We start from the raw sequence: 115343 nt of genomic DNA, 5'->3' as shown, positions 1-115343 counted from the left end.
GTACCGCGACATTCTCTGCCTGCAGCAGCAGGGGGTTGAAATTGAAGGCAGCGCCGGGCTTGGCTATCTGCTGCTCTCGGATGGACATCTGCCGCCGCTGATGTTTTCACGCCATGAAATTGATGCGCTGGTGCTGGGACTGCACTGGGTGCGACGCCATACCGATGCGGAACTCACCGCGGCGGCCCGCAATGCGCTGGCAAAAATCCAGGCCGTGGTGCCCGGTTCGCTGGCAACCGCGATCGATGACCCCTCGTTTCTGATTGCCTCACGCGGTGACGCGCTGCATGACCGGCATGTGCCGGCGATTCGTCAGGCTATTCATCAGCGTCTGAAGATCCAGCTGCACTACACCGATCTCAACGCGGTCTCGTCCACGCGCACGCTGTGGCCAGTCGTGATTGGCTATTTTGATCAGGTGCGTCTGCTGTCCGGCTGGTGCGAGCTGCGCCAGGATTTCCGCCACTTTCGTATCGACCGGATTGACGCGGTGCAGGTCAGCGATACGCACTACCCCGGCACGCGCCATCAGCTGCTGAAACGCTGGCGGGACGCCCGCAATCTGCCCCGCCCTGGCGACTCCTGACAAAATCTGTCACGGCCTGCCCCTATTCTGCAGCGGTAACCCACAAGGAGAAACCCTATGCTTACCGCTAATCTCACCCTGCTCTACGTACACAATGTTCCCCGGAGCGCAGATTTTTATGCCGGCTTATTTGATCTGCAACCGGTCGAACAGAGCCCGACCTTCGCGCTGTTTATTTTACCTGGCGGTTTTAAGCTTGGTCTCTGGTCGCGTTATACGGTGGAGCCGGCAGCCGGCCAGCAGCCCGGCAGCGCCACCGGCGAGCTGGTGTTCAAAACCGACAGCCAGGACGAGGTGGACCAGCTGTATCGCCAGTGGGGAGCGCGGCACGATCTCACGATTATTCAGACGCCGGTGCGCCTGGATTTTGGTTACACCTTCAGCGCCATCGATCCGGACGGGCATCGTCTGCGCGTCTGTTTTTTACTGCCAGATGAAAGTTAAGCCAATAACCGGGCGCGCAACCGCGCGCCCGATAATAATAACCTGAGCAATTAAATGGCCGTAAAAAAACAGAGCGCAATAAGCGAGGCGATATAATATTAACCGGCAACCGTCCGGGAAAAATATTTCTCTCTGCACAGGACAAACTTTTATCAATTAACTCAAACCACTAACGCTTTTTCGCGCTCGGGTTATCCGAAAAAAGTGAAGCTGCATTTTTTTGCCGTATCTTCATCAGCTTGCGCTCAGCAATCATCACACTATAATTTCCTGAAGTTTCCTGAAAAAACGCAATATTTTCCTTATCTTTACGACACGCCTGTATTTCCCGCTGTGGCACGGTGCTGCCCGGCTTGAACGGATGAATATTTCTGCATCCGTAAACGTGTTATTTCCTGTTTTAATCTGGCCCTGCTGTTTATTTTGCGGGGCGCGTATTGATTTCCTGAAATAACCAGGAGAGCACAATGACGCCGTTTTCCAGTTTCTGGCAGGCCGGCTATGAAGGCGCCGATCATATTAATCCGGCGGGCATCGCGCTGGACATGAATCAGCTGACGGGACACGACCGTCAGTTTGCCGCGGATTATGCTGCACTGGGTGCATTTTCCATACGCGTGGTGCGTGAAAGCGTCGGCTGGCGCCGGGCAGAAGCCAATCCGCAGGCGCTGTTCAGACTGCTGGAGGCGCAGATGACGGCCGCCTGCCGCCTCGGCATTCAGGTTAACTGGACGCTGAGCCATTACGGCTGGCCAGCCGGGCTGACGCTGTTTTCGCCGGAATTTGTACCGCGCTTCGCCGGCTTTTGCTTCCGCATCGCACAGTTTTTACGCGATTTCTATGATGAAGCCCCGATCTATTCCCCCATCAATGAGATCTCTTTTCTCAGCTGGGGCATCGCTGTCGGACTGTTCGGCCACGAAAGTGCAGCGTCTCCGGATGCGATCAAATGTCAGCTGGTGCGTGCGGCACTGGCAGGCTGTGACGCCATACGGGCAGCCGATCCGCGCGCCCGCTTCCTGCACTGCGATCCGCTGATTCACGTGGTGGCTGACGATGCTCAGCCAGCCACGCGGCAGCACGCCGCTGCGCTGAATGCCGCACAGTTTCAGGCCTGGGATATGCTCGCCGGCACGCTGGCACCGGAACTGGGGGGCGCACCGCGCTATCTCGATCTGATGGGCGCCAATTATTACCACGGCAATCAGTGGCTGGCCCTGAGCGGTCAGCGGCTGGAGTGGCATCTGGACGATGCGCGGCGCATTCCGCTGCACCAGATGCTGTGTCAGCTGGCACAGCGTTATCAGCGGCCGCTGCTGCTGGCCGAAACCAGCCACGTGGGCAGCGGTCGCGCCGCCTGGCTGGCCCATATCACCGCGCAGGTGGCGCAGGCCCGGCTTAGCGGCTGCGATATTCGCGGGATCTGCCTGTATCCAATCATTGACCGGCCGCTGTGGGAAGACCCCGCACACTGGCCACACAGCGGCTTGTGGGACGTGGATGATCACCGCGTGCGGCTGCTGAATCACACCTGTGCCGCCGCGCTGCGGCAATCCCAACGTCAGCTTGCCCGCTTCGAGGGCGCTATTAACCGGGCCGCAGGGCCAAAGGAGTCCGACATGAACACATCCACACTGGTGGTTTTCAGTCATCTTCGCTGGGGTTTCGTGTATCAGCGGCCGCAACATCTGATGTCCCGTCTGGCCCAGTATCACCGCGTGCTGTTTATTGAAGAGCCGGTTTATCAGGCGGGAGAAGCCGGACTGCGTCAGTCGCACCCTGCCGCCAATGTGACGGTAATCGAACCGCACACGCCAATTCATGCCCCTGGTTTTCATGACGATCAGATTGCCCTGCTGCAGCCGCTGCTGAGTGCGCTGCTGGAGCCGGAAGCACGGCCGCTGGTCTGGTTCTACACGCCGATGGCACTGCCGCTGCTGAGTGCGTTTCAGCCGGCGGCCATCATTTATGACTGTATGGATGAACTCGCCGCGTTTGATCAGGCGCCGCGTCAGCTGCAGCAGCGGGAATCGGCGTTGCTGAGCCGTGCCGATGTGGTGTTTACCGGCGGCAGCAGCCTGTATGAAGCGAAAAAGCATCGTCATGCGAACGTGCACTGTTTCCCCAGCAGCGTGGATGCCGGACACTTTGCTCAGGCGCTGGATCGCACCAACGTCCATCCGCTGCAGGCGGGGCTGGCGACGCCCAGGCTTGGCTATTATGGCGTGATTGATGAACGCATGGATTTGTCGCTGGTGGCGCAGCTGGCGGCCAGTCATCCGGACTGGCAGATTGTGATGGTCGGGCCGGTGGTGAAAATTGATGCCAGCACCCTGCCGCAGGCGGCCAATCTGCACTGGTTCGGCCAGCAGCCTTATGCCGCCCTGCCGCAGTTTCTTGCCGGCTGGGACGTCTGTCTGATGCCCTTTGCCCTCAATGCTTCAACCCGCTTTATCAGCCCGACCAAAGTGCTGGAGTATATGGCGGCGCAGCTGCCGGTGGTCAGCACCGCTATCGCTGACGTCGCCCGCCACTATCAGGATGTGGTGGCGATTGCAGACACGCATGAAGCCTTTATTCAGGCCTGCGAACGCGCGCTGCGGCAGCCCACAGAACGGCGTCACCAGCAGGCGCAGCAGATGGCCGGGATAGTTGCCGGTACCTCGTGGGACCGCACCGTGACGCAGATGCAGCAGCAGATCAGCCGGCTACCGGCAACCCGCCAGCCCGCACCGGCAGCCAGCGAAACTCCTGCCAGCGGCGCTCGGGCACAGGCGGTCGCGCTGCGCCCGATTCCATGCCTGATTCTGGGGGCCGGCCCCACCGGCCTCAGCGCCGGATATCACTACGGCGAAGGCGCGGTGGTGCTGGAAAAAAACGCGGCGCCGGGCGGCTGGTGCCGTTCAATAGAAGATCAGGGCTTCACCTTTGACTATGCTGGCCACATCATGTTTTCCAGCGATCCTTACGTGCTGGGTTTATACGATATGCTGCTGGGTGATAACCAGCACTGGCAGACGCGCGAAGCCTGGGTCTACAGTCACGGCGTGTATACCCGCTATCCGTTCCAGTCGGCACTGCATGGTTTACCGGCCGAGGTAGTGAGTGAGTGCGTACTGGGGGCAATTGAAGCCCGCTATGGCCAGCAGAGCGTAAGCGAGGCCGTGCCGCCGGAGGAGGCCTGCCGCGACTGCTGCGCGGATGGCGTCGTCGCGGATGCCGATCGGATCGCCCCGCAGCCGCAGGATGAGGATTTCGAGCACTTTATCTATCGCGTCTGGGGCAAAGGTATCGCACGCCATTTTGCTATCCCCTATAACCGCAAACTGTGGAAAACCCCGCTGCAGGCGATGGAAACTTCCTGGCTGGGGGGACGCGTGCCGCTGCCCGATCTGGCGCAAATTGTCAGCGGTGCGCTGGCTCCGCTGGCAAAACCGGTCGGCCCCAACGCGCGATTTGGCTATCCGCTGCGCGGCGGTTTTCAGGCGCTGATGAACGGCTTTTTGCCGCATCTGCGCTGTAAGCTGGAAACCAACGCTGCCGTGACCGCCATTCAGCCACAGACGCACAGCGTCACCCTGACCGATGGCCGGCATCTGCAGTATGACCAGCTGATCAGTACCCTGCCGCTGCCGGAGCTGGTGCGGCTGATGGGCGCACGTGCGCCGGAGGCCATTCAGCAGGCGGCGGCACAACTGCGGCATACCTCGGTCTGCTGCGTGAATCTGGGCGTCGGCCGGGCGAATCTGAGCGACAAACACTGGATTTACTATCCCGGCGATACGCTGTTTCACCGCATCTTTTTGCAGGGCAATGCCAGTCCGCACTGTAATCCGCCCGGTGGCTTTGGCCTGACCTGTGAAATCACCTGGCGTGACGACCAACCGCTGCCGTGCACCGGCGAAGCGCTGATTCAGCGCTGTATTGATGACTGCATCCGCTGCGGCATCTTCAACGCGGACGATCGCATACTGACCGCCAGCATTGTCGATATGCCCTATGCCTACGTGGTGTATGACCATGCGCGCAGCGAAAACGTGGCGCGGATTCGCAGCTGGCTGGTTGCCCAGGGAATCCACCTCGCCGGTCGTTACAGCGAGTGGGAGTACTATAACTCCGATCACGCCTTCCTGGCCGGCAGGCGCGTGGCCGGGACGGTGAAAGACCTGCTGAGCAACCGCAAAACCATTGCGTGAACAGCGGGCGGCTAAGACGGGTCGCCATGCGTCGCCGCAGGGGCCGGGCTGCCGGTTATGGCAACCGCCTGCGGCGGCGTAAACGCCTGCACCGGCGTCAGTTCGCCCTGATATTTACGCACCTGCACGACGGTAAGCTGCCCGCTGCATCCCTGCGTCAGCGCCGAGGTCCCTTTGTCCAGCGTCAGCACATTGGGGTTACCGTGCCGGCACAGCGGACGCCGCGCCGCCGGATCCACCGGATCGTACCAGGCGCCGGTGGGTAACTGCACCACGCCCGGCATGATGTGCGGCGTCACGCGCGCGCTGGCCAGCACGTGCCCGCGCATGTTGTATAGCTCGATAATGTCGCCGTCGCGGATATTCAGCCGCCGGGCATCATCCGGATGCAGGCTGCACTGTTCACGCCCCTGCCGCTTACCGCTCAGGCTGTATTCCCCAAAATCCAGCTGGCTGTGCAGACGCGTGGCAGGCTGGTTTGCAATCAGCCAGAACGGATGGTCGGCATCGGGCTGCTGCGGTGGCGTCAGCCACACCGGATGCCCCGGACAGCTGGGATAAGCAAAACCGGCGATGGTCGCGGAGTAGATTTCAATTTTGCCGCTCGGCGTCGGTAGCGGCGCGGCGATCGGATCGGCGCGGAAGGCATTGATCAGGCGCCCGCCGTCCTTCAGCTGCGGCAGCGTCAGCACCCCTGCCTGCCAGAAGGTAGCAAAGTCCGGCAGCGTCACTGCATGCGCCGCCAGCTTCTCCTGCAGCTGCCCATACAGATGCTGCAGCCAGCCGCGTGCATCGCGACCTTCGGTAAACGCCTGCTCACGGCCCAGGCGGCGCGCCAGCATGGTAAAGATTGTGTAATCATCCTGGGCTTCGCCACAGGGTTCAGCCACCGGCTGCATGGCAACCAGATGCCGATCGGTCGGTGCGGCGCCGATGTCCTCCCGCTCCAGCGACAGCGTGGCAGGCAGCACGATATCGGCATGCCGCGCGGTCGCAGTCCAGACGCTCTCATGCACGATCAGCGTATCCAGCTGACAAAACGCCTGACGCAGTCGCGCCAGATCCTGATGATGATGGAAAGGATTACCGCCTGCCCACAATGCCAGGCGAACGTGCGGATAGGTTAAACGGCGGCCGTTGTAGTCAAATTGCGTACCGGGATGCAGCAGCATATCGGCGATGCGCGCCACCGGGATCAGGCGGTCTATGCCGTTACGGCCCTGCGGCAACGCCGGAAAACTCACCAGATTGTGGTGCTTGCCATAGTGCCCTAAAGCGCCAAGCGCATAGGTATAGCCGCCGCCGGGGAGTCCGGGCTGCCCCAGGGCGGCCGCCAGCACCAGTCCCAGCCAGACCGGCTGTTCGCCATGCCCGGCGCGCTGCAGGGCGTGTGCCACCGTAATCAGCACGCGCCGGCCATGCAGCTGGCGCGCCAGTCGGGTGATGGCAGCGGCACTGACGCCGCAGATCGCGGCTGCCCAGACTGCATCGCGCACCGTACCATCCTCTTCACCGCGCAGATAGGCCACCATCTGCGGCCAGCCGACGGTATACCGCGCCAGAAACGCCTCGTCGGTGCGTTTTTCGCTCAGCAGCACTGACAATATGCCCAGCATCAGTGCGGCGTCAGTGCCGGGCCGCAGCGCCAGCCATTCTCCCTGTGCCTCATCCGGCAGATCGGTTTTCAGCGGGCTGACGGAAATAAAGCGCGTGCCGCGCTGCGCCGCCTGCTGCATGAAGCTGCGCTCCGTGTGCTCGCTGAGACCGCCGCTGGCAACCTGGGCATTTTTCAGCGCCAGCCCGCCAAACGCCAGCACGATGTCACTGTGCTGCGCAATCTCCTCCCAGCTGACGCCGCGGCGCGCAATTTCATTCATGTCACCAACGATATGCGGCAGCAGCACCGAGGCGGCGCCGGAGCTGTAGCTGTTGACCGAGCGTACATAGCCGCCCATGACGGTATTCAGAAAACGGTGCACCTGACTCTGGGCGTGATGAAACCGCCCGGCGCTGGACCAGCCATAAGAGCCGCCAAATATGCCGGCCGGCCCGTAGCGATCGCCCACGCGTTGCAGTTCATCCGCCACCCGCGCATAAGCCTCGTCCCAGCTTAGCGCCACCCACTCATCCTTTCCGCGCCGCTCATCCGGGCCCGGTCCCTGCTCCAGCCAGCCGCGACGTGCCATCGGCTGCGTGACGCGAGCCGGATGGCGCAGCGCCGTGGTGAAATTCTGCAGCAGCGGGCTGGGATCGGGATCGCCCTGAAAAGGTTGCGTCGCCAGCCGATCGCCCTGTAGCCGGGCAGTAAAAGCCCCCCAGTGCGCGCTGTGCATCACCGCTTTTTGCGTCATAGTGGTCCTGAGAAAACGAAAAATACGGTGCCTACAGCACCGTTGCAATGAAGTTTCTGACGCGATGGTTCTCCGCGTCATCCAGTACCTGCTGCGCCGGGCCTGCCGCCACGATCTTCCCGCCTTCCATGAAGACAATATTGTCCGCCACTTTGCGCGCAAAGCCGATCTCGTGCGTGACGATCACCATGGTGATACCGGAGTGCGCCAGCTGTTTGATCACCTGCAGCACTTCACCTACCAGCTCCGGGTCCAGCGCCGATGTGGGTTCATCAAACAGCATCACGCCGGGGTCCATCGCCAGCGCGCGCGCAATCGCCACACGCTGCTGCTGCCCGCCAGAAAGATTCTGTGGCCACTCGGCTTCGCGGCCCGCCAGCCCCACCTGCTGCAGCAGCGACTGCGCTTTGCGGGTTGCCTGCTGGCGGCTCTGTTTTTTCACCCGCATCGGTGCATCAATGATGTTCTGCAGCACGGTGCGGTGCGGAAACAGATTGAACTGCTGGAAGACCATGCCGATCTCTGCCCGCTGCCGGGCGATCTCGCCGCTGCTTAACTCATGCAGCGCCTTGCCTTTCTGCCGGTAGCCAATGATTTCGCCGCCGATGCGGATAGTGCCACCATCGGGTTTTTCCAGATGGTTAATACAGCGCAGCAGCGTGGATTTGCCCGAGCCGGACGGTCCGAGGATCACCGTGACAGAACCGGCGGGGAGATCCAGATCTACCGCATCCAGAATAGTGACGCCGGAAAAGCGTTTGGTGAGGTTACGTAAGGCGATCGCTTCAGCCATTGCTCACGCTCCTGGCTGTCCGGGTGCCGCTCAGGCGCGGCAGAGAGGGCAGCAGGCTGCGCTTTTCGCGCCGCGTGACGCCGCGTCCAAAGTAGCGCTCCACATAAAACTGCCCCACCGAAAGCACCGAAGTCATCAGCAGATACCATAAGGTCGCCACCAGCAGCAGCGGGATCACTTCATAGGTGCGCTGATAGATGATTTGCGCGGAGAACAGCACGTCCTGCAGCGAGATCACTGACACCACGGCGGTGGTTTTCAACTGACCGATGATCTCATTGCCAGCCGGCGGCATGATGGCGCGCATCGCCTGCGGCAGAATGGTATGGCGCAAAATCTGCGCCGGGCGATAACCCAGCGCGCGGGCGGCTTCCAGCTGGCCGCGACCCACGCTCTGAATGCCGGCCCGCACAATTTCAGCGGCATAGGCTGACTGATGCATGACCAGCGCGATAACCGCCGCGCTGAACGGGCTGATAAGCGCGTTCGATGGCGTGCTCCACACCTCCCCCAGCCCCGGCAGTGCCAGGGAGACGGTGGGATAAAGCGCCGCGATGTTGTACCAGAGGAACAGCTGCACCAGCATGGGCACCCCGCGGAAAAACCAGGTGTAAACCCAGCTGACGCCCACCAGCACCGGATTCGATGAGAGGCGCATCAGCGCCAGTACCGTGCCGAAGGCAAAACCCAGCACCACCGTGATTGCCGTCAGCTGCAGCGTCATCAGCACGCCCTGCAGGATCGACGGGCCGGTAAAGTTTTCGGCGATCACGCCCCACTCAAAGCGGGGATTGTTCATCATTGAGTGGGCGATCGCCACCACGCCCAGCAACACCAGCAGCGCGCTCAGCCAGCGGCCATAGTAGCGTTTCGCGACGATTTTCAGATCGTCACGGCGGGAAGGCAGCTCACTCATTGAAAGATTTCCTGATTCCGTTTTGCGGCACTGACCGCACCAAAACCGATCCCCCAGTTGGCGAGGATCTTCTGATAGCTGCCATCTTTGATCAGCGAATTCAGCGCTGCCTGTACCGCAGGCTCCAGCGCGGAATCTTTCGGGAAGGCCACCGACACCGGCGCGTCTTTGACGCTGATTTCGCCGCTCAGGGTCAGCGGCTTAATCACTTTTGCCTGCCACAGTAACCCTTCATACGGACCAAGAAACATCGGTACCCGGCCGCTGACTACCGCCTGCACGCCCGCCGGGCGGTCCGGGAATACGGCTACATTGATCGGTTTTTTCCCGGCGCTTTCACAGGCTTTGCTCGCCTCTTCCAGCCGCGTCACCTGCGTGGTGCCGGCCCCGGCGCCTGCCGTTTTCCCGCATATCGCGTCCAGGGTGGTAAACGGCGCTAAGCCGGCATCTTTGCGTGAAATGATGCCCAGCCGGCTGGCGTCGTAATAGCTGACAAAATCGATAATTTTCGCCCGGGCGGACGTCGCATTGATGTTGGAGAGTGCCACATCATAGCGGCCGGTTTTCAGGCCGGGGATGATGTTGTCGAAGCCGCCGGTATCCCGCCACTGCACCTGGATACCCAGCCGTTCGCCCACCGCGTTCATGATATCGATTTCACGTCCGGCCAGCGTTTTGTTGTCCTCTTTGTAAAACGTGGTGGGCGGCGTGTTCGGGTTGGTACCTGCCACCAGGTAGCCGCGCTGCACTATCTGCGCCGGCACCAGGCTTTTCAGCGCCGGGTCTGCGCTGACATGCAGCGTGCTGTCTGTCGGCACGGCGGGTTCAGCGGCAAATGCGGTGTGAGCACTGAGTGCCAGTGCGAAAAGGGTTATGCCTTGTGCAAGTTTCACTGCAACCGTTCTCCTGATAGTGAAAGATTTCCCGCAGCGGGAAAAGGCGCGGAGGTGGCGATGTCGTTATCCCGTCCGCCGCGCACAACGTCGCGTGGCAGAAGGCTTGTCATCCTCATCACGTCCTGTGGCCATTCTCAGGAAGACCGCTGGCGATCACAAATGCGAAAAACCCCTATCCATTGCCGCAGCGCAGCTAAGCAGTTGTTACGGCGGCGTCCGGCTTGCAGCGGCAGACAAATTTCAGCGCTGCCACCGTGGCCCGCGGTGCGCCAGCCGTCAGGCATCATCCGCCTGCTGTTACCGCCCTGCGCCCGCGCGGCAACGCGGAATGGCTGTTGCCCTGCTCCGCCTGACAGCTGAAGGGTTGCCTGTGCTCCTGGCGAGGCTGCCCCGGCTGGATAGAGGAGTACACGGCAGCATGACGGAAAAGCACGACAGGATTTATATACAATACGAACAATTATCATTATCATGCGCATTTACTTACAATCCGCAACACTTCAGGGAGAAGATTCAAGTGAATGTAACTGCGTGTGGCAAACCGCGTCCGATGGCGCTGATGCTGGCAAGCCTGCTCACCTCACCGGCGTTAGCAACCAAGCCAACGGAGAAACTGGCAGATGATGAAGCGATGATCGTGACAGCGGAGCAGGAGCTGAAACAACAGCCGGGCGTCTCCACCATCACCGCCGATGACATTAAAAAAAGCCCGCCGGTGAACGATCTGGCCGATATCATCCGCAAAATGCCGGGGGTCAACCTGACCGGCAACGGGGCCAGCGGCAGCCGGGGCAATCAGCGGCAGATTGACATTCGCGGCATGGGGCCGGAGAACACGCTGGTACTGATTGATGGCGTGCCGGCGACGTCGCGTAACGCGGTGCGTTACAGCTGGCGCGGTGAGCGCGATTCACGCGGCGATACCAACTGGGTGCCGGTGGAAATGGTGGAACGCATTGAGGTGATCCGCGGCCCGGCAGCGGCGCGCTACGGCTCCGGTGCGGCGGGCGGCGTGGTGAACATCATCACGAAGCGTCCGACCAACGACTGGCATGGCGCGCTGTCGCTTTTTACCAGCCAGCCGGAAGACAACAAAGAGGGGGCCACGCGCCGTACCAATTTCAATCTGAGCGGGCCGCTGGCCGGCGAGGCGCTGACCATGCGTCTCTATGGCAACCTGAATAAAACCGACGCCGATGCCTGGGATATCAACACGGCGCAGAACGGCACCTATGCCGCCGGACGTGAAGGCGTGCGCAATAAAGACATCAACGGCGTGCTGTCGTGGAAAATCACGCCGACTCAGATTGTCGATTTCAGCTACGGCTACAGCCGTCAGGGCAACATCTATGCCGGTGACACGCAAAACAGCAACGGCAACAATAGCGCAGGCGGGCTGGTAGAGGCGCTTTACGGCAGCGAAACCAACCGGCTGTATCGCCAGAATTATGGTCTGACGCATAACGGCATCTGGGACTGGGGCACCTCGAAGCTCAGCTTTAATTATGAAAAAACGCATAATACGCGACTGGGTGAAGGCGCTGCCGGCAGCGTGGAAGGGATGATCAACAGCCGGACGTTTTCTACCAGCCGGCTTGAGAGCTATCGCGCCGGTGGCGAGATCAACGTTCCGCTGCAGCTGCTGGCTGAACAGACCGTTACGCTGGGGGCAGAATGGAACCGCGATACGCTGAACGATCCGGCGTCGGTGCAGGCCATCAGCGCCCCGAATGTGGATTTTGGTGATGTGTCAAATCAGGGCGGGCAGCGGAACGCGCGTCACAGCGCGACGCTAAGTTCGCTTTATCTGGAAGATAACATTGCCGCTACGGATTCCACGGAGCTCATTCCCGGCCTGCGCGTGGATTATCATGATGCGTTTGGTGCCAACTGGAGCCCTTCACTCAACCTGTCGCAGGCGCTGGGCGACAATATCACCCTGAAAGCAGGGATTGCGCGGGCGTTTAAAGCGCCAAACCTCTATCAGTCAACCAAAGGCTATATTCTCTCCACGCGCGGCAACGGCTGCCCGACGGGGCTGACAAACTGTTATCTGCTGGGCAATCAGGATCTCGATCCGGAAATCAGCATCAATAAAGAGGCAGGCCTGGAGTATAGCCACGCCGGTTATGTCGCCGGTATCACCTGGTTCCGCAACGATTACAAAAACAAGATTGTTTCCGGTACCACTCCGGTGAACCGCAGCGGTGACTATAACCTGCTGCGCTGGGAAAACGGCGGCAAAGCGATTGTCGAAGGGCTGGAAGGCAATCTGACCGTGCCGCTGATCGACGAGCAATTAACCTGGCGCACCAATGGCACCTGGATGTTCCGTTCAGAAAACCGCAAAACCGGCAATCCGCTGACGGTTATCCCGGCGTTTACGCTTAACTCACAGCTGGAGTGGCAGGCAACCCGCGATCTCAGCGCGACGGTTAACTGGACGCAGTATGGTCGTCAGAAACCACGGCAATATGCAGAAACCAGTCTCGAAAGCCGTCGCGGGCTGTCCCGGCGCGAGATTGGCTCTTATGCCGTGGCCGGTGTGAACCTCAATTACGCCATGACCCGTCACCTCAGCCTCAACGCCGGCATCAGTAACCTGTTCGATAAACGCATTTATCGCGAAAATGCCGGCGCGTCTACCTATAACGAGCCGGGCCGCGCCTATTATGCGGGAGCCACGCTGTCATTCTGATGCGCTCACCGGCGGCGCAGCATCGCAGCCCGCCGGTTCAGGCAAAAATGTCTGCCAGCGCCTCCGCCAGCGCCTGCGGTTGCTCATCGGGGATAAAGTGACCGCAGTGCGCCAGCGTTATCCCACTGACGCAATCGGCAACCGCACGCAATGGCTGTGCCATATCGCTGATGGATCCCTGATCGGCGCTGATAGCCAGCAGCGGCAGCGACAACCTGCCGTGCGTCTGCAACCATGCCCGGTTCTGCGCAGCGGACTGGCTGATGGCGCGATAGGGAGCCAGTCCGGCACGCAGCGCCCCATCCTGCCGCAGCAGACGCAGGTATTCCGCCATCTCCGCGTCACCAAACACCATCGGGCTGACCGCTTTACGCTTCAGGAACCACGTCAGATAGAGCGCCTCCCGCCCGGCAATCAGTCCTTCCGGCAAATCCGGCTGCAGATGAAACGCAAAATGCCAGGTTTTCCAGGCGTTGTCCGGCGTAACGGGCAGCGCTTCCGGTAGCGTCACGCCGGGAATGCCGGCATCCAGTAAAGCCAGTTTCCTCACCTGCTGGCGATAGCGCATGGCATAGGGCCAGGCGACCCACGCCCCGACATCATGCGCCGCGAGGTAATAGCGGCTGACGCCAAGCTGCTGCAGTAATCCCTGCACTTTTTCGGCCAGCGCATCGGTGTCGTAACCCGTCAGCGGCTTGTCGGAATCCCCCTGGCCGGGCAAATCCGGCGCGATGATAAAAAAGCGATCGGCCAGCTGCGCCATCACTTTTCGCCATGCAAACCAGCTTTGCGGGAAACCGGCCAGCAGCACCAGCGTCTCCGCCTGCGGGTTGCCGCCGCTGACATAGTGCAGACGCACGCCCTCTACCGTGGCATAGGCATGAGAAAAGGTGGGCAGAGCGTCAACCGGCGCTGACCAGCGGGCAGCAGGCGTTACAGCAGACAAAGACATCGTGTGCTCCTTTTTAAACAGGAAATGTTTGTTTCCTTAATCGGCAAAAGCTGACCGCGGTGGCGCGGATGGCGAACGCTGCAAGCCAGCGTGTCGATTTAGGAAATGATCGTTTCCTGAATATAAAAGCAATTGGCTGGCGGGTGCAACCAATCTTTATGTTGTCTGGCCCGGCACTATCGCCCGCGCGGTCGGCCCGGTACTGACACCGTGCGAGCGGCGCTATTTTTTCGCGGCCGACTTCAGAGAGCGATTTAAATCCTGAATACGTTTAAGGGTTTTGACGCTGCGCCCGGCGGTGGCTGAAGCCACGGAAAGGATCAGCATTTCCAGGCAAACCAGCACGGTCCCATGCAGCGGCATCCGCCCGTTCTCCCCGCCGCGCGGCACGTTAATCACCACGTCAGCCTGGCGGGCAAAGGCAGAATCCAGCGCATGTGTCAGCAATATCACCGGCATACCCAGCCGTTTCGCCTCTTTCAACGTGGTCAGCCCTTCGCGGTGTGCGGATTGTTGCGCCATCATAATCAGCACATCGCCGCGTTGCAGCGCAATCAGCTGTTCCGCCAGCGCGATGCCGGCGCGGTTCAGCGTCACAGCGGGAATGCCGATGCGGGTGAACAGGCGGGCGCTGTATTCAGCCAGAATCCCGGAGGCGTTAATGCCAAAAATAGCGACCTGCCGCGCGGCGATCAGCAGCGAAACCGCTTCGGCCACGGCCTGACGATTCTGCGGTTCAGCCAGCGTTTCACAGGCACGCTGATGGCCGCCCAGCACAAAATCGATGCCGGAATGAATATCACACGCAAGATCGCCGACGGTGGCGCTCATTTTTTCTTCGGCGTTCAGCGCCGGTCCAAACCAGCTGGCAAGCGTGGTTTTCAGATCGCGCAGTCCGGCAAACCCCAGCGCCTGCACGGTGCGTACCACCGTGGCATCAGACGTGCCGGTCGCCTGCGCGATATCCATCGCGGTGGCATCAACAATCTGTTCGCGGTGCTCATGCAGGTAACGCGCCACCGCCTGCAGGCTGGGTGAGAGGGAGGCCGCCCGGGCACGGTAGCGGTCGCCCAGCACATCAACCCGCTGTTTAATTCTTGTATTGCTCATCAGCATCGCCCCTGATCGGTTCCACGGCGCAAAATGACGTGCGCCGCTGTAGTAAAAAATCCCCTTATTATGTCAGGGATTCCGTTAATGCTCCGCGTTGCGTCGCAAATTACTGTGAAAATAATCCATATATATTATTGATAAAAAATATTTTATGTAAAATCCACCGCGCTATGTTATCCGCCAGAACGCTGTAGTATTCCCGCGATCATTTCCGTTTACTACTACATTTTTTCATGTTTGAATGATTCTCAATTACATCTTAGTCGCGTTTTTGCGCTGACCGATGTTGCGCTCTGCTGCCGGCAACCGCCGCAGAGCCCTGTTAACTGCCAGCCTCTGCGTGGAGCCCGGTCTCCCGCCTGACACCAGGTTTGATGAGAATGCATAACGACAAGCCCTTTACGGCAAAGTTTCGACACCGTCCGGCGATGATCGCCGCACTTTACAGCGTCAGCGTCTTCAGCGCCGTCGCGGCCGACACAGACGAAACGCTGACGGTGAGCGCAGCAGACAGCCGTGATGCTGACGGCTATAGCGCCGCCACCAGTTCGGTCAGCAGCAAAATCCCGACGGCGCGCGTCGATGATGTGCAATCGGTCAGCGTGGTCACCCGCCAGCAGTTAGATGATTATCAGGCCGCCAGTCTGGCCGATGCGATGCGCTTTGTGAGCGGCGTCAGTGAAGGGAACACCCTGGCCGGGACCGAAGATGGCTTTGTGCGCCGTGGCTTTGGCAGCAATTCCGATGGTTCGGTGTACCGCGATGGGGTGCGCAGCAGTCAGGGGCTCAATTTCGACGCCACCACTGAACGGGTTGAAGTGCTGAAAGGCTCAGCGTCATTACTCTACGGTATTCAGAATCCGGGCGGCGTTATCAATGTGGTGAGCAAAAAGCCGCAGTACAGCTGGCATACCCGGGTCAGCGGCCGCGCCGCCAGCGAAGGCGGCAGTGCCGGCACGGTGGACATCACCGGCCCGCTGGGCAATGGTCTGGCTTTTCGCCTGATTGCGGAAAAACAGCGTCAGGATTACTGGCGCAGTTTCGGCAGTGATAAGCACACGCTGATCGCGCCGTCACTGCAGTGGTTTGGTGAGAAAGCCAGTTTCCTGATCAGTTATGCAGATTATCAGTACGATATTCCCTACGATCGCGGTACGGCGTTTATCAACGGTAAGCCGCTGGATATTGGCTATAAAGATCGTCTGGATGACAAAACCAATCACGCCTGGGGGCACAATAAAACGCTGAACGCGCACTACGACTGGCAGTTTAACGATGTCTGGAGCACGCGCATGACGCTGGGCTGGAATCAGCGGCAGTATGACAACAATGAAGTGCGCGTCACGGCCATTAATCCGACCACGGGCGTAGTCACGCGCCGGGCTGACGCCAATCGCGGCTTTAACCATAAAACCCGCTATCTGGCGTGGGATGTGACCGGTTCACCGCAGTGGCTGGGGATGACGCACAATCTGGTGCTGGGCACCGATTATGAAATGAATCAGACGTATCGTGCGCATCAGTACCAGGGCAAAGCCAATACCGCTTTCACTTTCTTTGACCCACAGTACGATCGGCTGTCGCCGCAGCTCAACAGCAGCACAGAAAACCGTGCAAACGCCAACCTGCTCAACCGCATTCACAGTCGCTCACTCTATGCCAAAGACAGTATCAGCCTGACAGATGACTGGATCGCAGTGGTCGGCGGACGCTATCAGCACTATGAGCAGCGCGCTTCAAAAGGCGTGAATCCGGTGGTACAAACGCTGGACAGCGAAGGCAACAAATTCCTGCCGCAGGCCGGGTTGATCTACAAGATCACGCCGGACATTTCGCTTTATACCAGCGTCAGTCGCTCCTTCACGCCGTCTGCGGATGTGGATGACAATGGTCACGTCGGCAAACCGGAACAGGGCACCACATGGGAAGCGGGCAGCAAATGGCAAATCGCACCGAAGCTGTTCGCCAGCGTGGCGCTGTACCGTATTGACGAACGCGATATGTCGCTGAACATCAACGGTAACACGCGGGCCATTAATAAAGCGCGCTCCAGCGGTGCCGAGTTTGAACTCAATGGGGAAATCCTGCCGGACTGGGATCTCAGCGCCAGCTACAGCTACGATAAAGCCGAAATTGTTGATGACGGCGTGAATGCCGCTAACAACGGTAACCGCCTGCAGAATGCGCCCCGCCACGCCGGTGCGCTCTATCTGAGCCATAACCTCTCCGTGCCCGGCATTCCGGGCGATTTCCGCCTTGGCGGCGGCGCGCGCTACGTTGGCAGCCGCGCGGGCGATCCGGAAAACAGCTTTACCCTGCCGGATTACGTGGTGGCGGATAGCTTTATTGCCTGGAATAACACGCTGTATGGCAACAAAACCCGGCTCCGGCTGAACCTGAATAATCTGTTCAACAAGCACTACTACACTTCCAGCGGCGGCAACCTGCGCGTGCGGGAAGGCGAAACCCGTAACCTGATGGTGGAGGCAAGCGTTGAATTCTAGTGCCATATTGCGCCGTGCGCGTGGGTGGCTGAAGCCGCTGCCGCGCTGCTGTGCTGTGCTGTGGCTGCTCTTAAGCGGCGCGGCGCTGGCGAAAACCGTCACCGATATCGATGGCAATCAGGTGATCATTCCGGACCAGCCGCAGCGTATCGTACTGGGTGAAAGCCGGATGCTGTATACCCTGGCGCTACTGGAGCCGGACGATCCGTTCCGGCGTATCATTGCCTGGCCGCGCGATCTGCAAAAGTACGACAGCCAGACATGGAATCTGTTTGCCCGCCGTTTCCCGCAGATGCTGAAAATCCCGGCGCTGGGAACGGGCGGGCCGGAGGCGATCAATCCGGAACAGCTGCTGGCGCTGCGCCCGGACGTGGTCATTCTGCCGTCACTGGCACGCTATGATGATGCCGATCTGCGCCTGGTGCGTATGCTGAAAGCGGCGCACATCCCGGTGGTAAAAGTCGATTTACGCGTGCATCTGCTGAAAAACACCCGGCGCAGCGTGGAAATTTTTGGCGAAGTGTTTAACCAGCAGGCGCGGGCGCAGGCCTTTAATCATTTCTATGATGCCCACCTGCAGGTGATCCGCGAGCGGCTGGCCCACTATCAGGGTCCGCGGCCGTCGGTGCTCCTGCAGCTGCATCTGGGCCGGCGCAATGAGTGCTGTGTCACCGCAATCAACGGCAGTCTCGGCGAATTGCTGAACGTTGCCGGCGGAAAAAACATTGCCAGCGCAACGCAGCACGGCGTATTTGGCCGGCTGAATGAAGAAGCGGTGATTGCGGCGCAGCCGGACTATTACTTTGCCACCGGTTTTGCGGGGAACGACGCGCAGGGATTACTCAAACTGGGGCCGGAGGTGGCACCGGACGCAACCATCGCCAGCTTCCGCCAGCTGACTGCCCGGCAAAATGGGTTACGCACGCTGAAGGCGCTGCATAATGGGCACGCGGCTGCGATCTGGATGAACTTCTATCTCAGTCCGTGGCACATCGCCGTCACCGAGTTCATGGCGAAGACGCTCTATCCAGCGCTGTTTGCCGACGTGGATCCGCAGCAAACGCTGGAGACGATGTTCCGCGATTTTCTGCCCATCCCCTTCAGCGGCACGCTGTTTCTGCCGATTCCGCCGTCGCCGTAGCGGCTCAGTGCGGATGCCGCTTGAACACCCAGAATGACCAGCTGTGATACAGCAGCGTCAGCGGCAGCAGAATGACCATCCCGGTCAGGACAAAGCCCTGCGTGACCGGCGAGGCAGCCTGCTGCTGAATGGCCAGCTGGCCGGGCAGCAGCCAGGGATATAAACCGCAGGCCAGCGCGCCGACCACCACGCCAATGGTGAGCAGCGTCAGCATTAACAGCGTGACCATCGCTTCACGCCACAGGGCGACCAGCTGGGCCAGCCACAGCAGCGGCAGCACGCTGAGCAGAATTTTTCCTGGCCAGCGCTGCCAGCTTTGCTGCCACAGCGCGGGTTCCAGCAGCAGGACGGCAACAAAGCAGGCCAGCGCAAGGGTCCACCACAGCGTACACAGCGTACGCGCTCGCTCCACCAGCGGCTCGCCCAGCCGCCAGCACAGCCAGCAGCAGCCCATGACAATATCAATCGCCACCAGTCCCACACCGCACAGCAGCGGCGTTAGCGACAGGTCCGGCACAATCCCCACCGGCGGACGCGACACCAGAATCACGCCGCTGATCCAGCCGGGTAAAAACGCGGCCAGCAGCGAACTTACGATCATCAGCCGGTCCAGCCAGCGCTGAAAGGTGGTGTGCACCTGCGCCCGGTAAGCCAGCGCCAGCGCCCGCAGAAAAAGCGCCAGCAAAAACAGCATCAGCGGCAGCATCAGCGTGTGCAGCAGCAGACTGTAAAGCGGCGGGAACAGCGCCAGCATGCCGCCCGCCAGCAGAACCAGCCAGGTTTCATTGGCATCCCAGACCGGCAGCAGCGTATGAGCCATCCACTGCCGCTGCTGCGGCTGATCGAAGCAATAAAACAGCATGCCGGTTCCCAGATCGGTGCCATCCAGCGCCAGATACATCAGCAGAGAGAACAGCAGCAGCGCAGCAGAGAGATCGGCCATCATGACAGCGTCCTCAGGCAGGGGTCTGGACGGATTCAGCGACCACGGCCTCGCCATCCGGCAACGGCCCCGCCACATGCCGCAGCAGATAATAGAGACCAAGGGCAAAACCCAGCCCGTACACCAGCAATATCGCGATAAAAATCATCACCGTGCTGCTCAGCGACAGCGGAGAAACACTGTCAGCAGTGCGCAGCACGCCGTACACGGTCCACGGCTGTCGTCCCACTTCGGTGACAATCCAGCCTGAGAGCAGCGCAATGAATCCCAGCGGTGAGCAGCACGCCAGCAGCCGCAGCAGACGCCGCGAGTGATAGAGCCGCCCGCGCCAGCGCTGGATATTCGCCAGTACGCTGACCAGCAGCATCAGCAACCCCATTCCCACCATCAGACGAAAGGCAAAAAACACCGGCAGCACCGGCGGAAGCGTATCTGGCGCAAATTCGCGCAGGCTTTGAATGTGCCCGGTCAGATTGTGCCGCAAATAGAGCGAGCCAATGGCCGGAATGGCCACTTCAAGATGGTTGCGCTGCTGTTGCTGATCGGGGATCGCGAACAGGCGCAGCGGTTCGCCCTCGCCGGGAGCGGGCGCCTGCCAGCTGCCCTCAATGGCGGCCAGTTTGGCCGGCTGATGGGCCAGCGTATTTTCACCCTGCAGATCGCCCGTCACTACCTGCAGCGGCACGGCGCAGAGCGACACCGTCAGCGCCCCGCTCAGCATCAGGCGGCTGGCGCGTTCACCCGGATGCTGCAGTAACCGCCAGGCGGCAATGCCGCCCAGCCAGAAGGCCACGCTAATCCAGGAAGCCAGCAGCATATGCGTCAGTCGCCAGCCAAACGAGGGGGCGGCCAGCAGGCTCCAGCCGCTGTCCGGAATCAACTGACCGCTGTCATTAAGGGTAAATTGTACCGGCGTCTGCATCCATGAATTTGCCGCCAGAATCCAGAAGGCGCTCAGCACCGCGCCGACCGCGACCAGACAGGTGACGGCAAAGTGCACGCCCGGCCTGACGCGATCGAAACCAAACAGCATCACGCCGGTCAGCGCGGATTCGAGAAAAAACGCCACCAGCACTTCATACAGCATCAGCGGACCGACAATGCCACCGGCTTTACTGGCGAAGCCGGACCAGTGCGTACCAAACTGGAACTCCATCACCACGCCCGATACGGTGCCAATTGCGACCGTCAGCGCGAAAATTTTGATCCAGAAATGCAGCGCCTGCCGCGCTTCCGGTTTTTTTCCCCATAGCCAGCGGGCTTCAAACCAGACCAGAAAGGGTGCCAGCCCCAGCGTCAGCGCCGCCAGGGTGATGTGCATGCCCATGGTCAGGGCAAATTGCACCCGGGCGATCATCAGTACCCACTCAGCGCTATTCACGGCTCGGCTTACCGCTGTAGCGGCTGATCGGCTTCTCCTCATCACGCTGCATTTCACGTGAGAAGGTTTCCAGCGCCGCCAGCAGCGGACGAATGCCCTGCCACAGGCTTTCGTCGTTGAGCAGTTTCATAACACCGCTGAGTCCCGGTGCGGCTTTCTCCTGCTGGGTGGTGTCAGCGGCCGGCTTCATCGCCAGCATGGCATCACGCAGCGCCAGCAGCACGTGGTTAAAGCGCTCGGGCGGAATGGTACTGAGCGTCATAAACAGCAGTGACAGATTTTGCGCCGCATTCTGCGATCCGGGGCGGTTCAGCCCGGCCGCGATGATTTTGCCGATATCGTTATTGGCTTTTACCACGTCATTGGCCAGGCGCAGAAAACCATGCTGATGCAGGTTTTCCAGCAGATCGTTAAGCGCCTCCCGGGCGGTGGGTTCGGTGCGCGTCGGGGTGGGCTGATAGTGGATGGGTTCGGCCATTAGCTTTTCTCCGGATGCGTAACATGTTCAGGGGGCAGACGGTACTCCGGCTGCTGCCATTTCACTTCCACCGGCAGATGGTCCAGCGGCGTACGCTGACCATGCCGGAAATTGTGCAGTGGAATCGGGTGTGGTTGCGGTGCGCGCGCCAGCTTCTGCAGGCTGACCGCAATCTCTTTATAGGCGGGCGTGTTCACGTCCGGGTCGTGATGATCGCCGGTCAGGCCATTTACGCCGGGCTTACCGTGGTGGATCGGAATGAACAGCACGTTGCCGGAAACCCGATCGGTCACCACCACCGGCACCTGCAACTCACCACGCCGCGATCGCAGCGTCACCCAGTCGCCTTCGCTGAGCTGACGCTGCTGCGCCAGCTGCGGCGAGATTTCGACAAACCAGTTAGGCGACAGTGATTTCATCCGGCCGCCCTGCCCGGTCTGGTTAGTGGACTGGAAGTGTTCCAGCATGCGGCCATTATTCAGCAGCAAATCAAATTCGGCGTCGGGTTCTTCCATTGGCGGCCGCCACGTCAGCGGATACAAACGCGCTTTGCCATCCGGGAAGGCGAAAGCCTCGGTATAAAGCAACGGCGTGCTGCTGCCATCGGCTTTCACCGGCCACAGCTGCGATTGCCAGCCCACCAGCTGCTCATAGCTGACCCCAGCAAACAGTTCAGCAATGCTGGCGGCTTCCGCCATGATGGCGCCCGGATTCGGATAGCGCCACGGATGGCCCAGATGCGCCGCGAGGTCAGTGAGAATCTGCCAGTCAGGACGGCTGTCACCCAGCGGCGGCAGCGCGGCGGAAAAATGCTGGATGCGCCGCTCGGTATTCACGAACGTGCCCTCTTTTTCCAGGCTTGGGCAGCCAGGCAGAATCACATCAGCAAACTGCGCGGTATGGCTGATAAAAATATCCTGCACCACCATAAAATCGAGCTCGCTGAATGCCTGATGCACCTTGGTGGCGTCCGCGTCGGAAAAAGCAGTGTCTTCGCCGATGATGTACATGGCGCGCAGCTTATGGTCATGCGCTTCCTGAATCATCATAAAGTTATCCAGCCCGGGCTCATCGGACAGCGCCCCGGGATCGACGCCCCACGCACGCGCCCATTTTTCACGTACCTGCGCATCGCTGACTTTCTCATAACCAGGATAAACGTTGCTGAGACAGCCAAAGTCGCTGGCACCCTGCACATTATTGTGACCGCGCATGGGATAACCGCCGGTGCCAGGCCGGCCATAATTTCCGGTCACCAGCAGCAGATTAGACAGCGCGGTGCTGGTGTCGGCACCGTGGCTGTGCTGAGTAATACCCATGGCCCAAAGCAGGCAGACGCTGCCCGCCTGGCCAATCATCTCTGCTGCCTCGGTAAGCTGCGCCACGCTCAGGCCGGTCTGCTCACTGGCAAACGCCAGCGTAAACGGCGCCAGCGAGGCACGATAGGCCTCTACCTGATTCACGCGCTCGGCGAGGAATGCCTCATCAGCATAGCCGTGATCGAACATATATTTTGCCATCGCCGAGGCCCATACCATGTCACTGCCGGGACGGATGCGCAGGAAGCAGTCGGCGCGATCGGCCATTTCATGCCGGCGCGGGTCCACCACCAGCAGCTTCTGCCCGCGATGTTTGTGGCTCTGTTTGATATGTGAGGCAAACACCGGATGGTTTTCCGCCAGATTGCTGCCTACGGTGATGATCAGATCGGTCTGCTGCAGATCGCGCAGCGTTCCGGCATCCCCGCCGTAGCCTACCGTACGGAACAATCCTTCGGTCGCGGGGTTCTGACAGTAGCGGGAAGAGTTATCGACGTTATTGGTGCCAAAAATCAGGCGGGCAATTTTCTGCGTCAGGTAGGCTTCTTCATTGCTGGCTTTACTGGAGCCGATAAAGCCGATGGCATTACCGCCGTGCTGGCGCGCCACCGCGCTCAGCCCCTCGGCAACGCGCGCCAGTGCTTCATCCCAGCTGGCCGGGCGAAAGCGACCATTCTCACGAATTAACGGTGTGGTGACGCGATTCGGGCTGTTAACAAAATCCCAGCCAAATTTGCCTTTTACGCAGGTTGAGATGCCGTTTACCGGCGCCTCTGCCACCGGCTGAATTTTCAGGATGTGGCGATCGCGTGTCCAGACTTCAAAACTGCAGCCCACGCCGCAATAGGTGCACACCGTTTTGGTTTTTTTGATTTCTGTTTTACGCAGCGCATCATCGATCAGGGAAATGCCGGTAATGGGCTCCATGCCAATGCTGTTTTCCATGCTTTTGACAAAGTCGATCAGCGGGCGCTTCAGATCTTCGTCCATGTGGGTAAAGGGCCCGGCGTCAGGCTGCATGGTTTTCTCCAGCAGCGCATTGCAGGGGCACACCGTCACGCAGTGGCCGCAGCTGACGCAGCTGGAACCGGCAATCTGCGTGCCGCCGTCCCATAACACGCGTGGATGATCGGCGCTGTAGTCAATGGAAAGCGTTTCATTCACCTCCACGTTTTGACAAGCCTCCACGCAGCGGCCACACAAAATGCACTGGTCGGGATCGTAGGTGTAAAACGGATTGCTGTGATCTTTGTGGTAAGGTTTACGTTCGTAAGGATAATACTGAATCGGGATGTGCATATCGGCGACGGTATTGTGCAGCGTACAGTCACCGGTATTGTGCTCACACACCGTGCAATACAGTTCATGCCGGTTAAGGATACGATCCATGCCTTCCTGCTGTGCCGCCTGCAACACAGCGCTCTGACTGACCACTTCCAGCCCCTCACGGGTGCGCAACGTGCAGCCGCGTACCTGTTCGCCATCAACCTCCACCCAGCAGACATCACAGCTTTGCAACGGCGGCAGCGCCGGGTGATAGCAGACGTGAGGCAGTTTTTTTCCCTGCGCTTGCAGAAAATCAATCAAAGGCTGATCGGCGTTTCCGCTCAGACGCTCACCATTAAAAAGAATGGTGCATTGTGCTTCGCTCATTTTTGCCTCGTTAACGACAGTGCTCTTCATTTATTACCCGTGACTGGCCGGGTATTTTTTCAGGTTATGACATTGAGCTTAGAGCGGATTTTTCACCCTGCCATTCTGCCGATGCGCTTATATCGGCTGCCACTTGCAAAGCAGGTAAAATAATCATTACGTTAGTGATTTTGTAACCAAAAATATTCAGCAACGGCAAACACATCCGGCGAAATAAAACGCAGGCGCACACTTTTTTACGTGACAAATATCACATCTCTGCCAGGCTTAATTTACTCGTTCCACTGTACAAGGAGATAAGTATGACTTCATTTACTAACAAAACGCTGATTACCCAGGAATATCCGAAGCCGCCGTTTAATAAACAGCATCAGCCGATTCCTGGATTGGCCAGTAAGATGGAACCACGTCCTGACCACGGTGAAACCAGCTATCGCGGCACCGGCCGCCTGACCGGCCGTAAAGCGCTGATTACCGGCGGCGATTCCGGTATCGGCCGCGCCGTTGCCATTGCCTATGCCCGTGAAGGCGCAGATGTGGCGATCAACTATCTGCCGGATGAGGAGTCAGATGCGGCAGAAGTGGTGAAATTAATTGAAGCGGAAGGGCGTAAAGCGGTCGCTATTCCGGGTGATATTCGCTCTGAGTCCTTTTGTCAGCAGCTGGTCAAAGAAGCGGCTGAAAAATTAGATGGTCTGGATATTCTGGTTAATAACGCCGGCCGTCAGCAATTTAATGAATCTATTCGTACCTTATCGACGGAAGATTTTGACGCCACGTTTAAGACCAATGTTTATGCGATGTTCTGGATAACCAAAGCGGCGCTGGAATATCTGCCTGCTGGTTCGTCCATTATTAATACCAGCTCCGTGCAGGCCTATGAGCCAAGCGCCATTCTGCTGGATTATGCGCAAACCAAAGCGGCGATTGCGGCCTTTACCAAAGCGCTGGCCAAACAGCTGGGCGAACAGCAGATTCGCGTCAATGCTGTGGCACCTGGCCCGTACTGGACCCCGCTGCAGGTTTGCGGTGGTCAGCCACAGGAAAAAGTTGAGCAGTTTGGTGCCACTGCACCGCTGGGCCGTCCGGGCCAGCCGGCAGAGATTGCGCCGCTCTATGTGACCTTTGCAGAGACCACCAACAGCTTTACCTCTGGCCAGGTCTGGTGCTCGGATGGCGGTACCGGCACCCTGTAAGGTGGCTGACGGCTTAACCTGATGTGATACGTGGCTGCCTGCGGGCGGCCACGTAGCGAGGCTGGCTCACAGGGACGCATCATGAACAATCAGATTCTGCACTCGCCCATGCGCGAAAAGGGGTTTGCCCGGCTGGGGGATTACGCGGCTATCGGCGAAGGGCGCTCGGTCGCGCTGATTGCCCCCGACGGCGCTATTGACTGGTGGTGTGCGCCTAACCTCGACTCCCCTCCTCTGTTTGATCGCCTGCTGGATCCTGCCATCGGCGGTTTTTTCCAGATTGAACCCACCTCGCCATACCATACCGAACGCGCGTACCGTGACGACAGCAACGTGCTTGAAACCCGTTTTATTACAGAACAGGGCAGCGTGCTGCTGACAGAGTCACTGAACAGCACGCTGGCGGGACGTTTGCCGTGGAGCGAACTGGCACGGCGTATTGAAGGCGTGGAAGGAGAAGTGGAACTGCGGCTGACGCTGCGCTTTGGTACGCAGGCTGAAACCCGTTCGCCATGGCGCGACAGCACAGAACAGGGTGATGTCTACCATATTGCCGATTTAATGGCGATGCTGCGCACCAGCGAAGCCTGGCAGATTGTTCAGCGTGATGATGAGCGCATCGACGCGACGCTGCGGACCTCACCAGGCAGTCACGCGCTGGCGGCGCTGCTGGTCACCGAGCGCGAGCCGCTGGCCGTACCGGATCTGGATGCCATCGACACGCGCATTGAAACCAGCCACACCGCCTGGTGCGACTGGACACGCAGCCTGAGCTATCGCGGGCGCTTCGCCGAACACGTGCGCCGTTCGGCCCTGTCGCTGAAGTTTTTATGGTACTCCCCAACCGGGGCGCTGGCCGCAGCGGCGACCACGTCGCTGCCAGAGGGCATTGGCGGCGAAAAGAATTACGACTACCGCTACGCCTGGGTACGCGACGCCTGCCTGATCATTAAAGCGTTTGTTTTCCTCGGCGCGCTGGAGGACTGTAAAGCAGCGTTTTCCTGGCTGTCGAAAACCATTATTCGTCACGGTACCGCCCTGCGCGCCTGCTACACGCTGGAGGGGAATACCGTACCCGCAGAATATTATCCGCCACTGCAGGGTTATCATGATTCACGACCGGTGCGCATCGGCAACAATGCGCGCGATCAGGTGCAGCTCAGCATGTATGGCGACATGCTCGCCACGGCCGAGCTGTTTATCCAGGCCGGCCACATTCTGGATCTGGCGACATCCCGTATGCTGGGCGAACTGGCGAACCACTGCGCTGATTTATGGCGACAGAAAGACAGCGGTATCTGGGAGCTGCCGGAACAGCAGCACTATACGCATTCCAAAATGGCCTGCTGGCTGGCGCTGGATCGGGCGGTTGCGCTGGCAGAAGCGCGCCACATTGAGCCGACCTGGCTGCAGCGCTGGCAGCGCGAACGGGATCGTATCAGTGAGTGGATAGAGACGCACTGCTGGTCGGAACAGCACCAGGCTTATCTGTTTTATCCCGGCAGCGGCGACCGGCTTGATGCGGCGCTGGCGCTGGTACACGCTTACGGCAGCCGCGTTAATCCGGCGCGCATGCGGGCCACCTATCAGGCCATTCGCCAGCATCTCGGGCATAACACCGATATGCTTTATCGCTACAGCGGTGTTGAGCAGGAAGAGAGCACGTTTATTGCCTGCTCGTTCTGGCTGGCAGAAGCCCGGGCAGCGATGGGCGACTGCGCCGACGCAGAGCGCGCGATGCAGGCGATACTGCATAAGCTGTGCCAGCGCGGCAATGTCGAAACCTTCAATGAAATGTTTGACGTCCGCACCGATGAGTGGCGCGGTAATATGCCGCAGGGGCTGAGCCATCTGGCGCTGATTTGTGCGGCGCAGGCATTAACTGAGCGCGGCTGAATCGCTGCGCCCGGCGGATAATCAGGCTTTCAGCGCATACTGCACGGTCAGCTCCCCTTTTTTCTCTTTCACTTTGCCGATGATGACCTCGCCAACTTCGCCTGTCTGCGCAACGTGCGTCCCGCCGCAGGCATAGGGGGTTAATGTCCCCCAGCTCACCAGGCGCCTGCCCTGTTCCTCGGCCAGCTTGCGCGGCAGGCTGGCCGCCACCAGCGCCGTCACCGCCTGCTGCAGCGCTTCCGCCGTCACCGGCTGACACGCTGCCAGCGGCTGAAACACGATGCGCCCCTCGCCGGGACGGTGATTGGCCTTATAACCGCGCCAGCCAAACGGCTCACCGGCACAGGCAATCAGATGGCCGGCGGAGTGATAGCGGGAATGCAGCTGGCGCAGCGTTGCTTCAACCACCACCGTCACCGCACCCGACGGCAGTGCGCGGTCAGTGTAATGCGCAATCTCATCGCCTTCCTGCAACGCCTGCAGCATGCGCGCCGCGCCAAGCGTGCCCTGGTCGGAGGGCTGTCCGCCCCCCTGCGGATGAAACAACGTGTCGGTGAGAAGTACCCGGAACCGGCCATCGTCCTGCGGTTCGCAACTGATTACCTGCGTGTTGAGCGTAAGATCATCGCTGTAGAAATAGCGTTTTTGCGTCATGGTGCTCCCTGTTTTACTGACGGGTCTGAAGACGTGGGTCTATGACCATACCCTATTTGCCCGCCGTTTGCCTGATGCTGCGTAAAGCAGCCCGGCCATACCTGGCCGGGCCATCAGGGTTTACCGGTGCACGCGCTGGCAGTTGTCCGCGCCCGCCGCCACCGGGTGGGCCGGGATATCGTCGCGCGACTGGCGGATTTTCTGCGTATCAACGCCAAAGCGGCGATCGCGATCGGTCAGCAGCGCCGGGTTCATCTGCCCGTCAGCGGTGAAGCCCATCATCAGCGTGGGTTCACCCAGCGGCAGCGTGTTATCGCGATCGGTATGCCAGGTATGCCAGGTTTTCCCGTAGGTGTTTACAATTTTGCTCATCAGGGCATGTTCCGCGACAGGCGGCAGCCCCGGCGCAATCAGCGATCCGGATTTCACCTCATAGCGGTGACTGTGCCAGTACTTTTTCTCTCCGGCCGGCAGTTGCTTAAACAGACGTTCGCTGATGATGTACTCCACCCCCATCAGCCGGGCGTCCTTTTTGTTGCCGTCATAAATCACCGCCTGCATCACGTCATCATTCAGGATGGTGACATAGTGATGTGCTTCCATCTGCCCCTGCCGGTTACCGCAGTAGTAGTGAAAACCATCCAGATAGGTATTAATGGCGTCAATCGGCGGACGCGACTGCAGCGCCGCCGCTCCCTTATCCAGCAGCGCTGTTTTTCCTGCCACTGGCGCGCCTGGCGTGTTGACCGGCGAAGCGCTGTTATGGGCGCCGCACCCTGCCAGCAGCAGGGCGGCCAGGCCGCTCATCAGATATTTATGCATGTTTCCTCCCTGTTTATCGAAACATAACCATAGTTAATCTGTTTCAGGTTGCGAGCGCAGCGCGAGCGGTGGCGTCTTTTTAGCGGTCACGCGGCCAGGCTATCGCGGCGGCAACACAGGCAGTAAAGTAGGATGCGCGATAACGCATTCCGGGAGAACATCATGCGTGACCTGCCACCCATCGCCACATTGCGCGCCTTTGAAGCCGCCACCCGCCACGCCACCTTTAGCGCAGCGGCCGAAGAGCTATGCGTGACGCAGAGCGCCGTCAGCCATCAGCTGAAGCATCTGGAAGCGATCTGGGGTGTGCCGCTGTTTGAGCGCGGCAAAACGCTGCGTCTTACGCCGGCCGGCGCGGCGCTGGCCCCTATCGTGCGCCAGTTTTTTGCCGATTTGCACACCACGCTGGCCGAAGTGCGCGAACAAAAGGGACGCACGCGGCTGCGCGTCAACACCACCTACTCCTTTGCCCTGAAATGGCTGCTGCCGCGTCTGCCGGAGCTGGCACGCCTGCACCCGGACATTCTGGTGTCGATTGAGAGCACCGACAGCGCCATTACCTTTGCCAGCGACGAAGCCGATGTGGCAATTCGCTTCGGTTATGGACACTATCCGGCGCTGCACAGCGAGTTCCTCTTTCGCGAGCAGCTGTTTCCGGTTGCCAGCCCGACACTGCTGCAGCGTTTCGGCACGCCAGGCGAACCGGCCGAGCTACTGCGCTATCCGCTGCTGATGCGCGACGGCGCCGATCTGGTGCCGAAATGGGAAAGCTGGTTTGCGCAGCAAGGGGTGGATATTACCCTGCTGCAGGCGAGCGTCCGCTATGCCGATACCAATATGACCCTGGCCGCTGCCCTGCTCGGTCAGGGCGTGGCGCTGGCACGCAGCGGTCATGTGGAACAGGAGCTGGCCGAAGGTAGCCTGATCAGGCTGTTCAGCGTGCCTTTCCCCTCGCCCGCCGCCTATTATCTGGTCTGTCCGAAAGGCACGGAAACGCAGCCACACATCGCCCGGTTTCGCCTCTGGCTGCAGGCAGCGGCGCGACAGGCGCAGCAGCTCTACGGCTGAAGTATGAATAAATGCTCATAGCGCAATGCGAAAACGTCGCTTTCCTCTCAGGGAGGCGCAGAGGTAGCATCGGTTCATGCCAATACCTGTTCTGTTTCTCACACTGTTCGCCGCCCTGCTGCATGCCAGCTGGAACACCCTGCTACGTGGCGGGGCCGATCGCTTGTGGTCGATGACCATCATGTGTGTGGCGATTGCACTGACCTGTCTGCTGGTTGCCGTTTTTGTGCCGCCGCCGCAGCTGGCCAGCTGGAAATATGCGTTGCTCTCGGCGCTGCTACACGTTGGTTACAATTTGTGCCTGGTACGCAGCTATCGCAGCGGCGATCTGGGACAAACGTACCCGATTGCCCGTGGCACGTCGCCGTTGCTGGTGACCTGTGCCGCTGCGCTGTTCGCGGGGGAACGCATCTCTGCCGGCACGCTGTGTGGCATTACGCTGATCTGCACCGGCATTCTGCTGCTCGGCGTGCGCCGGGGCAAAGTGGCGTTTTCAGGCCTGCGTTACCCGCTGGCGACTGGCGCGTTTATCGCCGCCTATAGCGTGGTGGATGGCATCGGGGTGCGGCTGTCCGGCCACGCTGTCGCTTATACCGTCTGGATGAGCGCCCTGTGGGCGCTGATGATGCCGGCGATTTACCTTGTCCTGCGCGACAGCAAAAGCCTGTTTTGCCGCCGGCCTGGATGGCAAATGGCCGCGGCGGGCGGTCTGATTTCCCTGCTGGCCTACGGCATGATCATCTATGCCATGACGCTGGCACCGCTGGGAGCCGTTTCGGCGCTGCGTGAAACCAGCGTGTTGTTTGCTGCGGTGCTGGGCGCACTGTTTCTGGGTGAAACGCTCACGCTGCGCAAAATCATTGCCTGTGCCGTGATTGCCGCCGGCACGTGCATCACTGGCTGAGGAGAAGACGACATGTCTGAGGCACTGCGCATTGCGCTGCTGGGTCCGGGGGCAATCGGTACCACGCTTGCCGCCGTACTGCATGAGGTGCACCGCACCCCGGTTTTATGCGGACGCACCGCCCACGCCCGGCTGGTACTGCGGGACGATAAGGGTGAAGTGGTGATACCCGGCCCGGTACTGGACCAGCCGTCGGCCATCCAGTCGCCGTTTGATCTGGTGTTTGTAGCGGTCAAAACCACCCAGGTTGCTGACAGCGCCGCCTGGCTGGCCGCATTGTGTGATGAAAAAACCGTGGTCTGCGCGCTACAGAATGGCGTTGAACAGCAGCAACAGCTGGCGCGCTATGTCAACGGTGCCACGGTGCTGCCCGCTGTGGTGTGGTTTCCGGCACAGCGCGAAGCGGATGCGTCGGTCTGGCTGCGTGCCACGCCGCGCCTGACGCTGCCGGCACTGCCCGAGGTACAGCGCGTGGTCGCGGCGCTGCGCGGTACCCGCTGTACGGTGACGCTGGAGCCGGATTTCCAGTCAGTGGCCTGGCGCAAGCTGCTGCAGAACGCCGTGGCCGGACTGATGGTGCTGGCAAACCGGCGTGCCGGCATATTCAGACGTGAGGATATTCATCAGCTGGCGTTGCGCTATTTACAGGAGTGCCTGGCCGTGGCGCGTGCCGCCGGCGCCTCCCTGGCTGATTCCGTGCCGGACCAGATTCTGGCCGATTTGCAGCGTGCCCCGGTGGATTTGGGCACCTCGATTCTGGCCGACCGCCAGGCCAACCGGCCGCTGGAGTGGGATATCCGCAATGGCGTTATTCAGCGTTACGGCCGTCAGCACGGCGTGGCCACGCCGATCAGTGACGTGCTGGTCCCGCTGCTGGCAGCCGGCAGTGAAGGGCCAGGCTGACAGCCTGAGACAGTATATTTTCCTGCCCTGCTTCCTTTCACCACAGATTATCACTCTGATACCCCGCACATTACCGGCGAACAGCACAAACCATTATTTCGCCGGGTGACCATTTTGACAGGTTCATACTTCAGCGCTACGCTTAATTGCAGCGATATATGTCACAAACTTGCGTAAAGATAAAATATTTTTTATGGTGTCCGCCTTTCGCCCTCTTATAGCTTTCATTTCCTTTCATGAAACGCCGGCTGCGAAAGCTATAAGATCGCTCCACTTTACTCATGGGGAATATATGAGCACAGGATCGATTTCAAATAACACTGACCTCACCGTTGACGATATTACCGTCATCGACAACAAATTACTGAAACGCGCCGTCAGCGCTGCCGCTTTGGGTAATACCATGGAGTGGTTTGACTTCGGCGTATACAGTTATCTGGCCGTGATTATTGGCCAGGTCTTTTTCCCGGATGCCAGCACCACGGCGCAGCTTATTGCCTCTTTCGGTACCTTCGCTGCCGCATTCTTAGTGCGCCCGATTGGTGGCATGGTATTTGGCCCGCTGGGTGACCGCTTCGGCCGTCAGAAAGTGCTGGCCTTTACCATGATCATGATGTCGATCGGCACCTTCTGTATCGGCTTAATTCCCAGCTATGCCAGCATTGGTATTGCCGCCCCCATTCTGCTGTTAGTCGCTCGTCTGGTGCAGGGCTTTTCCACCGGCGGAGAATATGGCGGCGCGGCCACCTTTATCGCGGAATATTCAACCGATAAACGGCGTGGCTTTATGGGCAGCTTCCTGGAATTTGGCACGCTGGCGGGTTACCTGCTGGGGGCCAGTCTGGTCACCGGCATGATCGCGGTATTACCGCATGAAGCCATGATGGACTGGGGCTGGCGTATCCCGTTCTTCCTCGCTGCGCCGCTCGGCCTGTTTGGTCTCTATATTCGCCTGAAACTGGAAGAGACGCCGGCGTTTAAAGATCATATGGATAAGCGCGAAGAGCTGGAACACAATAAACCGCCGCTGAGCGTGTGGCAGATGCTGCGCACGCAGAGCAAACCCCTGCTGAAATGTATTGGTCTGGTGCTGCTGTTTAACGTGTCGAATTATATGCTGACCGCTTACATGCCCAGCTATTTAACCGGCGTATTGGGCCTCAGTGAATTATCCGGCCTGCTGCTGGTGATGGTGGTTATGTTTATTATGATGCCACTGACGCTGATGTGGGGCCATTTTACCGACCGTATCGGCCGTAAACCGGTAATTGGTTTTGGCGCGCTGGGGTTAATTATCCTCTCCGTTCCGGCTTTTATGCTGATTGGTTCCGGCAATATGTTCTGGGTGTTTGCAGGGCTGGCGGTACTGGGTCTGCTGCACACCTGCTTCAGCGGCACGATGCCGGCCACCTTACCGGCACTGTTCGTTACCGATATTCGTTACAGCGCATTAGCCATCGGCTTTAATTTATCCGTTTCGCTGTTTGGCGGCACCACGCCTCTGATTACCGCGTGGCTGGTGGACACCACGCACAACGCCATGATGCCCGCCTATTATATGATTGGCGCCGGGATTATCGGCCTGGTAACGGTATTAACGCTGACCGAAACCGCACGTAAGCCACTGAAAGGCTCGTCACCTGCGGTGGCAACGGAAGCGGAGGCGCATCGTCTGATTGATAAATTACGCAAGCAGCGCCGCCGTAAAGTTCAGCAAAAACCGGCGTAATCAGGCTTTCTCTCATACGCGCGCGGCGGCCTTCGGGCCGCCGTTTTATTTTTACCCTTCTTTTGCCCGTCCTGTTCCACGCAGAACCGCGCCAATTTATGCGCTGTCAGTGATTTTAAGCAGACAAAATCACCCCGCAGTTGCCAGCCGTGCGTCGGCATCGCAGGATGGATGCTGGCGCATTGTAGATAGGGAAAGGATGATGACTGCTGCCGTTACACAGACTGCTACGCGCCGGCGCGTACTGATTGCCGGTGCCGTGGGTAATTTTATCGAGTGGTATGAGTTTGCCGTTTATGGCTTTATGGCCACGCTGATCGCCAGACACTTTTTTCAACTGCAGGGCGAAAGCGCGCTTACCAGCCTGATTTTCACCTGGGCCGCCTTTGCCGTGGCTTTCTTCTTTCGCCCGCTGGGCGCGGTCATCTTTGGCCGTCTGGGCGATCGCTATGGCCGCAAACCGGTACTGATTTGCGTACTGGTCTGTATGACGCTGGCCACCGTCGCCATTGGTCTGGTTCCGGTGTATGCCTCCATCGGCCTGGCGGCACCGCTGCTGGTTACCCTGCTGCGCATTCTGCAGGGGCTGTTTGCCGGCGGCGAATATGGCGGTGCGGTGGCGCTGATGACCGAATCGGCGCCGCCAGGTAAACGCGGCTTTTATGGTGCCTGGCAGTCGCTGACGGTGGCGCTCGGCCTGCTGGCCGGGGCTGCCGTGGTGGCGGTGTTACCGGTGCTGCTGGGTGAAGCAGCGATGCACGCGTGGGGCTGGCGGGTTCCTTTCCTGCTGGCGCTGCCGCTGGGTGCGGTCGCGCTCTGGCTGCGCAGCGGGCTGGACGAGTCGCCACAGTTTATGCAGGAAAAAAAGGCGGTGGTGCAGAGGGCTGACACCGCCGCCACGCTGCGCGCCATTGCGCTGGGTATGAGCCGGGTGATGGTGTGGTCAGCCGCTGGCTATACCTATCTGGTGATTATGCCCACTTATCTGCAGGCCGCGCTGCATACCGGTTTTAATCAGGCGCTGCTGATCGCTGTGATCTCCAATCTGGGCTTTGCCACCACGATTCTGCCTGCCGGCATACTGAGTGATCGCTATGGCCGGCGCACGCTGATGCTGCTGGCTACCCTGCTGTTGCTTCTGCTGGCATTCCCACTGCTCAGGCTACTGCAAAATCCGGAATACGGCATGCTGATCAAAGCTGCGGCGGTTTTTATCGCGGGTGCGCTGGTGGGGATGCTGGCTGGACCGGGACCGGCGATGCTGGCAGAAATGTTTCCGACCGGGGTGCGTTACACCGGCCTCGGCCTGGCCTATTCGCTGTCGAATGCGCTATTTTCAGGCTGCGCCGGATTGATCATCACCGGCCTGATGAAACAAACCGGTAACGCCGATATTCCCGCCTGGTATGTCATGGTGACGGCGCTGGTGAGTTTTCTGGCGCTGCTGACCCTGAAAAAAGATAACCCGCAGCGCCCGCTTTAGGTCCGGCAGATTATTTAGCTGTCGGGACTGAAGCGCCAGATAAATAAAGCCTCAGGCACCGGCATATAGCACAGAAATAATTGTTGTCCACAGCGGACGGAATTATTGTTGCGGGAATGGCTGCAGGGAAATAGCGGGGAATCGCCCCGGTACAGAAGGTGTACCGGGGATCTGAGAACTTACCAGTGATATTTATTGCTGTCTTCCCAGTCTTTCAGTTCTTTTTCTGCCTGGTCTTTTCCGTAACCATAACGTTCCTGGATGCGACCCAGCAGTTGATCGCGTTTGCCTTCCGCCACGTCTAAATCATCGTCGGTGAGCTGGCCCCATTTCTCTTTCACTTTCCCTTTGAATTGCTTCCAGTTGCCGCTGATACGATCTTCGTTCATCAGTATTCTCCTCAGTGTGACATGCTGTGCCGTATGGCATGTTTCCCGCACCGTTTAAATGCGTAAACATAACCGTAGCCTATGACGGAAAAAAAAGGATGCGCCGGTGAACAATTCGGAAAATTTCTTTTCTGACCCTGTTTAAAGCGCAGCGGGAATTAAATTCTGAAATATAGGCTATGATTTTTCAGGGTACTCAGCGGTTTATCCGGGTATTCATCGATAACCAGGGCAAAGAGTCTTTAGTATTCATCACGTAACTGTTTCAGGAACGCGAATCGCTTGATGTCGTCCATTGCCCGATGCGGGCTTAACGAGGCAAATGAATGGAATCCACAACACTGGAAAAATCCTGGGGTGCTGAAATCCTTGCGGACGGCACCGTGCGTTTTCGCCTTTGGGCACCGGGTCAGCAGCACATCACACTGCGTGCAGAAGGGCAGGATCACGCCATGCAATCTGACGCGGACGGCTGGTTTAGCCTGACGCTGGATGGGCTGCAGCACGGCGCAGAGTATAACTACGTGCTGGCCGATGGCACCGTCGTGCCCGACCCGGCGGCACGCGCCCAGCGAGATGAGGTAAACGGTCCGTCGCTGGTGATCGATCCTCAGCACTACCACTGGCAGCAGCCGCACTGGCAGGGCCGTCCCTGGCAGGAGAGCGTGGTGTATGAGCTGCATATTGGCACCTTCACCGCGGAAGGCACCTTCCAGGCCGCCATCGCCCGCCTGCCTGCGCTGGCAGAACTGGGTATTACCATGATTGAGGTGCTGCCGGTGTCGCAGTTTGGGGGCAACCGTGGCTGGGGTTATGACGGCGTGCTGCTGTATGCGCCGCATTCCGCCTATGGTTCGCCGGATGATTTCAAAGCCTTTGTCGATGCGGCGCATGCGCTGAACTTATCCGTGGTGCTGGACATTGTGCTTAACCACTTCGGGCCGGAAGGCAACTATCTGCCCTTGCTGGCCCCGCAGTTCTTCCATGAAGAGCGGATGACGCCGTGGGGTGCGGGCATCGCCTATGACGTGGACGCCGCACGCCGCTATATCATGGAAGCGCCGCTGTACTGGCTGAAGGAGTTTAATCTGGATGGTCTGCGCTTTGACGCCATCGATCAGATTGAAGACAGCTCCGCACAGCACGTGCTGATTGAGATTGCTGAACGCATCCGGCGCGAGATTCCGCAGCGGCCGATTCACCTCACCACTGAGGATTCGCGCAACGTGATTTTCCTCCACCCGCGCGATGAAAACGGGAATACGCCGCTGTTCAGCGGCGAGTGGAACGATGATTTCCATAATGCCATTCACGTGTTTGCCACCGGCGAAACGCATGCCTATTACCAGGATTTCGCTCAGGCACCGGAAAAACGCATTGCCCGCATTCTGACCGAAGGCTTTGCCTATCAGGGCGAAGTCTCCCCGCAGAGTGGTGAAGCGCGGGGAGTCCCCAGCGCGGGCCAGCCACCGGTTGCCTTCGTGGATTTTATTCAGAACCACGATCAGGTCGGCAACCGGGCACAGGGCGATCGTCTGATTACGCTGGCAGGCAGCGACCGCACCAAAGTGCTGCTGGCTACCCTGCTGCTGTCGCCGCACATTCCGCTGCTGTTTATGGGCGAAGAGTATGGCGAGACCCAGCCGTTCCTGTTCTTTACCGACTTCCACGGCGATCTGGCAAAAGCAGTGCGTGAAGGCCGGGCAAAAGAGTTCACCGGCCATGCCGGTCATGATGAAAACGTGCCGGACCCGAACGCCGAAGAGACCTTTACCCGCTCAAAACTTGACTGGGCAAAAACTCACAGCGACGAGGGCAAAGCCTGGCTGGCGTTGACGCGTCAGCTGCTGCAAGTGCGTCAGCAACACCTGGTCCCGCTGCTGGCCGATGCACCGGGCGGCTGCGGTAGCGTGCTGCATACCGCACCCGGCTATGTTGCCGTGCGCTGGCAGTTCCCGCAGGGCGAACTGTCGATGGCGCTGAACATTGGTGAGCAAACCCAACCGCTGCCGGAGATGGCAGGCAAGACCATTTTTGCCTGGCCGCAGGAGAGCGGTGCGTTGCCGCAGCATTCGATTATCGTGTGTCTGGCCCAGGGAGCTGCGCAATGAGTATTCCAACCGCGACTTACCGTATTCAGTTTCGCAATGGCATGACATTTGACCGCGCGGCGGCGCTGGTGCCTTATCTGCAACAGCTGGGCATCAGTCACCTTTATGCGTCGCCAATTTTTACCGCCACGCAGGGGTCCACCCACGGTTACGATGTGACGGACGCCAACGAGATCGACCCGCAGATAGGCGGCCGTGCCGGTTTCGACCGCCTTGCCGCAGCGCTGCAGCAGGCGGGTATCGGGCTGGTTCTGGACATTGTGCCCAACCACATGGCGGCGTCACTGGAAAATGCCTGGTGGCATGATGTGATTGAGCATGGCGAAGCCAGCCAGTATGCGCGCTACTTCGATATTGACTGGTCACGCAAGCTGACGCTGCCATTCCTCGGCGATGAATTTGAGCGCGTGCTGGAACAGGGCGACCTGTCCGTCAAAGCCTCCGCCACCAGCGGCAAACCGGTGCTGGCATACTACGACAGCGAATATCCGCTGACGCCCGCCAGCTGGCAGGGACGGGAAAGCGAGGTGCTGGCACTGCGCGATCCGGCCGCGATTGCGCAGTTACACGCCCGGCAGCCGTGGCAGCTGACCAGCTGGCGCACCGCGCGCAGCAATCTCTCTTACCGCCGCTTCTTTGAAATTACCGGTTTAGTGGGCGTCCGGGTGGAAGATCCGGCGGTCTTCGCGGATTCACACCGGCTGATTCTGGAACTGGTCCATGCCGGTATCGTGGACGGTCTGCGCGTGGATCACGTTGATGGCCTGGCCGATCCGCTTGGCTATCTGCAGCAGCTGCGTCAGGCAGCGGGCGAACACTGTTACATCACGGTGGAAAAAATCCTTGCCGAAGGTGAACAGCTGCCAGAGGAGTGGCCGATTTCGGGAACTACCGGCTATGAATTTATCGCCGCGCTGTCCCATGCGCTGATTGATGACAGCCAGATTGATATGCTGCATCTGGCCTATGAGGCGATAACCGGTCAGCGTAATGATGTTGCTACCGGATTGCGGGCGGCGCGTGAGCTGATGGTGGACCGCAATTTTGCCGGCGAGTTTGCCCGTTTGCTGGGCATCGCCACCCGCGTTGCGCAGCAGGAGCACCGTCACGTTGGCGAAGCGGAACTGCACGTAGCACTGCGCGAATTGCTGATCGCTTTCCCGGTGTATCGCACCTATGGTCAGCCTGCCGGGATGCCACTGGCTGGCGAGGAGCTGCTGCTGCAGGTGCTGGAACAGGTCAAACACAGTGCGTCACCGGCGGCGCTGAGCTTCCTTCAGGCGCTGCTGCTGGGTGCCGTCACCGAAGAGGCCGAGCGCGATGCCACCGAGTTCCGCACCCGTTTTCAGCAGCTTACCGGACCGCTGATGGCGAAAGCGGTGGAAGACACGCTGTTTTTCCGCAATCACGTGGCGCTGGCCATCAACGAGGTGGGCGCCGAACCGCTGCCGCATGCGTTTTCACTCAGCCATTTTCATGAAGAGATGCAGACGCGCCTGACCCACCAGCCTGATGCGCTCTCTACTACCTCTACGCACGATACCAAACGGGGTGAGGATGCGCGTGCGCGCCTCTATACCCTGAGTGAAGCGCCGGCGCTGTGGGCAGAAAATGTCACGCGCTGGCGGCAGCTGAATCAGTCCTGCCTGGACACCTCCGACGGGGAGCCGGCACCGGAACCGGCGGTAGAGTGGATGCTGTATCAGGCACTGGCGGGCGTCTGGCCCGCCACGCTGCAGCCGGATGACACGCAGGCGCTGGCGGCGCTGTGCGAACGTTTTATTCCGTTTGTGGAGAAAGCGCTGCGCGAAGCTAAGCTGCGTACAGACTGGGCAGACAACAATGAACCTTATGAAAAGGCGGTGCTGTCGTATGCCCGTCACCTGCTGGCGGCCGACAACCGGGCCTTCCTCGATGATTTCAGCCACGCGCTGCAACCTTTTATCCGCGCCGGGCTGGTCAACAGCCTGACGCAAACGGTCATCAAGCTTACTGCCCCGGGCGTGCCGGATATTTATCAGGGCTGCGAAGCGCTGGATTTCAGTCTGGTGGATCCCGATAACCGTCGTGAACCCGATTTTGCGCAACTGACGCAGCAGCTGGACACGGCCTCAGCGCCGGATTTCACCTGTCAGCAGGACTGGCTGAGTGGCCGGCTGAAGCAGCAGATCATTGCCCGCGTGCTGCATCTGCGCCGCGATCATCCGCAGCTGTTCCGCTTTGGTGATTACCAGCCGCTCAGCGTGACGGGTGAACATCCGGAAAAAGTGGTGGCGTTTGCCCGTCAGGACAGCGACAGCGCGCTACTGGTGATCGCGCCGCGCCTGATTTTCAGTGACGCGCAATGGGGCCATACCCTTGTCGCACTCAACGAATCGCTGGCGCATCGCCAGTACCGCAATGTTCTGAATGGAGAAACCTATACCATCGCCGACAGCATCGCGCTGGAAAATGCCAGCTACAGCGCGCCGCTTATTTTGATCAGCAGCTAACCTGCCCGATTACCCTGTTGTTTTGCATGAATATCTGTTCACTGGATGGAGAGGATTGAATGTCAAACGGTAAGCCTTCCGAAATTACGGCTGGATCGGGCCACTCGCTCGGCGCCAACTATGATGGCAACGGCGTCAACTTTGCCCTGTTCTCAGCGCATGCCGAGCGCGTGGAACTGTGCCTGTACGATCAAAGCGGTGAGCATGAAATTGCCCGCTTCGATTTACCGGAGTACACCCATGAGGTGTGGCACGGCTACGTGCCGGGCCTGCAGCCTGGCGCGCTCTATGGCTATCGCGTGCACGGGCCTTTTGACCCGGAAAACGGCCATCGCTTTAACCCCAATAAATTACTGATTGACCCGTATGCCCGCGCGCTGCATGGCGATATCAACTGGAACGAAGCGCATTTTGCGTACGATTTGCTGCATGAGGACAAGGATTTAACCTTCGATACCCGAGACAGCGCGCCCTTTACGCCAAAATGCCGGGTAATCGATCCCAACGAATTTGACTGGCAGGATCACAATCGTCCGGCGGTGCCGTGGTCACAAACGCTGATTTATGAAACCCACGTGAAGGGGTTCACCCAGCTGAATCCGCTGGTTCCGCCCGAGATGCGCGGCACTTACGATGGCATGAGCCACAAATCGACCGTGGACTACATCAAAAGCCTGGGCGTGACCTCGGTGGAGCTGCTGCCGGTGCACTGGTTCCCGGACGATCAGCATCTGCTGGACCGTAACCTGAAAAACTTCTGGGGCTATAATTCGCTGGCCTTTTTCGCGCCTGCCAGCCGCTATTTTGGTCCGCGCGGCATTCAGGGCTTCCGCGATATGGTGCGCGCCTTCCATGATGCCGGTATCGAGGTGATTCTGGACGTGGTGTATAACCACACCGCAGAAGGCAACGAGCTGGGCCCCACCCTCTCCTTCAAAGGTATTGATAACTTCTCCTATTACCGCACGCTGCCGGACCAGCATCGCTATTACATCAACGATACCGGCACCGGCAACACCGTGAATACCTCTCACCCGCGCGTGCTGCAGCTGGTGACGGATTCGCTGCGCTACTGGGCGGAATCGATGCACATTGACGGCTTCCGCTTTGACCTCGGCACCATTCTGGGCCGTGAGCCTGAGGGCTTTGACCAGCGCGGCGGCTTCTTTGACGCCATCACGCAGGACCCGCTGCTGTCGAAACTGAAGCTGATTGGTGAACCCTGGGATATCGGTCCGGGCGGCTATCAGGTGGGCGGCTTTCCGCCGGGCTGGGCAGAATGGAATGACAAATACCGTGACACGGTGCGTGAATACTGGAAAGGCGATAACGTCACCACCGATTTTGCCGCACGGCTGCTCGGTTCCGGCGATCTCTATGACCAGCGCGGCCGTCGCCCGTGGGCCAGCGTGAACTTTATCACCGCGCATGACGGCTTCACCCTGAACGATCTGGTGTCCTACAACGAAAAGCATAACGAGGCGAACGGCGAGGACAACAACGACGGGCATAACGATAACCGCTCGTATAACTACGGTGCGGAAGGCCCGACCGAAGATGAAGGCATTAATGCCGTGCGCGAACGGCAGAAACGCAACTTCCTGGCGACGCTGCTGTTTTCACACGGCACGCCGATGCTGCTGGCCGGTGATGAGTTTGGCCGCAGTCAGCTGGGTAACAACAACGGCTACTGTCAGGACAGTGAGATCTCCTGGCTGCACTGGGAAAACCTGCCAGCCTCCGCCGATGCCCTGCGTGAATTCACCCGCCACCTGATTGCGCTGCGTGCGAAACAGCCGCTGCTGCGCCGCGAAAGCTGGCGCGATGGGATGGAAATTAAGTGGTTCAACGCCGGCGGCGGCTTCCAGCAGGAGCAGCAGTGGGAAGAAGGCTCAACGATTGGCGTCTATATTGGCCGCGCGGACCTGCAACCGGAAGAGGGAATCTGGCATGACGTGCTGATGCTGTTTAACCCGTTTGAAGGGAACGTGCCGTTCCGCATTCCGCAGTTTGGCGAAGGCGGCTGGGTGCTGGAACTGACCACCTCTGATACCGCCAGTAAAGGTCTGGTGATCACCAAAGAGAAGGATTTTGAGCTGGAAGGACGCAGCCTGGCGCTGTTCAGAAGGCCGTAACGTAACGCAGGGCCGCGCCACACAGCGGCCCTTTTTTCATCCTCAGACAGCCTCCCCCCGCGCCGCGCTCCGTTAACATTCACGTTAATTTTATTAACTAAAAAGCCCACACTGCCGATAGTCCTTAAAGATGCCCCGGGTTCCGGCACCGTACGTGCCGGGCGGTTTAAGTTTAAGGATTAAAGATGAATATCTCGCAACGCCTGTTTTTGAACTTTTTTATGCTATTTGCCGCCATTATTCTGCAGGCGGTGCTGGCGATTTCGCTGCTGTCTGGTTTCCAGGATCGCTTTGAATATGTGCAGGACAACACCATTCCTTCAATCAAGGATCTGGGCACGCTCATCGATCGAAGCAATCAGCTGGCGCTGACGCTCTACAAACACCAGAGCCAGCTGCAGGACAGCAGCATGCCCGCGGTGGAAGCGGCGCTGAACCAGCAGATTGCCGGCCTGAAAACCCTGACCGAATACTACCTGGCGCACGACATTTCCAACGCGGAAGATGAGCGCCTGTCCAACGCCGCGCTCGGCAATATCCAGAAAATTACCGATAACCTGCCCGCGTTTCTTACTGCGTCACGCGCGCATCAGAGCGCCGTAAGCCTGGATATGATTGAAGGGCCGTCCGGCGTGGGTGCCATTATCCGCGAGACCATCAACAGTTATCAGAAACAGCTGGCGCTGAACATCGCCATTGGTGAGGAACTGCGCGCCACTAACCGCAGCACTTTCCACAGCGTGCTACTTACCACTATCGCGGGCGTGATAGCGACGGTCATTATTTTTGGTCTGTTCGCTACCGTAACCGTACTGCGTATTCGCCGCAGCCTGTCAGCGGTGGGCAACGTCATGCTGCGCGCCAGCGAAAATCTCGATCTGACGCAGAGCGCCGATGAAAGTCGCCGCGATGAAGTGGGCAATATGGCGCACTCGTTTAACGTGCTGATGCGCAGCGTGGCCAGCGCGCTGAATTCTGTGCGCAGCGCCTCGCAGTCCGTGGGCAGCGCGTCGGTACAGATCTCTGCCGGTAACGAAGATCTGTCGTCACGTACCGAACAGCAGGCCGCCTCGCTGGAGCAGACGGCAGCCAGCATGACAGAACTGAGTGAAACCGTGCGCCAGACCGCAGACAACACGCGCCAGGCCAGCGCGCTGGCGGCTAACGCCAGTTCGCTCTCAGAGAAAAGCGGTCAGTCACTGGGCACCATGCTCTCAACGATGGATCAAATTCGCGGCAGCTCACGCAAAGTCACCGAAATTGTTTCGATGATTGAGGGCATTGCCTTCCAGACCAATATCCTGGCGCTGAACGCGGCGGTTGAAGCGGCCCGCGCTGGCGAACACGGTAAAGGTTTTGCCGTGGTCGCGGGTGAAGTGCGTAACCTGTCACAGCGATCCACTTCCGCTGCACGCGAAATCAAAACGCTGATTGAGGAAGCCCATCGTCTGACGGAAGCCGGCGCGGCCCAGGCCGGTGATGTCGGGCGTAACATGAATGTGATGAACGATGCCATCCATCAGGTCAGTGAGCTGGTGAGTGAAATCGCCGCTGCAGCCGTAGAGCAGAGCCAGGGCATAACCCAGGTGCAGCAGGCAGTCAATCAGATGGACGATGTGACGCAGCAGAACGCCGCGCTGGTTGAACAGGCGTCGGCAGCGTCTCAATCGCTGCAGGAACAGGCTGAGACGCTTAACCAGCTGGTGGATAAATTTGTCCTGTCTGACACCGTGGTTCGCAGCCCGGCAGTGCCGGCGGCGCGTGTGGTTACCGCTGCCCGACCTGCACCGCTGGCGGTGGTGAATGACGCAGACTGGCAGAGTTTTTAAGTACGCCAGCCCGCAGGGCGTCAGCGCCGCAGCACGGCGCTGACGCCGTTCACGCGATTAACTACAAGCCGCTCAGCAGCGAGGATTTGCCGCCGCCGCATGGCAGCGCCGGCGTTGCGCGCTCAGGTGCGGCGGCCGCCGGGATTATGCTGAAAGATCGTCCCGTTCTGTCGTGCTTAGCTGTGGCGCGAACTGGCTAACCGCCAGCGCCACCGGTGTCTCGCCGCTGGTCAGTTCAAAAATGACCCGGGCGATATCCGGCTGGTTAATCACTTCCGCCAGCGTGGCGGCAACATCGTCGCGCGGGATGCTGCCATAAGCAATCGCCAGCCCGGCATGCACCCAGCCGCTGCCCGCCTCATCGGTTAAGGTTCCCGGCCTGACAATGACCCAGTCGAGCCCGCTTGCTGCCAGCGCCACATCCCCCTGCTTTTTCACGCGCATGTAATTTTCAAAGGTGTCTGAAAGCGGTTTACCGCGTCCGGCCTCCGGAAAAGCCGAAACCAGCACGAAGCGCTGAATACCTGCCTGTTTTGCCGCCGCAATGGCATTGACCAGCCCTTCGCCGTCCACGGCATTGGTCATGGCTTCACCGCCTTTACCGCCTGCGCCAGCGGTAAAGACCACCACATCACTGCCCTGCATCAGCGCCGCCAGCCGGCTGCTGTCCAGCGCGGTTAAATCCCCCTGCACCGGCACTGCGCCGCTTTGCCGCAGTGCCGCTTCCTGGTCTGCGTGACGGAACAGCGGACGCGCCGTGTGGCCATCAGCCACGAGCATTTTCGTCAGACGACGCCCAATCTGTCCGGCTCCGCCGATAATAAAAACGTTCGACATATTTTCTCCTGTGCGGATGTTGTCTGTAAGGCATAACCGCGTTAACTATAGCCGTTTCGGCTGGCATTGACCGCGACACGGGGAATCCGGATAATTTGGAAATGGTTACTCTACAGACTGTTTGGTTATGACCAGGAACACTTCTCCCGCCGCACCGCCGCGTGAACGGGGCCGGCCGCGAAACTTCAATATTGATGATGCCCTGGACAACGCGATGATTGTCTTTCGTCAGAAAGGGTTTCACGCTGCCTCGATCAACGATTTGGGTGAAGCCATGAATCTGACAGCGGGCAGTATCTACAAAGCGTTTCAGGATAAGCGTTCGCTGTTTCTGCGGGTTTTTGAGCGTTACATTCTGCTGCGCAATACCGATCTGCGCGCACGTCTGCAGCAGTTCCCCACCGGCCTGGCGCGCATTGCCGAATTGCTGCAGTTCTATCTTGAATCCGCCAGCGAAATTGAAGGCAGACGCGGCTGTCTGGTGGTTGGCAGCACCGTGGAGTTACAGACGCTGGATGAAGAGTTATCCCAGCTGGTGCGCGAAGCCGTTCTGCGCAACCGCAACTTCCTTACCTCGCTGATCAGGCAGGGGCAGGAGGACGGTTCTGTTGCGGCGCATCTGGATGCCGATACCGCTGCCGGGCTGCTGCTTTGTGTCGCATTCGGCATGCGCGTCGTGGGCAAAATTCAGGATGTGACTAATGGCAAAGAAACCATTAATATGGCCCTCAATATTCTGAAGTAATTCATATGGCCTATTAGGAAATATGCGTTTCCTAATTAACTCACTTTAGCCTGATGACACAAATACCCTGGGGTATTAACGGTTTAATTATAAATATCAGCAATATAGCCGGGTCAGATTACGCTGATGGTGGGGGTTGAGTGAAGCAAAATGAGTTTGAAGATGCGGATGAAATCTATGTTTTGTTGGGCAAAGTCATCACGCAGATATTAAAACCAGGTGAAGAGCTTTCCATCCAGGAAATTATCGGTGCCCTGTATCGGGCCGGATTACGATCGGATAAGCCTGAAATACAACAAGCCTGTGATAAGGCAATACAGCTGCTGGCGAAAAAAATGAATTAATCAGCGCTGAAACAGGTGCAGTGGCCTTTGCGCAAAGGGCGCTGCCGGTCCAATCCTCTAATTTGCAGGTTTATGATGAAACAATATGATCAACCCCAGGGTTTCACCGGCCTCCCGGACGCCATGCTCGCTGCCGCCATGCAGAGCAAAGAGCTGGAAGTGCTGGGCTATCTGGTCCAGGAAATTTTGCGTTCAGGGAAAATCCTGAACCGTAAAACGCTGTGCATTACGCTGCTGGCACGACTGGATAATTGTGAAGATGTATTAATGAAACAGCATTATGAAAATATATTCCCGCTGCTGCTGGGCAGATAATATTACCGTTAATTAGGCTGCTGCACGGCACGCTTTGCCGTGCGTATTTACATAATCAGTGCGTTTTTGCACGTAATACTGTTTAACAGCCTGCACTGAATTATCCGTGCACGCTGATGCTTATTTAATTTTACTGTCAACGAGATGGCGTATGTCTGGAAGTCATACTGAAACGCTAAAAGATTACATTATCGGCGAAGCCGTGGCTGAGCTGCTGAAACTGCATGCCAGTCTGACCACGCGTCTGCTGCTTGCGCACCTGAGCAAAATGGCAGCGGTTGAGCGTGACATCGAAAAAAGCCAGGCCATTCAGCTGGCCCTTAAAGAAATCAGCGCCAGCCAGGCGGCGTATGCCGGGGATTTAACGCCTTCCGCCCCCCCTTCTGTCGCTGTCCCGGATAGCACAAATAAAACGCACTGATATTTACACCCTGCTTTAAGCGGTAACACACCGCTATTTTTTCATGCTGCACGTCTGCGGCCCGGTGACGTTTTGACCAAAAAAGCTAAGGTCAGACCAGAATAGGAAAACATGTTCTATGCTTATCTCTGATGTCAGTACAAAACAGGGAAATGATGATGAAGAAGATGACTCTCGCCGCCGTATTGCTTAGCTCACTTTTTGCCGTTACCGGCTGTTCCTCCAACCAGGCGATCAAAACCACTGACGGCCGCACGATTGTGACCGATGGTAAACCGCAGGTTGATAGCGACACCGGTCTGGTTTCATACAAAGACGCGCAGACCGGTAAAACTGAGCAAATTAACCGCGACCAGATCACTAATATGAGTGAGCTAAATAACTGATCCATCCAGCAAGGAGAGTAAAATGAAGAAGGTTATTTTAATTCCACTGGCAGCACTGGTTGCCATGAGTGCCTTAACCGGTTGCACCCGTACCAGCTATGCCATTCACACGAATGACGGCCGTACGATTGTCAGCGATGGTAAACCACAGGAAGCGGAGACCGGCCTGCTGGGCTATGTGGATGCTAACGGCGTCAAACAGCAGATCAACAAAGCTGATGTCAAAGAAGTGTCTGAGATCCCGCATTAATTCCGACCTGAAAAGCCCGCACTGCGGGCTTTTTTTCTGCAGTGCCTTCCCGTCCGCGATTTCACCTGCATCTTTTGTTGCCTGTCAGCTCTTTGCGGCGTAACCTATATACAAAACATATACGTTTCATATAAAGGCTGCCGTATGGGTATCGTGAAAATTTCTGATTTGATGCATGAGAATCTGCGTCTGGCCAGCAACGCGCTCAGCCGTTCTGTGAATGCGCAGGCGGAACACTGGATGAAAATCGGTATGCTGGCTGAAATCTATCCTGACCTGAATCACCAGCAGCTGACGCGCCTGCTAATGCGCGTTGAACGCGACGGCGGCGCTGAGCTGGCGCAGCTGCTTGACCATTCTGTTTTTACTCCGCAGGGAATTGCGCAATGACTATTAAACTGCATACCGCTGAAGAGATTGAACTGGCGCGCGCCGCGGGCCAGGCTGCGGCCCGGGTACTGGCGATGATCGCGCCTTATGTCAAACCGGGTGTCACCACGGATGAGCTTGATCGCCGCTGCCATGACTATATTGTTGACGAACTCAACGTCACCCCGGCGAATATTGGCTACCACGGCTACACGCGCACGGTCTGCACCTCGGTCAATCACGTGGTGTGTCACGGTATTCCGGGGGAAAAAATCCTCAAAGACGGCGATATCGTCAATATTGACGTGGCAGTTATCAAAGATGGCTGGTACGGCGATACCAGCCGCATGTACTTTGTCGGCCAGCCGTCGGTGCGGGCAAAACGGCTGGTGGAAGTGACATACGATGCCATGCTGGCCGGCATCCATGTTGTCAAACCGGGCGCCACGCTGGGAGACATCGGCGCGGCGATTCAGAAGGTGGCGGAGAAAGCCGGCTTTTCGGTGGTGCGTGAATATTGCGGGCATGGCGTGGGCGAAATTTACCACGGCGAGCCACAGATTCTGCATTATGGCACGGCCGGTAAAGGGCTGGCGCTGCAGGCCGGAATGATCTTTACCATTGAGCCGATGATCAATGCCGGTAAGGCCGGCACCAGCGTGCTGTCCGATGGCTGGACAGTGGTGACGCGCGATCGTTCTCTGTCGGCACAATGGGAGCACACCGTCGCCGTGACTGATACCGGCTTTGACCTGCTTACGCCATGGCCAGATGGCACCGGCGATTACGCTGCGGTGTAAACCGGTTGCGGGTGAAAAACGCTAGACGATGCCGGTGTTCATGCTTTCAATCACTGCCGTCATGCGCTGAATAACCCGCTGCGCCGCCCGTGACAGCTGCCGTGACGGCGCCGTACACAGGGCGAGCGTCAGCGGTCGCATCACGCTGTTTTTCAGTGGTACAAAGGCCAGTTGCTGCTCCTGTACCTCAGTCAGCACATCCAGCAGGCTCAGGACGCTTACGCCCGCGCCCTGGGCGATCAGGCTGCGAATCAGCCGGATATCATTGCAGGCAATCAGGTTATCCGGTGCCACTCCCTGCCGGCGATACAGCGCCGCGACACGCTCATGTACGACCAGCGCCTCGCCGGGCATGATATGCCGCTCCTGATGCAGTTCACTCAGCGTCAGCGCGGTTTTACTGCTCAGCGGATGCGCCGCGGGCATCACCACGCCCATCTCCAGTTCGGCGAACGCCAGCACATCAAGGCCGCTCTGCCCGGCCGGATCGAGTATCAGGCCAAAATCGATTTCGGCCTGGCGGATCATCTGGCTGATGCGGTGGCTGTTATCCACCGTGAGTTCCAGCCGCAGCCAGTGATGTTCCTGCGCAATCGTGGCAAAGGCATCTGCAATCCGCCCTTTGGTCAGCGACTGCACCAGCCCGGCGCTGACGTGGCCGCGTTTCAGTCCCTGAATATCATCGAAACGCTGGCGCGTGACACGGAATTCCCGCTGCCAGCGCATCACGTCGTCATACAGCAACTCGCCTGCGGTGGTCATGCGCAGGCCATCAGGCAGACGTTCAAACAGCGGCGTGCCAAAGTGTGCTTCGGCCCGCAGGATCTGCCGGTTAATGGCAGACGCGGAGACGTGCAGTTTTTCAGCGGCTTTGCGCAAACTGCCGCTGCGCGCCACTTCAGCAAAGTAGAGCGCAAAACGGGAAAAAGGACTCATGATTCACCTGTACGTTTTTTTGCAACACCATCCTGCATTCTTGCTGATGGATTTGTACAGTGCAGATTATTCACAATGACCTGACAAACAGAAAGCCTTCACTGCAGGCGTTTCATGAACCACTGACAGGATACCCGTATGCATACCCTCACGCCTCCCGCGCACTGCACGTTTGATCCCGATGACTGGCTGCGTCTGGCCCGCCAGTGGCATCCGGTAGCCCGCGCCTGCGATATCACCGGCGCGCCGGCAAAAGCCGTGCTGCTGGATGAACAGCTGGTGATTTACCGCATTCACGGTAAGGTTGTGGTGGCGCGCGATGTCTGTCCGCACCGCGGCGTGCCGCTGACGCTGGGCTTTCATGACGAAGAAGGGATAATTTGTCCCTATCACGGTCTGCGTTTTGGTGAAGAGGGCCGCTGCAATCGCATTCCTTCCAGCCCGGGGCAGCCGGTGCCGGCGAAGCTCAATCTGATCAGCTATCAGGCTGAAGAACGTTTTGGTCTGATTTGGGTCTGTATGGCCCCGGACGCAGAACAGCCTGCGCCTCTGCCAACGATGCCGCACTGGGACGACGCAGGATTCCAGCAAATCAACTGCCCCGGCTTTGACGTCAACGGCTTTGCCGGGCGCCAGGTCGAAGGCTTTCTTGATGTCGCGCATTTTGCCTGGGTGCATACCGCGACCTTTGCCGATGCCAGCAATCAGGTTGTGCCGGCCTACAACCCGGTCGAAACCGCCAGCGGTTTTACCGTGGATTACTGGAGTACCGTGAGTAATTTCGCGGCCGATAGCCCGCAGCAGGCACCGGAAGGGTTCGAATGGCTGCGCCGTTTTGAGATGCACCTGCCCTTTACCGCCACGCTGACCATCCATTTTCCCGGCGAAGCGCGTCTGGTGATCATGAATGCCGCCTCACCGGTGTCAGCACGTAAAACCCGCATGTTTGCGCCGATTGCCCGCAACTTCGATCTGCATGTTCCGATTGAAGATGTGCATGCCTTTAATCTGCGGGTGTTTGAGGAGGATCGGTTAATGGTGGAAACGCAGCGTCCGGAGCGTTTGCCGCTGGACCTGACGCTGGAAGCGCACATCCCTGCCGATCGCAGTTCCATCGCCTATCGCCGTGGCCTGAAGCGCATGGGCTTTGGTGAATTTTTCCTGGTGTAGGAGGTGATGATGAGCGAAACCCTCACCGTGCTGGTTGATGGCCTTTTCCGCCAGGGCCGGCATAACCTGAGCGTCAGCCTGGTGGCGGAAAACGGCGGGCTGCTGCCGGCATGGCAGCCCGGCGCACATATTGACGTGCACCTGCGCGCCGGGCTGGTGCGTCAGTACTCGCTGACCGGCGACAGCACCGCACGCCACCATTATCACATCTGTGTGGCGCGTGATGCGCAGTCGCGCGGCGGCTCACACTATGTGCATGAAACCCTGCGCCCCGGCCAGCGGCTGACCATTTCCGCCCCGCGCAACCTGTTCCCGCTGGCACCAGCCGGAAAGGTAATTTTGCTGGCAGCAGGCATTGGCATTACGCCGCTGTACGCCATGATGCAGGCGCTGGAAGCCGGCAGCGTACCGTTTGCCCTGCATTATTACGTGAAGCAGCGGGGTGATGCCGCCTTTCTGTCTGCGCTGAACGCTCCATTCCGTCACGGCAGTTGCCAGATCTGGTACAGCGATGAGGGACATAGCCCGCGATGTCATCTGCCGGACGAACTGCGTGAACCGGCAGGCAGTACGCAGGTTTATCTGTGCGGACCGGCCGGATTTATGACGCACCTGCAACAGCAGGCGCTGGCGCTCGGCTGGCCAGCCAGTCAGCTCCACACCGAAGCCTTTAAGCCTGCGGCGATCGGTGGCCCGGCGTCCACAGAAGAGACATTCAGTGTGACGCTGGCGCGCAGCGGCCAGCAGTTCACTATTCCGGCCGATCGCACCATCGCCAGCGTACTGCTGGAGCAGAATGTAGCGGTACCGCTCTCCTGCGAGATGGGCATGTGCGGTGCCTGCCTGACGCGGGTAATAGAGGGCGAGGTGGATCATCGCGATACCGTGCAGTCAGCGGCGGAGAAAAGCAGCAGTGACCAGGCGATCGCGCTCTGCTGCTCACGCGCCCGTTCGGCGCATTTACTGCTGGATATGTAAACCAAGGCTGCCCGCTGCTGCGGGCGGCCTGGTCGTTGGGTATGAGGCCATCACGCTGCCCTTCCCCCTGCGGCTTAACTGACCACCTCTTCCCGGGTCAGGTGTAAAATTTCGTCTTCCGCCGCGTCCGGCAGCTGACGCTGCAGCCACTCACACATGTCCCTTTCATGCTGCAACGCCGCCTGAATCACCTGCATACCGGCTGCATCATCAGCCAGTTCCGCTGCCGCCAGCAGGGTGCTGTAGGTCGCGACTTTATACTGACAAAATACATAGCTGCTGACCGTCACGCGCACGCCCGCGGCATCACGCAGCATGTCACTGGCCGCCTGGCCAACTGCCGACATCCGGCCCAGCGCCTCTTTCAGCACTGACCAGCTTGCGTCATAGCGTTTCAGAATTTCTCTGACCTGTGCCTGCTGTTGGCGCGTGGCGTTAAGATAGTGCTCAAAGCGGCTTTCAATCACTGGCCAGGCCGCCAGTCGCGGCAACACGGCTTTAAAGGCCGTTTCAGCATGTTTTTCCATGGCATGCGCATCGCGCAACCAGTCCAGATACACGGATTCCCTGGTCATTGTTTTCTCCAAAGTAAGGGAAACGGCAGCTGTACCGCTCCAGGCGGTGTAGCATCAGTACGGAAGCGAAAAAACCGCTTCGCTTTTATCATTCAGACCGCGATTAAATGAAGATAAGCGAAGCGTTAATTAAATGCTGTCGCACAGATTAATTAAACGTAGCAAGCACCCGGCGCGGTGCAAGAAATGGTGTCAGGATTTGCGACGGCGGCTAATTCCTGTTTGGCCAGCCACAGCATTTTAACTCCCGGTATAAATAGCGATCTTTATCAGCCTGAAATCCTGGTGACTCTGCGGATGCAAACTTTCACCCTGCCCGCGAGCAAAAATTGTCTTTTCCTTAAACAAACACACCGCCAGAATTAAAAAGTTAAGATTAATTCCGGCTTGATTATGATAAAAACATCGCTACATTTATTTTTGCTTCATGCTGGTATGAACTGAGAGGAACGAATGAAGGACCCAAAGAAGAAACCTGAAGAGGAAGAAAAAGTAACGCAACGACGCGGTGGTTCAGGCAACTTCGCTGCTGATAAAGAACGCGCTGCCGAAGCCGGCCGCAAGGGCGGTCAGATGAGCGGCGGTAACTTTAAGAATGACCCCCAGCGCGCGATTGAGGCGGGCAGAAAAGGAGGAAAAATCAGCCGTCGTAAATAATAAAGGTCAATCATTTTACTGATTTAGTCTCATCCTGCCTTTACCTGCTACTCTCCTGGCTGCATTTTAACGCTTCGCTTAATTGCGCGGTTTTGCCCTGCCAGGAGAGTCATTTTTCATCCCGCTGCGGATCATTGACCTGCCTGCATAGTGCACATTTCCCTGTTCCGCTTCGCTTAAAACTCTTGCCGGGAAGATTTAATTTTTCATACGCAAACCTTATCAGGTTATTTAATTCGCACAAAACTCCACCCTATATTTGTACAAGCCATGCCGAATTGTACACTTTTAATTATTTCGTCCTGAGCGGTTGCGATTAATATACAGAACCTTACATTTTTCTAAATGCGTTTATTTCAAGGGTTTATTGCATGCAAAATGCACCTTTTTGCGACTTTTGCTTGAAATATCGCATGGATTAGCTAAGTTTTACTGCAATTACGTATTAAGCGTGCGGAATGATCCTGCGCTAAGGAATCTCATGAATACTGATTTAAATGAATGCATCGCGCTTTGCTATCGCTGTGCTGCCGCCTGCGACCAGTGCGCGGCTGCCTGCCTGCATGAAGAACACGCCGACGAGATGAGCACCTGTATCACGCTTAATCAGCAATGTGCTGCGCTGTGTCGTGTGACGGCTCAGCTACTGGCCTCACAGAGTGAGCTGGCTGAACAGCTCTGCACCATCAACTCGATGGCGTGTCAGCTGGCAGGCTGGGAATGCCAGAAACATAGCGCAGAACATTGCCAGCGTTGTGCTGACCTCTGTCTGCAGTGTGCTGAAATGTGCATGACGGTGGGCATGGAGCACTGATCGACCTTTCTTCTGCGCCGCGCTGTCATGCCTTCTCACCCGGCCTGGCAGCGCCTGCCCGGCGCGCTGACGTCCTGATGCACTCTCCAGCCTGAATACCCCTTTTCCGTTAAGGCGCTGGCCGCCTGCTGACGCGTCCCGCGTCGTTCCGCTGTTCTTATGCTTCGGCTGCTTTGTGCATCTGTGCGCATCGCGCTTCCTGCGCCGCAGGAATTCAGGCTTAATCACACATCTTTCATCTTATCGCTACTTTTTTGTGACATAAGGCGCAACCTGACGAGATGCCGTCACACGCTGCGCGAATAAACCGGATAATGATTGCACTGTGTACATCATGGTTTTACACAGTAAAACACACTCCTTTTACCTGTTACGTGTAAACCCATGGAAACCTGTGAGGTAGAACATGTCCGAAAAGATGAACCGCGTGGTCCCGGAGATTGAACAACAAACCGTCCGGCGCGTCACCTGGCGTATCCTGCCCTTTCTGGTGGTTTGTTATCTGTTCGCTATTATCGATCGCGGTAATATTGGAATGGCTTCGCTGCAGATGAACGAAGATCTTGGCTTATCGAAGGCGGTCTTCGGGCTGGCCAGCAGCCTGTTTTTTGTCGGCTACTTTCTGTTTGAGGTGCCGAGTAACCTGGCGATGCAGAAGGTCGGCGCGAGGATATGGATTTCGCGAATCATGATTACCTGGGGCATTGTCTCGGTGTGTACGGCTTTTGTCGAAAGCGCGCAAATGCTCTATGTCCTGCGCTTTCTGCTCGGTGCCGCCGAAGCCGGCTTCTTTCCTGGCGTAATCCTGTATCTCACCTGGTGGATCCCCGCGCAGTATCGCGCGCGCGTCATTGCGATGTTTATGGTGGCCATTCCGGTTGCCAACTTTATTGGCTCGCCAATTTCCGGCGCGATTCTGTCGATGGATGGCTGGCTGGGTATGCGCGGCTGGCACTGGCTGTTTATCATCGAAGGCCTGCCCGCCATTCTGCTGGGTATTGCAGCGTTTTTCCTGCTCAGTAACCGGCCAGACAACGCGCGCTGGCTGACGGCTGAACAGAAAACGTGGCTGAACGACACCCTCGCAGCGGAAAACGCGAAACGCAAGGCGATTGGTCATATTTCACTGTGGCAGTTACTGCGTCACAAGCATATCTGGGTCATGGCGCTGATTTATGCTGGCGCTTCAGCGGCCGGTTCCACGCTCAGCGTCTGGTCGCCGATGCTGCTGAAGTCCTACGGGCTGGATAATTTCACCACCGGTTTAGTCAATGCTATCCCTTACGGCCTGGCTTCCGTATTGATGATTGTCTGGGGACGCAGTTCCGACCGCAGCGGTGAGCGCCGCTGGCATACGGCGCTGACGCTGTTCCTGATTGCCGGCGGCCTGCTCTCCGCGTTTATCACCAGCTCGCTGACCGGCAGCGTGGTGATTCTCTCGCTGGTGCTGATCGGTGCGTATTCAATGAAAGGCCCGTTCTGGGCGCTGGCTTCCGGCTGGCTCTCCTCTTCCACTGTGGCGGCCGGGCTGGCCGCAATTGGTGCGATGGCCAACCTGATTGGCGGCGGCCTGATGGTGAACGTTTACGGCATTATTAATGGCGCAACCGGCAGCCATACGCTGGCGATGATCCCGCTGGCGCTGCTGTGTGCCGCAGGCGGCATTGCGGTCCTGGTCATGGGGCGTAACCGCCCGGTGCAAAATCGCGCAGAGGCCGCGACCGCTCCGGTCAGTAAATAGTCCTGCACCGTGACGCATGACAGGCGCTGGCAACAGCGCCTTTTTTTCGCCGTTATCCCGCCTTCGTCCCTCTCCCGACCGTCCCCGTCAGCAACCCGCACTGCCCGGTGCGGATCACCCGCGCTGCTCCAGCAGAATACGCGCGCGTCTCACCCCCGATGCGCAGCCGGCAGGCAGGCCTTCGCCGGCAGAAATCAATGCAGAAAAGGGATATGTCGTGGCAGATGTGAAGAGAAAGAAGAAGGAAAAGGCGTTTTTCGCGCTCAGCGACCGCTTTTCAGGTTATGAAGGGGTAATGACGAAGGCCTGGCAGGGTGTGCCGGACGGCACGGCGTGCTGTCCGGCAGTGTGGCATTATGACTTGCGCCACGGATCGCGAACCGTCGCCACCACCAGCGTTCCCAGCAGCAGCACGGCCGATACGGCCAGCAGAGGCCACGTGAAGCCTCCGCTGGTTTCACGAATAAAGCCAATCAGCGAAGGTCCGACAAACCCGCCCAGGTTACCCACCGAGACAATCATGGCCAGTCCACCGGCTGCAGCACTGCCGGTGAGGAAGCCCGACGGCAGTGCCCAGAACGCGGCCTGAAAAGAGAGAATGCCGCTGACCGTGACGCACAATGCCAGCATTTTCATCAGCGGATCGGCAACCAGCGCGCTGCAGGCCAGCGCCAGCGCGGCGATCAACAGCGCGCCGCTGATCCAGTGAATACGATTGCGGGCACGGTTAGCCCGTTTGGCCCACAGCAGCATGCTGATGGCACCGCACACATAGGGTATAGCGGTGAGGAAACCGGTGGCCGTATGGCTGACGCCCAGCTGCCGGATGATCTGCGGCATCCACAGCCCCACGCCAATCGACCCGACAATGCCACAGAAGTTGATCAGCGCCAGCCGGTAGAGCAACGGATTACGCAGGGCATCCCGCAGGCTGCTGCCATGTGCAGCGGCGATGTGCTGTTGCTCGGCAGCCAGACGCCGGCTCAGCAGTGATTGTTCTGTTGCCGTCAGCCAGCGCGCTTTTTCCGGCCGGTCGCTGAGGAGAACCAGACACAGCAAGCCGAGAACCACCGCGGGTGCGCCCTCAATCAGCAGCAGCCACTGCCAGTTACGGATGTGTTCATGCTGGGTGATTTGCATCAGCGCGCCGGAAAGGGGCGCACCAATGATGTTAGCAACCGGTATGCCGACCAGAAACGCAGCGGTAATTTTTGCGCGCCAGCTGCCGGGAAACCAGTAAGTGAAAAAGAGATAAATGCCGGGTGTGAAACCCGCTTCGGCCACTCCCAGCAGAAAACGGGCCAGGGAAAAGCTGACGGGACCGGTCGCAAACGCCGTAGCCATGGAGATCACGCCCCACGAAATCATGATGCGTGCGATCCAGATCCGCGCCCCGACCTTTTGCATGATTAAATTACTGGGAATTTCAAACAGGAAATAGCCGATAAAAAACAGACCGGCGCCAAATCCAAACTGCCCCGCCGTCAGGCCAAGGTCGCTGTTCATTCCCAGCGCGGCAAAACTGACGTTGGTGCGGTCAAGGTAACTCACGACATAACAGATAAAGATAAACGGCAGAATACGCCGGAATGCCTTCGCGGCCGCGGCTTCGCTCAGCTGGTACTCCTGTTCACTGAGCGCGGGATCGTCCGACGAGGCGGCCGTCACCGGCACGCGATCGGTTGAGGTTAGCAGGGTCATCACTGTCTCCGTAGCGTTTACTGACGCACGTTATTAGCAGAGGAAGAGGTTAAAGCAGCGGACAACCGGGCGTTGTCATCTGGCAGTGCAGAATGGTGCTGGTGACGGACTCGGTAATGAAAAGCTGTCGGCGGTCCGCGCCACCAAAGCACAGATTGGTGGTCGATCGCCCGGCCGGGCTGGTGATAATTTCAACCGGCTCGCCCAGGGTGTTAAGCCGCCAGACGCGGCCCAGACCCGGGTTGGCGATCAGCAGTTCGCCCTGTTCGTTCATCGCCAGGCCATCGGGTCCGCTGGGGCCGTAAGAGGTAAAAAACTGCCCGACTTTCGTTACCGAGCCATCCCGCTGCAGCGGCACGCGCCAGATGCAGTTGCCGCGCGTCATCGCGACATACAGCAGGCGTTCATCCGGCGAAAGTACCAGACCATTGGGGCTGGGGCAGTTATCCAGCAGCAGATCGAGCTTACCCTGCGGCGACAGCCGATAGACGCGGCCGGTGGGATCGTGCAGTCCGGTCTGTCCCTGATCGGTGAAGTACAGGTTTCCCCGGCTGTCAGGCGTTAGATCGTTGACGCCGCGAAAGCTCTCACTGTTGCGCCGTGCCAGCCAGGGCGTGACGCGCCGATCCGTCAGCGACAGCCTGACCAGCCCAAGGCGGTAATCGGTGATCAGCAGCGTGTCAGGCGCAATCAGCTTCATGCCGTTCGGCTCGCCGTCGTAGCGGACAATCAGCTCCCAGCGCCCGCTGCTGTCGATGCGAAAAATCCGGCCATAGGGAATATCCGTGACGTAAAGCGAGCCATCGGGATGCCATACCGGCCCTTCGAGGAACGCGTCGGTTGCCTCTCCGCCGCGGTTGGCCTGAGCCCAGGCATTGCCTGGGTCGGGCTGGCGAAATTCATCAGGCAGACGCGTCAGCACCTCTGCCTCACGAACGACGGGCTGCGTCAGGCAGATCATGACGCACCATCCTGTTCAGTGACGGTTTCCCGCAGCACGCTGAGCACATTGCTTGCCGCCATGGTGCCCATGCGGATATAGGAGCGGTCGCTGACACCGCCCACATGCGGCGAGATCAGTACATTCGCACGCTGCTGCCACGGATGCGGTGCGGTCAGCGGTTCGATGCTGAAGCTGTCCAGCGCCGCCCAGCTCAGCGTGCCGTTATCCAGCGCCGTGCACAGTGCCTGCTCATCAATCAGCCCGCCGCGTGCGGTGTTAACCAGAATGGCACCGGGGCGACACAGCGCCAGGGTTTCGCTGTTGATCATCTGGTGGTTCTGCGCGGTGAGCGGGCAGTGCAGCGAGATGACGTCCGCGCGCGCCAGCAGGTCTTCCAGCGCCACCGGTTCGCAGCCTTCCGGGAAATGGCGGGCCCAGGGATCGCAGGCGATGACCTGCATACCGAAAGCGCGCCCCAGCAGGGCCATCCGGCTGCCAATCGCGCCCAGTCCCACCAGCCCCAGCGTGCGCCCTTCCAGCTCAATCGATTTATGCCGCGCTTTATCCCAGTGCCCTTCGCGCAGTCGCTGATCCAGCGGCACCACCGACTTGGCGCAGGCGAGAATCATCGCCCAGGTATGCTCTGCCACCGCCGCCGCGTTGGCCCCGACGGCAGCCTGCACGCGGATATGCCGCTCGGCTGCCGCTGCCTGGTCAATAACATCAATCCCGCTGCCGTGCTTGGAAATCACCCGCAACGCTGGAGCGGCGTCCATGACGCGCGCTGTGATTTTGCCGTAGCGCACAATAATAGCGACCGGATTATGCGTTTCGCACAGCGCGATCAGCTCAGCTTCCGTTGGCTGTCGTCCGGCATAAAGCACGGTGTAATCCTGCAGCAGCGCCAGGGCTTCAGCAGCCAGATCGCTGCCGGTGACCAGAATAACCTGTTTTTCTTTCATCACAGAGTTTCTCCTTCTGCCAGCATACCGGCGGCGCGCAGCGCTCCCTCAAGCCAGGGTGCGCGGATATCACCCGCGCGAATCGCCGCGATACGGCGCGTTTCGGTATCCAGCTTGCGCGCTGCGAGCTCAAGCAGCTGCACCACCTCCTCGCGCGGCAGCACGACCACGCCATCCGCATCGCCCACGATCAGATCGCCCGGACTAACGGCGGCCCCGGCCACAGATATTGGCGCGTTGACGCGGCCGGCGATGGATTTTGTCGGACCACAGGGGTTCAGACCGGAGGCAAAAACCGGGAAGTTTCCGGCGGTCAGCGCGTCAGCATCGCGTACCGCGCCATCGATGATGATGCCGGCAATGCCGGATGCCGCCGCCTGCGTTGACATAATTTCGCCGATCAGCGCACAGCTGATATCCCCTTTCCCATCCACCACGATCACATCGCCAGGTTGTGCGATGGCCAGCGCAGCATGAATCGCGAGGTTATCTCCCGGACGGACTTCAACCGTTACCGCGGGCCCCGCGACCTTCATGTGCGCGGCCAGCGGCCTGACGCGGCCGTGCAGCGTACCGCGACGGCCGGCAACATCGGCCAGTATCGCCGCCTGAAATTCGGCGGCGCGCCTGACCTCTTCTGCGGCAATGCGCTGGATATGGCGGTTAATCAGGGGGGTAAATTGTGCAGACATAGTGCCACCTCGTTAGTTTTACTCTGTAAAACCATGTTGTATAAAGTACAACAACTATATCGGTGACATTTTGGGTTCTGCCAGCGCTAACGCCGCATTTGTGATGTAAATACGAGGTGAATCACAGTTTGCAGTGTAAACTCTCAGCCGACCGAAATAAGGAGAGGCTGTAATGGGAAATGAAGGTGTAATTGCCGTAGAAAAAGCACTGGCGCTATTGGATTGCTTCACCCCGGGTGAAGAAGCGCTGACCCTGACAGAACTGGCCCAGCTCTCCGGCTACCACAAGACTACGGTTTACCGGCTGATGAATTCGCTGGAACGGATGAATTACGTTATCCGGCGCGACAACGGCGTCTATTCGCTGGGTCCCCGTCTGCTTTACCTCGGCAAACTGTATGAACAATCTTTTCATCTGGCTTCGATTGTCCAGCCGGAGCTGCACGCGCTGGCCGCCGCAACGCGCGAGAGCGCATCCTGGTACGTGATTGAGAACGGGCAGCGGCTGTGTCTGTTCCGCGCGGAGGCGTCAGAAGGGCTGCGTGAAACGCGTCTGCCGGGTACATCCCTGCCGCTGGACGGTTCGGCCATCGGTCAGGTGCTGCGTCACTGGGGCATGAATGAGGCGCTGGAGAGCAGCGATACCACCTTGCCGCTCTATTCCGCTGGCGTGCGCGATCCGCATATCGCGGCCTTTGCCCTGCCGGTGTTCAGCAGCGGTGAAAAGCTGGCGGCAGCGCTGGCGCTGACCGGCCCCACCTCCCGCCTGACGCGCGCGCGCCGGGAAGAGGGAACCGGCCAACGCATGAAGGCGACCGCCATGAAGCTTTCTGTCAGCCTCGGAGCCCGGAAAAGCTGGTGTGAGGCATTTTACGCACTGGAAAAGGAAGAATAGCGACGCGGAACCCGGGCCGCATGCCGCAGCCCGGTTTGCGCTCTGCGTGTAAATCGACGGCGTAAAGCGTTCAGGCACCTGCCGGGGAGCGCAGGCGCAGGGTGGCGGGCAGGATGCTTTGCAGACTGGCAGGCTCATCGCCGCCGATCAGCGCTGTCAGCAGCGTAAAGCACTCCTGCGCCAAGCGCGGCACATCCTGCTCGACGGTGTCGATGGCAATGGAAAGTGAATCATACAGATAGTGGTCGTCAAAGCTGGCGACGCGCACCTGACTGTTCAGCAGATGGTGCTGGCTCATGTAGCGCAGCACGCCCTCCATCAGACCGCAGGCGGCGGTGAAAATGGCCTGCGGCGGCCGGCCCAGCCGCGCGCACAGCGCGGCAAACATTTCATACCCGCTGCTGGGGTGATAGTTACCGTGGATAATCCATTCGGGACGCGGCGTGACGCCCGCCCGCGCCAGCCCCTGCATAAAGCCGGCGAGGCGATCGCGCGTCGGTGACAGCCGTGGCTGGCCGCCGAGAAAATAGATTTCTTCCGGATTCGCCCGCGCCAGTCTTTCCACCAGTTCTGCGGTCGGCGTAACCGAATCCGTCATAACCAGCGGCAGCTGCGTCTCACTCATGTAACGGTCAAACAGCACTACCGGCAGCTGTTCACTGAGCCTGACGTAATCGGTGTCGCTGAGCATGCTTGATGCCACAATCAGTCCGTCCACCTGACGCGCCACCAGGTTATCTACCACCACCCGCTCCTGCCCGGCGTTTTCATCCGTGCAGGAGATCAGCAGTTGCAGCCCGGCTTCGCGGCAGAGGTTTTCCAGCGCATGAGAAAAGACCGCAAAGCCGTGGTTGGTGATTTCCGGCACCACCAGCCCCAGCGTGTGGCTGCGGTTGTCACGCAGCAGGCGCGCATGAATGCTCGCCTGATAGTGATGTTCACGCGCCAGCGTCAGCACCCGTTCACGCGTCTCTTTCGCCACGCGCAGCTCTTTGCCCCGGCCGTTCAGCACCAGGCTGGCGGTGGCCTTGGATACGCCCGCCAGCGCGGCGATATCGGCGATGGTAACGCGTCTGGTTTTTCTCACGTCAATGCATCAGTTAAGGAAACAATGACTTATTCTACCATGCAGCGCCGCAACGGCCAGTAGCGGGCGTGCACTTCTGCGTCCCCGATCAGGGTTAATTGTGCCGGATGCGCCGGGAAGTAACGGCTGCTCATCACGCCTTCGCCTTCATTAATGAAGATTTCCACGCTGGAGTGATCGCACAGGATCTGCAGCTGGCTGACCGCGCCGCGCCAGTAGCGGCTCTCCCATTCGCCGCTTTCCAGGCTGCGCCTTTTCAGCTGCAGCCCTTCCGCATGCCATGTCAGCAGCAGCGTCTGCGCAAAGTCCAGCGTGACGCCACCCTGCCCGGTCAGCAGCAGTTCCAGACGCTCCGCAGCAAGGGCGGGAGCCCGATCGGCGCGCCCCTCATAGTGCTGCTCTGCACCCCGCAGTGCCTGCAGTTCAGTGGCCGGGCGCTGCAGCAGACGGCCGTCGCGCGTGCCCAGTTCCCGCACGCAGGTCATCTGATGGATCCAGCCCTGGGCCACGGTGGGCTGGCGCATCTCTTCGCCATCCGGCACGCCCATCCAGCCAATCAGCAGGCGGCGTCCGTCAGCGGTCAGCGTGGTCTGCGGGGCATAAAATTCAAACCCGGCATCCAGTTCGTGGAAGGCGCCATGCGTAAAGCGTGCGGCGTCATAATCGAGGTCGCCCGCCAGCCAGGCGCTGGGATGGGCGTTGAGGTAACGCTGCGCTTCACGCCGGATACCCTGCGGACAGCAAATCAGAAACGTGGTATCACCGAGCGTAAACATGTCGGGACATTCCCACATGTAGCCGGCATCGCCCAGGCCGTTCAGCCCGCTGCCGGCAATTTCTCCGAGGGATTCCCAGTGATGTAAATCCGCCGAACGCAGCAGCAGCACTTTGCCCTGGTGGCGCTGGTCCTGTGCGCCCAGCACCATGTACCACCGCCCGTCATGCTGCCACACTTTCGGATCGCGCACGTGGCCGGTGTAGCCCTGTGGCAGCGCAATCACCGGCCCCAGTTTGTCAAAACCGCCCGCCGCGTTTTGCACCGCCAGACACTGCCACGCGGTACGTGAGCCGTCGTCATATTTGACATTACCGGTGTAGATCAGCGTCAGCGTACCCTGGTTATCCACGGCGCTGCCGGAGTAACAGCCGCTGCGGTCATACTCTTCATCCGGCATCAGCGCTACCGGCTCGTGCTGCCAGTGCAGCAGATCGGCTGAACTCCAGTGGCCCCAGCACTTGTGTTTATGCTCACAGCCCAGCGCATTCCACTGGTAAAACAGATGAAAGCGCCCGGCAAACTGGATAAAGCCGTTGGGATCGTTAAGTAATCCGGTTACCGGCGCAAGGTGCCAGCCCGGATAGTGCGGGTCACTGAGAGCGGCTGGCTGACCGCGCATCACCGCCTGAAGCATGGCGGCTAACCGTGTTGAAGAAGCCATTATTCTGCGTCCGTTTTGTATTTAAGCAGGTAAGAGAGCATAAACGCTACGCTGAAAGCGATCACCATGCCGATGGCATAGTTAAGCAGTGAACTGGCCTGAACGATCGCCATCCCGGGAATGCCGGTCAGTCCGACGGCCGTCATATTCACATGCATCGATACCACCCAGGCTCCGCCCACTGCGCCACCGGCCAGCCCGGCGATAAAGGGCTTCATAAAGCGCAGGTTAATACCGAAAATGGCCGCTTCGGTGATACCCAGCAAAGCGGAAAACCCGGACGGCAGCGAAATCGCTTTGATTTTTGCGTCTTTGGTTTTAAACCACACCGCCAGACAGGCGCCGCCCTGCGCCACGTTGGCCATGGCCCAAATCGGCAGCAGGAAATTCACCCCGATAGACGGATTCCCCAGCAATCCGGCTTCGATCGCGTGAAAGCTGTGGTGCACCCCGGTAATGACAATCACTGAATAGAGGCCGCCAAACAGCAGGCCAGCCAGCCAGCCCGCATGGGCAATCAGCGTACTGAGAACAAAAGAAATACCGTCACCCAGCATGCGCCCCGCCGGGCCAATCAGCAGCAGCGCCACAAAGCCCGAGATAATCACCGTCAGGAACGGCGTCAGGATCAGATCCAGCGCATCGGGAATGACTCTGCGCAGTTGTTTTTCCAGCACGCTCATAAACCACACCGCCAGCAGCACCGGGAAGACCGTGCCCTGATAGCCGATCATCGCGACTTCAATGCCGAAGAAGTTCATGGTGTGGAAACCGGCGGCCACGCCCCAGGCATTGGTCAGCGCCGGGTGGGTGAGAATGCCACCAAGCGTCGCCCCCAGAAACGGATTCCCGCCAAATTCACGCGCTGCCGTAAAGCCAATCAGAATCGGCAGAATGATAAAGGCCGCCGAACTGCACATATCCAGCATGATATACAGGGCGTTATCAGGGTTGACCCAGCCGTAGGTTTTGACCATGCCCAGCAGGCCCATCAGCAGGCCGGAAGCGACAATGGCCGGGATAATCGGTACGAAAATGTTCGACAGCAGGCGCGCGATGCGCTGAAAAGGGTTGAGTTTACGCGCTGCCATGTCGGCGGCTTCTGATTTGCTGCTTTCGCTGATGCCCGCTTCACGGATAAACGCGGCGTAAACTTTATTCACTACGCCGGTGCCAAAAATTACCTGTAACTGACCGGCATTGCGGAAGCAACCTTTTACCCCTTCCAGTTTGCCAATTGCGGCGGTGTCCGCTTTGGCATCATCCACCAGCACCAGGCGCAGACGGGTAGCGCAGTGCGCCGCGCTGGCAATATTTTCCCGGCCTCCCAGCAACGGCAGCAGCGTGCGGGAGATATTCACAACATCCATAATGACCTCAGTTTCTCGTTTTTATGCTGACCAAAGGGAACAGGGCCCCGTACCGGGGCCACATCATCAGAACCAGGTTTCCATCTGCACGCCAAAGTTCCACTCGCCGCCGGCGGTGAACCCGCTGCTGCCAAAAGCATCATCGCTGGCATAGTTATCCAGTCGGTGATCCCAGTCCATCCAGCTGGCAAACAGGCGAATTTCCGGGCGCTTAAGGAAGTCGCCCACATCGCTGGCTTTCAGCGTTGGCGCGACGGTGAGCTTATAGAAGCTGCCGCTGACGGCGTTGCGGTTGTTGTAACCTTTCGGACGCAGATCCATATACTGATAAGAGCCTTCATACTGCATTTCAAAATTCTCTGTGAAGGCCTGGATCAGGCGCAGGTTAGCCGTGGCCCATTCATAGCTGTCGCCTTTGACATAGCGATCCTGACTGCTTTGCGCCAGCACCGCAGGCGCCATATGCCAGCCCTCGCCCAGTGGCGTGATGCCATAGCTGGCCAGACGCCAGGTCTCTGCCTGCGGCAGCAATGCACCATCAGCGCCCACCGTTTTCACTTCCGCGCCCAGGCCATGACCGTAAAGCAGCGCCGTCTTGGCCGACCCTTCGCCCAGGCCGTAGAAACTGTCATTGTGCAGGCCGACCAGCGCATGGACGCCGTCATTGGCAGCGTCGCTTTTCACCCGCCGGCCTTCGACATCCGTGCGCTGATCGTTATCTTTAGCGCGCATGCCGCTGATCATCAGCTGCAGCGGACCGGCAAAGTTGTTCAGCGTCAGGATGTAGTTTTGTGCGGTGTTCTCGTTGTTTTCGATGTCGCCGAAGGTGCGGCCATAGAGCGACAGGTTGCTGCGCGCTGTTTCACCCCACTTCATGTCGTAGATGCCCGCGCCGGTACCGGCGAGGAACACCACATCGGAATCAATCCAGTGGATATCAAAGTTATCGCGATCGAAGCGTTTACCGGCCCAGACGGTGCTGTCTTTGAATGCACCGGTAAAGGTGGGCAGCTGCCCCAGCTCAACAAAAGCCTGCCGCAGGTTGAGATCGCTGCTGGCCGCCGTCCAGTCATTGTAGGTGCGCTGGCCATCAGCGAGCATCGCTTTGAAACGGGTGGTGGCACCGCTGGCAAGGGTTTGTTTGTGTTCGAGGTTCAGCTCAACGTAGGTATCCGGCTCATTGCCCAGACGCCCCACGTGCCCCCCGGTCTCACCGGCGGGAGTGACTGTCGGACCGCCCTGCGTTTTGGCGGCGGAGCTGTTCATCAGCAGCCCGGAGCGGGCGTAGCCATGAAACTCAAAGCCTTCGCTATCCTGACGGGAACTGGCCGGCGTGCTGGCCGCCGCCACCTGGACCGGTTGCGTCGCCTGAACGGATGACGTGGATGGCGCGGGTTGCGCGGTGGCGACGGGCTGCTGCTGCGCAGCAGCCAGCTTCTGTGCCTGGTTTTCAGCCGCCCGGGCGCGGAATTCAGCGTCACTGGCGCGCTGTTCCGCAGCGGCCAGACGTTTCTCCATGGCGGCCAGCCGGGCTTCGATCTCCTGCATATCGGTGGCGGCCCAGGCCGGGCCGGCGCATGCGAAGGTACTGACGGTAAGAGCGATAAGCGTTTTTTTCACTGTTTTGCTTCCCTGAGGTCAGGCTATCATCAACTGTTTGTAATTTTGCTAAACCGGTTTAGGTGCTGCATCTTAGTGGTGCCAATTTTGAAAGCGCAACGGATTTAGCTAAACCGATTTAGTTGATGTGAGGTATGTCGCAAAACAGGGCAAGAAAGGGTTATGAACGCAGCTGACGCTGCAGTTGCTGATAGTCCGGCAGCGCGGTCATGGCGCCTTTCGCCGTGGTTGCCAGCGCGCCGCATGCCTGGGCGCACTGCAGGCGTGCCGCCAGCTGTGCGGCATCGGCGGGCAGGCCCTGCTGCGCCAGTCCCCAAAGCAATCCGGCGACAAACGCATCCCCGGCACCGGTGGTATCCACACTCACCACCGGCTTTGCCGGGTGATGCGTCAGCGTTTGCTGGTGCCAGGCGAGCACACCCGCACTGCCCTGCGTAACCAGCAAAAGCCGGATTCCAAAGCGTGTGGCAAGCTGTGTAATGGCCGCGTCCCGCTCTTCGCCCCCGCTCAGAAACACCAGTTCCTCTTCAGACAACTTCACCACATCAGCAAGCTGTAACGCCTGATGCAGGCAGTTTCGCAGCATGGCCTGGTCCTGCCAGAGATCGAGGCGGATATTGGGATCAAAACTCACAAAGCCGCCCGCATCCTGCATGCGTTGCATCGCTGTCAGCGTGGCAGAACGCGAGGGCTCCTGCAGCAGCGCGATGGAGCAACAGTGCAGCCATTCGCCAGCGCGGAACGTGGGAAGATCGTCCGTTTGCAGAAATAGATCCGCGCTTTGCCGCACCATAAAAGTGAAGGTGCGTTCGCCCTGCTCATCCAGTGCCACGACGACCGTCGAGGTACGCTGCGCGGCGTCACTCTGCATGCAGGTCACATCGACCTGCTCGCGCCGCAGGGTGTCACGCAGAAAATGGCCAAAGGGATCGGCACCCACCCGACCGATAAATCCACTGTTGCCACCCAGTCGGGCGATGCCTGCCGCCACGTTGGCCGGTGCCCCGCCAGGGCATTGCAGTAAACGACCATCCTCTTCCGGCAGCAGATCCACTACTGCGTCGCCCAAACACCATACACGTTGCATTCTGTTGCTCCCTGTTAGCTAAACCGTTTTAGCTTTCGCAGGCAGTATGCATTATCTCTCTGTGGATTGTCACGATGTCGTCCCGGTCTGCACGCCTGACGCTACAGATGTCTGGAAAGCCCACACCTTGCCCGAAACAGATGCGCGTTAATCAGAGCCAGGGCGGCATCGGGTGTAAAAAAATAATCCCTTTAAGCGTTTTCTTAGTAATCGATTTCATATAAGCCAACCCGCTGTAATAAAGGGAGAAAAAGAAAGTTAGCAGACTAAATATAATGACGTTAAGTAAAAAAAGTTTAGCGATTAACTACACAAATTACCGGTGTCATTTATAGTGATTTATCTCTGTGCCGGGAATCGCTATCCAGCAGAGATAAGTAACTCCTTATTGCCCCTTCGGGGGCCTTTTTTTTGCCGGCAGCGTTGCAGGCCCCTCACCCTATTTTTTAACCCTGCGCAGAGTGTTTTTTCTGCCGACGTTCTGCTTTCCAGGCCGCTATTCCTGCTGCAAATTGCCTTACGTTACATAGAGCTAACCATTCAGCCCTGCCGCAACCGTTATCCTTTCTCTTTCCTGGCTGCACTGCTCAGGCAGTGAAACTAACTTAAATCGCCCCCTGAATTCGGCCATTTTTATGCAGTTACGGCTTTTGTAATTAAATTAATCAAAAAAATTCTCATTTAAATCATTTACTTTTATTTATTAATTTCCTATCTGCGCCAATGCAAAATCGTCTCTTTTCTTTTTTGCTCTGCTAAATAAAAAAATTTTCAGAAGCCCGGCTAATCTATTCTTCTTTCACTGGCGGTGTGGCGCACGAAAATAAATAACCGGCGCTGGAGTCTGGTAATGACCGGTCGATAACAAAAACCGAACTGCAATATTTTTAACTCACAGGGAAATCATAATGAAAATTTCGACTCGCCTCGCCACCGGTTTTGGCCTGCTTATTGTGCTGTTCATTTTCTGCACCAGCATTGCGCTGCATGCGCTCTGGCGCGCGCAGGAGGGCATGGATGATACGGTAAACAACAAAATGAAACGTTTTACGCTGGTGCTGGATATGCGCGGTATTGCCCGTGATATGGCGATTGCTGTGCGCAACCTGGCCCTGCTTCACGATCCTGAAGCCATGGCGCCTGAATGGCGCAGGCTGACGACGCAGCGGGAAAAGTATGTCCGTCAACGCCAGGCCCTGGTAGAAAGCATGTCTGAAAACGTTTCCGCTCGTGGTAAAGCGATGCTGGAAAACGTCCTGGCGGCAGAAGGACCTGCGATGACCACCCTGATGACCGCCGGCAAACTGGGGATGGAAAACCGGCAGCAGGATGCCACCGTTTATCTGCTGACCACAGCCCGTCCGGCCCAGCAGGCCCTGCTCAATTCCCTGGCGGCGCTGACAGAGATTGAGATGAAGCTGAGCCGTGACACCGTGGAAGAGAACAGCGCAGCGACTGCGCGCACTGCAACCATGCTGCTGGCTCTGGCGCTGCTTTCGGTGGCCATCGCCGTCACCACCGGTTTCCTGATTTCGCGCGTGCTGATGCGGCAACTGGGAGGAGAACCGGCGCAGGCCCGTGCGCTGGCCGCCGCTATTGCCGCCGGTGACCTGACCAGTCCGGTAAAACTGCGCCGCAACGACACCTCCAGCCTGCTGGCTTCGCTAAGCGGTATGCAGGCAAATCTGCGCCGCCTGGTTTCAGATATCAAAGACTCCGCCGCGTCTGTGGCGCTGGCGACAGATGAAATTTCGCAGGGTAACGTTGAACTCTCTTCGCGTACAGAGCAGCAGGCAGCCGCGCTGCAGGAAACTGCCGCCAGTATGGAGCAACTGACCGCCACCGTGAAAAGCAACACGGCCGGCGCCCGGCAGACGGCAGAATCGGCTCGTGAAACAGCCCTGCTGGCACGCACGGGTGAAGCCGATGTACAGCGTATGACCGGCAGCATGCAGGATATTTCCATGAGCGCCAGTAAAGTGCGCGATATCACCACCGTTATTGAGAGTATTGCTTTCCAGACCAATATCCTGGCGCTGAATGCAGCGGTAGAAGCCGCCCATGCGGGGGAAGAGGGCCGGGGATTTGCCGTGGTGGCAGGTGAAGTCAGGACGCTGGCACAACGCAGCGCAACGGCGGCCCGTGATATCAAACAGCTGATCGAGCAGGCCGTGGAGCAGGTGGAAAATGGGGTGGTCATCGCGGCAGGCACCGGCCAGAGTATCCTGAAAATCGTCGGCAGGGTGAATGAACTGGCCGATAACATGGACGAAATCTCCCTCGCCTCCTCTGAGCAGATGCAGGGAATTTCGCAGGTCAGCATTGCGGTAAGCCAGATGGACGGCGTCACGCAGAACAATGCGGCGCTGGTGGAAGAGTCCTCCTCTGCTTCTCAGGCGCTGGCTGAACAGGTGCATGCGCTGCGCGGCATGGTCGAAACCTTTCAGGTGTAATCTTCCCGTCTGAGGCACACGACTGGCTTCCGGCAAGGAAGGCTGCCGATGGCGCAATAAAACAAAAGCCCCATCCAGCGGATGGGGCCTTCGGCCTGACACGAAAATGAATGATTGGACTAAGAACTGACCATGCCAGGCGGGATATTTTTTAGATCATTTTTAGCAGCCGATCAATATCCCGCTGTTATTTTTGCGAGGTTTTTTCCACCAGGATTAGCGGGCAACCGCGTACCTGGCAGGCCTGCGAATAAGCCAGCTCGCATACCCGGCACAAATCCTCTTCTGATTCGAGCTGATATTCACAGCTGTAGCGAAAAAGACCGTCACAGGGCTGTGCCCGGTGAAAGCGATGTTGTGTTAATACCTCATCCAGCTGACGGAAAGTCAGCCCGGAAGGATTTCGAAATGCAATGCGAATGCGATATGTGTTCATGCGCTTATTAGTGACATAAGCTGCCAGAGAAGCAAAACGGGTGCTGCTTTTCACTCGGATAGGTAAAACCTGTAAATACCGCACGGCAGCGGAAACAAAAAAGCCACCCTGCAGGGTGGCTTTCATTATTGTTCTATTTTTCAGATCGATTAAGTAACCCGGACAGTGTGTCCGGGTGCGACAGGCCAGTCATAACGTGCCGGCCTTATCGCTACCGCCTTTATCGGACTGCGCCCAGCGCAATCATGGCTGATTTGCAAAATATACATTTTGCACCCAGCGGGTTGCTGATGCTGATATCAAACACCGAGCGGCGGTATTGAGAGCCCTGACAATTCGGGCATCTCATAAAGTAGCGTACAGAATTAATTTTTATAAACCTACAACATTGGCGGCAGAAGGACCTTTAGGGCCATCCTGCACGCTGAATTCAACTTTCTGGCCTTCGTCCAGAGTACGGAAATCGTTACCCTGAATTGCAGAGAAATGTACAAACACATCTTTGCTGCCGTTTTCGGGAGAAATAAAGCCAAAGCCTTTTTCTGCGTTAAACCATTTAACGATACCGAGCATTTTACCTGACATAATGTAAACCTTTTCTTAGAGCCGTGAGGCATTGATGGCTGAACGCAGAGACACATCAGAACTTGAGATACAACTCAAAGAGAAAGGCCAGGAAGCGGGACTTACGCAGATGAGAGATAAAATAGGAACTAACTATGAGACTGTCTGCTTATCAGACCGGGAAGGCATTAACGCACGGACAGTAAACGAATGCAAGGGAAACTTTTTCAGCCGCAGGCTCTGCCCCTGCGGTTAACGCCTGGCAGCGTCCGCCGATGACACTATGAGTGTGCCGGCAGCAGCCAGCAGGGAGAGAATGGCACCGGTTCGGCGCCCGGCCAGGCGGCGGAAAGAGCCCATCAACAGAGCATGACGGGCGCACGCATTGCTCCACGCGTTTGCCAGTGCAGACTATAGTGAATGGCTGAAACGCAACTGAGGAGACTGAGGATGGCTGGCGGCTGGTCAGAAGATGGTGCAGTACAGAAGCAGATTGACGCGACGGTAGATGATGCTATCGCCCGGGCGCGCAGTCATTTACATCACGGCGAAAGCGCGGAGTTTTGCGAGGAGTGTAGCGAACCAATTCCCGAAGCACGCCGTGCAGCAGTGCCGGGTGTTCGCTATTGCATTCAGTGCCAGAGCAAACTCGATAAAAAAGAAGCCGCGCACAGTGGCTATAACCGGCGCGGCAGTAAAGACAGTCAGCTGCGTTAACCGCACAATCCCGGCCGATTCTCCGGGGCGGAGTGGCCGTGGCTTACTTCAGGCGGGCGGTCAGCCGGCTCAGCGGTTTTTCCAGCAGATACCAGGTGGCGATACCGGTGATAAGCGATCCCGCCAGCAGGACGCTGGTAAACAAGGGCGCGCTTAACAGCTGCAGGTGTTTCAGCATCATAGCCAGCGGACTTAACGCAAACGGATGTGCCAGATACAGTGAATAGGAGCTGTTACCGAGCAAACTCAACGCCTTGCTGAGGGGGCCCCGCAGCCGTTTTATCTGCTCCTCCAGACTAATCAGCCCAAGGAAAATAAAAAACATCGGCAGGCCGGAAGTGAGGACTTTACTGGTCACGCCTTCAGGCACCCCGCAGATGTTTTTAACGAGCAGAAATGTGATACCGCTCAGCAGCAGCACTCCCGCCAGACGGTTGCCAGGCCTGTAACCGCAATAAATGATCCAGGCAACAATCCCCAGTGCGAATTCCATTAATAGCTCGCTGAATAAAAACTGCCCAGCCGCACTCTCAGGCTGGATGACTACCCCGCAGAGGGATAGCAGGAGCAGCGTGAGCAGGACCGCCGTATATCGCAGCCATACTCGCGCGCTCAGGCATAAAAACAGGGCAAAGATCGCGTAGTAATAAAATTCGTAGCTTAGCGTCCAGCCATTGTGAATTAAAAATCGCGCGCCGGTCGGTAGCAGCAGAAAGGATTCCGCAATGCCGGTGGTGCCGCCGGAAGCATTAACTTTGTCTGGCGCAATCAGGAAGACCAGCAGCGCCACCAGCGTAAGCACCCAATACAACGGCAGAATGCGCACGGCCCGGTTAATCATAAACCGGGCGGGCGACAGGCGTTGACTATGGGTGGTAAAGCACATGATAAAACCGGAAATAATAAAGAACAGGTCAACCCCGTCCCCGCCGATGGTAAACCCTTCTGCTGAACCGGTCTGATATTGTTGCCCTTTTATTCTGATGTGGGTCAGCACCACCATTAATGCGGCGATGCCGCGTAAATACTGAATGGATACGATCATGGAATGGCTACGCCTGTGATTATGACGCCGGGGATTTAACAGCGGGGATGTTTGCCTGCAGAGTAGGTTTTCATAATGAGCCGCATGTTGGTGAGCCTGCATTTCACAAGCTGAACCAGCAGCATTTTCGCGATAGTGCAGAACGCAGCGAGGCGGCTTTTCGCGTAATATTTGCTGGTCAGGACGCTGGCATAAATCCATTCCGGCTCGGTCATCACGGCTTGCGCCTGTCCGTTCTTCATGCTGGAGTAGCTGAATGCGCAGGTCGGACGGATAACGATTTCCGCCCCCGCCTGCCTGAGCAGCCTGATGCGCATCAGCAGATTTTCATGCACGCCGTAAAGCGCAAAACGGTTATCGAACAACTCCATACTCTGCGACAGGAATTTTTCGATCAGCGATCGGTAAATGATCAGGCTGGTGGAGAGCGAAAAATCCGCGTTATCCGGCCATGCCGCGTGGTCGGCTTTGCCCGACGCATTCGTCCGCTCTGATGCAGGCGGATGCGGCTGGCGGCCCGGCACCTCGGTGAATTGCAGATCGGTATCCGTACTGTACTGGCTGTCGAGCTGGTGGAGAAAATCGTGAGCCAGCATGCAGCTGTCGCCAAAGAAAACATAACGATCATAGTGCGTGAAAGCCGTTATCACGCCGTTATAGATCCAGCTCAAAGGCCGCTCATCAAGGTACTCTTTTAGCGTGATGCTTTTGACATATAACCCCAGCGTATGCAGAAAATCTTTATCAAACGTCAGAGCCTCCGGACCACGATTAATGATCAGCAAATTAGCTTCTCTGTTGCTGCGCTCCATCAGGCTGTTCAGCGTCAGTGAATACTTATAAGGCGTGTTTTCCAGAACAACAATCAGCAACGTATGCATGGTTTACCCTTCGGCGAGATGATGAGTACGGGAATTAGCGCGGTTTTTGATAACCAGATAAATATCCACCAGCCAGAAATAAGGCGCGCGCCAGGTGGTAAACCGCGAAAGGAAATGCCGGTTACTGACTTTAATGCCGTAGCTCACCAACTGTGCTTCAAGAATGCGTTGTTCTTTTCCGCTGACGTCGTTTCGCGCGCAGAACAGCGTGAAGGCGTGGCGAATCCTGTTTTTATTACTGAGCGAAATACGATTTTGATCGTGTGAAACATCCTGGATATACAGCGAGTGCGGCAGCAGCTTCGCTTTATGAAAGCCCGTCTGCTTCAGCAGGCGGTAAAACAGATCCAGATCCTGCCACGCTGGCATATCCGGCGTAAATTTACCCACCTGGCGGAGGCGTTCGGTCAGGGTAAAGCACTGGCTGCCAATGATATTTTTAAACAACAGTCCCTGCGCACAGATCTCAGCGGGCATCAGGCGGTTAACAAAGCGGGTGGAACGATACTGATTATCACCGGTCAGCGTCAGATAATGCGTATAGAGAAAGCAATATTTATCCAGCAGTGCACGCTGTTTAACGAAGGTTTCAATCCGATCGGGCATGAAATAATCATCATCATCCAGCCCGGTAATATACGCACCGCTGGCCTGTTCGATGGCCAGGTTGCGACTGACGCAGGCACCGGAGTTAGCGGTTTTGAAAATCGGTTTCACCCGGCGATCGGTGGCCGCCAGTTGCTGCAGATACGCCTGCGTGCCGTCCGTTGATTGATCGTCCACGACAATCACTTCAAGGTGGGTATGGGTTTGCTCCAGTACCGAGTGCAGCGCGCGCTTTAACAGGTTCAGCCTGTTCCACGTGGGAATATAAACGGTGACCAAAGGTGCGATATCCATTTCATTTTTCTCCTTGTAAGGCAGACGCATATAATTCAACCGTTTTCCGGTTCATGTGCTTGTCGGTATATTTCTCACGTAACGCCGCCATCAACTGCGACTTTATGCCATCCAGGTCGTAGTGGTTGATGCCGGAAAGCAGGCTGGCCAGCGAAGAACTGTTGCCACAATGAAAAAATAACCGGCTGATTTGATTAATTTCGCGGAAGGCAACAATATCACTGGTAATAACCGGCAGGTTGTAACTGATAGCCTCAAGCGGCACCATCGCGAACCCCTCCCAGCGTGAAGGAATAATCAGACAGTTGGCACGCCGGTAATAGTCAGCGATCTGCGTTTTACTGAGCCAGCCGGTATATTCAAGGGTAATATTCCGCAGCGTGATGTGGGTATTCCGCCGGGTATCATTAATGGCTGAGCCCACCATAATAATATGCAGACGAAAATCCAGCTGCTTGCTGTCGAGCGTTTGTAACGCCTGTAATAACGTATCCGTGCCTTTTTGTTGATCAAAGCGTCCGACGTACAGCAGCGTATAAGTGGATAATCCGTTATGACTGAGAGCATTGGCCTTTTCGGGTATCTTCACGCCGTTACTGATTAAACAGAGCTTGCGGGCAGGTAATCCGGCACCCAGCGCCTGCTGATATTCATTTTCACCTACACAGATAATGCGATCGGTGAAGCGCGACAGCCAGCGCTCACAGGCAATAATCAGGCGCTGCTTCAGCCGGGAAGCCTGGATCAGAAAAGCAAAACCGTGCGGGCAGTAAATCACGCGTATGGCATGCTGCCGGAAAAACAGGCACAGCATAATCCGGCCGAGCAGACCGGCAAAAGTGCTGTGTAAATGCACAACGTCGGGTCTGAAGCTGCGGACTTCACGATAAAAACAGCGGGCAAAATGGAAAAAAGCCACCACGCCGCGTGACCTGCGGTCAAACGTAACGCTCTGCGTCAGCAGGCCGGGAGAAAGTTCAGATAAATGCTGCTGCGGCACAAGGAGTTTCAGCGCAGTAATCTGATCGCTGTGTTGCTGATATGTCGCCAGGCTATCCAGCACCGTAGCCACGCCGCCTTTTATGGTTTCAGCCGCATGCATGACTCTCATTACGATTCCTTTCTGTCAGAATAGATTAAAAGCGTCGTTGATTTTCCACGGATAAATACCGCCGATATTGTTCGCCATCAGCAGGAGGAAATAAGCATAAGCACCCAGGCAGAAACATAACGTCAGCCAGCGACGGTTAATCTCTTTCAGCACCATGGGAATAAGTAGCATCAGATAATAAACAAAGTACTGAGCAATACGCTGCGGTCCGGCTGGATCGGTTCCCAGCATGGCGACGGGAATCAGTGCGGCGATTCCACAAAGATAACTGCACTCCAGCACCCGATATTCCTCAGAGCGCTTCCTTAATTTCCGGCCATATATATACAGGCCCAGGGCAATGGCGACATATAACAGCACCGTCATCAGGCCATTTTTTCCGCTGGCCGCCGCCAGGGTATAGTGCTGATACCGGCCGTTGCCAGCAGCCATAAACGCAATCACCAGCGACGTGACGGAGAGCCCGATCAGAAAAATGGCCGCCACTTTTAACTCCAGCCGGACCCGCAGATGGCATAAAAAATAAAAGCCCAGCAGCAACAGCGCACTGATGTGAAACTGGCTGGCAAGTGCAATCAGCAGGGCGTATTTTACCGCCTTTTTCTCTACCAGATATTTTATGGCAATAAAACATATGCCCATCGCGATCGCCTGGCGCACCTGATTATACAGAGCGAAATAGAGGCCAAAGGTGACAAAAACATATACGGATAAAAAGTAGTGCGGTGAGCGCTTTTTCAATACCAGCAGCACAGGTGCAATACATAGCACGGCCATCGTCATAAAATAAACCGCATAATCGCTGTGCAGCGATTTAAGCAGCAGGATTACCCATTGATACCCTTTTTCTATTTCCGGATTCCACTCAAAAGAATAATGGCGGTAAGGAAACCGAAATTCCCGGCTATAGACGACTGAATCCGTACCCACAGTATAATTGCGCAGCGCCGCTGGCAGCGTCAGTATGGCCAGCGGGATGACAACGGCACGGCTGCGCAGGGTTTTCTGCTGCACGCAGATAAAGCAAAAGCACAGGCAGGAAGCGATCAAATAAGGCAGCATATTACAGCTCTGTCGGATGCTCATTGCGCGCGGCACCTGCCACCGCAATGAGTCAGGTAATGAATATCTGTCGTGAGTGTCAGCTGTTGCTGGTGTACGCGTAGGTATGGTGTTTATACCCGCTGGCGTAATAGCTCCTGAAATTGTTGCTTACCCGGTTGAGTACACAGCCGATGATGGCATCGCTGCCGGGTGTCAATCGCTGCAGGCTGGCCTCGATTTCACTTGTGCTGTTGCGATAGTAATGCGCCACCAGCAAAATGCTGCCAGCATGCTGCCCGATGACCACCGCGTCGGTCACCGCAAGCACCGGCGGCGTATCAATAATGACCAGGTCATACTCTTTTTCCGCCCACAGCAGCAGCGCCGGCAGCGTATCGCTCAGCAGGCTCTTCACCGGATTAGCCGGTATTGCGCCGCGTGGAATAAAATCAAACTGACTCTCTTCATTCTGAATGGTGACACGCGCTGCTGCTGGTGGCGTCTCTGCCGCCAGCACCTCTGTCAGCCCGGGTGCAGCGCTCACGTTCAGCAGCTTATGCCCTTCGCCGCGTCGCATATCGGCATCAATCAGCAGAACTTTTTTCCCGTTTTCCGCCATCACCGCCGCCAGATTCGCAGCAACAAAGGTTTTACCGGCTTCGGGTGTGGCACCGGAAATCAGTAAAATGTTGTTGCGCGCAGCCAGCATCTGAAAGTGCAGACGGGTGCGCAGACTGCGGATCGCCTCGACCGCAATATCTCCCGGGCAGCGCGAAGCCAGCAGCGCATTGGATGCCGACGCGGATCCGCCGGCTGGGTCAGCGCGTTCCGCTTTCGGGATAGAGGCGTAAACCTCTACACCCAGTTGTTCCAGCTGTGCCGCAGATTCGATGCCGCGGTGTAAGAAGAGACGCATCATGACCACGCAAATTGAAACCAGCAGACCTGCCGCCATCCCCGCCAGGATCAGAATAATTTTCTGCGGCCGCACCGGTTTCGCTGCCGTCACCGCACTATCAATGATGCGTACATTGCCGATGGCACTGGATTTGGCAATACTCAGTTCCTGCTGACGATTCAGCAGCTGCATATACACTGCCCGTCCGGATTCCACATCACGGCTGAGACGTAAAACTTCCTGCTGAGTGGCGGGCATGGCTGAGACCTGCTTATTCAGCCGGGATTTTTCCCGCTGCAGCGTGGTTTTCTTTTCCAGCAGCGCTTTATAATTCGGGTGCTCCCGGGTATAAAGCTTGGAAATTTCAGCCTCGCGAAAGGTAATTTCATTCAGCTGATTGTCAATATTAACAACCTGGTCCAGCACCGCTTTGGCTTCCAGCGATAAATCGACCGAATCTTTTTGCTGGCGGTAAGCATTTAACGTATTTTCAGCGCTATCCAGCTGTTTACGCACGTGCGGTAATTCCTGCTTCAGAAATTGCAGGCTTTTATCGTCCTGGGCTGCCTGGCGCTCGATATTCTGTGTCAGATAGTGATAGCTGATATTATCGAGGATTTGCGTAATCCGCGTTTTATTCTCGCCGGTAAGTTTTAATTCCAGTATGCCGCTATCTTTGCCCTGATCGGTCACGCTCAGGTTTTCCTGCAAACGGGTAATAGCCTGCAGGCGATCGTAATGTTCAACGAGGAACTTTTCCCCTGGCTGCGCGTTCATCCTGTCAACAAACAGTAGCAGCCGCTCTTTGCTATACATCTCACCCGTCCGCCCGGTGTCCTTCCTGCCGTCATACTCAATCTGATAGCGTTCATCATCAAGTACGGTCAGCGTCAGCTGACCCGGTTCCGTTTCGGTGGTGGTGGGTATGCTAAGTCTGGAAACCGTCACGCTGCCAGCGGGTGTCCCCAGCAGGCGCGCCAGCCCTTTGCCGATAACGGGAAAATAGCGTTTTTCTACGTTGATTTGCAGATGTAAATCATCGACGGTCTTTCCCAGCACCATGCGGGATTTAATCAGGGAGATTTCAGGCGCTGAACTCGGCTGGGAATCCGGCAGCACCTGATTCAGGCTGTCGAGAATGGCGTTGCCTTTTTTCTCTTCCAGCTGAATTAACACATCGGCCTGATAGACCGGCGTCGCCAGAAAGGCATAGCACGTGGCCAGCAGCGTACAAAGTGTGATGATAATGATGACGCAGTTTCGTTGATCGAGCATTTCGATCAGATAGCGCGTCAGTTCGCCCTCTTCCTGCGTGACCGGCTGATGAATAACCTTTGCTGACATAATAGATCCCTGATTAAATCACTGTGTCCGGCGTGACATATTTTACGCCTGCGCTTTTGCGCTTTATTTTTACTTTTCGACCACGCTACCGCCCCTGGTTTACCGGCACCAGCGACCTGTTATATTCTTGCTGTGATGTATGGCGATGAATTAATTTCGCAAAACCTTCCCGCACACCCTTGTAAAATAAGGATGACCTATATAATGAAAAATATTACATGGATATATAACGTTAATTGCGCGGCTTTCAGCGAATTTCCGGGCGATATTACCTGTGTTATCGGAAACAACTATTTAAGTCTTGTCTTAAAACAATTCGCGCTACGGGCTGATAATCAACGCAGTGACATCAATGCGTTATGGAAAGCAATAAAACCAGCGAACGATTTATCCGCCTGCGGTGCCGGAAAGCGGTACGGGTTGCCGCTGGCTTTGTTCCGTCAGCCGGTGAGCCGTGCATGCCAGGCCCACGCACAGCGACCTGTTACCGATAAAAGCGGGGCAGAATGCGGAGAACAAAAAAACGCGGTAACCTTTTCAACATTACCGCGTTTAGCGCCGGCGCTGACGTTCGCCCCTGCGGAGCGTCAGGCCATATCCGGCTGAGCAGACCATAACCTCACGCCATTACGGCCGGCACGTTTCACCTCATACAGGGCAAGGTCGGCGTGTCGCAGCCACTGGCCCAGCGAGTCGGCGCCGGCAGCCGGTGCGATACCGATACTCACTGAACAGCGAAACCCGGTGGACGCCGGCAGGCGCACCTGCGCAATACGCTGCTTCAGCCGCTCTGCCAGCATCACCACCGATTCATCGGTGGCGTGATGAACAATCACCCCCAGCTCATCGCCGCCGAACCGGGCAGGAATGTCCTGCAACCCAACATGGTTACGCAACAGAGCGGAGATCTCGGCCAGCAGAAAATCGCCCGCTTCATGACCCCAGGTATCGTTGATGCCTTTGAAATGATCGACATCCAGCAGGAGCAGATAGCCACAGCTATTGCCGCGGCGGGTGCTGAGGAACTCGCTTTCCAGCCGACGTTCAAACAAACGCCGGTTAGGAATGCCCAGACCGGGATCCATCAGCGCAATGCGCTCAAGTTCGCGGTTGCGCTTGCGTAACTGCCAGGTGAGATTGTGAGAGGTGATGCTGAGCACCAGCATATAGCAGGTGGCCAGCGGTAATGTCAGCCACACGGTTTGCAGCGAGAACGTAAGCTGCACCTGCGCCCCATCGGCCACCCAGACCAGCAGGAAAGCGAACAGAAACGCCCGGCTTGCCGCCATCAGTTGCGCGCCGCCGCCGGCAGCATAGCGATCCGAAGCCAGCACCGCGGTGATAATCAGCGAAGGCACCGGGCTCAGCGCCATCAGCGCCACCCATATCCCGCCAAAGGCTGCATCCAGCGTCAGGTTATGTCGTTCGGTGGTGGTGGGGTCCTCAGCCCGCAGTGCGCGCCGATACGCAAGCCACGGCCACACAAAGGCATTCACAAACAGCACGGCGCTGAAGGCCAGATCGCGCTGCCTCTCCAGCAGCACAGAAAGAATCGGGAAAAAACAAAGAAGAGTGCCGAGCTGGCGCATGATAAACATGCGGCGTATGAAACGGCGGGAACGTCGCTTCAGGTGGTGTTCATCCGGGGAGTAGTAATTCATTTCAGGAAAATTCAGGTCGACAGAAACGCAGTGTAACGGGAAACCGAACCCCTGCGCTGACTTTTTTAGCCGCTTCCGCCGATCCCGCTTCAGACACTGGCAGCAAACGCGCAGCGCGTCATCTGGTGGCGGCAATCGGGGTATGATCGCCGCCGTTAGCCGGTCTTTAGCCTGCCCTCGCCTGCAGCCGGAATTGCGCCACCAGCCGCTCCAGCATGAGTGCCTGCTCTTCCAGCGCATGGGCAGAGTGAGAGGACGCGCTGACCAGCGAAGCATTTTGCTGGGTAGTGCTGTCCAGCTCACTGACGGCGCGGGCAATTTGTGCAATCCCACGGCTCTGCTCATCCGATGCGGCGGAAATCTCCTGCATGATTTCATTCACGCGCGCAATGCTGCTGAGAATCTGTTCCATTGTCTCACCGGCGCGCGTCACCTGCTGCTGCCCGTTGCTGATTCGTCCGACAGATTCACCAATCAGTCGTTCGATATCTTTGGCCGCACCCGCGCTGCGCTGTGCCAGGTTACGCACTTCGCTGGCCACTACTGCAAAGCCCCGCCCCTGCTCACCGGCGCGCGCCGCTTCCACCGCCGCGTTCAGCGCCAGGATGTTGGTCTGGAAGGCAATGCTGTTGATCACGGCAGTGATATCAGCGATTTTCTTCGAGCTCTCCGAGATTTCGCCCATCGTGCTGACAACATGGCGCACTGCGATTCCACCCTGATCCGCATTACGCGTCGCCTCTGCGGCTATCAGGCTCGCCTGACGCGCGTTTTCCGCATTGTTTCTAACCGTGGCAGTTAACTGCTCCATGCTGGCGGCGGTTTGCACCACGGCGGCGGCCTGCTGTTCCGTGCGTGACGAAAGATCGAGATTGCCCTGATTTATGGCGCTGGCGGCCTGCGAGACGCTGCCAACGCTGCGCAGCACATCGCCAATCATCGCGCGCAGGCGTTCATTCATCCGCCCCATTGCTGCCGTAAGCCGCCCCAGCTCATCATGACAATCGGTCGCAAACTGCGAGCTTAAATCGCCACTGGCGATGCGCTCCGCCAGCGCCAGGTTATGAAATACCGGCCGGGTGATCTGACGAATGATATACCACGCCACCAGTACGCCAGACAGAATTGCCAGTCCGCCAGTCAGCAGCATCAACGCGGCCGAGTCGCGAGTCAGCGCATCATTGCGCGCTTTGACCAGCGTGATGATATTTTTGATCGCGGCACTGCTGTTATCACCGGCGACCTTTACCTTTGCTTCTGCCGTTTGCAGCTGGCCAAATGCACTGGCCGCCTGCAGACTCAGCGATTTGAAGGTTTCCGTATCCTGCCAGAGCGCAGTAAACTCCCCCTGCTGTTCCGGCGGCAGCTGTGCCAGCAAGACATTCATTCCCTGTTCAGCCTGCTGATAGTGCGTTTCCAGCTGGCTGCGCAACGCATCGGAAACATTAAAACGCAATGCCCACGCCTCTTCGCGTACGTTGCTGATGGCAAACAGCTGTTGATAAATCTGGCTGGTGAGTTCGGGCGTTGCGACGGGCGTACGGATGAGTTGCATGTAGCGGGCGGTCATATCCTGCTGGCTCAGGCTATCGAGCCTGGCGCGTAAACCCTTGAGCTGTTGCATTGCCTGCGACATGGCGCTGATGCTCTGCCGGAAATCACGCAGGTGGGCTGGCACTTCATTGACAAAGGCTCTGGCGGCGGGCGTCCAGGGCAGCTGCTGTGCTTCCTGCATCATCTGCTGCGCATGGCTGACGTAATCGGCCATTGTCTGGCCGGCCTTATCATCGCCGTAAAGGTACTTTAACCGGTTGATTTTGGCCTGAAAGACATCGATGTTGATGTCGTAAATCAGATTGGTTTCCTGATAAATTTCATGGGTTTGATTAAACCGCGTGACGCTGATCGCGGTGGCCAGCGCCACCAGTAACAGCACGATACCAAATCCTGCCGATAATTTACGGGTAAGGCGCACATTACGTAACCGGGATACCAGCCCCATATTTCACTCCCTTGCGATGGTTATTGTTTTGAGCATGCAGGGAGCGTTATCGGCACATCGCGCAAAGAGTTTACCGTGGTACAGGAAATTCTTCTTCGCTAAGGGTTCAATCTTCAAGACTGCATGGCAGGACCAGCTGACCACCCGCGGCTTTATCGTGTTGCATTTCCAGCAGCATGTGCAGAGCACGCAGGCCGGCCTTAGCAAAGCCCAGCCGTACCGAGGTCACTTCCGGATGCAAAAACGCCAGTAAAGGCGTGCTGCCGATGCTGGACACATCCACCTGCAATCCGCGGGCCTGTATCGATTTCAACGCACCCAGCGCCAGCGTATCGGTCGCACAAATCAGCGCCTCACTCTCCTGATCAAGCAGCGTTTCTGCCAGCGTAAAACCACTCTGATAACTGAGATCGCCCAGCCGCGCAGCGCCGGAAAAACCGTAGCGTTTACACCCCGCCAGATAGGCCTGATAGCGTGCACGTCCGGTGGTATGGTCCTGCTCATCAACGCCGATAAAACTGACGTTGCGCCGGCCGCTGGCATGCAGTCGCGCCATCAGCAGATCTACCGCCCCGCTGTCATCATAGGTAACGGAAGCAAAGCCAGGCCGCTGGCGGGCAATCAGCACCAGACGATGCTGCCAGGGCGTCAGATCCACGTCGTCCATGCCGCTGAAGCCAAACAGAATAACGCCTTCTACCCGCCGGCTTTCCAGCACGTGCAGATGCTCCTCCAGCCGCCGTGGATCCAGCATTGATTCCTGCAAAATGGCGTCATATCCCGCCTGGTAGGCCTCAGCCAGGATGGCGCGAATCGCCCGGTTTTCGGCAGCCGAATCCAGTCGCGTCATGATGATGCCGATGATTTTCTCACGCTGCGCGCGCAGCGCCCGCGCGGTCAGCGACGGCGTATAACCATATTCTCTGATGACCGCCTCAACACGTTCGCGGGTGGCCGTTTTGACCCTGGGACTTTTATTAATGACCAGTGAGACCGTTGACTTGCCGACGCCGCTCAGTGCAGCAATATCCTTCAGGGTAAGGTTTTTTTTGTTCATGTAAGCCATCAGGTAACGCATACCAGTGAAAACAGGATATTAGCACGAGTTAGCGCGTTTAAGGTCAGACGGTTCCCGCGCATTCGCCAGCAATTTTTATGTGATCGCTGCCATTAATTGGAACGTTCCGACTTTACGCTTTCGCCACGTTATCACTACTATCTGGCGCGAATGGAACGATCCGATTTTTCAGCAAGGTGAATGATATGGCCAGCAAAGTGAATAACAGCGATACGGATCAACTGATCCGTTTGCTGGGCGGACAAGACAACATCCACGCCGTAACCCACTGTATAACCAGACTAAGATTTGTGCTTAACGATACAGCATTAGCCGATAGCACGGCCATTGCGGCATTACCGATGGTCAAAGCCTGCTTCAGCAATGCTGGACAGTTTCAGGTGGTTATCGGACCGGATGTTGATCGCTGGTATGCGCGATTACTGGAGCGTACCGGGCAACAGGCAATTACCAGAGATCAGGTGAAAAGCGCAGCACGTCAGCAAATGAAGTGGCATGAGAGTCTGATCTCACATTTTGCAGAAATTTTCTTCCCGCTGCTGCCTGCGCTGATCAGCGGAGGGCTGATTCTGGGCTTCCGCAATGTGATTGGTGAACTTCCGCTGGATGAAGGCAAGCCGCTGATCGCGCACTCTGTCGTCTGGAAAAGCCTTTACGATTTTCTCTGGCTGATCGGTGAGGCCATTTTCTTTTACCTGCCGGTTGGCATCTGCTGGTCGGTGGTGAAGAAACTGGGTGGCACGCCCATTCTCGGTATTATTCTGGGCATCACGCTGGTTTCACCCCAGCTGATGAACGCTTATGAGCTGGGTCAGCATGTCCCGCAGCTGTGGAATTTTGGCCTGTTTTCCATCGCGAAGGTGGGCTATCAGGCCCAGGTTGTACCTTCCCTGCTGGCCGGGATTGCGCTCGCTTTCATTGAGCGTGGCCTCAGACGCATCGTGCCGGATTTTCTGACGATGGTCGTGGTTCCGGTGATATCACTGCTGCTGGCGACCCTGCTGGCACACGCGCTGATTGGTCCGTTTGGTCGTCTGGTGGGTGAAGGTATCGCCTGGGCCGTCAGCTATCTGATGACCGGCTCACTGGCCCCCCTTGGCGGTGCGCTGTTTGGTTTTCTCTATGCGCCACTGGTGATCACCGGCGTGCATCAGACCACGCTGGCCATCGATCTGCAGCTGATACAGAGCAACGGCGGTACGCCGGTCTGGCCCATCATCGCGCTTTCCAATATCGCACAGGGTTCCGCCGTGCTGGGCATCATCCTGATGAATCGCAATGCCAAAGAGCGTGAACTCTCCGTGCCGGCTGCCCTCTCCGCCTATCTTGGCGTAACTGAACCTGCCATGTACGGCATAAACATGAAATACCGTTTCCCGATGCTGTGTGCCATGACGGGCGCAGGCTGTGCCGGGCTGATTTGCGGCCTGGCCGATGTGGTGGCAGGCGCGATCAGCGTGGGAGGTCTGCCCGCCATCCTGGCGATAAAACCGGCGTTCTGGTCTGTTTATGCCACGGCCATGCTGGTGGCGATTCTGGTGCCGCTGTGCCTGACCATGGCCGTCTACAAACGTAAGCAAATCACTGGCCGTCTGGCGACCATCTGACGCAAAGGAGACAACAATGCAGGCAGCACAATGGTGGCGTCAGGGCGTCATCTACCAGATCTACCCACGCAGTTTTCAGGATACGTCCGGCACCGGCACCGGAGACCTGCAGGGCGTCATCCAGCGTATGGATTATTTGCACTGGCTCGGCGTTGATGCCATCTGGCTGACCCCGGTGTATCCCTCGCCGCAGGTGGATAACGGCTATGACGTGGCCGATTACTGCGATATCGATCCGCTGTTCGGTGATATGCAAACCTTTGACGCGCTGGTTGCCGCTGCGCGCCAGCGTGGCATCCGCGTGGTGCTGGATATGGTGTTTAATCATACCTCCATTGCGCATCACTGGTTTCGCGAAGCGGCGAGCAGTCGCACCAGTCCCTGGCGGGAATTCTATATCTGGCGCGACGGCACAGAAGGCACGCCGCCGAATAACTGGCAGTCGAAATTCGGTGGCAGCGCCTGGCAATGGCATGCCGAAACGCAGCAGTATTATCTGCACACTTTCGCGCCCGAACAGGCAGACCTTAACTGGGAAAACCCGCAGGTGCGGGAAGCGCTGAAAGCGGTCTGCCATTTCTGGGCAGACAAAGGCGTAGAAGGTTTACGCCTGGATGTGATCAACCTTGTCTCTAAACATCCGGACTACCCGGACGATGCCGAAGGTGATGGACGCCGCTTTTATACCGATGGGCCGGCCATTCATGATTTCCTCGAAGAGATGAGCCGCGATGTCTTCCAGCCGCGCGGACTGATGACGGTGGGGGAAATGTCCTCGACATCGCTGACGCACTGCCAGCGCTATGCGCGACTTGACGGTCGCGAGCTGTCAATGACGTTTAATTTTCATCACCTGAAAGTCGACTATCCCAACGGCAATAAATGGCAGCGCGCCAAACCCGACTGGCTGCAGCTGAAAGCGCTGTTTACGGCCTGGCAAACGGGCATGCATGGGCTGGCGTGGAATGCCCTGTTCTGGTGTAACCACGATCAACCCCGCGTGGTTTCACGTCTGGGAGATGAGGGTCAGTGGCGCGTACCGGCCGCAAAAATGCTGGCTATGCTGCTGCACGGCATGCAGGGCACGCCGTTTATTTATCAGGGTGAAGAGATTGGCATGACCAATCCCCATTTTACGCGGCTTACGCAATACCGTGATGTGGAAAGCCTGAACGCCTGGCAGATGCTGCAACAGCAGGGCATGCCGGAAGCGGAGATCCTTGCCGTGCTGGCCGATAAGTCACGAGACAATGGCCGCACCCCGGTGCAATGGGATAACAGCCGGAACGGCGGATTTACCGCGGGGGAAAGCTGGATTGATCTGGCGGATAACGCCGCTGACATCACCGTTGCCGCACAGCGTGACGACAGTGATTCGGTGCTGCACTGCTATCGCGATCTGATCCGGCTGCGCAAAAACCTGACTATCCTGCGCGATGGCGACTACCGCGATCTGGCCGCAGACAGCACCCTTATCTGGTGCTATCAGCGTCAGGCGGGTACAGAGACACTGCGGGTGATCGCAAACATCACCGCAGACGAAATCGCGCTGCCGGCAGATATCGCGATACCGCCCGACGGATGGCGGCGCATTCTGGGCAACTATCCGCCTGCAAACGGGACCGCCAGGCTACGTCCGTATGAATGTATCTGGTGGCTGGCAGAGTAATGCTTTGGTCAGCGCCGCCGACGATAGCGCCTGACCTTCATCAGCTGGCGATTTCAGCCTGAAATCGCCAGCGCATTTCGCCGTTTTACCAGCGTGTCGCCTGCATATCGATGACAAAACGGTACTTCACATCGCCATTTAGCATGCGGACAAACGCCTGCTCGATCTCTTCACCGGCAATCAGTTCAATATCCGCCGTGATATTGTGCCTGCCGCAGAAATCCAGCATCTCCTGCGTTTCCTGAATGCTGCCGATTGACGATCCGCTGATGCTCAGACGACGGAAAACCATCGGGGTAACATTGGGTGACTGATGGGGATGATCCGGAATGCCCACCAGCACCAGACGGCCATTGGTTTTCAGCGTCGCCAGGTAAGGATCGAGGTCATGAGGTGCAGCAACACAATCAATAATGAAATCCAGCGAAGTCTGGCAGGCAGCCATCTGTGCAGCATCGCGCGAAACCACCACCCGCGATGCGCCAAGGCGACGGGCGTCGGCGCCCTTTCCTGGCGAAGTGGTAAACAGCGTCACTTCCGCACCCAGCGCGCTGGCCAGTTTTACGGCCATGTGGCCTAACCCGCCCAGCCCGACCACGCCCACCTTATCACCCGGCTGAACGTTGAAATGCCGCAGCGGTGACCAGACGGTCACGCCAGCACAAAGCAGCGGCGCGACGCCCGCCAGCGGCAGGCTTTCCGGCACTGATACCACAAAATGCTGATCGACCACCACATGCTGCGCATAGCCGCCCCATGTACTGTCACCGGTATATTTATCGATGCCGTTGTAGGTCGCGGTAAAGCCGGCTTCACAATACTGCTCTTCCTGCTGCTGGCAGAAATGGCACTGGCGGCAGGAATCCACCATGACGCCAACACCAACGATATCCCCTTTGCGATGCTGGCTGACGGCGTCGCCGGTTTCCACTACGCGTCCGACAATTTCATGACCCGGCACTAACGGATAACGGCTGACGGCCCACTCATTGCGTGCCATATGCAGGTCAGAATGGCACACGCCGCAGTAGAGGATCTCAATTTTGACGTCCTGTGGCTGCACGGCCCGCAGGGTAATGTGAGCTGAAGAGAGAGGTTGAGCCGCATCCTGTGCGACCAGAGCGTTAATTTTCACAGCGCCTCCGGTTTTATACTGGTCTGAACAATCTAAAGGCGGCAGACTATAGTGAACGTGGAGCAAGAATGAAAGTAGTCACCATTTGGTAACCATATACGGGAGATCACCATGCCAGCCTGGGTTGACGGTAAACTGTTTTTTTATGCGGATTCCCCACCGCGCCGTTTGATGGAACTGTTTTCGGTGAAGTGGAGCACGATGGTGCTGCACGCGCTCTATCACTGGCCAGGCCACCGTGCACGTACCGGTGAGCTGCAGCGCAGCCTGCAGGGCATTTCGAAAAAAATGCTGTTTCAGACTTTAAAAGCGCTGGAGCAGCGCGGGCTGATCGTGCGGCATGTCTATGCGGTGGTGCCACCGAAAGTGGATTACCGGCTGACTGAACTGGGCATGACCTTTGCCGCACCTGTTGAGCAGATGTATCAATGGGGACTGGATAATCAGGCTGCGCTTGACGCAATGGAAGCCCATTATCGCCAGGCGCACGAGGCGGCTGGCGAGACGGCACAATCAGAGGCAGAGTGAGCACCCGATTATCTTTAGCCGCTGCAGGCATCAGCACGCAGCGGCACGGAGCCGGGCGGAGAATCAGTTAAATGGCGTTTCCCGCGCCAGCAGACGGGCAATCACGTTGAGCGCCCCTTCGTCGTTGTTGCTTTCCGTTTTATAGCGTGCGACAGCGTTGACCGGTGCCGCGGCGTTCGCCATCGCAAAGCTGTAGCAGGCCTGACGCAGCATTTCGATATCATTCGCGCTGTCACCAATCGCCAGCACTTCACAATCGTCGATGCCCCACTTCTCCTGCAACAGCGCAATCCCGTGTGCCTTGTGGCAGCCCGGAATAATCAGATCGACAAAACCAAAGCCGCTGGAAACCGGCTGCATAATATTTTCAACCGCGCTCAGTTCGCTGTGCAGGCGAGCCAGCAGCGCATCCACATCTTCGTGGGCCAGGTTCAGAGAGAATTTAAAAATGGTGTCATCGATATCGTATAGGTTGTCGCGCTTTTCCAGCCGGCGATAGTGGTTTGCCAGCATCGCCATGACATCATCCGACATCGTGCTGTGGACATACGCGCCATTACGGCCACACACCACAACGCTGATATCGGGTTCTTTTGCCAGGATATCGAGCACCTGATGTACCCGCTCAGGTGCCAGTTCACCGCAGAAAATTTCTTCGTTACTGTCTGATACCCAGGCACCGTTTTCCGCCACAAAGGCGATCTCATCCTTAATGTCCGGGAAGTAGTGCTGTAACTGGTAATACTGATTGCCGCTGGCGACCACAAAGCGGATACCTTTCTCTTTCAGCAGCGCGTACTGGCGCGAAAAACGCTGCACGTTGTACTGCTTATTGTCATCGAGAAATGTTCCATCCATATCCACCGCAATCATTTTTACTGCCATCATGCTCTCCCGTATCGGTTCGCCGGTCATCCATCCGGCGCTGAAAAAAGATTTCTTCAGAGCTTACTCGCGGTGTGGATTAATGAGAATGTGAATAATGAGTTTGTTAACCGCTTTCAGAGCTTTCCAGTCCATTTTTGCGCCAGCCGCAGCGGGCGCTGCAGACCGGGTCAATGTCAGCAGGCAGTATAGGCCATCTGATGGCAAACAGCGTAAGCAGGGATCGCAGAAAAAAACGGTTAAGGCTGCGGGGTGTGCAGGCGGGCCGGCTAGCCCGCCGCAGGGGATTACTGATTGTCCGGGTAGCTGAGTTCGATCGGCTGATCCGGCAATTTGGTGAATTTTTTGATAATGGTGTGGAAATCCGCTACCGGCTTGAGATCGGCAAACTGTTGCGGATACAGGTCTTTGGCCAGAATTTCCATACCAATGATGTTGTAAGGGTGATTATAGAAGTGGTGATAAACGCCATACGCCCTTCCCGCTTTCACCGGTTCGATCTGCGCCAGCCCGGTACGCTGCAGCAGCGTGCGGAAGACGGGCTTCACGCTCTCCGGCCCGACGTTATAACCAAACGGCAGCACGTTGCCGTTCGGGCGCTTTGATCCGGTCATGATATAAACGTCCGGTTTCATGGCAATGATTTTCTCCAGCGCCACAAAGCCCGAACTGCCCGGCAGCAGCGCTGAGCCAATATTTTTACCGCCGACCGCTTCAACCAGACCGCCCCAGCCATTATGGCTGTGGGTGAAACAGCAGTTATCGCTGTTCCCGGCAATCGGTTCAATAAACACGGTGGGTTTATGCGGCACCGTGGCCACCGTTTGCGTGATACGGGCAAACTGCTGCTGATAAAAATCGGTATAGGCTTTGGCTTCGCTTTCACGGTTAAGCACTTTGCCCAGCAGGGTGACGCTGGATGCGGTGTTTTTAGCCGGATTCAGTTCGTAATCAAGGAAAACCACCGGGATATGCAGGCTGGATAAGGTATTCAGCACGCCGGACTGCTGCAGCGCCGGTTTTGCGCGCAGCTGCGCAATCATCAGGTCAGGTTTCTGTGCCAGCACGCTTTCAAGATTAACCTGTCCCTGATCGCTAAAGCCCATATCCACGATGCGACTGGCCTGCGGCCAGCGATTTTTCAGCATTTCCCAGGTCTGGGTGTCCTGCTTTTTCGGCAGGTTATTCCACGCGACAACACGCTGGAACGGGTTATCACGATCGAGCAACGCCAGTGTTAAAACATCCCGGCCATCCTGCAGGATGATGTGCTGCGGCTCCTGCTTAATGGTCTGCGTGTGACCGTCCATGTCAGTGACGGTCAGCGGATAGGTGGTGGCCGCTGCCGCAGTGGAAACCAGTAAACCCATTGCCAGTAACAGGCGCGTTTTCATGCCAGAACTCCATGCTAAAGAAGAATAGTTATTATTATTAATTAGCTTAACACAACCTTAACTGATGAAAAATAAACGAACTGGCAGACATTCCCCGGTGTTCGCGCTGCCGTTTGTCACGCGCAACAAAACCAGTTCCCGCTACTCAGGTAAAATCTGACAGTTTCTGTCCCGACGTAATCAGCTCCTGCAGCAGCATTTGCCGTCGCGCCTCCGGGGTGTCGCGGCTCACCATAAAACAGAGCGCTGCCACCGCCTGCCCGTTGCGCGAACGAATCGGCGCGGCCATGCAGCAGGTAAAACTTTCCGATAACCCTTCCGTCATGCAGTATCCCAGCTCTCCGGCACGGTGAATTTCGTCCAGAAACGTCTGCTTGTCGAGGATCCTGCCGCTGGCGAGCCGATAATCTTCTTCCGGGATCAGCTCAAGAATAGCCCGATCGGACCAGTTGCTGAGCAGCAGTCGTCCGGTCGCCGTCCAGGTAATCGGCACCCGCACGCCGATGTCAGAGGTAATTTTGAACGGATGCGCATTACTCTCTGAGAGCACCACCGTGTACTTGTTACCTTCCAGCATGCACAGCTGCACCGTTTCGCCGTGCCGCGCGACGATTTCCACCATTAGCTGATGCGCGCGCCGAATCAGATCGTTATGCGCCATGTAATCCGCACCGTAATAGTGCATTTCCCGGCCAAAAAACACCGCGCCTTCTGCATCCAGTTCAACCAGTCCAGCCTCACTTAACAAACTGACCAGTTCATAGATGCTGGAGCGCGGTGCCCCTGTGGCCTCGATCAAATCGCGCATTGCCATCGGCTGACGCGCAATATGCAGCTGACGAAAAATCTCAATAACCCGGTCAACGCCGCGCGCGCGCGAAGTTTTTTCATCCGGCATAGCTTTTCTCCCCGTTACAGTGAAGCGAATCAGTGACGCCTGAAAAGAAAAGCATCATACACCGCCCGCTTCTATTGCCTATCACTGATTAAATAAAAAAGTCATTTGCCATGTTAAATAATGCCTGTGCCAATTCGGGGCCTCATTATGGCGCAATGGTTTTCATGAAATCATTAAAAGGCCGACGGAACTCACATTTTGAGTTATTAAAAATGCACATCTAAAAACTATTTTGCGATCGCGACAGCAGCATAAAAAATTTAATCGCCCTGACCATATTGCAAAAATAAATCGACTGTGCAAATCTTGCCCTATCCGGTATTGCGGATACAAGTCTGGTATATCAGACAATTTCAAAAAGCAGGGAGAACAGGCAGCATGACAATCCGACGTTATGGCAGTGAAGGCGGTACCGGCACTGGCGGCCAGAAACTGCCCTTTTCGCGTGCGGTTGAAGCGGATGGCTGGCTTTATATTTCAGGCCAGACGCCAATGCGCGACGGTGAGGTGGTGGAAGGTGGCATTATTGAACAGACACAGCTGGCGTTTGATAACTGCCTGGCCATCATGCGTGAAGCGGGGTATCGCGTTGAAGATGTCGTCCACGTCACCGCCGTGCTGACGGATGCGCGCTATTTCAGTTCGTTTAACAAAGTATTCAGTGAAATATTTCATGGCCATCCGCCCGCGCGCATTTGTAGCGTGCAGGATCTGGTCGTCGACTGCAAAGTCGAAGTGGATATGAAATGTTTCCGTGCCGACCGAAAATAATCATCACAATGAATACTGCCTGACGCCTTTATATTTCTTCGTCAGCACCAGGGCCGTCTTTGATTTAATTATGCATTTCAGTTTGCTGTGAAATAGCAGTGACATCTCGTGTCGTTTCCATTTTATAAGAGAGCATAAAAATGATCGCAACATCGCTGAAAATAAGCGCTCAGGCTATGGCAGGCGCGCTGGTATTGCTGGCGCTGGCTGGCTGCACACCTGCTGATGAAAAAACAGCGCCCGGCGCCGCGCCGCAATCCACGTTACAGACTGTATTACAACGCGGCACGCTGCGCGTTGGTGACTGTCTGAGCTTTGCGCCGTTTGGTTTTTACGATAAAGACGGCAACCCGGATGGTTATGACGTTGATCTGGCGAAAGCCCTGGCAAAAGAGATGGGGGTGAAGCTGGAGATGGTAAACACCACCAGCGCTAACCGCATCCCTAATCTGCAAACCAACAAGGTGGATGTGGTGTTCTGTAATTTCACCCGTAACCTTGAACGCGCCAAAGAGATTGGCTTTACCCAGCCTTATGTGGTTGCCAGTGAAGCCATGCTGGTGCGCAAAAACAGCGGTATTCAGTCAGCGCACGATATGGCCGGTAAAACCATTGCCACCGTCAAAGGTTCCACGAACGGTGATGAAGTGCGCAACCTCGGTATCGACGTAAAGATTCAGGAATATGACTCGTCACAGGCGGCCATCCTCGCGGTGAAACAGGGCCAGGCGGATGCAATGATCGAAGATAATAACTTCCTCGCGTATCAGGCGAAGCTGGATCCTTCCCTCACCGTAACCAATGAAGCGCTGGTGCCACTGGAGTACAACGCGTTTGGCGTCAAACAGGGCGATCAGGTCTGGACCAACTACCTCAATGAATTCCTGTTTGAAATTAACGCTTCTGGTCAGAACGCACAGCTGTATGAGAAATGGTTTGGCAGCAAACCGCGCTATCCGCTCAATCCGCAATATTGATCGTCTGCGGCGCGGGTCTCTGCCCTGCGCCGCCTGAAGGAGTCACACCATGAATTACCAATGGCTCACCCTGTGGCGCTATGCCGGAACCTTTCTTGATGCCGCGTGGCTGACGCTGCAGGTGACGCTGCTGGCGTTTGTGCTGGCCGTCGCGCTGGGTCTGCTCTCCGCGCTGGCCAAAGCCTCTCCGCTGGCGCCGCTACGCTGGATCAGTCACGGGTATGTGGAATTTATCCGCAATACTCCGGTGCTGTTGCAGATTTTCATCATCTTCTTTGGACTGCCCTCACTCGGTATCACCATGAGTGCCTTTACGGCCGGCATTCTGGCGCTGGGGATCAACGTAGGGGCCTATCTGTCGGAAACCTTTCGCGCCGGCATTCAGTCGGTGCCCAAAGGCCAGCTGGAAGCCGCCTGGATTCTGGGGATGCCGCGGAGCCAGATTTTTTTCAACGTCGTGCTGCCGCAGGCGGCCCGCGCGGTGTGGCCCGCCATCATCAATAACCTGATTCAGCTGCTGCTGGGCACCTCCCTGCTCTCTGCGATTGCGCTGCCAGAACTGACCGGCACAGCAACGATAATTAACGCGCGTACGCTGCTCTATATCCAGACCTTAAGCATCGTGGCGCTGGTGTATCTGCTGCTGAGCAATCTGTTCTCCTGGCTGGGTAACGTGGCAGGACGTCGGATGTTCCATCCGCCGCTGGTGACGCCCGTAAAAAAGTCCGCCTGGGGCTGGGCCGGAAAATGGCTGATTAATGCTGCGAAACGGGAGAATGCATGATGAATGATCTGATTGTCAGCGCACTGCCCATCCTGCTGAAAGGGCTGGGTGTGACGCTGCTGCTCTCGGTAGCCGCAATCGCCGGCAGCACGCTGCTGGGTTTGCTGGCTGCGATACTGCGCACCAGCCGGCTGCCGGTGTTAAAACCGATCGCCGTGCTCTACACCGAATTGTTCCGTGGCACGCCGGTGCTGATCACGCTGATGTTTATCTATTTTGGCGTGGCTTACTTTGGTTATGAGATCAATCTGTTCGCGGCGGGCATTCTTGGACTGAGCATCTACCAGGGCGCGTATATCGCTGAAGTGTTCCGCGCTGGCATTGAGTCCGTGCCAAAAGGTCAGTGGGAAGTCTCCTGGATTCTGGGGCTGTCAAAGCGTCAGACCTTCCTGAACGTAATATTGCCGCAGACGCGCGGCATCGTCCTGCCACCGCTGGCAGGGCAATATTTGTCACTGATTAAAGATACGTCGATTGTCAGCATGATCGGTATGTCCGAACTGATGCATCAGGGCCAGGCGATCGTGGATCGCATTGGCCAGCCGGTGGTGATTTATGCGCTGGTTGCTGCGCTGTACTTTGCCATCTGTTTTCCTCTTTCCCGTTGGGTTCAACATCATCACACCAGGAGCCAGATATCATGAGCCAATCCGCTATTACGCTGAGCCGGATTACAAAATCCTTTGGTGCCACACAGGTGCTGAAAGAGATCAGCCTGGAGGTCTCACCGGGTGAAGTACTGGTCCTGATTGGCGCGTCGGGCTCCGGTAAGAGTACCGTGCTGCGCATCATGAGCGGACTGGAAACCGCTGACGGCGGTGAGATTTGGGTTAATGACGTGCCGCTGCACGATCGCCGGCGCAGTGCTGAAATCTGCGGTCACGTTGGCATGGTGTTCCAGCAGTTCAACCTGTTTCCGCACAAAACGGCGCTGGGCAATGTCACGCTGGCGCTGATCAAAGCACAAAAACTGCCGGAAGCCGAAGCCAACCGCCGCGGCATGGCCGCGCTGACCCGCGTGGGGCTGGCCGATCGCGCGCATCACTATCCGGCGCAATTGTCTGGCGGGCAGCAGCAGCGAGTGGCTATCGCCCGGGCTCTGGCCGTTGAACCGCGCATCATGTTCTTCGACGAGGCCACCTCCGCGCTGGATCCGGAGCTGGTTGGCGAAGTCATGGAAGTGATGCGCAGCCTGGCCCGGGAGGGGATGACGATGGTGGTGGTGACGCATGAAATGGGGTTTGCGCGTAAAACGGCCGATCGCGTGGTATTTATGGATCAGGGTGTGATTGCGGAACAGGGCACGCCGGAACAGATCTTTGTTCACCCGCAAAATCCGCGCACGCAGCAGTTTTTGTCACGGGTTCTGGAACATTAAGGAGCGGCGATGTCGATTCATTTTCCCCTGCAGCCCGATGGCCAGCTGGATACGCTCCGGCCAGCGCCACGCTTTAAATCCGTCGCCGGATCGGGCGACACGCCGCTGCCCACGGGCACCTGCGTGTTCAGCAGCGACGCGGTGTTTTCGCCAATGATGATCATGAAACAATCCGCGCTGGAGCATAACCTGCGCGAACTGGCCGCGTTCTGTCGGGAACGTGGCGTAATCCTGGCCGCACATGCCAAAACCTCAATGGCACCGGCTATTCTGCGCCGCGCTGTCAGTGAAGGCGGTGCCTGGGGCCTGTGCGCGGCCACCCCGGCACAGGTGCGGGCGCTGCGCCAGGCGGGGATTCGCAATGTGTTTCTGGCAAATCAGCTGGTCGATCCGGCCGGCATTCGCTGGATTGGCGCGTGGCAGCAGCAGCATCCCGACCACGCTTTTCTCTGTTATGTCGATTCACTGCAGGGAGTAAAACTGCTGCAGCAGCATCTCGGCGGAGCACGGATCGCCGTGCTGCTGGAAATGTCAGTCAGCGGCGGCCGTACCGGATGCCGTTCAGCCGAGTCTGCATTGCAGATAGCCGAGGCGATTCACGCCAGTCCGGCGCTGCAGCTGGCTGGCGTCGCGGGCTATGAAGGCGCACTGGGTGCCGCCCGTGATGCGGCGGGCGTGCAGCGCGTACAGGCTTATTGCCAGATGATGATCGACACTGCGGCGATGCTGGCAGAAAAGCAGCTGTTCAGAAGCGCGGAAATCATTCTCAGCGCCGGCGGCGGCGCGTGGTTTGATGTGGTCGCGGCATGCTTCTCCGCAGCACAGCTGCCGCTGCCCGTTACCCCGCTGATTCGTTCCGGCGCGTACATGGCGCACGATCACGGTCTCTATGCGCGCATCGCTCCTTTTGCACAGCCCGGCGCGCAACACCATTTTGTTCCGGCGCTGGAGATTTGGGGGCGGGTGCTTTCACGTCCGGAAGCGGGCCTCGCTTTTGTGGATTTTGGTCGCCGCGACGTTCCGTTCGATCAGGATCTGCCGCAGCCGCTGTGGATCCGGCAGGCAGACGGTAGCGCACCGCGTGATGGCCGCCATCTGCGCATTACAGACGTCAACGATCAGCACGCCTATTTGCAGGTGCCGCCGGAGGACGCCTTAGCGCCGGGAGACTGGGTGGGCTGCGGCATATCCCATCCCTGCACAGCCTTCGATAAATGGCGTTATCTGCCGCTGGTGGATGAGGCCTATTGCGTCACAGATTCACTGGAAACAGCATTCTGACGAAAAAGCGCCCACAAAAAAGGCTGCCGGTTATGGCAGCCAGTTCTGGCACATCCCTGTACGACCATTTGGGTCTGGCGAGACGCCTTCAATAAACAGATAGTAACACAGATAACAATTAGTCTGCTAGCTATTATTGTGTTGTTTGTTAACCGCCGGGTAAGCCACCTGACGTTACAGCGATAAATCGCGGGCAAAAAAAAGCCCGGTATCAACCGGGCTAAGCACTTTAACGGAGAAAAGCATATTTATTTATAGAGTTCAGCCGTCATATCGACGCCGTTGTCCGCACGGGCGCTGGTGATTTTATAGCTGTCTGCGCCTGCGGCTTTCGCCTGTGCCGCAACCTGTGCTTCTGCGCTATCCAGGGTGCTGCCGTGAACAGAGATGCTTTCCGCAGCGAAGCTACCAAAAGAAGCAACAGAGAGTGCAGCAACAGCAGCCAGCGTCAGGGTTTTAATGGTTTTCATGGTCATATTCCTTGCGTATGTGGGTCAGAGCGATGTGCTCTGTATGGCCGTTATAATAACCATTGTGATTATTAACGACCTAACACAAAGTGCGATCTCTATCACACTTTGTGCTGCCCTGCCCTGGCGGCTGATCAGGCCAGCGACACCAGGGAAAAAGCGCCAGCCGGATGTTAAACAAATGCAGCAGCGGCGTGAACAGCGCTTCATCCCGCCGTGCTGTGGCCTCCAGCGCCAGCAGCAGCCGATCACACTCTGCCAGCAGAGGCGCTGACGGCGTCGCGTCCAGCGTTTTCAGCCGGCACTTCAGAAACTGACTCAGCGCATGAAACAGCGCGGCGCTTTCTATCTGATGCGCCAGTAACAGCGTCCGATGGCGCGTGTAATAGTCATAGCAGTTGGCGCCCAGCCAGGCTTCCGCAATCAGGTTGCCGCCGGAGACCAGATCGGGCGCAGGATCGATGCGCTTACGCGGCAGGATGATGTTTACGCGATCCAGCGTGCGGGCAACAAACTGCTGACGGGCGGTCAGGGTCACCGTGTTCATGCGAATCGCCGCAATAAACTGCAGCAGGTCGCGTATACCTTTACGCAGCGCACGCCGGGCGGTCCATGCTGGCCGCTTGTTCCGAATCAGCAGGGTCAGCACCAGCGCCCCGACAATCCCTACCAGCGTGGCAAGCATGGCGTTCACTATAAGCAGCAAATCGGGCCGGAAATGATGACTCATACCAATCAGTCCCGGAATCTGCGTGGCCACAATCAGGCCGATCAGGTTAGTGGCAGGATTGGCAATCACCAGTCCCAGTGCAAACAGGCCTGGCGCCAGACAGATGACCAGCGCCTCAAAGGTCACTGACTGCGGTATCAACAGCGTCACATAGACCAGGCTGATGCCCATTGAAATCAGTACGCCTTTGAGAAAAAGCGTCATCGGTGCAACCGGGCTGTCCAGTCCGGCAAAAAATGAACACAGCACGGCCGCCATCATGGGTGCGGTGGCACCCGCCTGCCAGCCGCTGCCGATCCAGAACAAACAGGTGGCAAAAGTCGCCAGGAAGGCAGTGAAGCAGGAGAGCAGCAGCAGACCTTTATCCACATGTTTATGCGCGCGGGCCATTTTGCCGGGCCTGACCGCAGGCGTCCATTCACTGACGCGCTCGCTCACGCTCTCACAGGCGTCGGCAATACGGACAAAGTTCAGCAAACGTTCCAGCAAACCCACCAGCAGCAGCGCGTCTTCGCTGCTCAGCCGTTGCGCACGCCACGCCTGCTGCAATTCCTGCTGTGCCGCGCTCAGTACCGCACGTACCGGCAGCGTCGTATCACCATTCAGCCACAGCAGAAACTGCCGGAACGCGTCTGCCACATAATCAGGAAAGCGAATCTGCTGCTGTGCCAGCCAGGTCAGCCGTGACTCAATAGCGGTCAGTGTCGGAATCAGATAAGACAGATGCTGATACTGAACGCTCACCAGCCGCACCAGTCGACGCGCCGCATCGCCTTCATACACGCAGTGTGTAATCAGCGTCTCGACGTTAAGCGGATAATTTGCCATCTGCACCAGAATATCTTCCCGCTCAACCGATTTTTCCGCAGGCATCGCCGTGATCAGTTCCCCGCACAGCTTTCGCGCATTCTGGTACCACACGTCAATGCTCTGACCGAGCATATGGCGCATGGAAACCGGCAGAATCAGGCAGTGCACCAGGCTGCTGCAGAGGATCGCGACGGTAATTTCTTCGATACGGGAAATCACCGTATAGGTGATGGCCGATGGCGTGGCAACATCGGGAAAGCCCATGATCGCCGCGCTGTAGCCGGCCAGCATGAAAACATAACTCTTTGGCGTTCGATCGTGCAGGGAAAGATAAAGGCACAGCGCCACCCACAATGAAATACAGAGGCTGAACAGCATGGGTGATTGCACCGTTGCCGGATAAACCAGCAACGTAAACAAGCCTCCCAGCACCGTGCCAAAAAAGCGGAACACCGATTTCGAGAGCGTGGAAGCCGAATAGAGCTGTGAGGCAACGTACACTGTAGTCAGTGACCAGGCCGGTTTATCCAGATTAAGCGCCAGCGCAATGTAAAAGGCCAGAAACGCCGCAAGGCAGGTTTTGGCAGAAAACAGTACGGCACGTTGAGAAAACCATTTCATAAAACACGGGAAACCTATGGCAGGCAGGATAAGGGCTTATCCTGACAGAAGCCCGCCGGGAAGGCCTTTTGATTTGTTATACAAATTATTACCGTGCTAATCATTTGCCTCTCTATGTAACTCGCTCACTATAGTGAATGATCGCGATAACATATCATTAAGTTATATACATTTTAAATTTATTATTTATTGGTTATATGAACATGTTGATAAGGTGGCAAAAAAACCACCTGAGACGCACTATGCATATGACACGTTATTCCCTGAGCGCGCTGGCCCTCAGCCTTGGCCTGCTCGCTGTACCGGCACTGGCGGCAAACCCGGAGACGGTGACGGTCGGCTATCAGAAAGCCAACATTTTTGCCCTGTTAAAGTATCGCGGCACGCTGGATGAAACACTCAAAAAAGACGGGATTACCGTACGCTGGGTGGAGTTCCCGGCCGGTCCGCAGATGCTGGAGGGGCTGAACGTTGGCAGTATCGATCTGGCAGCGACCGGCGATGCCCCGCCGGTGTTTGCGCAGGCCGCTCAGGCCGATCTGATTTATCTCGGCCACTCCCCGGGCAATCCAAAAACCGAAGCCATTGTGGTGCCCAAAGACTCGCCAGTTAAGCGCGTAGCGGATTTGAAAGGCAAACGAATCGGGCTTAATAAAGGCTCCGATGTCAACTATCTGCTGGTGAAAGCGCTGGAAGAGGCTGGCCTGGATTATAAAGCGATTACGCCGGTCTATCTGCCGCCCGCCGATGCGCGTGCGGCTTTCCAGAAAGGCGCCATTGATGCCTGGGTTATCTGGGACCCGTATCTTGCAGAGGTGGAAGCCACGACACAGGCGCGTGAACTGCGCAATGCAGAAGGGCTGGTTCCGCATTACACCTTCTACCTGGCCAGCCGCCCGTTTGCAGAAAAACATCCGGAAACCGCGAAGCAGGTAGTGAACGAGCTCAGCAAACTGAGCGACTGGGCGAATCAGCACCAGGATGAGGCGGCCGCCATCCTGGCGAAGTCCACCGGCCTGCCGACGACCGTCTGGCGTACCACGCTGCAGCGGCTGCCGTATGGGGCCTCACGTATGAGTCCACCGGTATTTGACGCACAGCAAACGCTGGCAGACACCTTCACGCGCGTGGGTTTACTGCCGATCAAGGTTGACGTGCGCAGCGCAACCTGGTCGCAGGATAAACCGTAATTCCCTGGCGTGGCGCGGTGTTCCGCGCCACCCTCTTCTGCTCTCAGCGGTCGGCCCCTCCCCTGCCAATTTGCCAGATACCGGTGGGTGATTTGCCATTTACTTTCCAGTCTCCAATATCCCGCGCTTTATAGATCACCGGATTGTGTGAAGCCACGGTGCGCGCATTACGCCAGTGGCGGTCCAGCGCTTTGCCTGCGCGGGTATCTGATGCACCCAGCGCATTAAACAGTGCGGTGGCCGCGCGCGGCACCAGCTCGCTGGCGATCACCTGTGCCTGGCCCGCCTCCGCTTCGGCCCGGTCGTTGATAGCCTGTAGCGCACCGTCATCGTCACTGAGATGGGCTTCATAAGCTGACTGCAGTGAATGGGTGGCACGCAACACCGTGGCTTCCACCGCAAAGGCGTGGCTGGTGATCTCGCCAATGACCTGCAATACCTGCGCATCCTGCCGGGAAGCTCCCGCATTACTGTGGCTGTAGATGCGCTCGCGGGCAGCCACGCCTGCCGCACCGTCCCGGGCGATTGCCCGGCCGATACCTGCCAGCGTTGCCAACAGCACATGCTGATAGAAGGCCGTCTGATAACGGAAGCGGGTGGTGAAATCGTAGACGTGATCCGGTTCCACCTGCGCGTCAGCAAAGCGCGTGGTGCCGCTGCCAGTAAGACGCTGTCCGAACCCATCCCAGTCATCTTCCCGCGTGACTGCCGGCTGATGCGTGCTGACCAGAACAATCACATCGCGCTGGTTATCACTGCGTCGGGCGAACACGTCGATCCAGTCAGCGTAAAGCGCACCGGTGCTGTAAAACTTCTCACCCTGCAACGTCCAGCCCTGCTCTCCGGGCGTCACGCGGGTCAGCACATCGCCAATTCTCACACTGCCGGTCTCGGTCCAGCCGCTGCCAACCAGCTCGCCATCCAGAAAGCGGCGGAACCAGCGGTCGCGCTGCGGCGAATCCGGCTGGTTCAGCCGGTCCTCTACAAAGGCAAAGTGCGCGCGCAGCGCCTGCGGCAAATTGGCATCCGCTTCCGCCAGTTCTGTCAGCAGCTGAAACAGCTGCGGCAGTGAAGCCCCCCAGCCGCCTTTTTCCCGAGGAAGGCGTACGGTGCCCAGCCCTGCCGCTTTCAGCATCTGAATCGCGTCATGGAGCAGCGTGCGCGTGTGTTCCCGTTCCGCTGCACCCGCGGCGATACGTGCGAACAGCGGGCGGAAATGCGCCGCCAGCGCCTCATAATCTGTACCCGTGGAAAATAGAGTCATCGGTTACTCCTGATCGTCAATGTCGTGGCGCGTCGGTTCATGGCGCACCGCCAGCAGAAAGAAAATGGGAATCAGGGCAGCCAGTGACACTACCCAGAACATGTTGGTTCCCAGCGCGGCCTGAAGCATCGGCAGGATGAACAACGCCAGCGCGCTGCCGATGCCGGAAAGTGCGCGACTGAAGCCCACGCCGGTGGCGCGAATGGAAGTGGGATAAGAGAGCGCCGGATACACCATCAGCTGCGCGCCGGGTCCGAATCCTTCAGCGAATAACCACAGACCCAGCATCAGCACGGCAAACACAATGCCTGCCAGCGCCTGCGGATGCCCCGTCAGGGCCAGCGCAATCAGCGCAAAGAACTGCAGCGCAAAACCGGCAATCGCCACGTGACGCGAAGGATATTTCCACGCCAGCCGCATGCCTAATAACCCGCCGGTAAAGGCAAACAGCGCATTCAGACCAAGCGAGGCCGCGATGGTTTCAAATACGCCGGCACCGAGGAACTGCGCCAGAATAGAGGGCAGAAAAAAGGCGATGGCGGTGTATTCAAAAGAGATGCAGACATTCATTACGCCAGCCACCAGCGTACGTTCGCGCCACGGTTTCCGGAACAGGACGCGAAAGCTGACGGCGGGTGCAGCGGTGGCAGAGGCGTCAGGCGGTGCTTCGTGCGCATGGATGCCATATGAGTCGCGCAGAATCCGCACCGCGGAAGCGAGATCGCCCTGATTGGCGGCCCAGAGCGGAGATTCGTTCATAAACTTACTGCGCACGGCGATGATCAGCAGCGCAGGCACTGCCCCGAACAGCAGTGACGCGCGCCACAGCCAGTCGGTGTGCGTTGCAGGTAACAGGAAGTAAAGCGCAAAGATCAGCAGGAAGCAGAGCGTGGAGGCGGCGTACCACATCGGGCACCACGCCGCCAGCCGCGCGGCTTTGTTACCTTTGCCGGCAAACCGGGAAAATTCTGCCAGATAAGACATGGCAACCGGTAAATCGATCCCCACGCCGATTCCCATCAAAAAACGTGCGCCAATCAATACCCAGACATTGGGTGCCAGGCCCGCAGCGATGGCCGAAACCACAAAGAACAGCATGTCGGCCATAAAGACCGAGTAGCGGCCATATTTATCCGTAAGCCAGCCGCCGATCAGGTTGCCGACAATGGTCCCCACCATGATTGACGACGTTACCAGCCCGGTAATAAACGGCGTAAGCTGGAATTCACGCACCACATCGTCAATGCCCCAGGACAGGGTTGTCAGGTCATATGCATCAAGAAATACGCCGCCCAGCGCAAGCAACACAATCATACGGGCATGATTGTTTCTGCTGCTGCGGGTGTTGATCAGCCTTGCCACATCACCGACCGAGCGCACCGGTTCCGAGACCGGCAGGGTGTTTTCTAAAGGAAGAGCACTCATAACGCCTCACGTTGTTGTTTTGTTGTGCAGGTGAGGAGGTTATAAGCGGGAAAGGCAGCGGGCCAAAGCAACAAATACTGCTATAAAATTGCTATAAATCAATAACATGATTCATTGCAGCAGCAATACCCGGACACGCGCAGCGCGTCCGGGTTAAGTCACTTTCCCATCACGGCACGCTGCGGTGCCGCCTGATTTAGCGCGGCGTGGTGGCCGCCGCGTGACGGCTGCTGCGGATACGATAGCCTGCGCCGGGATGCGGTGCCTGCAGCTGCGCGCCGCCGCCAAACAGTTTTTCCCGCAGCGTACCGGCCGCATAATCCTGTTTATAGACGCCGCGCTTTTGCAGTTCCGGAATCAGATGCGTCACCACATCTTCAAAGGTTTCATGCGTCAGGGCATAGGCAAGATTAAAGCCGTCGACATCGGTCTCTTCTACCCAGCTTTGCAGCTCATCTGCGACGGTTTGCGCACTGCCCACCAGCAGCGGTCCAAAGCCGCCGATGCCCACCCACTCCGCCAGCGCCTGCACTGTCCACTGCCGCTCAGGATCAGCGGTTGAAAAGGTTTCCACCGCTGACTGGATGGCATTGGTGTGCAGATACTTCAGCACCTGCTCCGGCTGATACTGGCCAAAATCAATACCGGTCCAGCCAGAGACCAGCGCCAGCGCGCCTTCATAGCTGACCCAGTTTTTATACTCCCGCCATTTGGCCTGAGCGGCGTTATCGGTCGCGTCGACAATCACCGTTTGCAGATTAAAAATCAGGATGCTGCGCGGATCGCGTCCGGCGGCTTCCGCCCGCTGGCGAATGTCTGCCACCACGCGCTTCAGCAGGACTTTTGACGGTGCCGCGACAAACACGCACTCGGCATGTTCGGCGGCAAACTGTTTACCCCGGCTGGAGGCGCCGGCCTGATACAGCACCGGCGTCCGCTGCGGTGAAGGTTCACACAGATGGATTCCGGGAACGTTAAAGAAGGTTCCCTGGTGATTAACAGGATGAATTTTTGTCGGGTCGCTGAAGATGCGACGCGCGCGATCGCGCAGCACGGCATCCTGCTCCCAGCTGCCTTCCAGCAGCTTATAGATCACCTGCAGATATTCGTCGGCATAGTCGTAGCGGCTGTCGTGATCGGTCTGCGTTTGCTGCCCGATGTTGCGCGCGCCACTCTCAAGGTAGGAGGTCACAATGTTCCAGCCGATCCGCCCTTTGGTCAGATGATCGAGCGTGGAGAGGCGGCGTGCAAAGGGATACGGATGCTCAAAAGAGAGGGAAGCCGTCAGCCCGAATCCTAAATGTTCTGTCACCAGCGCCATGGGCGTAATTAAAGCCAGCGGATCGTTTACCGGCACCTGTGTGGCCTGACGCAGGGCGGCATCGCCATTGCCGTTGAACACGTCATAAATGCCGAGCACATCGGCAATAAACAGTCCGTCAAACTTACCCCGTTCCAGCAGCCGGGCTAAGTCGACCCAGTAATCGAGATCCTTGTACTGCCAGGATCGGTCACGCGGGTGCGCCCACAAACCCGGCGACTGGTGTCCGACACAATTCATATCAAATGCATTCAGGCGTATTTCACGTTGCGATGGCATAGCAGACTCCATAGCGAAGCCGCAGTCAGCGTGTGACCGGGCGTTCGTCAGTGTGATTTCAGAAAGTGGGAGATAACGAAATTAACGGCGACATCGCCCGTCATAGGCGGCATTGAGCGTATGCAGAATTTGTCGTGCGACGGCAGCAGCGTGATCGGCCACCTGAGGTAAACCCATGAGTTCGCCAAAACGCCCGCGCGCCGCCGGTCCCGCCACCAGCAGGTGACCGCTGGCCTGGCCCTGATGATTGAGCGCGCGTGACTGTGCATCGACCGCAATACCGAAGCCGAGTGCATCACCCTGGATCAGCCCCTGCTGAGCCAGCGATGACAGCAGCGGCTCCCGGGTCAGCAGCGTGTCATGCGCCGGCCCGGAGGTAACCACCATATGGTCCAGCAGCTGCGTTTGTACCGCACCCGATCGCAGCCGCAGCGTCAGCGCCAGCTGATCACCGCAGGACGTGATGTCTGTCATGCGCGCAGCCAGCACCTGCAGTGTACCCTGCGCCAGGCGATGCGCGATCGCAGAGGCAACCTGTGGCGCAACGCGATAACGATGCACATCCCACCAGCTGCGCAGATGGCGCGCAAAGCGTTGCTGTTCGGCCAGGGGCAGCGCCTGCCAGATTTGCTGACCCTGCGCCCGCACGGCGTCCAGCACCCGTTGCCATGGAATGCCCTGCGCAGCCGCGCGGGCAATCTCAGCGCGCGTATGCCTGAGCCAGGCACGGGCGCGGGCCGCGGGGCACGGTGCCAGCGTCCACGCCGGCCATTCACCGCTCAGATTGGCGCGGGAGCGCTGGCCACGGCGGGAAAATGCCAGCAGCGGACCGCGATGCTGACGCCTTTCCAGTGCGGCCACCACGTCTGCCATGCTCAGCCCGGTACCGATAATGCCGACCCGCGCCTGCGGGTCCAGCGTATCCAGTACCCCTGGCTGCCACGGGTTAGCGATTAACGCCGGATGGCCGGAGAACGGCTGCAGCAACGCGGGCAGTGACGGCGGCGGATGGCTGATGGCCAGCACCAGAACGTCTCCGCGCAGCACGTCGCCATCACTCAGCAACAGCTGCTGCCCCTCCCAGCTCAGCGCCCGGGCGCGCCGGTGCTGCAGTTTTACCTGTGGGAAGCGACTGGCCGCCGCAAACTGCTGTGCCAGATAGCGGCCGAACTGCCCGCGCTGTGGATAAACACTGCCATCGGCACAGTGTGCTGCCGGGTCCAGTACGCTTTCAGGTTGCTGCCGGTACCAGCGATCAAACGCGCCCGGTTCGTCGCCGGATAACTGCATGCGGTCAGCGGACACATTAATGCGATGCGACGGTTCTGCAGTGGAGTAAGCGACACCGCCGCCCGGCATCTCGCGCGGTTCAACTACCGTAATCTCTAACGGCACAGACGACATACGCGCGAGTTCAATCGCCACCGCGGTGCCGCTAAAGCCGCCGCCGGCAATCAGTATTCGTGCTGCTGTCATCGTCATCTCCTCTTCAGCTGGCGCGTGCAGGGCGCGAAGGTCGCATATCCCCGCCAATGGTTTCACCGAATGGCCCGGTATTCAGGGTGTGGGCACGCGGCGGCTGCCCCTGTGCCAGCGGCAACAGCGGCAGCAGCAGTTCCGCCACCCGGTGCGCCTCCTCCAGATGCGGATAGCCGGACAGAATAAACCGGGTAATGCCCAGCGCCTGATATTCGCTAATACGGGCCGCTACCTGCTCTGCACTGCCGACCAGCGCCGTGCCAGCGCCCCCGCGAACCAGTCCGACGCCGGCCCACAGATTGGGCGCGATATAGAGGTCCTGTCGTGAACCGTTGTGCAGTGCACGCATGCGCGCCTGCCCGGTGGAATCCATGCGCGCAAAAATCTGCTGTGCCTGAGCGATAGTGTCATCATCCAGATGAGCAATCAGCTTTTCAGCCGCCGCGCGGGCTTCTTCTTCGGTTTCCCGCACGATGACGTGCAAACGGATGCCGTATTCCAGCTCGCGCCCTTTTGCCGCGGCACGGGCGCGAACCTCTGCCAGCTTTTCCGCCACCTGAGCCGGTGGTTCACCCCAGGTCAGGTAGGTATCAACTTGCCCGGCGGCCACCTCTATCGCCGCATCGGATGAGCCACCAAAATAGAGCGGCGGGCCGTTCTCCTGCACCGGTGGGAACAACACTTCCGCTCCCTCAACGTGAATATGCTCGCCCTGATAGTCAACTTTCTCGCCGCGCATTAGCCGGCGGTAAACATCGAGAAACTCCCGGGTGACTGCGTAACGCTGCTGATGGTCGAGGAAAATGCCGTCACCTTTGTTCTCTACCGGATCGCCCCCGGTGACAACGTTAATCAGTAAACGCCCTGCTGAAAGCCGGTCAAGCGTGGTGGCCATGCGCGCAGCCAGCGTTGGCGGTTGCAATCCCGGACGTACTGCAACCAGATAACGCAGCCGCCGGGTTAAAGGCACCAGCGCCGCCGCCACCAGCCAGGCATCTTCACAGCTTTTTCCGGTTGGGATCAGCACACCGCTGAAGCCGGCGTTATCCGCAGCCAGGGCCACCTGTTGCAGATAAGGCAGATCAACCGCCCGCCCGCCTGCCGTGGTGCCCAGATAGCGTCCGTCACCGTGTGTAGGCAGAAACCAGAACACCTCAATATGTCCGTTCAGTTCATCGCGCATTATGCCTTTCCTTTATAACTTAATATCAAACAGCTCAGGTTGAGCCGGATTTTTTAGTTATATGGCTGTTAGCGAAATCCGTGCCAGAACCGGATGCGGCTGAACAGGCTGTAAATCAGCGTGATAGCGCTGAATGCCCCTCTCGCGCTGTTGCGTCTGCAACAGGTGAGCGACGGCATTTGCTGCATTTGCAACTGCTTATGCTTTTTTCCTGCTGTTATCCGATGCAGTGCAGCGATAGCCTGTGCTCATTGAATACGACCGGATAACGACAATGACCTCAGCGGATATGGCTTCTCCTGACACGCTGCGGCTGGTGGACCCCGCCTCCCGCGCCTTTCAGTCCCTGCTGGATAAATTCGCCCCTGCCGATGTAACCGTGCTGATCGCTGGCGAAACCGGCACGGGCAAAGAGGTCGTGGCACGCTATCTTCACCAGCACAGTGGCCGGCGTCATGGTCCATTTCTTGCGGTCAACTGTGGTGCCCTGACAGAGAACCTGGCAGAAGCCGAGTTGTTCGGACATGAAAAAGGCGCTTTTACCGGCGCTACCCATGCGCATCCGGGCTGGTTTGAAGCGGCGCAGGGCGGCACCTTACTACTGGATGAGATTGGTGAGCTAAGCCTGTCACTGCAGGTCAAACTGCTGCGCGTATTACAGGAGCGGGAAGTGACGCGGGTAGGATCGCGTAAAGCCATAAAAGTGGATGTGCGGGTGATTGCTGCAACGCATGTTGATTTGAAACAGGCCATTCGCCTGCAGCGCTTTCGTGAAGACCTTTTTTATCGTCTGAATGTCGCCGTGGTCAATCTGCCGCCGCTCCGTCAGCGCCGTGAAGATATTCCGCTGCTGGCGCAGCACTTTCTGACGGTATATGCCCGACGCCTTGCGCGTCCGGCGCGGCGTCTTTCTGCGGATGCCCTGGCGGCTCTGCATCACTACAGCTGGCCTGGCAATATCCGCGAACTTGAAAATACGCTGCACAATGCAGTTCTGCTCAGTCGTGAGGAGACGCTGAACGCCGGACATTTGCGCCTCGCGGATTTGCACCCTGCGCCTCTGGAAGAAGTATCCGACACCACGCTGGAAACCTTCCTGCATCAGCAACTGATGGCGCAACCTCAGCAGATATTTGATCGTGTCATACGCTCGCTGATCAGCAGCGCGCTGATGATTACGGATAATAACCAGACGCAGGCGGCCGCCTTATTAGGTATCAGCCGTCATACGCTGCGTACGCAGCTGGCGCACAGCGGGGCCATTAAAGGGCGGCGCAAGCATGAGGGAGCGAGGCGGGGAAGCCGCGCCGCGCTGCCGCAGCCTGAACGGGAGTTACGTATTGGCTACCAGAAATTTGGCAACCTCGGCGTACTGAAAGCGCGTCAGACGCTGGAACAGAGCCTGACACGCCACGGCGTCAGCGTGCTATGGAGCGAATTCCCTGCCGGCCCGCAACTGCTGCATGCGTTACAGCATGATGAGATCGATTTCGGTACCACCGGCGAAGTTCCGCCGATCTTTACTCAGGCTAGCGGCAATGCACTGACGTATATCGCGTGGGAGCCACCAGCGCCTGCCAGCGTCGGCGTGGTCGTCAGAGTCGATAGCGGCATCACAACCCTGCGCGATTTACGCGGTAAACGTATTGCGGTGAACAAAGGTTCAAATGTGCACTGGTTACTACTCCAGTTGCTTGAAGAAGCAGCCATCCCTGCGGATGAGGTCAAAATAATTTACGCACCGCCAAAATACCCGCTCACCGCCAGTGATTACCTGTCCGTTGATGCGTGGATGATGTGGGATCCGCTCCTCAGCGCAGCGGAAAATCATCCTGAACTGCGGATTGTCGCGAGCGGTGAAGGGCGGGTAGATAACCACCAGTTTTATCTGGCGCGACGTGATTACATCCGGCAGCACAGCGACATTCTGCCGTTGCTGGCAGAACAGCTGCAGGAAACCGGCATCTTTATAGACAGTCACCGCCGTCAGGCTGCCCAGCTGCTGGCACAGGAGATGGGGATAGATCCGCAGGCAGTATTACGTGCTCTGATGCGCCGTAGCCATCAACCGCGCGTAATGACCATCGATATCATCAGAGCGCAGCAGGCAATCGCTGACCGCTTTTATGCGCTGGGCATACTCAGCAGACCGGTGCGCATTCGCGATGCTGTGTGGCAACCGGCGGATAAGGCGGTGCTTATTCCCTCTTAAAAGTTATCCACGGATTCTGTGGATAAATCATTGAATATCGTCTGGCTAACGCTTACGGGCGGCCAGGTTTATGCACTACGACAGGTGAAAAGCCTGGCGATTTCAGCCTGAAATTTTCCTGATAAATTATTATTTATCATAAAGTTAAGCATGAAAACACTGCGGCGAGCCCTTATAATTTCAGTGTGACCGCTGCTCACCCCGGATTTATGATAGCGGGCTGCTGAATTCGCATTCAGTGATGTCAGGGATATTCGCGCCCTGTAAACCACAGCTAAGCAAGTCACTGTCAGAGTGAAATTGTGGCGATTTCAGGCTGAAATTTTAACTGCAATACCCGTTTTATCATCAACTTAGTGTTGAAAATGACACGGCGAACGCGTGCAATCAGGCATGAAAAAACCGCCCTGAGGCGGTTTGTTTTTACTGATTGAGATATTTATTAAGCGTTTCAGAAATCACTCTGTCGAGTTCCTCCTGTAGCTCTTTGGACTGACGATTGAACTCATAGCTGAACATCCGGCCACGCGTTTTTTTGCGGGCAAAACGGTCTTTATCCGCAAAGTTCCATAATGGGACGGAGACAACTTTATCTTTGGCAGGTGACTGAATTAACGTCTGACTGCCGTTACGCACCAGACGTAAAATGCCGTTCTTCACTTCGTCTTCAGCCAGTCCTTCACGCGCGCAGACGCTGTCAACATCCATGCTAATGGTTTCAATCAACGCATCAACGCTTTGCCCGGTCTCCTGCAGCTTTTCACAGGCCTGCAGCAGTGTTTTATAGTCCGGGTAGGTCAGTTCAGAATGATTCGGGAACAGGGTTACCAGCTCTGAGGGCACGCTGGCTGCCTGCAGTGCACGGGTGACTTTTGCCTGCGAAAGCCCCTGCGTTTGTGCGATCTCCTTTTGCGACAGCCCGCTGTCTTTCAGCGCCATCAGGCGCATTCCCACCTCACGCAGATTGTGTTCGCGCGCGGTCTGGATGTCCTGCGCCAGTCGGCGCGCCTCTTCGGCTGAAATAGCGGCATCCGTGACCAGCACATCCAGCCCGGTTTTACAGTGCAGCGCTGCGGCCCGGCGGCGTGAACCATCCAGAATCTCGATGCGGTCGCCGCGTTTTACGCCAATCGCCGGAAAGAATTGCTGGAGTTTAATGGTGCGAATAATATCGCGCAGCGACTCTGGCGTCAGGCCAGCCTGATCTCGACCATTGGTTTCCATCACCACGTAAGTTTTTTCTTCTACTTCACGTGCGGCGATGTGCTCAAGCGTGAACAGGGCGCGTTTGCCCGTCGTCAGAATAAAGGTCTGGGTATGACCTTCAGCGCGGGTCTCATTTTGCAGAGGTGTCTGGCTGAAGGTCCGGCCAATGGTAATTCTTTTTGCGCTCATAATAACCTCAGTTCAGGCGGATAAATTCAATACGATCAAATACGGCTTTGGCAAAATCCTCTGCCGCCGAACGCGCATTTTTTAATGCCTCGCTGCTGCCAACATAGGTAGAGGGATTAGCAGAAATGACGGTATCGAAGGATTCGCCGCAGCGCTCAAATCCATCCAGACGCGGCAGTGCCGCATCCAGCATATCGCCGCCGAAAATCTCTTTCGCCAGGCTGTGGCACATTTTATGGTCAGCTTTATTGGAGAGTTTCGACATAAAGCCAATATTGCCCTGCAGACGGCAGGTTGCGCCGGACTCCTCAATGATGCCGATCAGCTCCGGCAGACGCGTCAGATATTTCAGCGTGGAGTGAAAATCCACCTGTGCCGGCGGCACTGGCGTCATCAGCAAATCTGATGCCGCAATGGCATTCTTCAGGAAGGCATCAAGGTGCGGGCCGCTGTCGATAAAGATGAAGTCATAATCTTTTTTCAGTTTGGCCACGACGTTTTCATACAGGACAGCATGAACGTTTTGCTGCGGCAGATGCTCGGCGCACAGCTCTTCCCAGCGGGAGGCGATAAAGGCGTCGTCAATGGATGCTGGCAGCACATCCACGCCGGGGATAATGGAGGGGACAATAAACTCATTCTTCAGCTCATCGCGGCTGACATTCTGCAGCATTGCCTGCGCCGCCGTCGCCTCCACCAGTCCGACAGAACGCTCATGATTCAGGAACATGGTGGCGGAAGATTGCGGGTCGAGGTCAATGACCAGTATGCGTAAATCTTCAAACAGCAGATGGGGATGCGCGCGCAGGGCATGCGCCAGAGAAACAGTCGAGACCGTTTTAGAAACGCCGCCTTTAAGATTGCCAACAAAAATGGTAAAGGCTTCCGGATGACGATCACGATATTTAGGTACACCGCGATGATGATAGATATCGATAATGTTTTGAATCGACATCGCGTACTTGGTGGAGCTGCCTGCCGCGCGTTTGTCGAAAGGATAGCCATTTTCTTCCATTTCGTTAACGGCATAATCCACGCTGGCCCGCGTCAGTTTAGGCAGTTTTGCCAGTGCGGCTTTGGCATAGACCTGATAAAAGGAATTTTCCTGTAACTCTTCTTTTTGTGCCTGAATTTGCTCTGTCAGGCTCATTAGCATCTTTTCTGAGCGCTGCGCGACTTTCAGGACCTGCTTGTCATCATTAGCCATACTTGCTCCACACATGTAGGATTTGTGACTTTATACAGAAATCCTGCACACGAGGCAAATACTTATCATATCTCTGCCATGCTTCCGCACAGAGCTGGCGTTAATCAATAGTGAGAAGGGATAAACGTTCACTGTAATCAGTAGCGGATGATGGTCGTCACGCTGCTGATGGCAGCCCTGGCCGCGTTTATGAGGAAAGATTCACTGTAATCAGCAAACGCCGGGAATGAGCCCGATATAACCCATGCAGGAAAAATCTAAAGTCCGGCGTTCTGGCTCACCACATCCTGAGGGCAGAAGAGAGCAGGGCAGGAACAGGACTGATGCCGCGCCGGGAGCAGCAGCTGCAGCTGCAGTAGCAGTAGCAGTAGCAGTAGCAGCAGTAGCAGCAGGAGCAGGGACAGGGACAGGGACAGGGACAGGGACAGGGACAGGGACAATAGTAGTCAGTAGAGAACATGCCGCAGCAAAGTCACGACAGGTAAGTTTCCAGACAGACAAAAGGACGCTAAGCCAGTGGCAGGCTGTGACTAGAGGCATCACCAACAACGTTCACTGTAGTCAGCACGTCTGAGAATGAAAAGATTCACTGTAATCAGCAAACGTACACTGTAGCCAGCTACATTTTGCACAATGATTCACTGTGATCGGCGCGACCTGTACGGATCGTCCCGCTGTCTGCCATATGGGTTAGCGCTAAGCGTAAAACATTCACTGTAATCATTCACCGCTGATGGCAGACGCTGGATGAGGTAACCAAAACGTTCACTGTAATCAGCAACCAAGGGCGGCAGAGGATCATCGCAGGAACACAAATATTCACTATAATCAGTAAGAGCCTATTTAGCGCTCAATCATTCACTATAATCAGTAAGATCCTTTCGGCGTTTTAATGAGATGCTGTTCGTTCATGCTGAACATTCACTGTAATCAGCAGGCTCTCCCGACCGTTACCTGCTGCGTTCACTGTAATCAGTAACACTGACTCATCGTAAGGGCGCACAAAAGTATACCCGGATAGAAGCGTCGCCATCAGCAGTGCTCATCAGCCCGGCAGTAATAAAGCTGCACGGACAAAGATTCACTGTAATCAGTAAAGCTGAGCCGTTACGCAGCCCGTAAAAGCTGTGCGATCGGCGCTATTGTCACCGACAATACCCCATAAAAAGCGATTTAGTGACTCAGCGGTTCAGCGGTTCAGCGGGTCAGCGGTTCAGCGGGTCAGCGGGTCAGCGGGTCAGCGGGTCAGCGGGTCAGCGGGTCAGCGGGTCAGCGGGTCAGCGGGTCAGCAGGTCAGCAGGTCAGCAGGTCAGCAGGTCAGCAGGTCAGCAGGTCAGCAGGTCACCAGGTCAGCAGGTCAGCAGGTCAGCAGGTCAGCAGGTCAGCAGGTCAGCAGGTGACCAGGTCACCAGGTCACCAGGTCACCAGGTCACCAGGTCAGATTAAAGCAATGCGCAACTGGCGTGTAATAAGTAGCGCCAGAACTGTAAACGCCTCGAGCGGCGTTCACTGTAATCAGTGATCGCGCTATAGAAATGGGTAAGACAGATAGTTCACTGTAATCGGTAGTCGCGTGACCGCAGGCTGTCAAGGCAAAGCGTTCACTGTAATCAGCAAGCGTATCAGGGCGCATCTTGCTATACCCAGCAGGGCAGGGGATAGGTAACAAGCGACACCCCTAACCGTTCACTGTAATCAGTGAAGCGGGAGAGGTTGCCTGACAAATACGCACAGCAGCCAGCTTGCTGATACATTCACTATAGTGAGAACACACGGATAACATTCACTGTAATCAGCACGGGTTGCGCCCTGTCACTTTTACTGGTTACATTTACAGCATCTTCACTGATTACAGTGAACCTTTGCACGCGCAGAAATTATTTATAATAAAATCAATAGATTAAATTGATACATTCACTGTAATCAATAAGCCTTACCACAACAGTCTGGTCCTGATGAGCCGGCATGAAAACGCAGGTCAGGCGTTCACTGTAGTCAGCAAAACAGGTTAAAACAGAGCATTTCATCTCTGTTTAACCCACCTTGTAAGTACTTACTATCATCTAAAGATGCATTAATGCGGGAAAAAGAAAAGGGCAGCATACAGGCTGAGAGATATTAAGATATCATTCACTGACTACAGTGAACGTACTGCGTATAGTGAACGGCGTAGCGACATACTGATTACAGTGAATGTAAGTGCAGAGAGCAGAATGTCACTTTTTAAGCAAAAGTGACATCGCCACAGGGGAATTGCTGATTACAGTGAATCTGCCGTCAGTCTTCAAAATCCAGTTCTTCAAGCGAATCGATGCTTTCCAGATTACTGATGCCATCCAGCTTCGGCGTGCGGCTATGAATAATAAAGAACACCGAGCGGCCTCGCTTCACCTCTGAATAATCCAGATAGCCAATCTCTTTCAGCTGTTCCATCGCACGCCGCACAACGTGGTTCTGCGTGGTGGTCTTTGAGCCCAGATTAAGCCGCATACGCAACCTTGCCAGTGAGATCGGCGCGGGATTGGTAGGCAGGCTCTCCAGGTACGTATAGAGCGCCTGAGCCGACTCTTTCCGCTTCAGCCGTGAAATGGCCCGCAGCTGCAGCAGCACCTTATGGTCAAAATTATACAGCTCGAACAGTTTTGGATCGGCCTGAATGCGCACCAGATCTTTCTCGCGATCGTAATAAGCCGACTGAACCAGGTGCGTATGGTAGGCTTTGCCGTTGCCCTCAAACGACAGCGTGTTGGTGGCAATACGACGAAGCGAGGCGTCCAGACGCTTACGCAGCGCCGCAGAGGAGTTGGCAGAAGGGATCCCACACATTTTGACGAAGTCGATAAACGGCAGCGTCACCGTGTCGCCTTTTGACGGATAACGTGAAAAGGACTGAATGATACCCGCCCAGGTTTTGAAATCGTTATCCATATCCAGCCTCGCGCCGGTAATGGTAATCTTTTCATAACCTTCGGCCTTTACCAGCGACAGGTTTTTAAGTTCTTTCGTGGCGTCCGTGGAAGCCATTGCCCCGGATTTTCCACGTGCCGTGGATTTCAGGGTAGGAACAAACAAGCCCAGGCGCATCAGCGCGACCGGTTGTACGGTGTTATTTTTGTTGGGATGAAGCTGAATAACTTCACCGCTGTTTTTTGTCACCGACAGAAAAGGTTCAAGTAACGCCTTGTTTTCACTCTCTTTGTCTGCCAT

At 57.4% G+C, this 115343-nt stretch carries 96 protein-coding genes (1 of these 96 running past the window's edge); 45 read left to right on the top strand and 51 right to left on the bottom strand.

Annotation, left to right across the window (positions count from 1 at the left end):
• The 3 genes from D8B20_RS17915 to D8B20_RS17905 form a co-directional block, all read left to right on the top strand.
• Positions 1-586 carry the 3' portion of a helix-turn-helix transcriptional regulator gene (locus D8B20_RS17915; RefSeq protein ID WP_145890829.1) on the top strand. 110 nt of this gene lie to the left of the window's left edge, so only the last 586 of its 696 coding nucleotides appear in the window; its start codon lies off the left edge, out of view; its stop codon occupies positions 584-586.
• A 57-nt stretch (positions 587-643) separates the two neighbouring features.
• Positions 644-1030 carry a VOC family protein gene (locus D8B20_RS17910; RefSeq protein WP_145890827.1) on the top strand — a complete coding sequence of 129 codons (387 nt, stop codon included), beginning with the start codon at positions 644-646 and terminating at the stop codon, positions 1028-1030.
• A 467-nt stretch (positions 1031-1497) separates the two neighbouring features.
• Positions 1498-5226 (top strand): FAD-dependent oxidoreductase, encoded by a 3729-nt coding sequence (locus D8B20_RS17905; protein ID WP_145890824.1) that lies wholly within the window; start codon positions 1498-1500, stop codon positions 5224-5226.
• An 11-nt stretch (positions 5227-5237) separates the two neighbouring features.
• Here D8B20_RS17905 and D8B20_RS17900 read toward each other — a convergent pair whose 3' ends face one another.
• Genes D8B20_RS17900 through D8B20_RS17885 form a run of 4 tightly spaced genes read right to left on the bottom strand, consistent with a single transcriptional unit; the run spans position 5238 to position 10179 of the window.
• Positions 5238-7577 (bottom strand): molybdopterin-dependent oxidoreductase, encoded by a 2340-nt coding sequence (locus D8B20_RS17900; RefSeq protein WP_145890822.1) that lies wholly within the window; start codon positions 7575-7577, stop codon positions 5238-5240.
• A gap of 31 nt (positions 7578-7608) precedes the next feature.
• A complete protein-coding gene (locus tag D8B20_RS17895; RefSeq protein ID WP_145890821.1) occupies positions 7609-8370 on the bottom strand; it encodes an amino acid ABC transporter ATP-binding protein in 762 nt (253 codons plus the stop codon).
• The gene (locus D8B20_RS17890; protein ID WP_145890819.1) at positions 8363-9286 is read right to left on the bottom strand and encodes an amino acid ABC transporter permease; all 924 of its coding nucleotides are present in this window, start codon (positions 9284-9286) and stop codon (positions 8363-8365) included. Before D8B20_RS17890 ends, D8B20_RS17895 begins: the two co-directional genes overlap by 8 nt.
• Positions 9283-10179 carry an ABC transporter substrate-binding protein gene (locus D8B20_RS17885; RefSeq protein WP_145890816.1) on the bottom strand — a complete coding sequence of 299 codons (897 nt, stop codon included), beginning with the start codon at positions 10177-10179 and terminating at the stop codon, positions 9283-9285. The genes D8B20_RS17890 and D8B20_RS17885 overlap by 4 nt, the downstream gene beginning before the upstream one ends.
• Positions 10180-10741: 562 nt before the next feature.
• Here D8B20_RS17885 and D8B20_RS17880 point away from each other — a divergent pair.
• On the top strand, positions 10742-12880 hold the full coding sequence (locus tag D8B20_RS17880; RefSeq protein WP_261388121.1) for a TonB-dependent siderophore receptor: 2139 nt from the start codon (positions 10742-10744) through the stop codon (positions 12878-12880).
• A 37-nt stretch (positions 12881-12917) separates the two neighbouring features.
• Here D8B20_RS17880 and D8B20_RS17875 read toward each other — a convergent pair whose 3' ends face one another.
• Both D8B20_RS17875 and D8B20_RS17870 read right to left on the bottom strand, forming a co-directional pair.
• Positions 12918-13832, bottom strand: a complete 915-nt coding sequence (locus tag D8B20_RS17875) for an alpha/beta fold hydrolase (protein ID WP_145890813.1) — start codon at positions 13830-13832, stop codon at positions 12918-12920.
• Between the two features lie 222 nt (positions 13833-14054).
• Positions 14055-14942, bottom strand: coding sequence for a MurR/RpiR family transcriptional regulator (locus tag D8B20_RS17870; protein ID WP_145890811.1), 888 nt, complete (start codon positions 14940-14942; stop codon positions 14055-14057).
• Positions 14943-15325: 383 nt separating this feature from the next.
• Between D8B20_RS17870 and D8B20_RS17865 the strand changes: the two genes are divergently transcribed.
• Together D8B20_RS17865 and D8B20_RS17860 are read left to right on the top strand one after the other, a co-directional pair.
• Positions 15326-17449 (top strand): TonB-dependent siderophore receptor, encoded by a 2124-nt coding sequence (locus D8B20_RS17865; protein WP_145890808.1) that lies wholly within the window; start codon positions 15326-15328, stop codon positions 17447-17449.
• On the top strand, positions 17439-18590 hold the full coding sequence (locus tag D8B20_RS17860) for an ABC transporter substrate-binding protein (protein ID WP_370664136.1): 1152 nt from the start codon (positions 17439-17441) through the stop codon (positions 18588-18590). The genes D8B20_RS17865 and D8B20_RS17860 overlap by 11 nt, the downstream gene beginning before the upstream one ends.
• Before the next feature lie 4 nt (positions 18591-18594).
• Here the strand turns inward: D8B20_RS17860 and D8B20_RS17855 are convergent, their stop codons facing one another.
• From D8B20_RS17855 to fdhF, 4 genes are read right to left on the bottom strand one after another with little or no spacing between them, the layout of a single operon-like run.
• A complete protein-coding gene (locus D8B20_RS17855) occupies positions 18595-19536 on the bottom strand; it encodes a cytochrome d ubiquinol oxidase subunit II (RefSeq protein WP_186454456.1) in 942 nt (313 codons plus the stop codon).
• A gap of 10 nt (positions 19537-19546) precedes the next feature.
• The gene (locus D8B20_RS17850; RefSeq protein WP_370664139.1) at positions 19547-20890 is read right to left on the bottom strand and encodes a cytochrome ubiquinol oxidase subunit I; all 1344 of its coding nucleotides are present in this window, start codon (positions 20888-20890) and stop codon (positions 19547-19549) included.
• 16 nt (positions 20891-20906) lie between these two features.
• Positions 20907-21392, bottom strand: coding sequence for a DUF1641 domain-containing protein (locus D8B20_RS17845; RefSeq protein ID WP_145890802.1), 486 nt, complete (start codon positions 21390-21392; stop codon positions 20907-20909).
• Positions 21392-24364: a formate dehydrogenase subunit alpha gene (gene fdhF / locus D8B20_RS17840; RefSeq protein WP_145890801.1), complete on the bottom strand. Its 2973-nt coding sequence runs from the start codon at positions 24362-24364 to the stop codon at positions 21392-21394. Before fdhF ends, D8B20_RS17845 begins: the two co-directional genes overlap by 1 nt.
• A gap of 302 nt (positions 24365-24666) precedes the next feature.
• Here fdhF and D8B20_RS17835 point away from each other — a divergent pair, with 302 nt between their 5' ends.
• A complete protein-coding gene (locus D8B20_RS17835; protein ID WP_145890799.1) occupies positions 24667-25560 on the top strand; it encodes an SDR family oxidoreductase in 894 nt (297 codons plus the stop codon).
• 81 nt (positions 25561-25641) lie between these two features.
• Positions 25642-27456: a glycoside hydrolase family 15 protein gene (locus tag D8B20_RS17830; protein ID WP_145890797.1), complete on the top strand. Its 1815-nt coding sequence runs from the start codon at positions 25642-25644 to the stop codon at positions 27454-27456.
• 21 nt (positions 27457-27477) lie between these two features.
• On the opposite strand, the gene D8B20_RS17825 is transcribed toward D8B20_RS17830, so the two are convergent.
• Both D8B20_RS17825 and D8B20_RS17820 read right to left on the bottom strand, forming a co-directional pair.
• On the bottom strand, positions 27478-28110 hold the full coding sequence (locus D8B20_RS17825) for an alanyl-tRNA editing protein (protein WP_145890795.1): 633 nt from the start codon (positions 28108-28110) through the stop codon (positions 27478-27480).
• A 120-nt stretch (positions 28111-28230) separates the two neighbouring features.
• Positions 28231-28932, bottom strand: a complete 702-nt coding sequence (locus tag D8B20_RS17820; RefSeq protein WP_145890794.1) for an OBAP family protein — start codon at positions 28930-28932, stop codon at positions 28231-28233.
• A 162-nt stretch (positions 28933-29094) separates the two neighbouring features.
• Between D8B20_RS17820 and gcvA the strand changes: the two genes are divergently transcribed.
• The 5 genes from gcvA to D8B20_RS17795 all read left to right on the top strand — a co-directional run bounded on the left by gcvA (position 29095) and on the right by D8B20_RS17795 (position 35019).
• On the top strand, positions 29095-30000 hold the full coding sequence (gene gcvA / locus D8B20_RS17815; RefSeq protein ID WP_145890792.1) for a transcriptional regulator GcvA: 906 nt from the start codon (positions 29095-29097) through the stop codon (positions 29998-30000).
• A 76-nt stretch (positions 30001-30076) separates the two neighbouring features.
• Positions 30077-30904 (top strand): DMT family transporter, encoded by an 828-nt coding sequence (locus tag D8B20_RS17810; protein ID WP_145890790.1) that lies wholly within the window; start codon positions 30077-30079, stop codon positions 30902-30904.
• A gap of 12 nt (positions 30905-30916) precedes the next feature.
• Complete coding sequence (locus D8B20_RS17805) at positions 30917-31807, top strand: oxidoreductase (RefSeq protein WP_145890788.1); 891 nt, start codon at positions 30917-30919, stop codon at positions 31805-31807.
• 292 nt (positions 31808-32099) lie between these two features.
• A complete protein-coding gene (gene proP / locus D8B20_RS17800; RefSeq protein WP_145890786.1) occupies positions 32100-33536 on the top strand; it encodes a glycine betaine/L-proline transporter ProP in 1437 nt (478 codons plus the stop codon).
• A 202-nt stretch (positions 33537-33738) separates the two neighbouring features.
• Positions 33739-35019, top strand: coding sequence for an MFS transporter (locus D8B20_RS17795; RefSeq protein WP_145891614.1), 1281 nt, complete (start codon positions 33739-33741; stop codon positions 35017-35019).
• A 179-nt stretch (positions 35020-35198) separates the two neighbouring features.
• Here D8B20_RS17795 and D8B20_RS17790 read toward each other — a convergent pair whose 3' ends face one another.
• Positions 35199-35408 carry a CsbD family protein gene (locus D8B20_RS17790; protein ID WP_145890784.1) on the bottom strand — a complete coding sequence of 70 codons (210 nt, stop codon included), beginning with the start codon at positions 35406-35408 and terminating at the stop codon, positions 35199-35201.
• A gap of 326 nt (positions 35409-35734) precedes the next feature.
• On the opposite strand from D8B20_RS17790, the gene treZ reads away from it, so the two are divergent.
• From treZ to D8B20_RS17770, 4 genes are all read left to right on the top strand, one after another.
• Positions 35735-37519, top strand: a complete 1785-nt coding sequence (gene treZ, locus D8B20_RS17785; protein WP_145890782.1) for a malto-oligosyltrehalose trehalohydrolase — start codon at positions 35735-35737, stop codon at positions 37517-37519.
• Positions 37516-40011, top strand: coding sequence for a malto-oligosyltrehalose synthase (treY, locus tag D8B20_RS17780; protein ID WP_145890780.1), 2496 nt, complete (start codon positions 37516-37518; stop codon positions 40009-40011). Before treZ ends, treY begins: the two co-directional genes overlap by 4 nt.
• Before the next feature lie 59 nt (positions 40012-40070).
• Positions 40071-42146 (top strand): glycogen debranching protein GlgX, encoded by a 2076-nt coding sequence (gene glgX / locus D8B20_RS17775; protein WP_145890777.1) that lies wholly within the window; start codon positions 40071-40073, stop codon positions 42144-42146.
• A 185-nt stretch (positions 42147-42331) separates the two neighbouring features.
• Positions 42332-43975 carry a methyl-accepting chemotaxis protein gene (locus tag D8B20_RS17770; protein ID WP_145890775.1) on the top strand — a complete coding sequence of 548 codons (1644 nt, stop codon included), beginning with the start codon at positions 42332-42334 and terminating at the stop codon, positions 43973-43975.
• A gap of 144 nt (positions 43976-44119) precedes the next feature.
• On the opposite strand, the gene D8B20_RS17765 is transcribed toward D8B20_RS17770, so the two are convergent.
• The gene (locus D8B20_RS17765) at positions 44120-44812 is read right to left on the bottom strand and encodes an SDR family oxidoreductase (protein WP_145890774.1); all 693 of its coding nucleotides are present in this window, start codon (positions 44810-44812) and stop codon (positions 44120-44122) included.
• Positions 44813-44939: 127 nt separating this feature from the next.
• Between D8B20_RS17765 and D8B20_RS17760 the strand changes: the two genes are divergently transcribed.
• The 8 genes from D8B20_RS17760 (at position 44940) to map (ending at position 48442) form a co-directional block, all read left to right on the top strand.
• Complete coding sequence (locus D8B20_RS17760) at positions 44940-45557, top strand: TetR/AcrR family transcriptional regulator (RefSeq protein WP_145890772.1); 618 nt, start codon at positions 44940-44942, stop codon at positions 45555-45557.
• Positions 45558-45697: 140 nt separating this feature from the next.
• Positions 45698-45901, top strand: coding sequence for a hypothetical protein (locus tag D8B20_RS17755; protein ID WP_145890770.1), 204 nt, complete (start codon positions 45698-45700; stop codon positions 45899-45901).
• Positions 45902-45973: 72 nt separating this feature from the next.
• Complete coding sequence (locus tag D8B20_RS17750) at positions 45974-46216, top strand: biofilm development regulator YmgB/AriR family protein (RefSeq protein ID WP_145890768.1); 243 nt, start codon at positions 45974-45976, stop codon at positions 46214-46216.
• A gap of 151 nt (positions 46217-46367) precedes the next feature.
• The gene (locus D8B20_RS17745) at positions 46368-46637 is read left to right on the top strand and encodes a hypothetical protein (protein WP_145890765.1); all 270 of its coding nucleotides are present in this window, start codon (positions 46368-46370) and stop codon (positions 46635-46637) included.
• A 158-nt stretch (positions 46638-46795) separates the two neighbouring features.
• On the top strand, positions 46796-47023 hold the full coding sequence (locus tag D8B20_RS17740; protein WP_186454464.1) for a YgdI/YgdR family lipoprotein: 228 nt from the start codon (positions 46796-46798) through the stop codon (positions 47021-47023).
• 22 nt (positions 47024-47045) lie between these two features.
• Positions 47046-47273, top strand: coding sequence for a YgdI/YgdR family lipoprotein (locus D8B20_RS17735; protein ID WP_145890761.1), 228 nt, complete (start codon positions 47046-47048; stop codon positions 47271-47273).
• A 144-nt stretch (positions 47274-47417) separates the two neighbouring features.
• Positions 47418-47663 carry a ParD-like family protein gene (locus tag D8B20_RS17730; RefSeq protein WP_145890758.1) on the top strand — a complete coding sequence of 82 codons (246 nt, stop codon included), beginning with the start codon at positions 47418-47420 and terminating at the stop codon, positions 47661-47663.
• Positions 47660-48442: a type I methionyl aminopeptidase gene (gene map, locus D8B20_RS17725; protein WP_145890756.1), complete on the top strand. Its 783-nt coding sequence runs from the start codon at positions 47660-47662 to the stop codon at positions 48440-48442. The genes D8B20_RS17730 and map overlap by 4 nt, the downstream gene beginning before the upstream one ends.
• A 21-nt stretch (positions 48443-48463) precedes the next feature.
• Here the strand turns inward: map and D8B20_RS17720 are convergent, their stop codons facing one another.
• Entirely contained in the window at positions 48464-49378 is a 915-nt protein-coding gene (locus tag D8B20_RS17720) for a LysR family transcriptional regulator (protein ID WP_145890754.1), read from the bottom strand.
• A gap of 138 nt (positions 49379-49516) precedes the next feature.
• On the opposite strand from D8B20_RS17720, the gene hpxD reads away from it, so the two are divergent.
• Together hpxD and D8B20_RS17710 are read left to right on the top strand one after the other, a co-directional pair.
• Entirely contained in the window at positions 49517-50548 is a 1032-nt protein-coding gene (gene hpxD, locus D8B20_RS17715; protein WP_145890752.1) for a molybdenum cofactor-independent xanthine hydroxylase subunit HpxD, read from the top strand.
• Between the two features lie 9 nt (positions 50549-50557).
• The gene (locus D8B20_RS17710) at positions 50558-51526 is read left to right on the top strand and encodes a PDR/VanB family oxidoreductase (protein WP_145891612.1); all 969 of its coding nucleotides are present in this window, start codon (positions 50558-50560) and stop codon (positions 51524-51526) included.
• Between the two features lie 74 nt (positions 51527-51600).
• Here the strand turns inward: D8B20_RS17710 and D8B20_RS17705 are convergent, their stop codons facing one another.
• Complete coding sequence (locus tag D8B20_RS17705) at positions 51601-52101, bottom strand: YciE/YciF ferroxidase family protein (RefSeq protein WP_145890750.1); 501 nt, start codon at positions 52099-52101, stop codon at positions 51601-51603.
• Positions 52102-52554: 453 nt separating this feature from the next.
• Here D8B20_RS17705 and D8B20_RS17700 point away from each other — a divergent pair, with 453 nt between their 5' ends.
• The 3 genes from D8B20_RS17700 (at position 52555) to D8B20_RS17690 (ending at position 55313) form a co-directional block, all read left to right on the top strand.
• The gene (locus D8B20_RS17700; RefSeq protein ID WP_145890747.1) at positions 52555-52758 is read left to right on the top strand and encodes a con-10 family general stress protein; all 204 of its coding nucleotides are present in this window, start codon (positions 52555-52557) and stop codon (positions 52756-52758) included.
• A 481-nt stretch (positions 52759-53239) separates the two neighbouring features.
• The gene (locus tag D8B20_RS17695; RefSeq protein ID WP_145890745.1) at positions 53240-53572 is read left to right on the top strand and encodes a four-helix bundle copper-binding protein; all 333 of its coding nucleotides are present in this window, start codon (positions 53240-53242) and stop codon (positions 53570-53572) included.
• Between the two features lie 406 nt (positions 53573-53978).
• Positions 53979-55313 (top strand): MFS transporter, encoded by a 1335-nt coding sequence (locus D8B20_RS17690; protein ID WP_145890743.1) that lies wholly within the window; start codon positions 53979-53981, stop codon positions 55311-55313.
• A 354-nt stretch (positions 55314-55667) separates the two neighbouring features.
• Here the strand turns inward: D8B20_RS17690 and D8B20_RS17685 are convergent, their stop codons facing one another.
• The 4 genes from D8B20_RS17685 to D8B20_RS17670 are packed head-to-tail and all read right to left on the bottom strand — an operon-like array spanning position 55668 to position 59611.
• Positions 55668-57014 (bottom strand): MFS transporter, encoded by a 1347-nt coding sequence (locus D8B20_RS17685; protein ID WP_145890741.1) that lies wholly within the window; start codon positions 57012-57014, stop codon positions 55668-55670.
• Positions 57015-57063: 49 nt separating this feature from the next.
• The gene (locus D8B20_RS17680; RefSeq protein WP_145890739.1) at positions 57064-57975 is read right to left on the bottom strand and encodes an SMP-30/gluconolactonase/LRE family protein; all 912 of its coding nucleotides are present in this window, start codon (positions 57973-57975) and stop codon (positions 57064-57066) included.
• On the bottom strand, positions 57972-58919 hold the full coding sequence (locus tag D8B20_RS17675; RefSeq protein WP_145891610.1) for a hydroxyacid dehydrogenase: 948 nt from the start codon (positions 58917-58919) through the stop codon (positions 57972-57974). The genes D8B20_RS17680 and D8B20_RS17675 overlap by 4 nt, the downstream gene beginning before the upstream one ends.
• The gene (locus tag D8B20_RS17670) at positions 58919-59611 is read right to left on the bottom strand and encodes an RraA family protein (protein WP_145890737.1); all 693 of its coding nucleotides are present in this window, start codon (positions 59609-59611) and stop codon (positions 58919-58921) included. Before D8B20_RS17670 ends, D8B20_RS17675 begins: the two co-directional genes overlap by 1 nt.
• 172 nt (positions 59612-59783) lie before the next feature.
• On the opposite strand from D8B20_RS17670, the gene D8B20_RS17665 reads away from it, so the two are divergent.
• Complete coding sequence (locus D8B20_RS17665; protein ID WP_145890735.1) at positions 59784-60506, top strand: IclR family transcriptional regulator; 723 nt, start codon at positions 59784-59786, stop codon at positions 60504-60506.
• Between the two features lie 70 nt (positions 60507-60576).
• Here D8B20_RS17665 and D8B20_RS17660 read toward each other — a convergent pair whose 3' ends face one another.
• The 5 genes from D8B20_RS17660 to cscK form a co-directional block, all read right to left on the bottom strand.
• Complete coding sequence (locus D8B20_RS17660) at positions 60577-61593, bottom strand: substrate-binding domain-containing protein (RefSeq protein WP_145890733.1); 1017 nt, start codon at positions 61591-61593, stop codon at positions 60577-60579.
• Between the two features lie 29 nt (positions 61594-61622).
• The gene (locus tag D8B20_RS17655) at positions 61623-63032 is read right to left on the bottom strand and encodes a sucrose-6-phosphate hydrolase (protein ID WP_145890731.1); all 1410 of its coding nucleotides are present in this window, start codon (positions 63030-63032) and stop codon (positions 61623-61625) included.
• Positions 63032-64402 carry a sucrose-specific PTS transporter subunit IIBC gene (locus D8B20_RS17650; RefSeq protein WP_145890728.1) on the bottom strand — a complete coding sequence of 457 codons (1371 nt, stop codon included), beginning with the start codon at positions 64400-64402 and terminating at the stop codon, positions 63032-63034. Before D8B20_RS17650 ends, D8B20_RS17655 begins: the two co-directional genes overlap by 1 nt.
• A 66-nt stretch (positions 64403-64468) precedes the next feature.
• Complete coding sequence (locus tag D8B20_RS17645) at positions 64469-65950, bottom strand: carbohydrate porin (RefSeq protein ID WP_370664138.1); 1482 nt, start codon at positions 65948-65950, stop codon at positions 64469-64471.
• 232 nt (positions 65951-66182) lie between these two features.
• On the bottom strand, positions 66183-67109 hold the full coding sequence (cscK, locus tag D8B20_RS17640; protein WP_145890724.1) for a fructokinase: 927 nt from the start codon (positions 67107-67109) through the stop codon (positions 66183-66185).
• A 908-nt stretch (positions 67110-68017) separates the two neighbouring features.
• Between cscK and D8B20_RS17635 the strand changes: the two genes are divergently transcribed.
• Complete coding sequence (locus D8B20_RS17635) at positions 68018-69562, top strand: methyl-accepting chemotaxis protein (protein ID WP_145890722.1); 1545 nt, start codon at positions 68018-68020, stop codon at positions 69560-69562.
• 187 nt (positions 69563-69749) lie between these two features.
• On the opposite strand, the gene D8B20_RS17630 is transcribed toward D8B20_RS17635, so the two are convergent.
• The 3 genes from D8B20_RS17630 to cspE form a co-directional block, all read right to left on the bottom strand.
• Positions 69750-69998: a hypothetical protein gene (locus D8B20_RS17630; RefSeq protein WP_145891608.1), complete on the bottom strand. Its 249-nt coding sequence runs from the start codon at positions 69996-69998 to the stop codon at positions 69750-69752.
• A gap of 220 nt (positions 69999-70218) precedes the next feature.
• Entirely contained in the window at positions 70219-70347 is a 129-nt protein-coding gene (ymcF, locus tag D8B20_RS21880; protein ID WP_261388113.1) for a cold shock small protein YmcF, read from the bottom strand.
• A 23-nt stretch (positions 70348-70370) separates the two neighbouring features.
• Positions 70371-70583 carry a transcription antiterminator/RNA stability regulator CspE gene (gene cspE, locus D8B20_RS17625; RefSeq protein ID WP_145890720.1) on the bottom strand — a complete coding sequence of 71 codons (213 nt, stop codon included), beginning with the start codon at positions 70581-70583 and terminating at the stop codon, positions 70371-70373.
• A 429-nt stretch (positions 70584-71012) separates the two neighbouring features.
• On the opposite strand from cspE, the gene D8B20_RS17620 reads away from it, so the two are divergent.
• A complete protein-coding gene (locus tag D8B20_RS17620; protein WP_145890717.1) occupies positions 71013-71279 on the top strand; it encodes a DksA/TraR family C4-type zinc finger protein in 267 nt (88 codons plus the stop codon).
• A 43-nt stretch (positions 71280-71322) separates the two neighbouring features.
• Here the strand turns inward: D8B20_RS17620 and D8B20_RS17615 are convergent, their stop codons facing one another.
• The 6 genes from D8B20_RS17615 to D8B20_RS17595 form a co-directional block, all read right to left on the bottom strand.
• Complete coding sequence (locus D8B20_RS17615; protein WP_186454455.1) at positions 71323-72426, bottom strand: acyltransferase family protein; 1104 nt, start codon at positions 72424-72426, stop codon at positions 71323-71325.
• Positions 72360-73205, bottom strand: coding sequence for a hypothetical protein (locus D8B20_RS21665; RefSeq protein ID WP_186454454.1), 846 nt, complete (start codon positions 73203-73205; stop codon positions 72360-72362). The genes D8B20_RS17615 and D8B20_RS21665 overlap by 67 nt, the downstream gene beginning before the upstream one ends.
• Before the next feature lie 3 nt (positions 73206-73208).
• Complete coding sequence (locus D8B20_RS17610; protein WP_186454453.1) at positions 73209-74105, bottom strand: glycosyltransferase; 897 nt, start codon at positions 74103-74105, stop codon at positions 73209-73211.
• A 1-nt stretch (position 74106) separates the two neighbouring features.
• A complete protein-coding gene (locus tag D8B20_RS17605) occupies positions 74107-75216 on the bottom strand; it encodes a glycosyltransferase (RefSeq protein ID WP_145890711.1) in 1110 nt (369 codons plus the stop codon).
• 15 nt (positions 75217-75231) lie between these two features.
• Positions 75232-76230, bottom strand: a complete 999-nt coding sequence (locus tag D8B20_RS17600; RefSeq protein WP_186454452.1) for an EpsG family protein — start codon at positions 76228-76230, stop codon at positions 75232-75234.
• Positions 76231-76357: 127 nt separating this feature from the next.
• A complete protein-coding gene (locus D8B20_RS17595) occupies positions 76358-78502 on the bottom strand; it encodes a polysaccharide biosynthesis tyrosine autokinase (RefSeq protein ID WP_145890707.1) in 2145 nt (714 codons plus the stop codon).
• Positions 78503-78706: 204 nt separating this feature from the next.
• Between D8B20_RS17595 and D8B20_RS17590 the strand changes: the two genes are divergently transcribed.
• Positions 78707-79108, top strand: coding sequence for a hypothetical protein (locus D8B20_RS17590; RefSeq protein WP_145890705.1), 402 nt, complete (start codon positions 78707-78709; stop codon positions 79106-79108).
• On the opposite strand, the gene D8B20_RS17585 is transcribed toward D8B20_RS17590, so the two are convergent.
• From D8B20_RS17585 to treR, 3 genes are all read right to left on the bottom strand, one after another.
• Complete coding sequence (locus tag D8B20_RS17585) at positions 79090-80163, bottom strand: diguanylate cyclase (RefSeq protein ID WP_145890703.1); 1074 nt, start codon at positions 80161-80163, stop codon at positions 79090-79092. The two genes, D8B20_RS17590 and D8B20_RS17585, sit on opposite strands and share 19 nt — an antisense overlap.
• A gap of 166 nt (positions 80164-80329) precedes the next feature.
• Positions 80330-82165: a methyl-accepting chemotaxis protein gene (locus D8B20_RS17580; RefSeq protein ID WP_145890701.1), complete on the bottom strand. Its 1836-nt coding sequence runs from the start codon at positions 82163-82165 to the stop codon at positions 80330-80332.
• Between the two features lie 106 nt (positions 82166-82271).
• Positions 82272-83222 carry a trehalose operon repressor TreR gene (gene treR, locus D8B20_RS17575; RefSeq protein ID WP_145890699.1) on the bottom strand — a complete coding sequence of 317 codons (951 nt, stop codon included), beginning with the start codon at positions 83220-83222 and terminating at the stop codon, positions 82272-82274.
• 206 nt (positions 83223-83428) lie between these two features.
• On the opposite strand from treR, the gene treB reads away from it, so the two are divergent.
• A complete protein-coding gene (gene treB, locus D8B20_RS17570) occupies positions 83429-84850 on the top strand; it encodes a PTS trehalose transporter subunit IIBC (RefSeq protein ID WP_145890697.1) in 1422 nt (473 codons plus the stop codon).
• A 16-nt stretch (positions 84851-84866) separates the two neighbouring features.
• Positions 84867-86519: an alpha,alpha-phosphotrehalase gene (gene treC, locus D8B20_RS17565; protein ID WP_145890695.1), complete on the top strand. Its 1653-nt coding sequence runs from the start codon at positions 84867-84869 to the stop codon at positions 86517-86519.
• An 85-nt stretch (positions 86520-86604) separates the two neighbouring features.
• On the opposite strand, the gene D8B20_RS17560 is transcribed toward treC, so the two are convergent.
• Positions 86605-87654 carry an NAD(P)-dependent alcohol dehydrogenase gene (locus tag D8B20_RS17560; RefSeq protein WP_145890693.1) on the bottom strand — a complete coding sequence of 350 codons (1050 nt, stop codon included), beginning with the start codon at positions 87652-87654 and terminating at the stop codon, positions 86605-86607.
• Positions 87655-87765: 111 nt separating this feature from the next.
• Here D8B20_RS17560 and D8B20_RS17555 point away from each other — a divergent pair, with 111 nt between their 5' ends.
• Positions 87766-88182 carry a winged helix-turn-helix transcriptional regulator gene (locus D8B20_RS17555; protein ID WP_145890691.1) on the top strand — a complete coding sequence of 139 codons (417 nt, stop codon included), beginning with the start codon at positions 87766-87768 and terminating at the stop codon, positions 88180-88182.
• A gap of 63 nt (positions 88183-88245) precedes the next feature.
• Here the strand turns inward: D8B20_RS17555 and D8B20_RS17550 are convergent, their stop codons facing one another.
• From D8B20_RS17550 to D8B20_RS17540, 3 genes are all read right to left on the bottom strand, one after another.
• The gene (locus D8B20_RS17550; RefSeq protein ID WP_145891606.1) at positions 88246-89067 is read right to left on the bottom strand and encodes a Cof-type HAD-IIB family hydrolase; all 822 of its coding nucleotides are present in this window, start codon (positions 89065-89067) and stop codon (positions 88246-88248) included.
• A gap of 287 nt (positions 89068-89354) precedes the next feature.
• Positions 89355-90461, bottom strand: coding sequence for an ABC transporter substrate-binding protein (locus D8B20_RS17545; RefSeq protein ID WP_145890689.1), 1107 nt, complete (start codon positions 90459-90461; stop codon positions 89355-89357).
• A gap of 145 nt (positions 90462-90606) precedes the next feature.
• A complete protein-coding gene (locus D8B20_RS17540) occupies positions 90607-91359 on the bottom strand; it encodes an IclR family transcriptional regulator (RefSeq protein ID WP_145890687.1) in 753 nt (250 codons plus the stop codon).
• Between the two features lie 378 nt (positions 91360-91737).
• On the opposite strand from D8B20_RS17540, the gene D8B20_RS17535 reads away from it, so the two are divergent.
• From D8B20_RS17535 to D8B20_RS17510, 6 genes are all read left to right on the top strand, one after another.
• On the top strand, positions 91738-92130 hold the full coding sequence (locus D8B20_RS17535; protein WP_145890685.1) for a RidA family protein: 393 nt from the start codon (positions 91738-91740) through the stop codon (positions 92128-92130).
• A gap of 140 nt (positions 92131-92270) precedes the next feature.
• Positions 92271-93107: an ABC transporter substrate-binding protein gene (locus D8B20_RS17530; protein ID WP_145890683.1), complete on the top strand. Its 837-nt coding sequence runs from the start codon at positions 92271-92273 to the stop codon at positions 93105-93107.
• Between the two features lie 49 nt (positions 93108-93156).
• Entirely contained in the window at positions 93157-93891 is a 735-nt protein-coding gene (locus D8B20_RS17525; protein WP_145890681.1) for an amino acid ABC transporter permease, read from the top strand.
• Positions 93891-94535, top strand: coding sequence for an amino acid ABC transporter permease (locus tag D8B20_RS17520; protein WP_145891605.1), 645 nt, complete (start codon positions 93891-93893; stop codon positions 94533-94535). Before D8B20_RS17525 ends, D8B20_RS17520 begins: the two co-directional genes overlap by 1 nt.
• Positions 94532-95269: an amino acid ABC transporter ATP-binding protein gene (locus tag D8B20_RS17515; RefSeq protein WP_145890679.1), complete on the top strand. Its 738-nt coding sequence runs from the start codon at positions 94532-94534 to the stop codon at positions 95267-95269. Before D8B20_RS17520 ends, D8B20_RS17515 begins: the two co-directional genes overlap by 4 nt.
• Positions 95270-95278: 9 nt before the next feature.
• Entirely contained in the window at positions 95279-96550 is a 1272-nt protein-coding gene (locus tag D8B20_RS17510; RefSeq protein ID WP_145890677.1) for an alanine racemase, read from the top strand.
• Between the two features lie 248 nt (positions 96551-96798).
• Here D8B20_RS17510 and D8B20_RS17505 read toward each other — a convergent pair whose 3' ends face one another.
• Together D8B20_RS17505 and D8B20_RS17500 are read right to left on the bottom strand one after the other, a co-directional pair.
• Positions 96799-97020 carry a YdgH/BhsA/McbA-like domain containing protein gene (locus D8B20_RS17505; RefSeq protein ID WP_145890675.1) on the bottom strand — a complete coding sequence of 74 codons (222 nt, stop codon included), beginning with the start codon at positions 97018-97020 and terminating at the stop codon, positions 96799-96801.
• Between the two features lie 79 nt (positions 97021-97099).
• Entirely contained in the window at positions 97100-99181 is a 2082-nt protein-coding gene (locus D8B20_RS17500; protein ID WP_145890673.1) for an FUSC family protein, read from the bottom strand.
• Positions 99182-99429: 248 nt separating this feature from the next.
• Here D8B20_RS17500 and D8B20_RS17495 point away from each other — a divergent pair, with 248 nt between their 5' ends.
• Complete coding sequence (locus D8B20_RS17495; protein ID WP_145891603.1) at positions 99430-100371, top strand: sulfonate ABC transporter substrate-binding protein; 942 nt, start codon at positions 99430-99432, stop codon at positions 100369-100371.
• Positions 100372-100414: 43 nt separating this feature from the next.
• Here the strand turns inward: D8B20_RS17495 and D8B20_RS17490 are convergent, their stop codons facing one another.
• The 5 genes from D8B20_RS17490 to ssuD all read right to left on the bottom strand — a co-directional run bounded on the left by D8B20_RS17490 (position 100415) and on the right by ssuD (position 107322).
• Positions 100415-101635 (bottom strand): acyl-CoA dehydrogenase family protein, encoded by a 1221-nt coding sequence (locus D8B20_RS17490; protein ID WP_145890671.1) that lies wholly within the window; start codon positions 101633-101635, stop codon positions 100415-100417.
• A gap of 3 nt (positions 101636-101638) precedes the next feature.
• Positions 101639-103060, bottom strand: a complete 1422-nt coding sequence (locus D8B20_RS17485; protein ID WP_145890669.1) for an MFS transporter — start codon at positions 103058-103060, stop codon at positions 101639-101641.
• A 196-nt stretch (positions 103061-103256) separates the two neighbouring features.
• Entirely contained in the window at positions 103257-104660 is a 1404-nt protein-coding gene (locus tag D8B20_RS17480) for an LLM class flavin-dependent oxidoreductase (RefSeq protein WP_145890667.1), read from the bottom strand.
• An 81-nt stretch (positions 104661-104741) separates the two neighbouring features.
• A complete protein-coding gene (locus D8B20_RS17475) occupies positions 104742-106136 on the bottom strand; it encodes an FAD/NAD(P)-binding protein (protein WP_145890664.1) in 1395 nt (464 codons plus the stop codon).
• 13 nt (positions 106137-106149) lie between these two features.
• Positions 106150-107322 carry an FMNH2-dependent alkanesulfonate monooxygenase gene (gene ssuD / locus D8B20_RS17470; protein WP_145890662.1) on the bottom strand — a complete coding sequence of 391 codons (1173 nt, stop codon included), beginning with the start codon at positions 107320-107322 and terminating at the stop codon, positions 106150-106152.
• Between the two features lie 274 nt (positions 107323-107596).
• Here ssuD and D8B20_RS17465 point away from each other — a divergent pair, with 274 nt between their 5' ends.
• Entirely contained in the window at positions 107597-109534 is a 1938-nt protein-coding gene (locus D8B20_RS17465; protein WP_370664135.1) for an aliphatic sulfonate ABC transporter substrate-binding protein, read from the top strand.
• A gap of 423 nt (positions 109535-109957) precedes the next feature.
• On the opposite strand, the gene D8B20_RS17460 is transcribed toward D8B20_RS17465, so the two are convergent.
• The 3 genes from D8B20_RS17460 to D8B20_RS17445 all read right to left on the bottom strand — a co-directional run bounded on the left by D8B20_RS17460 (position 109958) and on the right by D8B20_RS17445 (position 115343).
• A complete protein-coding gene (locus tag D8B20_RS17460) occupies positions 109958-110929 on the bottom strand; it encodes a ParB family protein (protein WP_145890660.1) in 972 nt (323 codons plus the stop codon).
• 7 nt (positions 110930-110936) lie between these two features.
• Positions 110937-112136, bottom strand: a complete 1200-nt coding sequence (locus tag D8B20_RS17455) for an AAA family ATPase (RefSeq protein WP_145890658.1) — start codon at positions 112134-112136, stop codon at positions 110937-110939.
• A 2277-nt stretch (positions 112137-114413) separates the two neighbouring features.
• Complete coding sequence (locus tag D8B20_RS17445; RefSeq protein WP_145890654.1) at positions 114414-115343, bottom strand: RepB family plasmid replication initiator protein; 930 nt, start codon at positions 115341-115343, stop codon at positions 114414-114416.

Source organism: Candidatus Pantoea soli, from assembly GCF_007833795.1.
Lineage (GTDB): Bacteria > Pseudomonadota > Gammaproteobacteria > Enterobacterales > Enterobacteriaceae > Pantoea > Pantoea soli.
Note: the sequence above shows the minus strand (reverse complement) of the source record. Positions and strands in the feature narration are given on the sequence as shown.

Coding starts and splice junctions, on each gene's coding strand:
- D8B20_RS17490 (WP_145890671.1), bottom strand. CDS start 101,635: ATGACTCTATTTTCCACGGGTACAGATTATGAGGCGCTGGCGGCGCAT.
- D8B20_RS17545 (WP_145890689.1), bottom strand. CDS start 90,461: ATGAAAACGCGCCTGTTACTGGCAATGGGTTTACTGGTTTCCACTGCG.
- D8B20_RS17795 (WP_145891614.1), top strand. CDS start 33,739: ATGACTGCTGCCGTTACACAGACTGCTACGCGCCGGCGCGTACTGATT.
- D8B20_RS17480 (WP_145890667.1), bottom strand. CDS start 104,660: ATGCCATCGCAACGTGAAATACGCCTGAATGCATTTGATATGAATTGT.
- D8B20_RS17585 (WP_145890703.1), bottom strand. CDS start 80,163: ATGAATTACTACTCCCCGGATGAACACCACCTGAAGCGACGTTCCCGC.
- D8B20_RS17455 (WP_145890658.1), bottom strand. CDS start 112,136: ATGGCTAATGATGACAAGCAGGTCCTGAAAGTCGCGCAGCGCTCAGAA.
- glgX (WP_145890777.1), top strand. CDS start 40,071: ATGTCAAACGGTAAGCCTTCCGAAATTACGGCTGGATCGGGCCACTCG.
- D8B20_RS17890 (WP_145890819.1), bottom strand. CDS start 9,286: ATGAGTGAGCTGCCTTCCCGCCGTGACGATCTGAAAATCGTCGCGAAA.
- D8B20_RS17550 (WP_145891606.1), bottom strand. CDS start 89,067: ATGGCAGTAAAAATGATTGCGGTGGATATGGATGGAACATTTCTCGAT.
- D8B20_RS17635 (WP_145890722.1), top strand. CDS start 68,018: ATGAAAATTTCGACTCGCCTCGCCACCGGTTTTGGCCTGCTTATTGTG.
- treR (WP_145890699.1), bottom strand. CDS start 83,222: ATGAACAAAAAAAACCTTACCCTGAAGGATATTGCTGCACTGAGCGGC.
- D8B20_RS17645 (WP_370664138.1), bottom strand. CDS start 65,950: ATGCAGGAGATCGAAGCCCGGCTGGCCGCCATGGAGAAACGTCTGGCC.
- D8B20_RS17510 (WP_145890677.1), top strand. CDS start 95,279: ATGTCGATTCATTTTCCCCTGCAGCCCGATGGCCAGCTGGATACGCTC.
- D8B20_RS17845 (WP_145890802.1), bottom strand. CDS start 21,392: ATGGCCGAACCCATCCACTATCAGCCCACCCCGACGCGCACCGAACCC.
- D8B20_RS17670 (WP_145890737.1), bottom strand. CDS start 59,611: ATGTCTGCACAATTTACCCCCCTGATTAACCGCCATATCCAGCGCATT.
- D8B20_RS17705 (WP_145890750.1), bottom strand. CDS start 52,101: ATGACCAGGGAATCCGTGTATCTGGACTGGTTGCGCGATGCGCATGCC.
- D8B20_RS17500 (WP_145890673.1), bottom strand. CDS start 99,181: ATGAAATGGTTTTCTCAACGTGCCGTACTGTTTTCTGCCAAAACCTGC.
- D8B20_RS17740 (WP_186454464.1), top strand. CDS start 46,796: ATGAAGAAGATGACTCTCGCCGCCGTATTGCTTAGCTCACTTTTTGCC.
- D8B20_RS17615 (WP_186454455.1), bottom strand. CDS start 72,426: ATGCAGGCTCACCAACATGCGGCTCATTATGAAAACCTACTCTGCAGG.
- ymcF (WP_261388113.1), bottom strand. CDS start 70,347: ATGAGATGCCCGAATTGTCAGGGCTCTCAATACCGCCGCTCGGTGTTT.
- D8B20_RS17620 (WP_145890717.1), top strand. CDS start 71,013: ATGGCTGGCGGCTGGTCAGAAGATGGTGCAGTACAGAAGCAGATTGAC.
- D8B20_RS17850 (WP_370664139.1), bottom strand. CDS start 20,890: ATGATCGCCCGGGTGCAATTTGCCCTGACCATGGGCATGCACATCACC.
- D8B20_RS17745 (WP_145890765.1), top strand. CDS start 46,368: ATGTCTGGAAGTCATACTGAAACGCTAAAAGATTACATTATCGGCGAA.
- D8B20_RS17730 (WP_145890758.1), top strand. CDS start 47,418: ATGGGTATCGTGAAAATTTCTGATTTGATGCATGAGAATCTGCGTCTG.
- D8B20_RS17505 (WP_145890675.1), bottom strand. CDS start 97,020: ATGAAAACCATTAAAACCCTGACGCTGGCTGCTGTTGCTGCACTCTCT.
- treC (WP_145890695.1), top strand. CDS start 84,867: ATGCAGGCAGCACAATGGTGGCGTCAGGGCGTCATCTACCAGATCTAC.
- D8B20_RS17895 (WP_145890821.1), bottom strand. CDS start 8,370: ATGGCTGAAGCGATCGCCTTACGTAACCTCACCAAACGCTTTTCCGGC.
- D8B20_RS17515 (WP_145890679.1), top strand. CDS start 94,532: ATGAGCCAATCCGCTATTACGCTGAGCCGGATTACAAAATCCTTTGGT.
- D8B20_RS17765 (WP_145890774.1), bottom strand. CDS start 44,812: ATGTCGAACGTTTTTATTATCGGCGGAGCCGGACAGATTGGGCGTCGT.
- D8B20_RS17610 (WP_186454453.1), bottom strand. CDS start 74,105: ATGGATATCGCACCTTTGGTCACCGTTTATATTCCCACGTGGAACAGG.
- treB (WP_145890697.1), top strand. CDS start 83,429: ATGGCCAGCAAAGTGAATAACAGCGATACGGATCAACTGATCCGTTTG.
- D8B20_RS17710 (WP_145891612.1), top strand. CDS start 50,558: ATGAGCGAAACCCTCACCGTGCTGGTTGATGGCCTTTTCCGCCAGGGC.
- D8B20_RS17675 (WP_145891610.1), bottom strand. CDS start 58,919: ATGAAAGAAAAACAGGTTATTCTGGTCACCGGCAGCGATCTGGCTGCT.
- D8B20_RS17770 (WP_145890775.1), top strand. CDS start 42,332: ATGAATATCTCGCAACGCCTGTTTTTGAACTTTTTTATGCTATTTGCC.
- D8B20_RS17900 (WP_145890822.1), bottom strand. CDS start 7,577: ATGACGCAAAAAGCGGTGATGCACAGCGCGCACTGGGGGGCTTTTACT.
- D8B20_RS17530 (WP_145890683.1), top strand. CDS start 92,271: ATGATCGCAACATCGCTGAAAATAAGCGCTCAGGCTATGGCAGGCGCG.
- D8B20_RS17460 (WP_145890660.1), bottom strand. CDS start 110,929: ATGAGCGCAAAAAGAATTACCATTGGCCGGACCTTCAGCCAGACACCT.
- fdhF (WP_145890801.1), bottom strand. CDS start 24,364: ATGAGCGAAGCACAATGCACCATTCTTTTTAATGGTGAGCGTCTGAGC.
- treY (WP_145890780.1), top strand. CDS start 37,516: ATGAGTATTCCAACCGCGACTTACCGTATTCAGTTTCGCAATGGCATG.
- D8B20_RS17555 (WP_145890691.1), top strand. CDS start 87,766: ATGCCAGCCTGGGTTGACGGTAAACTGTTTTTTTATGCGGATTCCCCA.
- D8B20_RS17720 (WP_145890754.1), bottom strand. CDS start 49,378: ATGAGTCCTTTTTCCCGTTTTGCGCTCTACTTTGCTGAAGTGGCGCGC.
- D8B20_RS17580 (WP_145890701.1), bottom strand. CDS start 82,165: ATGGGGCTGGTATCCCGGTTACGTAATGTGCGCCTTACCCGTAAATTA.
- cscK (WP_145890724.1), bottom strand. CDS start 67,109: ATGCAACGTGTATGGTGTTTGGGCGACGCAGTAGTGGATCTGCTGCCG.
- D8B20_RS17445 (WP_145890654.1), bottom strand. CDS start 115,343: ATGGCAGACAAAGAGAGTGAAAACAAGGCGTTACTTGAACCTTTTCTG.
- D8B20_RS17655 (WP_145890731.1), bottom strand. CDS start 63,032: ATGGCTTCTTCAACACGGTTAGCCGCCATGCTTCAGGCGGTGATGCGC.
- D8B20_RS17875 (WP_145890813.1), bottom strand. CDS start 13,832: ATGTCTTTGTCTGCTGTAACGCCTGCTGCCCGCTGGTCAGCGCCGGTT.
- D8B20_RS17665 (WP_145890735.1), top strand. CDS start 59,784: ATGGGAAATGAAGGTGTAATTGCCGTAGAAAAAGCACTGGCGCTATTG.
- D8B20_RS17525 (WP_145890681.1), top strand. CDS start 93,157: ATGAATTACCAATGGCTCACCCTGTGGCGCTATGCCGGAACCTTTCTT.
- D8B20_RS17835 (WP_145890799.1), top strand. CDS start 24,667: ATGACTTCATTTACTAACAAAACGCTGATTACCCAGGAATATCCGAAG.
- D8B20_RS17760 (WP_145890772.1), top strand. CDS start 44,940: ATGACCAGGAACACTTCTCCCGCCGCACCGCCGCGTGAACGGGGCCGG.
- D8B20_RS17605 (WP_145890711.1), bottom strand. CDS start 75,216: ATGAGAGTCATGCATGCGGCTGAAACCATAAAAGGCGGCGTGGCTACG.
- D8B20_RS17905 (WP_145890824.1), top strand. CDS start 1,498: ATGACGCCGTTTTCCAGTTTCTGGCAGGCCGGCTATGAAGGCGCCGAT.
- D8B20_RS17520 (WP_145891605.1), top strand. CDS start 93,891: ATGAATGATCTGATTGTCAGCGCACTGCCCATCCTGCTGAAAGGGCTG.
- D8B20_RS17685 (WP_145890741.1), bottom strand. CDS start 57,014: ATGACCCTGCTAACCTCAACCGATCGCGTGCCGGTGACGGCCGCCTCG.
- D8B20_RS17830 (WP_145890797.1), top strand. CDS start 25,642: ATGAACAATCAGATTCTGCACTCGCCCATGCGCGAAAAGGGGTTTGCC.
- D8B20_RS17590 (WP_145890705.1), top strand. CDS start 78,707: ATGAAAAATATTACATGGATATATAACGTTAATTGCGCGGCTTTCAGC.
- D8B20_RS17495 (WP_145891603.1), top strand. CDS start 99,430: ATGACACGTTATTCCCTGAGCGCGCTGGCCCTCAGCCTTGGCCTGCTC.
- D8B20_RS17735 (WP_145890761.1), top strand. CDS start 47,046: ATGAAGAAGGTTATTTTAATTCCACTGGCAGCACTGGTTGCCATGAGT.
- D8B20_RS21665 (WP_186454454.1), bottom strand. CDS start 73,205: ATGCATACGTTGCTGATTGTTGTTCTGGAAAACACGCCTTATAAGTAT.
- D8B20_RS17855 (WP_186454456.1), bottom strand. CDS start 19,536: ATGATGGCCGATCTCTCTGCTGCGCTGCTGCTGTTCTCTCTGCTGATG.
- D8B20_RS17870 (WP_145890811.1), bottom strand. CDS start 14,942: ATGAGCAATACAAGAATTAAACAGCGGGTTGATGTGCTGGGCGACCGC.
- D8B20_RS17825 (WP_145890795.1), bottom strand. CDS start 28,110: ATGACGCAAAAACGCTATTTCTACAGCGATGATCTTACGCTCAACACG.
- D8B20_RS17910 (WP_145890827.1), top strand. CDS start 644: ATGCTTACCGCTAATCTCACCCTGCTCTACGTACACAATGTTCCCCGG.
- D8B20_RS17820 (WP_145890794.1), bottom strand. CDS start 28,932: ATGCATAAATATCTGATGAGCGGCCTGGCCGCCCTGCTGCTGGCAGGG.
- D8B20_RS17750 (WP_145890768.1), top strand. CDS start 45,974: ATGATGAAACAATATGATCAACCCCAGGGTTTCACCGGCCTCCCGGAC.
- D8B20_RS17695 (WP_145890745.1), top strand. CDS start 53,240: ATGAATACTGATTTAAATGAATGCATCGCGCTTTGCTATCGCTGTGCT.
- gcvA (WP_145890792.1), top strand. CDS start 29,095: ATGCGTGACCTGCCACCCATCGCCACATTGCGCGCCTTTGAAGCCGCC.
- map (WP_145890756.1), top strand. CDS start 47,660: ATGACTATTAAACTGCATACCGCTGAAGAGATTGAACTGGCGCGCGCC.
- ssuD (WP_145890662.1), bottom strand. CDS start 107,322: ATGCGCGATGAACTGAACGGACATATTGAGGTGTTCTGGTTTCTGCCT.
- D8B20_RS17700 (WP_145890747.1), top strand. CDS start 52,555: ATGAAGGACCCAAAGAAGAAACCTGAAGAGGAAGAAAAAGTAACGCAA.
- D8B20_RS17865 (WP_145890808.1), top strand. CDS start 15,326: ATGCATAACGACAAGCCCTTTACGGCAAAGTTTCGACACCGTCCGGCG.
- D8B20_RS17810 (WP_145890790.1), top strand. CDS start 30,077: ATGCCAATACCTGTTCTGTTTCTCACACTGTTCGCCGCCCTGCTGCAT.
- D8B20_RS17790 (WP_145890784.1), bottom strand. CDS start 35,408: ATGAACGAAGATCGTATCAGCGGCAACTGGAAGCAATTCAAAGGGAAA.
- D8B20_RS17880 (WP_261388121.1), top strand. CDS start 10,742: ATGCTGGCAAGCCTGCTCACCTCACCGGCGTTAGCAACCAAGCCAACG.
- proP (WP_145890786.1), top strand. CDS start 32,100: ATGAGCACAGGATCGATTTCAAATAACACTGACCTCACCGTTGACGAT.
- D8B20_RS17630 (WP_145891608.1), bottom strand. CDS start 69,998: ATGAACACATATCGCATTCGCATTGCATTTCGAAATCCTTCCGGGCTG.
- D8B20_RS17680 (WP_145890739.1), bottom strand. CDS start 57,975: ATGATCTGCCTGACGCAGCCCGTCGTTCGTGAGGCAGAGGTGCTGACG.
- treZ (WP_145890782.1), top strand. CDS start 35,735: ATGGAATCCACAACACTGGAAAAATCCTGGGGTGCTGAAATCCTTGCG.
- D8B20_RS17535 (WP_145890685.1), top strand. CDS start 91,738: ATGACAATCCGACGTTATGGCAGTGAAGGCGGTACCGGCACTGGCGGC.
- D8B20_RS17690 (WP_145890743.1), top strand. CDS start 53,979: ATGTCCGAAAAGATGAACCGCGTGGTCCCGGAGATTGAACAACAAACC.
- D8B20_RS17595 (WP_145890707.1), bottom strand. CDS start 78,502: ATGTCAGCAAAGGTTATTCATCAGCCGGTCACGCAGGAAGAGGGCGAA.
- D8B20_RS17475 (WP_145890664.1), bottom strand. CDS start 106,136: ATGACAGCAGCACGAATACTGATTGCCGGCGGCGGCTTTAGCGGCACC.
- D8B20_RS17540 (WP_145890687.1), bottom strand. CDS start 91,359: ATGCCGGATGAAAAAACTTCGCGCGCGCGCGGCGTTGACCGGGTTATT.
- D8B20_RS17805 (WP_145890788.1), top strand. CDS start 30,917: ATGTCTGAGGCACTGCGCATTGCGCTGCTGGGTCCGGGGGCAATCGGT.
- D8B20_RS17650 (WP_145890728.1), bottom strand. CDS start 64,402: ATGGATGTTGTGAATATCTCCCGCACGCTGCTGCCGTTGCTGGGAGGC.
- D8B20_RS17465 (WP_370664135.1), top strand. CDS start 107,597: ATGACCTCAGCGGATATGGCTTCTCCTGACACGCTGCGGCTGGTGGAC.
- hpxD (WP_145890752.1), top strand. CDS start 49,517: ATGCATACCCTCACGCCTCCCGCGCACTGCACGTTTGATCCCGATGAC.
- D8B20_RS17485 (WP_145890669.1), bottom strand. CDS start 103,060: ATGAGTGCTCTTCCTTTAGAAAACACCCTGCCGGTCTCGGAACCGGTG.
- cspE (WP_145890720.1), bottom strand. CDS start 70,583: ATGTCAGGTAAAATGCTCGGTATCGTTAAATGGTTTAACGCAGAAAAA.